The sequence below is a fragment of the Superficieibacter sp. genome (assembly GCF_032071645.1).
Lineage (GTDB): Bacteria > Pseudomonadota > Gammaproteobacteria > Enterobacterales > Enterobacteriaceae > Superficieibacter.
Genome location: NZ_DAMAPU010000002.1, coordinates 55,332 through 170,674 on the forward strand (window position 1 = coordinate 55,332; position 115,343 = coordinate 170,674).

The 115,343-nt window shown below is 54.6% G+C and carries 104 protein-coding genes, 2 tRNA genes, 1 other RNA gene and 1 pseudogene (1 of these 108 only partly in view); 59 read left to right on the plus strand and 49 right to left on the minus strand.

What is annotated here, in order from left to right; all coding sequences use genetic code 11:
- From RT197_RS04550 to RT197_RS04570, 5 genes and pseudogenes are all read right to left on the minus strand, one after another.
- A complete protein-coding gene (locus tag RT197_RS04550) occupies window positions 1-1,338 on the minus strand; it encodes a hemolysin family protein (protein ID WP_312947754.1) in 1,338 nt (445 codons plus the stop codon).
- A gap of 354 nt (window positions 1,339-1,692) precedes the next feature.
- Window positions 1,693-2,715: pseudogene (locus RT197_RS04555) on the minus strand (Gfo/Idh/MocA family protein).
- A 10-nt stretch (window positions 2,716-2,725) separates the two neighbouring features.
- Window positions 2,726-3,793: a Gfo/Idh/MocA family oxidoreductase gene (locus RT197_RS04560; RefSeq protein WP_312947757.1), complete on the minus strand. Its 1,068-nt coding sequence runs from the start codon at window positions 3,791-3,793 to the stop codon at window positions 2,726-2,728.
- Window positions 3,790-4,974 carry a Gfo/Idh/MocA family oxidoreductase gene (locus RT197_RS04565; protein WP_312947759.1) on the minus strand — a complete coding sequence of 395 codons (1,185 nt, stop codon included), beginning with the start codon at window positions 4,972-4,974 and terminating at the stop codon, window positions 3,790-3,792. Before RT197_RS04565 ends, RT197_RS04560 begins: the two co-directional genes overlap by 4 nt.
- 15 nt (window positions 4,975-4,989) lie before the next feature.
- The gene (locus RT197_RS04570; protein WP_312947761.1) at window positions 4,990-6,144 is read right to left on the minus strand and encodes a Gfo/Idh/MocA family oxidoreductase; all 1,155 of its coding nucleotides are present in this window, start codon (window positions 6,142-6,144) and stop codon (window positions 4,990-4,992) included.
- Window positions 6,145-6,335: 191 nt separating this feature from the next.
- Between RT197_RS04570 and RT197_RS04575 the strand changes: the two genes are divergently transcribed.
- Window positions 6,336-7,394 carry a LacI family DNA-binding transcriptional regulator gene (locus RT197_RS04575; protein ID WP_312947763.1) on the plus strand — a complete coding sequence of 353 codons (1,059 nt, stop codon included), beginning with the start codon at window positions 6,336-6,338 and terminating at the stop codon, window positions 7,392-7,394.
- A gap of 360 nt (window positions 7,395-7,754) precedes the next feature.
- Window positions 7,755-10,352, plus strand: coding sequence for a hypothetical protein (locus RT197_RS04580; protein ID WP_312947766.1), 2,598 nt, complete (start codon window positions 7,755-7,757; stop codon window positions 10,350-10,352).
- 44 nt (window positions 10,353-10,396) lie between these two features.
- On the opposite strand, the gene msrA is transcribed toward RT197_RS04580, so the two are convergent.
- Window positions 10,397-11,032 carry a peptide-methionine (S)-S-oxide reductase MsrA gene (gene msrA, locus RT197_RS04585; RefSeq protein ID WP_312947768.1) on the minus strand — a complete coding sequence of 212 codons (636 nt, stop codon included), beginning with the start codon at window positions 11,030-11,032 and terminating at the stop codon, window positions 10,397-10,399.
- A 211-nt stretch (window positions 11,033-11,243) separates the two neighbouring features.
- On the opposite strand from msrA, the gene tamA reads away from it, so the two are divergent.
- The 6 genes from tamA to mtgA all read left to right on the plus strand — a co-directional run bounded on the left by tamA (window position 11,244) and on the right by mtgA (window position 21,176).
- Window positions 11,244-12,977: an autotransporter assembly complex protein TamA gene (gene tamA / locus RT197_RS04590; RefSeq protein ID WP_312947770.1), complete on the plus strand. Its 1,734-nt coding sequence runs from the start codon at window positions 11,244-11,246 to the stop codon at window positions 12,975-12,977.
- Entirely contained in the window at window positions 12,974-16,750 is a 3,777-nt protein-coding gene (tamB, locus tag RT197_RS04595) for an autotransporter assembly complex protein TamB (RefSeq protein ID WP_312947772.1), read from the plus strand. Before tamA ends, tamB begins: the two co-directional genes overlap by 4 nt.
- Before the next feature lie 2 nt (window positions 16,751-16,752).
- The gene (locus RT197_RS04600) at window positions 16,753-17,097 is read left to right on the plus strand and encodes a gamma-glutamylcyclotransferase (RefSeq protein ID WP_312947774.1); all 345 of its coding nucleotides are present in this window, start codon (window positions 16,753-16,755) and stop codon (window positions 17,095-17,097) included.
- Between the two features lie 133 nt (window positions 17,098-17,230).
- Window positions 17,231-19,567 (plus strand): aerobic respiration two-component sensor histidine kinase ArcB, encoded by a 2,337-nt coding sequence (arcB, locus tag RT197_RS04605; RefSeq protein ID WP_312947776.1) that lies wholly within the window; start codon window positions 17,231-17,233, stop codon window positions 19,565-19,567.
- A 230-nt stretch (window positions 19,568-19,797) separates the two neighbouring features.
- Entirely contained in the window at window positions 19,798-20,451 is a 654-nt protein-coding gene (gene elbB, locus RT197_RS04610) for an isoprenoid biosynthesis glyoxalase ElbB (RefSeq protein WP_312947779.1), read from the plus strand.
- Window positions 20,448-21,176 carry a monofunctional biosynthetic peptidoglycan transglycosylase gene (gene mtgA, locus RT197_RS04615; protein ID WP_312947781.1) on the plus strand — a complete coding sequence of 243 codons (729 nt, stop codon included), beginning with the start codon at window positions 20,448-20,450 and terminating at the stop codon, window positions 21,174-21,176. Before elbB ends, mtgA begins: the two co-directional genes overlap by 4 nt.
- On the opposite strand, the gene yrbL is transcribed toward mtgA, so the two are convergent.
- From yrbL to kdsD, 11 genes are all read right to left on the minus strand, one after another.
- Window positions 21,173-21,802: a PhoP regulatory network protein YrbL gene (gene yrbL / locus RT197_RS04620; protein ID WP_312947784.1), complete on the minus strand. Its 630-nt coding sequence runs from the start codon at window positions 21,800-21,802 to the stop codon at window positions 21,173-21,175. The two genes, mtgA and yrbL, sit on opposite strands and share 4 nt — an antisense overlap.
- A gap of 411 nt (window positions 21,803-22,213) precedes the next feature.
- Entirely contained in the window at window positions 22,214-22,486 is a 273-nt protein-coding gene (npr, locus tag RT197_RS04625; RefSeq protein WP_042291909.1) for a PTS phosphocarrier protein NPr, read from the minus strand.
- Complete coding sequence (rapZ, locus tag RT197_RS04630; protein ID WP_312947789.1) at window positions 22,483-23,337, minus strand: RNase adapter RapZ; 855 nt, start codon at window positions 23,335-23,337, stop codon at window positions 22,483-22,485. Before rapZ ends, npr begins: the two co-directional genes overlap by 4 nt.
- Window positions 23,338-23,382: 45 nt before the next feature.
- Entirely contained in the window at window positions 23,383-23,871 is a 489-nt protein-coding gene (ptsN, locus tag RT197_RS04635) for a PTS IIA-like nitrogen regulatory protein PtsN (RefSeq protein ID WP_312947791.1), read from the minus strand.
- A 54-nt stretch (window positions 23,872-23,925) separates the two neighbouring features.
- Window positions 23,926-24,213, minus strand: coding sequence for a ribosome hibernation promoting factor (gene hpf, locus RT197_RS04640; RefSeq protein ID WP_103676738.1), 288 nt, complete (start codon window positions 24,211-24,213; stop codon window positions 23,926-23,928).
- Window positions 24,214-24,235: 22 nt separating this feature from the next.
- On the minus strand, window positions 24,236-25,669 hold the full coding sequence (gene rpoN, locus RT197_RS04645) for an RNA polymerase factor sigma-54 (protein ID WP_312947797.1): 1,434 nt from the start codon (window positions 25,667-25,669) through the stop codon (window positions 24,236-24,238).
- 105 nt (window positions 25,670-25,774) lie between these two features.
- Window positions 25,775-26,500: an LPS export ABC transporter ATP-binding protein gene (gene lptB, locus RT197_RS04650; RefSeq protein WP_312947799.1), complete on the minus strand. Its 726-nt coding sequence runs from the start codon at window positions 26,498-26,500 to the stop codon at window positions 25,775-25,777.
- A gap of 6 nt (window positions 26,501-26,506) precedes the next feature.
- Window positions 26,507-27,061: a lipopolysaccharide ABC transporter substrate-binding protein LptA gene (lptA, locus tag RT197_RS04655; protein WP_312947801.1), complete on the minus strand. Its 555-nt coding sequence runs from the start codon at window positions 27,059-27,061 to the stop codon at window positions 26,507-26,509.
- On the minus strand, window positions 27,030-27,605 hold the full coding sequence (lptC, locus tag RT197_RS04660) for an LPS export ABC transporter periplasmic protein LptC (protein WP_312947803.1): 576 nt from the start codon (window positions 27,603-27,605) through the stop codon (window positions 27,030-27,032). The genes lptA and lptC overlap by 32 nt, the downstream gene beginning before the upstream one ends.
- Window positions 27,602-28,168 carry a 3-deoxy-manno-octulosonate-8-phosphatase KdsC gene (gene kdsC / locus RT197_RS04665; protein ID WP_312947805.1) on the minus strand — a complete coding sequence of 189 codons (567 nt, stop codon included), beginning with the start codon at window positions 28,166-28,168 and terminating at the stop codon, window positions 27,602-27,604. Before kdsC ends, lptC begins: the two co-directional genes overlap by 4 nt.
- Window positions 28,169-28,182: 14 nt before the next feature.
- Window positions 28,183-29,169: an arabinose-5-phosphate isomerase KdsD gene (gene kdsD / locus RT197_RS04670; RefSeq protein WP_312947806.1), complete on the minus strand. Its 987-nt coding sequence runs from the start codon at window positions 29,167-29,169 to the stop codon at window positions 28,183-28,185.
- Window positions 29,170-29,726: 557 nt separating this feature from the next.
- On the opposite strand from kdsD, the gene mlaF reads away from it, so the two are divergent.
- The 7 genes from mlaF (at window position 29,727) to murA (ending at window position 34,530) form a co-directional block, all read left to right on the plus strand.
- A complete protein-coding gene (gene mlaF, locus RT197_RS04675; RefSeq protein WP_312947809.1) occupies window positions 29,727-30,539 on the plus strand; it encodes a phospholipid ABC transporter ATP-binding protein MlaF in 813 nt (270 codons plus the stop codon).
- 7 nt (window positions 30,540-30,546) lie between these two features.
- Window positions 30,547-31,329, plus strand: coding sequence for a lipid asymmetry maintenance ABC transporter permease subunit MlaE (gene mlaE / locus RT197_RS04680; RefSeq protein WP_312947811.1), 783 nt, complete (start codon window positions 30,547-30,549; stop codon window positions 31,327-31,329).
- Window positions 31,330-31,332: 3 nt separating this feature from the next.
- Entirely contained in the window at window positions 31,333-31,884 is a 552-nt protein-coding gene (gene mlaD / locus RT197_RS04685) for an outer membrane lipid asymmetry maintenance protein MlaD (RefSeq protein WP_312947814.1), read from the plus strand.
- Window positions 31,885-31,902: 18 nt separating this feature from the next.
- Complete coding sequence (mlaC, locus tag RT197_RS04690; RefSeq protein ID WP_312947817.1) at window positions 31,903-32,541, plus strand: phospholipid-binding protein MlaC; 639 nt, start codon at window positions 31,903-31,905, stop codon at window positions 32,539-32,541.
- Complete coding sequence (gene mlaB / locus RT197_RS04695) at window positions 32,538-32,837, plus strand: lipid asymmetry maintenance protein MlaB (protein ID WP_312947820.1); 300 nt, start codon at window positions 32,538-32,540, stop codon at window positions 32,835-32,837. Before mlaC ends, mlaB begins: the two co-directional genes overlap by 4 nt.
- Before the next feature lie 125 nt (window positions 32,838-32,962).
- On the plus strand, window positions 32,963-33,217 hold the full coding sequence (gene ibaG, locus RT197_RS04700; RefSeq protein ID WP_312947823.1) for a BolA family iron metabolism protein IbaG: 255 nt from the start codon (window positions 32,963-32,965) through the stop codon (window positions 33,215-33,217).
- Window positions 33,218-33,270: 53 nt separating this feature from the next.
- On the plus strand, window positions 33,271-34,530 hold the full coding sequence (gene murA / locus RT197_RS04705; protein ID WP_312947825.1) for a UDP-N-acetylglucosamine 1-carboxyvinyltransferase: 1,260 nt from the start codon (window positions 33,271-33,273) through the stop codon (window positions 34,528-34,530).
- 42 nt (window positions 34,531-34,572) lie between these two features.
- On the opposite strand, the gene sfsB is transcribed toward murA, so the two are convergent.
- Window positions 34,573-34,842, minus strand: a complete 270-nt coding sequence (gene sfsB, locus RT197_RS04710; RefSeq protein ID WP_312947828.1) for a DNA-binding transcriptional regulator SfsB — start codon at window positions 34,840-34,842, stop codon at window positions 34,573-34,575.
- A gap of 190 nt (window positions 34,843-35,032) precedes the next feature.
- A complete protein-coding gene (ispB, locus tag RT197_RS04715) occupies window positions 35,033-36,004 on the minus strand; it encodes an octaprenyl diphosphate synthase (protein WP_312947831.1) in 972 nt (323 codons plus the stop codon).
- Between the two features lie 257 nt (window positions 36,005-36,261).
- On the opposite strand from ispB, the gene rplU reads away from it, so the two are divergent.
- The 4 genes from rplU to cgtA all read left to right on the plus strand — a co-directional run bounded on the left by rplU (window position 36,262) and on the right by cgtA (window position 39,090).
- Entirely contained in the window at window positions 36,262-36,573 is a 312-nt protein-coding gene (gene rplU, locus RT197_RS04720; protein ID WP_002434221.1) for a 50S ribosomal protein L21, read from the plus strand.
- A gap of 19 nt (window positions 36,574-36,592) precedes the next feature.
- Window positions 36,593-36,850, plus strand: coding sequence for a 50S ribosomal protein L27 (rpmA, locus tag RT197_RS04725; RefSeq protein ID WP_017457338.1), 258 nt, complete (start codon window positions 36,593-36,595; stop codon window positions 36,848-36,850).
- Between the two features lie 99 nt (window positions 36,851-36,949).
- Window positions 36,950-37,921, plus strand: coding sequence for a DMT family transporter (locus RT197_RS04730; RefSeq protein ID WP_312947835.1), 972 nt, complete (start codon window positions 36,950-36,952; stop codon window positions 37,919-37,921).
- Entirely contained in the window at window positions 37,918-39,090 is a 1,173-nt protein-coding gene (cgtA, locus tag RT197_RS04735; RefSeq protein WP_312947838.1) for an Obg family GTPase CgtA, read from the plus strand. Before RT197_RS04730 ends, cgtA begins: the two co-directional genes overlap by 4 nt.
- Before the next feature lie 206 nt (window positions 39,091-39,296).
- On the opposite strand, the gene dacB is transcribed toward cgtA, so the two are convergent.
- Complete coding sequence (gene dacB, locus RT197_RS04740; protein ID WP_312947841.1) at window positions 39,297-40,730, minus strand: serine-type D-Ala-D-Ala carboxypeptidase; 1,434 nt, start codon at window positions 40,728-40,730, stop codon at window positions 39,297-39,299.
- 236 nt (window positions 40,731-40,966) lie between these two features.
- Between dacB and greA the strand changes: the two genes are divergently transcribed.
- Window positions 40,967-41,443 (plus strand): transcription elongation factor GreA, encoded by a 477-nt coding sequence (greA, locus tag RT197_RS04745; protein WP_312947843.1) that lies wholly within the window; start codon window positions 40,967-40,969, stop codon window positions 41,441-41,443.
- 140 nt (window positions 41,444-41,583) lie between these two features.
- Here the strand turns inward: greA and yhbY are convergent, their stop codons facing one another.
- Entirely contained in the window at window positions 41,584-41,877 is a 294-nt protein-coding gene (gene yhbY, locus RT197_RS04750) for a ribosome assembly RNA-binding protein YhbY (protein ID WP_312947845.1), read from the minus strand.
- A 126-nt stretch (window positions 41,878-42,003) separates the two neighbouring features.
- On the opposite strand from yhbY, the gene rlmE reads away from it, so the two are divergent.
- The 6 genes from rlmE to RT197_RS04780 all read left to right on the plus strand — a co-directional run bounded on the left by rlmE (window position 42,004) and on the right by RT197_RS04780 (window position 47,714).
- Window positions 42,004-42,633 (plus strand): 23S rRNA (uridine(2552)-2'-O)-methyltransferase RlmE, encoded by a 630-nt coding sequence (gene rlmE / locus RT197_RS04755; RefSeq protein ID WP_312947847.1) that lies wholly within the window; start codon window positions 42,004-42,006, stop codon window positions 42,631-42,633.
- Window positions 42,634-42,732: 99 nt separating this feature from the next.
- Complete coding sequence (gene ftsH, locus RT197_RS04760; RefSeq protein WP_312947849.1) at window positions 42,733-44,646, plus strand: ATP-dependent zinc metalloprotease FtsH; 1,914 nt, start codon at window positions 42,733-42,735, stop codon at window positions 44,644-44,646.
- Between the two features lie 106 nt (window positions 44,647-44,752).
- Window positions 44,753-45,601 carry a dihydropteroate synthase gene (gene folP, locus RT197_RS04765; RefSeq protein WP_312947851.1) on the plus strand — a complete coding sequence of 283 codons (849 nt, stop codon included), beginning with the start codon at window positions 44,753-44,755 and terminating at the stop codon, window positions 45,599-45,601.
- Window positions 45,594-46,931: a phosphoglucosamine mutase gene (glmM, locus tag RT197_RS04770; RefSeq protein WP_312947853.1), complete on the plus strand. Its 1,338-nt coding sequence runs from the start codon at window positions 45,594-45,596 to the stop codon at window positions 46,929-46,931. The genes folP and glmM overlap by 8 nt, the downstream gene beginning before the upstream one ends.
- 353 nt (window positions 46,932-47,284) lie before the next feature.
- The gene (secG, locus tag RT197_RS04775) at window positions 47,285-47,614 is read left to right on the plus strand and encodes a preprotein translocase subunit SecG (protein WP_312947856.1); all 330 of its coding nucleotides are present in this window, start codon (window positions 47,285-47,287) and stop codon (window positions 47,612-47,614) included.
- Window positions 47,615-47,627: 13 nt separating this feature from the next.
- A tRNA-Leu gene (locus RT197_RS04780) sits at window positions 47,628-47,714 on the plus strand.
- Between the two features lie 302 nt (window positions 47,715-48,016).
- On the opposite strand, the gene argG is transcribed toward RT197_RS04780, so the two are convergent.
- Entirely contained in the window at window positions 48,017-49,360 is a 1,344-nt protein-coding gene (gene argG, locus RT197_RS04785; protein WP_312947857.1) for an argininosuccinate synthase, read from the minus strand.
- Between the two features lie 341 nt (window positions 49,361-49,701).
- Here argG and RT197_RS04790 point away from each other — a divergent pair.
- The 12 genes from RT197_RS04790 (at window position 49,702) to mtr (ending at window position 63,403) form a co-directional block, all read left to right on the plus strand.
- Window positions 49,702-49,778, plus strand: a tRNA-Met gene (locus RT197_RS04790).
- A 206-nt stretch (window positions 49,779-49,984) separates the two neighbouring features.
- Window positions 49,985-50,437: a ribosome maturation factor RimP gene (rimP, locus tag RT197_RS04795; RefSeq protein WP_312947860.1), complete on the plus strand. Its 453-nt coding sequence runs from the start codon at window positions 49,985-49,987 to the stop codon at window positions 50,435-50,437.
- Window positions 50,438-50,464: 27 nt separating this feature from the next.
- Window positions 50,465-51,952 (plus strand): transcription termination factor NusA, encoded by a 1,488-nt coding sequence (gene nusA, locus RT197_RS04800; RefSeq protein ID WP_312947863.1) that lies wholly within the window; start codon window positions 50,465-50,467, stop codon window positions 51,950-51,952.
- Window positions 51,953-51,976: 24 nt separating this feature from the next.
- Window positions 51,977-54,661, plus strand: a complete 2,685-nt coding sequence (gene infB / locus RT197_RS04805) for a translation initiation factor IF-2 (RefSeq protein ID WP_312947866.1) — start codon at window positions 51,977-51,979, stop codon at window positions 54,659-54,661.
- Between the two features lie 104 nt (window positions 54,662-54,765).
- Window positions 54,766-55,167, plus strand: coding sequence for a 30S ribosome-binding factor RbfA (rbfA, locus tag RT197_RS04810; RefSeq protein ID WP_312947869.1), 402 nt, complete (start codon window positions 54,766-54,768; stop codon window positions 55,165-55,167).
- Entirely contained in the window at window positions 55,167-56,111 is a 945-nt protein-coding gene (gene truB / locus RT197_RS04815) for a tRNA pseudouridine(55) synthase TruB (protein WP_312947871.1), read from the plus strand. Before rbfA ends, truB begins: the two co-directional genes overlap by 1 nt.
- Window positions 56,112-56,262: 151 nt before the next feature.
- On the plus strand, window positions 56,263-56,532 hold the full coding sequence (rpsO, locus tag RT197_RS04820; protein WP_003861789.1) for a 30S ribosomal protein S15: 270 nt from the start codon (window positions 56,263-56,265) through the stop codon (window positions 56,530-56,532).
- A 241-nt stretch (window positions 56,533-56,773) separates the two neighbouring features.
- Window positions 56,774-58,909 carry a polyribonucleotide nucleotidyltransferase gene (pnp, locus tag RT197_RS04825; protein ID WP_312947873.1) on the plus strand — a complete coding sequence of 712 codons (2,136 nt, stop codon included), beginning with the start codon at window positions 56,774-56,776 and terminating at the stop codon, window positions 58,907-58,909.
- A 108-nt stretch (window positions 58,910-59,017) separates the two neighbouring features.
- Window positions 59,018-59,902 carry a lipoprotein NlpI gene (gene nlpI, locus RT197_RS04830; protein WP_312947875.1) on the plus strand — a complete coding sequence of 295 codons (885 nt, stop codon included), beginning with the start codon at window positions 59,018-59,020 and terminating at the stop codon, window positions 59,900-59,902.
- A 106-nt stretch (window positions 59,903-60,008) separates the two neighbouring features.
- Entirely contained in the window at window positions 60,009-60,089 is an 81-nt protein-coding gene (gene yrbN / locus RT197_RS04835) for a protein YrbN (protein ID WP_312948595.1), read from the plus strand.
- On the plus strand, window positions 60,082-62,019 hold the full coding sequence (locus tag RT197_RS04840; protein WP_312947877.1) for a DEAD/DEAH family ATP-dependent RNA helicase: 1,938 nt from the start codon (window positions 60,082-60,084) through the stop codon (window positions 62,017-62,019). Before yrbN ends, RT197_RS04840 begins: the two co-directional genes overlap by 8 nt.
- Window positions 62,020-62,158: 139 nt before the next feature.
- The gene (mtr, locus tag RT197_RS04845; protein WP_312947880.1) at window positions 62,159-63,403 is read left to right on the plus strand and encodes a tryptophan permease; all 1,245 of its coding nucleotides are present in this window, start codon (window positions 62,159-62,161) and stop codon (window positions 63,401-63,403) included.
- A 117-nt stretch (window positions 63,404-63,520) separates the two neighbouring features.
- Here the strand turns inward: mtr and RT197_RS04850 are convergent, their stop codons facing one another.
- From RT197_RS04850 to RT197_RS04860, 3 genes are all read right to left on the minus strand, one after another.
- Window positions 63,521-64,528 (minus strand): luciferase-like monooxygenase, encoded by a 1,008-nt coding sequence (locus RT197_RS04850; protein ID WP_312947884.1) that lies wholly within the window; start codon window positions 64,526-64,528, stop codon window positions 63,521-63,523.
- 78 nt (window positions 64,529-64,606) lie between these two features.
- Complete coding sequence (locus RT197_RS04855) at window positions 64,607-65,482, minus strand: U32 family peptidase (protein ID WP_312947885.1); 876 nt, start codon at window positions 65,480-65,482, stop codon at window positions 64,607-64,609.
- A gap of 8 nt (window positions 65,483-65,490) precedes the next feature.
- The gene (locus RT197_RS04860; protein ID WP_312947887.1) at window positions 65,491-66,486 is read right to left on the minus strand and encodes a peptidase U32 family protein; all 996 of its coding nucleotides are present in this window, start codon (window positions 66,484-66,486) and stop codon (window positions 65,491-65,493) included.
- Between the two features lie 217 nt (window positions 66,487-66,703).
- On the opposite strand from RT197_RS04860, the gene RT197_RS04865 reads away from it, so the two are divergent.
- Window positions 66,704-67,228 (plus strand): SCP2 domain-containing protein, encoded by a 525-nt coding sequence (locus RT197_RS04865; protein ID WP_312947889.1) that lies wholly within the window; start codon window positions 66,704-66,706, stop codon window positions 67,226-67,228.
- Window positions 67,222-67,725 carry an N-acetyltransferase gene (locus tag RT197_RS04870; protein WP_312947890.1) on the plus strand — a complete coding sequence of 168 codons (504 nt, stop codon included), beginning with the start codon at window positions 67,222-67,224 and terminating at the stop codon, window positions 67,723-67,725. Before RT197_RS04865 ends, RT197_RS04870 begins: the two co-directional genes overlap by 7 nt.
- Here the strand turns inward: RT197_RS04870 and RT197_RS04875 are convergent.
- Window positions 67,712-67,987 (minus strand): GIY-YIG nuclease family protein, encoded by a 276-nt coding sequence (locus RT197_RS04875; protein ID WP_312947893.1) that lies wholly within the window; start codon window positions 67,985-67,987, stop codon window positions 67,712-67,714. The two genes, RT197_RS04870 and RT197_RS04875, sit on opposite strands and share 14 nt — an antisense overlap.
- A gap of 54 nt (window positions 67,988-68,041) precedes the next feature.
- Here RT197_RS04875 and RT197_RS04880 point away from each other — a divergent pair, with 54 nt between their 5' ends.
- Window positions 68,042-68,485 carry a YhbP family protein gene (locus RT197_RS04880; RefSeq protein WP_312947896.1) on the plus strand — a complete coding sequence of 148 codons (444 nt, stop codon included), beginning with the start codon at window positions 68,042-68,044 and terminating at the stop codon, window positions 68,483-68,485.
- Here the strand turns inward: RT197_RS04880 and RT197_RS04885 are convergent.
- On the minus strand, window positions 68,465-68,983 hold the full coding sequence (locus tag RT197_RS04885) for a type 1 glutamine amidotransferase domain-containing protein (RefSeq protein ID WP_312947899.1): 519 nt from the start codon (window positions 68,981-68,983) through the stop codon (window positions 68,465-68,467). The two genes, RT197_RS04880 and RT197_RS04885, sit on opposite strands and share 21 nt — an antisense overlap.
- Window positions 68,984-69,094: 111 nt before the next feature.
- Between RT197_RS04885 and RT197_RS04890 the strand changes: the two genes are divergently transcribed.
- Window positions 69,095-69,742, plus strand: coding sequence for an NAD(P)H-binding protein (locus RT197_RS04890; RefSeq protein WP_312947901.1), 648 nt, complete (start codon window positions 69,095-69,097; stop codon window positions 69,740-69,742).
- 74 nt (window positions 69,743-69,816) lie between these two features.
- A complete protein-coding gene (locus RT197_RS04895) occupies window positions 69,817-70,851 on the plus strand; it encodes a permease (RefSeq protein WP_312947904.1) in 1,035 nt (344 codons plus the stop codon).
- 35 nt (window positions 70,852-70,886) lie between these two features.
- On the opposite strand, the gene dolP is transcribed toward RT197_RS04895, so the two are convergent.
- Genes dolP through RT197_RS04915 form a run of 4 tightly spaced genes read right to left on the minus strand, consistent with a single transcriptional unit; the run spans window position 70,887 to window position 74,593 of the window.
- A complete protein-coding gene (gene dolP, locus RT197_RS04900; protein ID WP_312947907.1) occupies window positions 70,887-71,462 on the minus strand; it encodes a division/outer membrane stress-associated lipid-binding lipoprotein in 576 nt (191 codons plus the stop codon).
- A gap of 9 nt (window positions 71,463-71,471) precedes the next feature.
- The gene (gene diaA, locus RT197_RS04905; RefSeq protein ID WP_103676689.1) at window positions 71,472-72,062 is read right to left on the minus strand and encodes a DnaA initiator-associating protein DiaA; all 591 of its coding nucleotides are present in this window, start codon (window positions 72,060-72,062) and stop codon (window positions 71,472-71,474) included.
- Between the two features lie 21 nt (window positions 72,063-72,083).
- Window positions 72,084-72,473, minus strand: coding sequence for a YraN family protein (locus tag RT197_RS04910; RefSeq protein ID WP_312947909.1), 390 nt, complete (start codon window positions 72,471-72,473; stop codon window positions 72,084-72,086).
- Complete coding sequence (locus RT197_RS04915; RefSeq protein ID WP_312947911.1) at window positions 72,431-74,593, minus strand: penicillin-binding protein activator; 2,163 nt, start codon at window positions 74,591-74,593, stop codon at window positions 72,431-72,433. Before RT197_RS04915 ends, RT197_RS04910 begins: the two co-directional genes overlap by 43 nt.
- Window positions 74,594-74,654: 61 nt before the next feature.
- Between RT197_RS04915 and rsmI the strand changes: the two genes are divergently transcribed.
- Window positions 74,655-75,512, plus strand: a complete 858-nt coding sequence (gene rsmI, locus RT197_RS04920) for a 16S rRNA (cytidine(1402)-2'-O)-methyltransferase (RefSeq protein WP_312947914.1) — start codon at window positions 74,655-74,657, stop codon at window positions 75,510-75,512.
- Between the two features lie 47 nt (window positions 75,513-75,559).
- Here rsmI and RT197_RS04925 read toward each other — a convergent pair whose 3' ends face one another.
- The 12 genes from RT197_RS04925 to RT197_RS04980 form a co-directional block, all read right to left on the minus strand.
- The gene (locus RT197_RS04925) at window positions 75,560-76,639 is read right to left on the minus strand and encodes a fimbrial protein (RefSeq protein WP_312947917.1); all 1,080 of its coding nucleotides are present in this window, start codon (window positions 76,637-76,639) and stop codon (window positions 75,560-75,562) included.
- On the minus strand, window positions 76,636-79,152 hold the full coding sequence (locus RT197_RS04930; protein ID WP_312947920.1) for a fimbria/pilus outer membrane usher protein: 2,517 nt from the start codon (window positions 79,150-79,152) through the stop codon (window positions 76,636-76,638). The genes RT197_RS04925 and RT197_RS04930 overlap by 4 nt, the downstream gene beginning before the upstream one ends.
- A 50-nt stretch (window positions 79,153-79,202) precedes the next feature.
- Window positions 79,203-79,895, minus strand: a complete 693-nt coding sequence (locus RT197_RS04935) for a molecular chaperone (RefSeq protein WP_312948596.1) — start codon at window positions 79,893-79,895, stop codon at window positions 79,203-79,205.
- 73 nt (window positions 79,896-79,968) lie between these two features.
- A complete protein-coding gene (locus RT197_RS04940) occupies window positions 79,969-80,541 on the minus strand; it encodes a fimbrial protein (protein WP_312947922.1) in 573 nt (190 codons plus the stop codon).
- Window positions 80,542-80,800: 259 nt separating this feature from the next.
- Window positions 80,801-81,574 (minus strand): DeoR/GlpR family DNA-binding transcription regulator, encoded by a 774-nt coding sequence (locus RT197_RS04945; RefSeq protein ID WP_312947925.1) that lies wholly within the window; start codon window positions 81,572-81,574, stop codon window positions 80,801-80,803.
- Window positions 81,575-81,684: 110 nt separating this feature from the next.
- Entirely contained in the window at window positions 81,685-82,728 is a 1,044-nt protein-coding gene (gene gatD / locus RT197_RS04950) for a galactitol-1-phosphate 5-dehydrogenase (RefSeq protein ID WP_312947928.1), read from the minus strand.
- A gap of 46 nt (window positions 82,729-82,774) precedes the next feature.
- On the minus strand, window positions 82,775-84,148 hold the full coding sequence (locus tag RT197_RS04955) for a PTS galactitol transporter subunit IIC (protein WP_312947930.1): 1,374 nt from the start codon (window positions 84,146-84,148) through the stop codon (window positions 82,775-82,777).
- A gap of 4 nt (window positions 84,149-84,152) precedes the next feature.
- Window positions 84,153-84,437: a PTS galactitol transporter subunit IIB gene (gatB, locus tag RT197_RS04960; RefSeq protein WP_176919829.1), complete on the minus strand. Its 285-nt coding sequence runs from the start codon at window positions 84,435-84,437 to the stop codon at window positions 84,153-84,155.
- A 29-nt stretch (window positions 84,438-84,466) separates the two neighbouring features.
- A complete protein-coding gene (gene gatA, locus RT197_RS04965) occupies window positions 84,467-84,931 on the minus strand; it encodes a PTS galactitol transporter subunit IIA (protein ID WP_312947936.1) in 465 nt (154 codons plus the stop codon).
- A gap of 17 nt (window positions 84,932-84,948) precedes the next feature.
- On the minus strand, window positions 84,949-86,220 hold the full coding sequence (gatZ, locus tag RT197_RS04970; protein ID WP_312947939.1) for a tagatose-bisphosphate aldolase subunit GatZ: 1,272 nt from the start codon (window positions 86,218-86,220) through the stop codon (window positions 84,949-84,951).
- Window positions 86,221-86,248: 28 nt separating this feature from the next.
- Window positions 86,249-87,103, minus strand: coding sequence for a tagatose bisphosphate family class II aldolase (locus RT197_RS04975; RefSeq protein ID WP_312947942.1), 855 nt, complete (start codon window positions 87,101-87,103; stop codon window positions 86,249-86,251).
- Between the two features lie 227 nt (window positions 87,104-87,330).
- Complete coding sequence (locus tag RT197_RS04980; protein WP_312947944.1) at window positions 87,331-87,777, minus strand: helix-turn-helix domain-containing protein; 447 nt, start codon at window positions 87,775-87,777, stop codon at window positions 87,331-87,333.
- A gap of 166 nt (window positions 87,778-87,943) precedes the next feature.
- Here RT197_RS04980 and RT197_RS04985 point away from each other — a divergent pair, with 166 nt between their 5' ends.
- Window positions 87,944-89,302, plus strand: coding sequence for a pyridoxal phosphate-dependent decarboxylase family protein (locus RT197_RS04985; protein WP_312947947.1), 1,359 nt, complete (start codon window positions 87,944-87,946; stop codon window positions 89,300-89,302).
- A gap of 64 nt (window positions 89,303-89,366) precedes the next feature.
- On the opposite strand, the gene RT197_RS04990 is transcribed toward RT197_RS04985, so the two are convergent.
- Both RT197_RS04990 and RT197_RS04995 read right to left on the minus strand, forming a co-directional pair.
- Window positions 89,367-92,498 carry an autotransporter domain-containing protein gene (locus RT197_RS04990; protein ID WP_312947950.1) on the minus strand — a complete coding sequence of 1,044 codons (3,132 nt, stop codon included), beginning with the start codon at window positions 92,496-92,498 and terminating at the stop codon, window positions 89,367-89,369.
- A gap of 198 nt (window positions 92,499-92,696) precedes the next feature.
- The gene (locus RT197_RS04995) at window positions 92,697-93,011 is read right to left on the minus strand and encodes a hypothetical protein (RefSeq protein WP_312947952.1); all 315 of its coding nucleotides are present in this window, start codon (window positions 93,009-93,011) and stop codon (window positions 92,697-92,699) included.
- A 179-nt stretch (window positions 93,012-93,190) separates the two neighbouring features.
- On the opposite strand from RT197_RS04995, the gene RT197_RS05000 reads away from it, so the two are divergent.
- A complete protein-coding gene (locus tag RT197_RS05000; protein ID WP_312947954.1) occupies window positions 93,191-93,820 on the plus strand; it encodes a response regulator transcription factor in 630 nt (209 codons plus the stop codon).
- Entirely contained in the window at window positions 93,817-95,592 is a 1,776-nt protein-coding gene (locus RT197_RS05005) for a hybrid sensor histidine kinase/response regulator (protein WP_312947956.1), read from the plus strand. Before RT197_RS05000 ends, RT197_RS05005 begins: the two co-directional genes overlap by 4 nt.
- A gap of 22 nt (window positions 95,593-95,614) precedes the next feature.
- On the opposite strand, the gene RT197_RS05010 is transcribed toward RT197_RS05005, so the two are convergent.
- A complete protein-coding gene (locus tag RT197_RS05010; RefSeq protein ID WP_312947959.1) occupies window positions 95,615-95,899 on the minus strand; it encodes a SelT/SelW/SelH family protein in 285 nt (94 codons plus the stop codon).
- A gap of 221 nt (window positions 95,900-96,120) precedes the next feature.
- Here RT197_RS05010 and RT197_RS05015 point away from each other — a divergent pair, with 221 nt between their 5' ends.
- The 5 genes from RT197_RS05015 to RT197_RS05035 all read left to right on the plus strand — a co-directional run bounded on the left by RT197_RS05015 (window position 96,121) and on the right by RT197_RS05035 (window position 102,204).
- Entirely contained in the window at window positions 96,121-98,493 is a 2,373-nt protein-coding gene (locus RT197_RS05015) for a TonB-dependent receptor domain-containing protein (RefSeq protein WP_312947962.1), read from the plus strand.
- 76 nt (window positions 98,494-98,569) lie between these two features.
- Window positions 98,570-99,622 (plus strand): ChuX/HutX family heme-like substrate-binding protein, encoded by a 1,053-nt coding sequence (locus RT197_RS05020; RefSeq protein ID WP_312947963.1) that lies wholly within the window; start codon window positions 98,570-98,572, stop codon window positions 99,620-99,622.
- Window positions 99,619-100,437 (plus strand): hemin ABC transporter substrate-binding protein, encoded by an 819-nt coding sequence (locus tag RT197_RS05025; RefSeq protein ID WP_312947965.1) that lies wholly within the window; start codon window positions 99,619-99,621, stop codon window positions 100,435-100,437. Before RT197_RS05020 ends, RT197_RS05025 begins: the two co-directional genes overlap by 4 nt.
- On the plus strand, window positions 100,437-101,432 hold the full coding sequence (locus RT197_RS05030; protein WP_312947967.1) for an iron ABC transporter permease: 996 nt from the start codon (window positions 100,437-100,439) through the stop codon (window positions 101,430-101,432). The genes RT197_RS05025 and RT197_RS05030 overlap by 1 nt, the downstream gene beginning before the upstream one ends.
- Complete coding sequence (locus tag RT197_RS05035) at window positions 101,425-102,204, plus strand: heme ABC transporter ATP-binding protein (RefSeq protein WP_312947969.1); 780 nt, start codon at window positions 101,425-101,427, stop codon at window positions 102,202-102,204. Before RT197_RS05030 ends, RT197_RS05035 begins: the two co-directional genes overlap by 8 nt.
- Before the next feature lie 122 nt (window positions 102,205-102,326).
- On the opposite strand, the gene garD is transcribed toward RT197_RS05035, so the two are convergent.
- The gene (garD, locus tag RT197_RS05040) at window positions 102,327-103,898 is read right to left on the minus strand and encodes a galactarate dehydratase (protein ID WP_312947971.1); all 1,572 of its coding nucleotides are present in this window, start codon (window positions 103,896-103,898) and stop codon (window positions 102,327-102,329) included.
- A 409-nt stretch (window positions 103,899-104,307) separates the two neighbouring features.
- Here garD and RT197_RS05045 point away from each other — a divergent pair, with 409 nt between their 5' ends.
- From RT197_RS05045 to RT197_RS05070, 6 genes are all read left to right on the plus strand, one after another.
- Entirely contained in the window at window positions 104,308-105,639 is a 1,332-nt protein-coding gene (locus RT197_RS05045) for an MFS transporter (protein WP_312947973.1), read from the plus strand.
- 28 nt (window positions 105,640-105,667) lie between these two features.
- A complete protein-coding gene (gene garL, locus RT197_RS05050) occupies window positions 105,668-106,438 on the plus strand; it encodes a 2-dehydro-3-deoxyglucarate aldolase (protein ID WP_312947974.1) in 771 nt (256 codons plus the stop codon).
- A gap of 27 nt (window positions 106,439-106,465) precedes the next feature.
- Complete coding sequence (garR, locus tag RT197_RS05055; protein ID WP_312947975.1) at window positions 106,466-107,356, plus strand: 2-hydroxy-3-oxopropionate reductase; 891 nt, start codon at window positions 106,466-106,468, stop codon at window positions 107,354-107,356.
- Window positions 107,357-107,457: 101 nt separating this feature from the next.
- The gene (garK, locus tag RT197_RS05060; protein WP_312947976.1) at window positions 107,458-108,603 is read left to right on the plus strand and encodes a glycerate 2-kinase; all 1,146 of its coding nucleotides are present in this window, start codon (window positions 107,458-107,460) and stop codon (window positions 108,601-108,603) included.
- A gap of 32 nt (window positions 108,604-108,635) precedes the next feature.
- An RNA gene (gene rnpB / locus RT197_RS05065) (RNase P RNA component class A) lies at window positions 108,636-109,015 on the plus strand.
- Window positions 109,016-109,632: 617 nt separating this feature from the next.
- Window positions 109,633-110,451 (plus strand): hypothetical protein, encoded by an 819-nt coding sequence (locus RT197_RS05070; RefSeq protein WP_312947978.1) that lies wholly within the window; start codon window positions 109,633-109,635, stop codon window positions 110,449-110,451.
- Window positions 110,452-110,753: 302 nt separating this feature from the next.
- Here the strand turns inward: RT197_RS05070 and RT197_RS05075 are convergent, their stop codons facing one another.
- Entirely contained in the window at window positions 110,754-112,040 is a 1,287-nt protein-coding gene (locus RT197_RS05075; protein WP_312947980.1) for an McrC family protein, read from the minus strand.
- Window positions 112,033-114,108, minus strand: a complete 2,076-nt coding sequence (locus tag RT197_RS05080; RefSeq protein ID WP_312948598.1) for an AAA family ATPase — start codon at window positions 114,106-114,108, stop codon at window positions 112,033-112,035. Before RT197_RS05080 ends, RT197_RS05075 begins: the two co-directional genes overlap by 8 nt.
- 283 nt (window positions 114,109-114,391) lie before the next feature.
- Between RT197_RS05080 and RT197_RS05085 the strand changes: the two genes are divergently transcribed.
- Window positions 114,392-115,343 carry the 5' portion of a hypothetical protein gene (locus tag RT197_RS05085; RefSeq protein WP_312947981.1) on the plus strand. The gene runs 80 nt beyond the window's last position, so only the first 952 of its 1,032 coding nucleotides appear in the window; the start codon lies at window positions 114,392-114,394; its stop codon lies off the right edge, out of view.

The following is a 115,343-nucleotide window of genomic DNA, read 5'->3' on the forward strand; positions in this document are numbered from 1 at the left end:
TTACGCCGCGCCTTTTTCTTCCGCGTCCGGCAGCTTCGGCGTCAGCACCGTCGGTTTGCTGTCAATGCGCGTTACCAGCAGCTGATCGATACGGTAGTTATCGATATCCACCACCTCAAACTTATAGCCGGAGAATTTCACCGAGTCGGTACGTTTGGGGATTTTACGCAGCATGTACATCATAAAGCCGCCGATGGTTTCGTAGTTGCCCGACTGCGGGAAATCGTCGATGTCCAGTACGCGCATCACGTCGTCAATTGGCGTGCCGCCGTCGATGAGCCAGGAGTTTTCATCGCGGGCGACGATCTGCTCTTCCATTCCCTGACCCACCAGATCGCCCATCAGCGTGGTCATGACATCATTAAGGGTAATGATGCCAACCACCAGCGCGTACTCATTCATGATCACCGCAAAATCTTCACCCGCCGTTTTAAAACTTTCCAGCGCTTCGGAAAGGGTCAGCGTATCCGGCACAATCAGCGTATTGCGAATTTGCAGGCCGCTGCTCAGCGCCATGCTTTGATTCGCCAGCACGCGATTCAGCAGATCTTTGGAATCAACGTAGCCGATGATGTGATCGATATCGTCTTTACAAACCAGAAACTTAGAGTGCGGATGCTCCGATATTTTATTCTTCAGGCTCTGCTCATCTTCATGCAGATCGAACCAGATGATATTTTCACGTGAGGTCATAGAAGACGGAACGGTGCGCGATTCCAGTTCAAACACGTTCTCAATCAGTTCATGCTCCTGTTTACGCAGCACGCCTGCCAGCGCGCCCGCTTCCACCACCGCGTAAATATCGTCGGAAGTGATGTCGTCTTTACGCACCATCGGCAGTTTGAACAGGCGGAAAAAGTTGTTCGCCATGCCGTTAAAGAACCATACCAGCGGAGTGAAGATAAACAGGCAGAAGCGCATCGGGTTGATGATGCGCAAAGCCACGGCTTCTGGCGCAATCATACCGATGCGTTTCGGGGTCAGGTCAGCAAAGAGAATAAACATGCCGGTGACGAGGGAGAAGGAGATAATAAAGCTGAACTGTTCCGCCAGTTCCGGCGAGACAAAGTTGATCAATACGCCATAAAACGCCGGAGAAAACGCCGCATCACCGACGATACCGCCTAAAATGGCGACGGCGTTCAGACCAATTTGTACCACGGTAAAGAAAGTGCCAGGGTTCTCCTGCATTTTTAAAATGCGTTGCGCATTGATATTGCCATCATCGGCGAGAAGCTTGAGTTTTATCTTTCGTGAGGCGGCAAGTGAGATCTCAGACAGCGAGAAAAACGCACTTACGGCAATCAGGCAAAGTATTACTAAAATACTGTTTAACATATCTTATCCAGCCATAAGCCAGATCCTCGGAAGGGAAGTTTGAACGCTACGATAACCGATCCGAAGGCGCTGGATCGGCAATTTCCCGGCTAGTATAGCGTAAGGCGGGGGAAAGCTGCCAGCGGGGGTTAAAAGCCCTGACGTGGCTGTCAGGGCGAGCTTAAATTCCTGGGTTGTATAAAAGCTACCGCCAGCCAGGCGAAAGTGACGAAGAGCAGGATCGCCAGCGCCATCGTACTTTTGCGCGGCTGCACCTTCCCGCCCGCAAAAATACCTTCCCGCTGCGGCGGGGTGAACCTCTCGAAGTGGGCACCCGGCTTATTGCCGGGTGCCCTGTAATACTGAAAAATAACGTTAACGCGGAATGTTAATCCATTGTCGTAATTGCGATGAGCGGTATATAGCCTCCACAAGATGTAATGATTTAGCCGCCTGCTGAATATCGATATAATCGTTATTGTCGCCGTTCTGAACAGCCTGATAAAAGTGCGCTATTGCTTTTTGATGCCCTGCTCCCCAGTAATTTTTACCGTTATCGGTGGGCGGGTTATCGTTGGCCAGTTTTACCGGCGTATCAGCGGTAATTTGCCAGAGAATATTATCTCTTAGCTGGAGCAGCCCCTTTTCGCAGTGGATCTCCAGCAGCAGCGGGGAATCGGCGGTGTGATTATTGCTGGCCCAGAACAAACCGCGCGCGCCGTTGTACATGGCGAGGGTTGCCATTGCGCTATCTTCGTTCTCGATAGTGTCCGCCAGCGGGCCGCTGTCCACCACGCCTTTCACCCGCATGACGCCACCGGCAAACCACTGCATCAGATCCAGGGTATGGATCGCCTGATTAATCAGCAGGCTGCCGCCTTCGGTGGCAAAACGCCCGCGCCACGGGCTGTTGCTGTAGTAGTTGCCGGATCGAGACCAGGTCAGTACGGCCTTAACGCTGAGCATTTTCCCCAGCGCGTTTGACTGTAATACTTCGCGGATCGCCTGGCTGGTGGGGTTCTAGCGATTCTGATAACACACGCCCAGCCTGCACGCCGTAGCGGCAACTGCCTGCGCGATTTCAGCGACTTCGAGGCTGTTCATGCCCACCGGCTTTTCGCAAAACACCGCTTTGCCCGCCGTCAGCGCGTCGAGGATCATCGCTTTATGCTGATAGTGCGGGGTGCAGATATGCACCACGTCAATGGCATCATCGCGCAGCATTTCCCGGTAGTCATGATAAAAGTGGCAGCCGTAGGCCATCGCCAGCGTTTGTCCTTTTTCGACCTGGGTATCAACAATCGCCCGCAGGGCGGCTCCCGGCGTATGCAGGAGCGCTTCAACGTGGCAGATATGGATTGCGCCGCAGCCGATAATCGCCGCGTTCAGGGTTCGCATGGCCTTCTCCTTAGCGCACCGCATTCGCCAGCATCTGCGCTTTCACGCACAGCTCGGCGGCTTTGAAAGTGTGTGCCTGGCTCATCGCGTTTTCGCTGCGGTTGAGGCAGTCTCTGATGAGTTCGCCAAAGAAGGGGAAGCCCACTTTGCCCGCCACCGGGTAGCGAAATTCGCCGTCTTTATTGACCAGATAGACCACATCCTGTTCGCCACGGGTGATATCGACGTATTTGCGGATTTCGATATAGCCTTCGGTGCCGAGCAGAGTCAGGCGTCCGTCGCCCCAGCTGGAAAGGCCATCCGGCGTAAACCAGTCGCAGCGAAAATAGCCGGTTGCGCCGTTATCGCCCGCCAGCATGGCATCACCAAAATCTTCAAACTGCGGATATTGCGGATGGTTGACGTTACGCACCTGGCTTGCCACCACATGCGCGTCGCTATTGTCGGTATAAAACAGAAATTGTTCAATTTGATGGCTGCCGATATCGCACAAAATACCGCCAAAAAAGGCTTTCTCATAGAACCAGTCCGGGCGGCCCTGGCCTTCGCGGTGCGGCCCCACGCCGAGCGTCTGCATGACGCGTCCGATAGCGCCGTCCTGGACCAGTTGCCCGACAAAGACGGCGCTTTCAACGTGCAGGCGTTCGCTGTAGTAGACGGCGTATTTCCGCCCGGTTTCCGCCACCTTGCGCTTCGCGGCATCCAGTTGCGCCAGGGTGGTCAGTGGCGCCTTGTCGGTAAAATAATCCTTGCCCGCGTCCATCACCTTCAGGCCCAGCGCGCAGCGTTCTGACGGAATGGCTGCGCCCGCGACAAGCTGGACGTGTTGATCCTGAAGAATGGTTTCCAGAGACTCGGCGATTTGCACCGTCGGATACTGGCGCCCAAAGGCTTCTGTTTTTGCCGGGTCGGGGTCGTATACCCATTTCAGGGTTGCACCCGCTTCGATGAGTCCGTTGCACATGCCGTAGATATGGCCGTGATCGAGCGCGGCGGCGGCGATAATAAACTCTCCCGCCTGTACCACTGGCTGAGGCTTACCCTTCGGGGCATAGTTCATGCCATCATTTATGCTCATTTTTGTACTCCTGTATCCAGATCTTTGCCCAGCGGGATCGCGCCTACTTCACTGAAGTTTTCCACTGAGGCAGCTTTTTCGTAGAAGTGCGGAGCCAGCGACAGCAGTCCGCCGGTCCGGTAGTAAGGGTCGTCGGAGCGGATGGGCAGTGACACCACCTGGCGGGTAATGGACGATTTATAAATCGCAGTGATGAGTTCCAGCGAGAGCTTGCCCTGAACGCCGTCGATCAGCGGCGGAATATTGCGTTCTGTGGCGGTGAGCAGATTGTCGATTTGTCCGCTGTGCAACGTCCAGGTCAGCGCTGGCGTCGCCTGAACGACCGCATTCAGACGCGCTTCGCGTTCGGTATCACGCGCATTTTGCGGAAAGCCATTATCGGCAGAGACGCTGGCCCATACCTTCCATGGTGCAGAAATCCGCGCTTTGTCGCCCTGAATAACGATTTTCTGATCTTCACCGTGATGCACCACTGAGGCGGTAAGCTGCGTCAGCGCACCGCCGGGATAGCGGAAAATGGCGGCGGAGAGATCTTCCACCTCGGCGTTGTCATGCGCTACGTTGGTCATCATTGCCACCACTTCCGACGGAAAGCCCAGCATCCACTGGATGGCATCAATGTGATGCACCGCATGATTAAGCGTGCAGCCGCCGCCTTCTTTCTCCCACGTTCCGCGCCACCACAGATCGTAATAGCAGTGTCCGCGCCACCAGAAAGAATCGACCTGCGCATGGCAAATTTTCCCCAGCTCGCCGGAATCTACCGCTTTCTTCAGCCGCCAGAAGGCGTCGGTGAAGCGGTTTTGCGCAATGATCGACAGAATTTTGCCGCTTTTCTTCTGCGCGGCGATCATCGCATCGCACTCCTGTAACGAGGCGGCCATCGGTTTTTCGCACAGGACGTGCTTCCCGGCGTTCAGAGCGTTAATGGAGATGTCGGCGTGAACATATGGCGGCGTACAGACGTCAACAATATCGACACCTGTTTCGGCTTCCAGCATCTCCTCGTGGCTGCTGTAAACCGTCGCCGCTGTCAGGCCGTAGCGCTGCTTTTTCTTCTCGGCTTTTTCCGGGTAAATATCGACCAGCGCGACAATGTTGCAGCGGTCGGCAAACTGTAAATAGCTCTGAATATGGTTGTGGGAAATATTCCCGGTTCCCACGATGGCGATGTTGAGCATGTGCTGTCCCCTTATTTACCAGCTGCCGGAAGCGTCCAGCGTGCGGCTTTCGGTTGTTTTTTCAACGGAAGTGGCGATCTGCTGCTGTAACAGCGCGTAGTAGCGGGCTTCATCAATCGGCAGCGCGACCCAGTCGTCCAGCCACGTGGAGAGATGCATAGCGTTGGAGAGCGTCAGGCCGTTGATCCCTTCCTGACCGGGCGCAATCAGCGGCGTTCCGTGCAGAACGGCGGCGGTAAAGTTCGCGGTGATGACGTGATGATCGCTGCATTCCGGGCCGGTCGGGACCGAAACTTCCCAGCATTCCGGCTCGCCGAAACCATTCTCCCAGCGGGCGTTGAACTCGGTTTCTGATTCACGCAGTCGCCAGAAGCGTAATTTGCCCTCTTCGACGACGATCTTGCCGCGATCGCCAGCGATTTCCAGACGATTGGTCCCCGGCGCTTCGGCGGTGGTAGTAATAAATACCCCCGTTGCGCCGTTGGCGTATTCGGCGTAAGCGGTCACTTCGTTTTCGACTTCAATCTGGCGATGCTTACCAAACTGGCAGAAGGCGCGCACCCGTACCGGCATTCCGACCAGCCACTGCCAGAGGTCGAGCTGGTGCGGGTCCTGATTCAGCAGCACGCCGCCGCCTTCGCCTTTCCACGTCGCGCGCCAGCCGCCGGAATTGTAATAGCTCTGCGAGCGATACCAGTTGGTGATGATCCAGTTGGAGCGGCGGATTTCGCCCAGCTCACCGCTCACAATCAGATCTTTTACTTTCTGGTACAGCGGGTTAGGGCGCTGATTAAACATCATCCCGAAGACCACATCGCACTGCCGGGCGAACGCATTCATTTCACGGACCTGCGCGGTATAAACGCCCGCGGGTTTTTCGCACAGCGTATGGATGCCGTGACGCATCGCCAGCATTGACAGCTCCGGGTGCGCGTAATGCGGCGTGGAGACAATGACCGCGTCAATCAGGCCGCTCTCCAGCAGCGATTGCGCATCGTTGAAAATCGGCATCTCGTTGCCGACCAGCTTGCGGATGGCGTTATGCTTCGCCGGATTGTTATCGCACACTGCGGTCAGGCGAGCGTCGGGAACTGTACCTGCCAGTAAATAACGCGCGTGGACCGTGCCGATATTACCCACGCCGATAATGCCAAAACGAACGCTTTCCATGTCACACCTTATATTTGCTGAAATAAGTCATGTCGCGAAAATATGTAAGGGCATGGGGGAGGACAAACACAATTTGTGAGAATGCTCGCAGAGATACGAAGAACTTGCGCAATGTCTGATGAAAGCGCTTTAAAATCATTGGATTGTTTCTGCAAATATTTGCAGATATTGATTGGGAGCGGGGTCACATAATGGCTGGCAGGCTAAAAATGGATGAAATTGCGGTGGCTACCGGCTATTCGATCAGTACCGTCTCGCGCGTGCTAAGTGGAAAATCCTATACCAGCGAAAAAGCGCGCGAAGCCATCGTGCAATGCGCCCGAAAACTGGGCGTGCTGGATGAACTGAGTAGCGGCAGATTGTACGTTAACGGCATTGCCGTTTTCGCACCGGGCCGCACCTTTACCGCACGCGGCGACGTTTTTTATCATGAAGTGACGAAGGGCATTGCCGACGCCACTGCCGCCCACGATGTCTACCTCAGCTACTGCGGGCTGGAAGAGCAGCGCCCGGATTTAAAACTGTTTCTCGACCGGGCCAGTAATAAAAATATCAACGCCATTATTATTATCGGCACTGACGATCCGACTATTTTCAAACTGGCAGCAACCCTCAATAAACCCTGCGTGCTGATTAACTCTGTTGACCGCGAGATGCAGCTGGACTGCGTATCGCCCGATCACCGGGCGATTGGCTACAGCGCCGCGCGTTATCTGTTTGAGCGCGGCTATCGGCGCATTATCTCGTTAACCTGCCTGCGGCGCGAGACGCTGTACGCGCGGCTGGAGGGGATCAAAGAGGCTTATCGCGACTACCGCACGCCGTTCGATCCGCAGCACGATTTGCTGATCACCGAGGCGTTTTCACCGGATGAGGCGGAATCGGCGATGGATACCTGGCTGTCCGCCCATCCCCGCGAACACTGGCCGGAAGCGATTTTATGCGGCTGCGCGGAAATGGCGATTGGCGTGCAGCGCGCGCTGGACAGGCACGGGTTGCGGATGCCGGAAGATATTTCCCTGCTGGTCACTGATTTTGCCTGGCATCTGGAAAAAAGAATGCGCCATCCCGTCACCGGCATCGCCGTTCCCTGCCGCGAGCTGGGCGTCGAGGCGGTGCATCTGCTGCAAAACCGCCTTAACCGCCCGCAGGCAGCGGTGTTTAATTTGCTGCTACAGGGAAGGGTGCTGGAGTACGGTACGGTGCTGAATGCGACGAGATATGCGGCGCGGGCTGAGCAGGCGGGTTAATACGCGCGCCCGTGAACGAACGGGCGTATTATTTTGTGCCAGTAAAATCATGATCTCAGCCATTAAGATGAGCACAATAATTTATCAACATTATTCTCATTACTGACCTCATTTTTATCATTGATTAACGAAATTCGCACTGTGGAATAGATTATCGCAGGTGCCCCAGATGATATTCACTCATAAAATATCATCGCCACAGAATAATAGATGTATTTTTATTTATCCCGGATTATAACTAAAAGTGCCTGAATAGCGAATAGATGGCAGTCGATATCTTTATAACTAAAGCGAGCCAGATATCGCATTACAAGGTAAACCCTCCATTTCTTTATTACCCACATTTAGCAGGGACAGAAAATGCAATTAGATTTCACGCTTAATTTTAATAACGATACCTGGTATCCAACCTTAGATATCACCGACTTTAAAGCAAAAGCCGGTGCCGGTATTGATATCAAAGAAAAAATGGTCCTGACCTTCAGCGCGCCGGGAAAAATCACTGAAGGCGATATTACGATTTCTACTAACCCGTGGCGCGAATTAAAAACGCAGATTGAATCGACCGAAGTCTCCAACGGCGTTTTTGATATCAAACTGACCATTACCGCAGCGGATGGCGGTGCGATTGGCAACGCGATTGCCCAGATCCATATGGGCGTTAACGTCTCTTCCGACGCTGCGCCAAAATGGTCCTCGTTCAAAGACTCCTTCACCGTTGCGGCGGACGAAGAAACCAGCGTCGCGGGCGAACTGGTCGTCAACTGTGCCGCGCTTCCTGCCGGGCTGGAAAAGTCTGTGCTGGAACTGGTGCTGGTGCGCGGGGAGAAAAAAGAAATTCTGCACCCGAAAGCAGGGATGAATACGTTTTCTGTTAACGCGGGAACCTGGATCGCCACGGTCGCTGAATTACGTACTGCGGAAGGTACGGTTCGCGCAGCGGTGAAGCTGAGTGCCTCTGAGGTTATTATCAACAAAGGCCAGCGCAGCCAGTTGGATATTAGTTTTGCCCGCACTGAACGCAGCACCACTCTGGATGTAGCGGTGAATTTACCTGCGTCTCATGCGCTGTATGGTGAAGATCTGAACGTGGTATGTCTGGAAAACGGCATTGAAAAACTGCGTTTCACCATGCGTGCTGGTCAAAAACAGCGTCTGGAAAATCTGCCGATTCAGGGTAATTATTCGGTGCGCATCCATGACGTTCACCTGAATAATATTCACTATGTTTTTGCGGCGGCCAACGGCGCGCTGGATAACAAGCTCCACGATATTGTTTTTAGCGATGCGCAGATCCGCCAGAACGATGAAACCCAGGCGGGTTCCGCAAAACTGACCATTAAAGTGAATGCCGTTAAAGCGGTTGCTGCGGCGTTTGATTTACGTCTGATTGGCGCGGATGCGCGTCAGTATCTGTTTGCCGGTCTGCCGATGCAATCCGGTAGCCACGCTCCGTCCGTCACGCTGGCGCAGGGCTATTATCAGATTATTGCTGCCACGGTGATCCACGACGGCGTGGTGCATTATATTGACGTCGCTTCGCAGACGCTGCGCGTTGAAAACGGTTCGCCGCTGACGTTAACACTGACCGTCACCGAAGGCGCAAATCTGCGCGTGAAGGGATTCCCTGACTTCCTGAGCTTTGGCGGTTGCGCTGATATGTCGCCGTCTAACGTGGAAGATTTTGCGGAAGCCCGCATTTCCTCGCTGTTTAAATATTCCGGTGATGACGGTATGGGCGATGCATCCGGCTACCTCGATCCGGCAAAAGAGCCGACGACCAAAATTATTCAGATGGCGCGCGATGTAGAAGCAAAAACCGGCGATAAGGTGCTGCCGGTGATGGTTTCGTACACCTGCAACCTGTCGCTGGGCGACGTAGAGCGCATCATTGACGATCCGGTTCGTCATCAGTTCAGCTTTGCTAACTTTATTCAGGCGCTGCAAATGGCGCAGGCGATGAAAGATGACGCGCATCCGGTACCGGCTGGGTTTATTGTTAACCCGGATTATCTCGGTGAATGCCAGAAGTACGGTTTCTCCCCGGATTACCCGATCCCGGTACGTAAGCCGCTGGCAGAGGCACTGGCGCATCATGGCATCAACATTGCGGTTCCGGCAGGGATCACCGATACCCTGAAAGGCTATATCAAAGGCGTCAACTGGATGGTTCGCGCGATCGCGCCGGATGTCGTGCTGGGCTGGCAGCTTAACCTGTGGAGCGTCGGCGGTTCACAGTGGGTTTACAACGACTTTACCTACGACGACGTATTCGATCCGATTGACGGCGCGAAGAAGAAAATGACCATCACGCCTGAACTGGCCGGTAAACTCTCCGCCCAGTACGCTCTGCTGGTTGGCGTGTTTGAGGATACGGAATATACCCGTGCCGACGGCATCAAAGCTATCGCTAAGGGCGCGGATTTTATGGCCGCTGACCGCTATGAAGCAGATGATTTCACTGCCCGCGCCTACAAAAACGGCTACTGCTATACGCCGTATGAGTGGGATCGGACTTTCGATTTCTGCGCGTCGCTGAGCCGTCATTTACGTCAGCCCGTGCTGCCGTGGCAGGTTCCGGCCAGCCGTCTGGCAACGGTTTCAGAGCAGGTCGGCGAGCTGGAAGAGCAGTTCTGGGGAACGGGCGGCAGCTACCTGATGGGCCACCCGGAAATCGGTAACTCTGTGGCGGCAATTAACGCCGATCTGCTTAATATCGAATTCCTCGACGCTCACGCTGGCATGATGGGCCACAATGCGCAGGAGCTGTTCAGCCGTCACCAGTGGGATTTCACCGAGCCGAAGTACATTGATTTCCCGTCACGCGGTATTTTCCACGTGCAGGTTGGCGGCGGCGCGACCACCGGTGTGGTGAGCGCGGTAAACCGCAACAGTAGCCGCTGGATGCGTGCGAAGCTGAAAGCTTACCGCGATCAGCCGGTTAAGTTTGGTCAGTAATTCCTTCTGATAACGTTACCCGCCGGAAGGCGGGTAACTCTTCATTACTGCGGTGGCAAACACACGCCAATCCCGCCGATCCCGCAATACCCGTACGGATTCTTATGCAGATACTGCTGGTGATCGTCTTCCGCATAGTAGAACGGCGTCGCCGTTTTAATTTCGGTGGTGACGTGACGATCGTCGCCCGCTGCGCGCATTGCCGACTGGAAACGCTCCAGGCTGGCATGGGCGGCTGCATCCTGTTCCGGCGTTAACGGATAAATCGCGGAGCGATACTGGGTGCCGTGATCGTTGCCCTGACGCATTCCCTGAGCCGGATCGTGATTTTCCCAGAACACCTGAAGCAGTTGCTCGTAGCTGGTGATGGCAGGATCGTAGACCACGCGTACTGCTTCGGCATGACCGGTTTGCCCGGAGCAGACTTCCCGGTAGGTCGGGTTTGGCGTATAGCCGCCGCAGTAGCCCGCCGCAGTGCTGTAAACGCCGGGCAGCACCCAGAAGAGGCGCTCGACGCCCCAGAAGCAGCCCATCGCAAAGATCGCGATCTCCATCCCGTCCGGCACGTTGGTCATTGAGTGTTGATTGACCGCATGAAGCGTGGCGACCGGCATGGGCGTGTTGCGTCCGGGCAGCGCATCGGCCTGAGAAACCACCTCTTTTTTGTCGAATAAACTCATGATGCTGTTCTCCCGAAACAGAAATTGTCGTTAGGGTTGTAACGAAGCGTGTCTTTTAACACAATAAACACGCTGAATCAGTCTAGATTTAAACATAAGAAATATTTGGGATGTTGTCTGTTTTTCAAGCCTGATTGTGAAGGCTTTGTAACGTCAGGGAGTGACAGTTCGTTTCCAGCAGGGGTGGAGACAAGGATATTCAGGAGAAAATGTGCTACAAATCCGCCAGTTAGGCTGGGCCAGTTTACTGTTGCTCAGCGGTACCGCCAGCGCGGCAAACGTGCGTTTGCAGGTTGAAGGGCTAACAGGCCAGCTCCAGCAGAACGTGCGCGCCCAGCTTTCGACTATTGAGAGCGACGAGGTGACGCCGGACCAGCGATTCCGCGCGCGCGTGGATGATGCGATCCGGGAAGGACTTAAAGCGCTGGGCTACTACGAGCCGACCATTGATTTTGAACTGCGCCCGCCTCCGGCAAAAGGGCGTCAGGTGCTGCTTGCCCGCGTTTCGCCCGGCGAGCCGGTGCGCATCGGCGGCACGAATGTGATCCTGCGCGGAGGTGCGCGTACCGACCACGACTATCTCGATCTTCTTCACAAACGCCCGGCAATCGGCACGGTGCTGAATCACGGCGACTATGAGCACTTCAAAAAAGGGCTGACCAGCGTATCGCTGCGTAAGGGCTACTTCGACAGCGAATTCAAAAAAAGCCAACTTGGCGTGGCGCTCGACCGCCATCAGGCTTTCTGGGATATCGATTATGACAGCGGCGAACGTTACCGCTTCGGCAAAGTGACCTTTGAGAATTCGCAGATCCGCGATGAGTATTTGCAAAATCTGGTGCCGTTTAAAGAAGGCGATTATTACCAGTCGAAGGATCTGGCGGAACTGAACCGCAGGCTTTCCGCCACCGGCTGGTTTAATTCGGTCATCGTGGCCCCGGAATTCGACAAAGCGCGTAAAACCAAAGTGCTGCCGCTGCACGGCGTAGTTTCTCCGCGCGTTGAAAACACCATTGAAACCGGCGTCGGTTACTCCACCGACGTTGGGCCGCGCGTGAAAGCGACGTGGAAAAAGCCGTGGATGAACTCTTACGGCCACAGTCTGACCACCAGCGCCAGCATTTCCGCGCCGGAACAGGTGCTGGATTTCAGTTATAAAGTGCCGCTGCTGAAAAATCCGCTGGAGCAGTATTATCTGGTGCAGGGCGGCGTCAAGCGTACCGATCTGAACGATACCGAAGCCGACTCCACCACCCTGGCGCTGTCACGCTACTGGGATTTGTCGAGTGGCTGGCAGCGCGCCATTAACCTGCGCTGGAGCCTCGACCACTTTACCCAGGGCAGTGAAACCCATACCACCATGCTGCTCTATCCAGGCGTAATGATCAGCCGTACCCGCTCGCGCGGCGGCCTGATGCCGACGTGGGGCGATTCCCAGCGCTATTCCATTGATTATTCCAACACCGCCTGGGGTTCAGATGTCGATTTCTCCGTTTTCCAGGCGCAGAACGTCTGGATCCGCTCGCTGTATGATAAGCACCGCTTCGTGATGCGCGGCAATCTCGGCTGGATCGAGACCGGCGATTTCGACCGCGTGCCGCCGGATCTGCGTTTCTTCGCCGGGGGCGATCGCAGTATTCGCGGCTATAAATATAAATCGATTTCACCGGAAGACAGCGATGGCAAGCTGAAAGGGGCGTCAAAGCTGGCGACCGGATCGCTGGAATATCAGTACAACGTGACCGGAAAATGGTGGGGCGCGGTGTTTGTGGATAGCGGTGAAGCGGTGAGCGACATCCGCAAGAGCGATTTCAAAACCGGCTCCGGCGTCGGCGTGCGCTGGCAGTCACCGGTGGGGCCAATTAAGCTCGACTTTGCCGTGCCGGTAGGCGACAAAGATAAACACGATCTACAGTTTTACATCGGTCTGGGGCCAGAATTATGAGTTTATGGAAGAAGATCAGCCTCGGCGTACTGATTTTTGTCATTCTGCTGCTGGGAACAGTCGCGTTCCTGGTGGGCAGCAAAACCGGCCTGCATCTGGTATTCAACGCGGCGAATCGCTGGGTGCCGGGGCTGGAAATTGGGCAGGTCACGGGCGGCTGGCGCGATCTGACGCTAAAAAACGTTCGCTACGACCAGCCCGGCGTGGCGGTCAATGCCGGGCAGGTGCATCTTTCCGTTAAGCTGGCTTGCCTGAAGCAAAGCAGTCTGTGCGTAAATGACATCGCGCTTTCTGATATTAACGTGACGGTGGACACCAAAAAAATGCCGCCCGCCGCGCAGAAGGAAGAAGAGGATAGCGGGCCGCTGGATCTCTCCACGCCGTATCCCATCACCTTAAGCCGCATTGCGCTCAATAACGTCAATATTAAAATCGATGACACCACCGTCTCGGTGATGCATTTTTCTTCCGGCCTGAACTGGCAGGATAAAAACCTCACCGTGACGCCGACGTCGCTTCAGGGGCTGCTGATTGCCCTGCCGAAAGTGGCGGAGGTGGCACAGGAAGAGGTGGTCGAGCCGAAAATCGATAACCCGCGCCCGGACGAAAAACCGCTCGGCGCGACGCTGAAGGATCTGTTCTCGAAGCCGGTGCTGCCGGAAATGACCGACGTTCATCTGCCGCTAAACCTGAATATCGAGGAGTTTCGCGGCGAGCAACTGCGCGTTACCGGCGATACCGATATCACCGTGCGCAATATGCTGCTTAAGGTCAGCAGCATCGACGGGAATACGAAACTGGACGCGCTGGATATTGATGCCAACCAGGGCACGCTTAACGCCACCGGCAGCGCCAGGCTGGCGGATAACTGGCCGGTCGATATTACGCTGAACAGCACCCTGAACGTCGATCCGCTGAAGGGCGAAAAAGTGAAGCTCAAAGTGGGCGGCGCGCTGCGTGAACAGCTGGAGATCGGCGTTAATCTCTCCGGCCCGGTTGATATGGTCCTGCGTGGACAAACCCGACTGGCGGAGGCCGGGCTGCCGCTGAATCTGGACATTACCAGCCAGCAACTTTACTGGCCGTTTACCGGCGAGAAGCAGTATCAGGCCGACGATGTGAAGCTCAAACTGACCGGTAAAATGACCGATTACATCCTTTCATTCCGTACTGCGGTGAAAGGGCAGGCGATCCCACCGGCAACCATTACGCTGGATGCGAAAGGCAACGAGCAGCAGATTAACCTCGACAAACTGACGGTGGCGGCGCTCCAGGGCTCTACCGAACTGAAAGCGCTGCTTGACTGGCAGCAGGCGATTAGCTGGCGCGGCGAGCTGGCGCTGAAGGGAATTAACACCGCCAAAGAGTTCCCGGACTGGCCGTCGAAGCTGAACGGGCTGATCAAAACGCGCGGCAGTCTGTACGGCGGAAGCTGGCAGGTGGACGTGCCGGAGATGAAAATCACCGGTAACGTTAAGCAGAATAAGGTTGAAGTGGACGGTTCGCTGAAGGGCAACAGCTATTTACAGTGGACCATTCCTGGCCTGCATCTGGCGCTGGGTCGCAATAACGCCGATGTGAAGGGCGAGCTGGGCGTCAAAGATCTCAACCTTGACGCCACCATCGACGCGCCGGGGCTGGATAACGCGCTACCGGGGCTGGGCGGGACAGCGAAAGGGCTGCTGAAAGTACGCGGAACGGTGGACGCGCCGCAGCTACTGGCGGATATTACCGCGCGCGGCCTGCGCTGGCAGGCGCTTTCGATAGCGCAGGCGCGCATTGAAGGTGACATTAAATCCACCGATCAGATTGCCGGAACGCTGAACGTGCGCGTTGAGCGTATCGCGCAGGGCGATATTAATGTCCGCCTGCTGACGCTGGATGCGAAGGGCAGCGAGAAGCAGCACCAGCTTCAGCTACGGATGCAGGGCGAACCGGTTTCCGGGCAGCTCGATCTGGCGGGCAGTTTTGACCGTCAGGCGCAGCGCTGGAAAGGCACGCTCAGTAATACCCGCTTCCAGACGCCGGTCGGGCCGTGGGCGCAAAACCGTGCGGTGGCGCTGGATTTCCGTAATCAGGAACAAAAAATCAGCATCGGGCCACACTGCTGGACTAACCCGAATGCAGAACTGTGCGTGCCGCAAACTATCGATGCGGGTGCGGAAGGACGCGCGGTGGTCAATATGAACCGCTTCGACCTGGCGATGCTGAAACCCTTTATGCCAGAAGCCACCCAGGCCAGCGGCGTGTTCAGCGGCAACGCTGACGTCAGTTGGGACACCACTAAAGAAGGTCTGCCGCAGGGCAAAGTCAGTCTCTCAGGCCGTAACGTTAAGGTCACGCAAATCGTCAACGATGCGCCGCTACCGGTGGCGTTTGACACCCTTAATCTCAACGCCGAGCTGCGTAACAATCGCGCGCAGCTTGACTGGCTGATGCGTCTGACCAATAACGGCCAGTTTGATGGGCAGGTGCAGATTAGCGATCCGCAGGGGCAGCGTAACCTCGGCGGCAACGTCAACATTCGCAACTTCTCGCTGGCGATGATCAACGCGATCTTCTCGCGCGGGGAGAAAGCGACGGGCACGCTCAACGCCGGTCTGCGTCTGGCAGGCAATGCGCAAAGCCCGCAGATTTTTGGTCAGATGCAGCTCACCGGCGCGGAAATCGACGGCAACTTTATGCCGTTTGATATGCAGCCGAGCCAGTTGGCGATGAACTTTAACGGCATGAGTTCGACGTTGCAGGGCGTGGTGCGCACCGGACAGGGTGACATTGCGCTGAACGGCGATGCGGACTGGAGCCAGATCGACAACTGGCGCGCCCGCGTGGCGGCGAAAGGCAGCCGCGTGCGGATCACCGTGCCGCCGATGGTGCGACTGGACGTGTCGCCGGATATTGTCTTCACCGCCACGCCGCAGCTGTTCACGTTAGACGGCAGCGCGGACGTGCCGTGGGCGCGTATTGTGGTTCACGAGCTGCCGGAAAGCGCCGTCGGCGTCTCCAGCGATGAAGTCATGCTGAAAAACGATTTGCAGCCGGAAGAGCCGAAAACCGCGTCGATCCCGATCAACAGTAATCTGGTGGTTCACGTCGGCAACAACGTGCGCATTGATGCGTTTGGCCTGAAGGCCCGTTTGACCGGCGATCTGAAAGTGGCCCAGGATAAACAGGGGCTGGGGCTTAACGGACAAATTAATATTCCTGAAGGGCGCTTCCACGCTTACGGCCAGGATTTGATTGTGCGTAAAGGTGAGCTGCTGTTCTCCGGCCCGCCGGATCAGCCGTTACTGAATATTGAGGCGATCCGTAACCCGGAATCGACGGAGAACGACGTGATCGCAGGCGTGCGCGTCACCGGCACGGCGGACGAGCCGAAGGCCGAAGTGTTCTCTGACCCGGCGATGTCGCAGCAGGAAGCGCTCTCCTATCTGCTGCGCGGTCAGGGTCTGGACAGCGAGCAGAGCGATAGTGACGCCATGACGTCAATGTTAGTGGGTCTGGGGGTTGCACAAAGTGGGCAGGTTGTGGGTAAAATCGGCGAGACGTTTGGCGTAAGCAATCTGGCGCTGGATACCCAGGGTGTCGGGGATTCGTCGCAGGTCGTCGTGAGTGGTTACGTCCTGCCAGGGCTACAGGTGAAATACGGTGTCGGTATTTTTGACTCGCTGGCAACTCTCACGTTACGCTATCGTCTGATGCCTAAGCTATATCTTGAAGCGGTGTCTGGCATAGATCAGGCGCTCGATTTGCTCTATCAGTTTGAGTTTTAGCAATGCGAATATTTGTCTACGGCAGTTTACGAAGCAAGCAGGGCAACAGCCACTGGATGACCAACGCCCAGTGGCTGGGCGATTACAGCATCGATAATTACCGACTCTACAGTCTGGGCCACTATCCAGGCGCGGTGCCCGGTGAAGGCACGGTACTCGGGGAAGTTTATCGTATTGATGCCGCAACGCTTGCCGAGCTGGATGCGCTACGCACAAAGGGCGGTGAATACGCACGCCAGTTAATCCAGACTCCCTACGGGAGTGCATGGATGTATGTTTATCAGCGTCCGGTCGATGATTTAACCCGCATTGACAGCGGCGACTGGTTAGATCGAGAACAAAACTAAAGCGTACGCCACCTTCGGGTGGCGTCGTTTTATCCCTCTTTGCTGTCTGCACACTCCACATTTTTTAACCAGACTTCAACCTGTTGCTCAAAATTCGGTATGATTGAGCCATGCTGGGGTGAAGGAACCTTTTATGAAACAAATCCGTTTACTGGCGCAATACTACGTCAACCTGATGATGAAGCTGGGGCTGATGCGCTTTTCGCTGCTGCTGGCGCTGGCGCTGATTGCACTGGCTTTCGCCGTGCAAATGGCGGTGACGATGGTGCTGCGCGGACACGTCGAAGAGATTGATATTATTCGCTCGATCTTTTTCGGGATCTTAATCACCCCGTGGGCGGTTTACTTTTTATCGGTGGTGGTCGAACAACTGGAAGAGTCGCGCCAGCGTCTTTCCCGGATGGTGGAAAAGCTGGAAGAGATGCGCGCGCGCGATCTCAAACTCAATATCCAGATGAAGGACAATATTGTTCAGCTCAACCAGGAAATCGCCGACCGTGAGAAGGCAGAGGCCGAACGCCAGGCCACCGTCGAACAGCTTAAGGTTGAGATGAAGGAGCGTGAAGAGACGCAGATCCAGCTTGAGCAGCAGTCAATTTTCCTGCGATCGTTTCTTGATGCCTCACCGGACCTGGTTTTTTATCGTAATGAAGATAAAGAGTTTTCCGGCTGTAACCGGGCGATGGAGCTGCTCACCGGGAAGAGCGAAAAGCAGCTGATTAATCTCCGACCGCAGGACGTTTACCCGGCTGACACCGCGGAAAAAGTGATCGAAACCGACGAAAAAGTGTTTCGGCATAACGTCTCGCTCACCTATGAGCAGTGGCTGCTTTACCCTGACGGGCGCAAGGCCTGCTTTGAAATCCGCAAGGTGCCCTATTATGACCGGGTGGGCAAACGCCACGGGCTGATGGGCTTTGGTCGCGATATTACCGAGCGTAAGCGCTATCAGGATGCGCTGGAGCGCGCCAGCCGTGACAAGACCACCTTTATCTCAACTATCAGCCACGAGCTGCGCACGCCGCTTAACGGCATCGTAGGGTTAAGCCGTATCCTTCTGGACACCGACCTGACCGACGAGCAGGAAAAATACCTGAAAACCATCCACGTTTCGGCGGTGACGCTGGGTAATATCTTTAACGATATTATCGACATGGACAAAATGGAACGCCGGAATGTGCAGCTCGACAACCAGCCGATAGACTTCACCGGCTTCCTCGCCGATCTGGAGAACCTTTCCGGCTTGCAGGCGCACCAGAAAGGGCTGCGCTTTGTGATGGAATCCACGTTGCCGCTGCCGCATAAGGTCATTACCGACGGCACGCGCCTGCGGCAAATCCTGTGGAACCTGATCAGCAACGCGGTCAAATTTACCACCCAGGGGCAGGTGACGGTGCGGGTGCGTTACGACGCCGACGCGATGCTACATTTTGAAGTGGAAGATACCGGCATCGGCATTCCGCCGGAAGAGCTGGATAAGATTTTCATCATGTATCACCAGGTGAAAGACAGTAGCGGCGGTAAACCTGCCACCGGGACCGGCATTGGCCTTGCGGTTTCGCAGCGGCTGGCGACCAGAATGGGCGGCGACATCACCGTGAGCAGCCAGATGGGCAAAGGCTCGCTGTTCACCGCGACGGTGCACGCGCCTGCGGTGGCGGAAGAGGTGGAGGACGCGTTTGCTGACGACGATATGCCGCTACCGGCGCTGCACGTTCTGCTGGTCGAAGATATCGAACTGAACGTGATTGTGGCGCGCTCGGTGCTGGAAAAACTGGGGAACAGCGTCGATGTGGCGATGACGGGAACCGAAGCGCTGGAGATGTTCCAGCCGGGCGAATACGATCTGGTCCTGCTGGACATCCAGTTGCCGGATATGACCGGGCTGGATATCTCCCGCCAGTTGACCCAGCGCTATCAGCGCGATGAGCTGCCGCCGCTGGTGGCGCTGACCGCCAACGTGCTGAAAAACAAACAGGAATATCTTGATGCCGGAATGGATGACGTGCTCAGCAAACCGCTGGCAGTTCCGGCATTAACTGCCATGATTAAGAAGTTCTGGGATACCACCGATCAAGAGGAAAAAATCGTGACCCCGACGGATAACGGCAAAGCGCAAAACGTTTTAGATATCGCCATGCTTGAACAGTACCTTGAGCTGGTGGGACCAAAATTAATCACCGACGGCCTCGCGGTGTTCGAAAAGATGATGCCAGGCTATCTGAACGTACTGGAATCAAATTTCACTGCCCGCGATCAGAAAGGCATCGCTGAAGAAGGGCATAAAATTAAAGGTGCGGCTGGCTCTATCGGTCTGGTGCATCTGCAACAACTGGGGCAGCAAATACAGTCTTCCGATCTCCCGGCGTGGTGGGATAACGTAGGTGAATGGATCGAGGAGATGAAACTTGAGTGGCAGAACGATGCGGCGGTGTTGAAAGCCTGGGTTGCGGAACGTGCAAAAAAATGACCCCGGCCTGGCCGGGGTGCGCTAATACTGCGCCAACACCAGGGAAATCGTGGCTGCGCCTGTTTTATTAGCGTTCTAAACCCCAGGCACAGCTGACAACTTGGGTCGCACGTCCATTAAGATAGCAAATATTAAATTATTTGTTACATGAATCAGTAAAATATGTGAAGCACAGCGGCTAAATCATCCTTTCTGATTAGAAAGACGCGGTTGTGAAAAGGAATAGCACGATGAAAAAAGTAGGCGTTGTCCTTAGCGGATGCGGAGTTAATGACGGGTCAGAGATCCATGAAGCGGTGATCGCGCTGCTGGCGATCGCCCGTAATGGCGCACAGGCGGTCTGCTTTGCGCCAGATAAAAGCCAGTCGGACGTGATCAATCACCTTAACGGTGAAGCCCAGCCGGAAACGCGTAACGTCCTGATCGAGGCGGCGCGCATCGCCAGAGGGGAGATTCAGCCGCTGGCAATGGCGCAGGCGGCGGAACTGGATGCGCTCATCGTTCCTGGCGGTTTTGGCGCGGCGAAAAACCTGAGCACTTTTGCCCGCCAGGGCGTTGAGTGCGAAGTTGATAGCGATCTTAAAGCGCTGGCGCTGGCAATGCATGAACGGGGCAAGCCGCTGGGCTTCATCTGCATTGCTCCGGCGATGCTGCCGAAAATTTTCAACTTCCCGCTGCGCATGACCATCGGCACCGACATTGATACCGCTGAACTGCTGGAAGAGATGGGCGCGGAACACGTTCCCTGTCCGGTGGATGACATTGTGATCGATGAAGATCACAAAGTAGTGACCACGCCCGCGTATATGCTGGCGCAGAATATTGCCGAGGCGGCAGCCGGTATTGAGAAGCTGGTCACGCGTGTGCTGGTTCTCGCCGAATGAGGAAAGGGCGCGTTTCGCCGGGCGTTTTCCTGCGGCGCGTGCTGGTACGCACGCTGCTGGCATTCACGCTTTTCTGGGGTGGAGGCATCGCGCTCTTCAGCATTGCGCCAGTGCCGTTTTCCAGCGTGATGATGGAGCGGCAGATCGGGGCCTGGCTACGCGGCGATTTTGGTTACGTCGCGCATTCTGACTGGGTGGATATGGATGAAATCTCCCCTTTCATGGGGCTGGCGGTCATTGCGGCGGAAGACCAGAAATTCCCGGAGCACTGGGGCTTTGATGTGGCGGCTATCGAGAAAGCGCTGGCGCATAATGAACGCCATGAATCGCGCATTCGCGGCGCTTCCACTCTCTCCCAGCAGACGGCAAAAAACCTGTTTTTGTGGGATGGTCGTAGCTGGCTGCGCAAAGGGCTGGAAGCCGGGCTGACGGTCGGCATCGAGACGGTGTGGAGTAAAAAACGGATCCTGACGGTATACCTTAACGTCGCTGAATTCGGCGAAGGTGTATTTGGCGTGGAAGCCGCCGCCCGCCGCTACTTCCATAAGCCCGCCAGCAAGCTGACGTCATCGGAAGCCGCGCTGCTGGCGGCGGTACTGCCTAATCCGATTCGCTTTAAAGCCGATGCGCCTTCAGGCTACGTGCGCAACCGTCAGGCGTGGATCGCGCGGCAGATGCGGCAACTGGGCGGCGAGTCCTATATGACCCGCCACGCGCTGCATTAAACCCGGTGTGAGGTGGTGAGCATCACCGATTTCTGACGGAGGTCGTCGTTATCCAGCGCAATCGCCAGTGCGGGCTGCGCCATAAAACGCGTCCACAGCCGGGCCTGTTTGCGGTGGCAGAACCAGGCGGACCAGGTTGCCAGCGGGAGAAAAGTGCTTTCGCCAATATTGTCACACACTACCGCGACGACTTCTGACTCGCTCAGCCGACGGCACAAAATGTTCTGCGGCTTCAGGGTCATGGTGACGATATGGTTATCGTGCAGATACTTTTTCAGCGTTTTCAGCATCTGGCGCAGCAGGGTGATATCGCTGTCATAGCAGCACTGACTGGCGAATTCCCGCAGCGTCACGGACGGTTTGCCGTCAAAGTCGGTGATAATATCGTAAACGTAACCGGTGCCAAGATCGGTCTCTACGGTGCCGTAATATTGCGGAATACCGCTCCAGTCTCGCAGATAGCGTGAGAGATGCGCATAGTAGCGCAGCTCGCGCTTGATCTCTTTATTACCGCTACGATCGGCATTGTAGATAATTTTAATGCAGCGTTGAGCATTTTCCGGGTGCGCATAACACTGGCGATGGCGTCCGGTTCCCAGAGGTGTTTGATCTGATAAGCGAATCATAGAAGACGTCCTGAAAATATGTGCTCTGTTGAAAGCAGTATGGACGGCAGACTTAAATGGAACTTCAACAAGATTGTTAAGGTTTTCTTAAGCATTACTTTGGCTGCAAAAAGAGCACGGAATGTACAAATTGCCTTTACTGCGAAGGGTAATACCCGCAGCAAGGGTCAACACCTGCGGGCATTCATATTTCAACTAAGAATGCAAAAGGGTCCCATATTCGAGCTACAGGCGCAGGTACTTGCCGCTTTAGGCGGTGTGGTAAGAGAGGTCAGTAACAGTGACGACTAATAAAAAAGGAGAGCGGGTTTATAATAAAAAATACGGAAGTGGATTATTTAAATAATGAATATTTAATGAAAGTATGTTGATTTAATTAATATAAACCCCCGTCCCTGGCGGGACAGGCAGTTAATCTTCATCAAAGCCGGAATTAAACAGGGCGATGACCGCCGCCAGCGCTTCGACTTCCTGCGGGCCGCTGGCTTCGATTTCTATCTGTCGGCCTTTGGCGGAATCCAGCATCAGCAGCGCAATCACGCTGTTCGCCTCGGCTTCGGTGCCTTCATCGTTGCGCAGCAGCACTTCGGCATCGAAGCCCTGCATCAGCTCAAACAGCTTCATGGCCGGGCGGGCGTGCATTCCCAGCTTGTTGGTGACTTCAACAGTCTGCTTTACGGTCATGATTTGCGTTTTTCCAGCGTCCGGTGACGGGACTGTACGTTTTTACCGCGCGAGCGGAAGTAGTCCGCCAGCTGCTCGGCAATATACACGGAACGGTGCTTACCGCCGGTACAGCCAATCGCCACGGTTAAATAGCTGCGATTGTTGGTTTCGAGCATCGGCAGCCACAGTTCCAGGTAGCTACGGGTCTGGTAAATAAAGTTATGTACTTCGGTATGGCGGTCAAGAAACGCGGCGACCGGTTTGTCGAGGCCGGTCATTGGACGCAGTTTCGGGTCCCAGTGCGGGTTTGGCAGAAAACGCACGTCAAAAACGTAGTCCGCGTCGATGGGGATGCCATGCTTAAAGCCGAAGGACTCAAACACCATCGTCAGTTCGCGTTCGCGCTTGCCCAGTAGCCGCGTGCGCAGCATTTCCGCCAGTTCGTGAACCGACATCTCGGAGGTATCGACGATAAGATCGGCACGCGAGCGCAGCGGCTCCAGCAGATCGCTCTCCTGATCGATGGCGCTTTCCAGCGAAAGATTCTTACTGGAAAGAGGATGCAGGCGGCGCGTGTCGCTGTAGCGACGGATCAGCGTGTTGCGGTCTGCGTCAAGGAACAGCAGCTGCGGCGAAAAGGCATCCGGCAGGTTTTGCATTGCCTGTTCAAAAATCTCGGGTGATTCCGGCATATTACGCACGTCTATGCTGACGGCGGCGGAAGTCTGACGATCGACCAGACTTTTCGCCAGTTCCGGCAAAAGCACCACGGGCAGGTTATCTACACAGTAGAAGCCCATATCTTCCAGCGCGCGCAGGGCTACGGATTTCCCCGAGCCGGAGCGACCGCTGACGATCATCAGTACCATGTACCGTTTCTCCTCAGTACAGCAAAGGGTAAAGTATTATCCCTGCTAAACATCATCACTGTGTTCGTTTTCGGTGATGATTTGATACAGCTCTTCATCACTTTGTGCCGCTCGCAGGCGACGACAAATGGTTTTATCCGCCAGGCGTTTTGCCACCAGCGAAAGAGTATGCAGATGCGTTTTGGTCTGGTCAGCCGGAACCAGCAGGGCGAAGAGTAGATCCACCGGCTGGTTGTCGATAGCGTCAAAGGCAATCGGCGTTTCCAGTTGTACAAAGACGCCAACCGCGCGCAGGGTGTCCTCTTCCAGCTTGCCGTGAGGAATGGCGATGCCGTTACCGATACCGGTACTCCCCATTTTTTCACGGGTGAGGATCGCTTCGAATACGACCTGCGGCGGCAGACTCAGCTGCTTTGCTGCCAGCTCACTGATAATTTCCAGCGCGCGTTTCTTGCTCTGGCAGTGAACGTTACTGCGGGTACATTCCTGGTTAAGGACAGTGCTCAGTTGTAGGGCTGCATCATTGTTCATCATAGTTTCACCTAAGCCTCGCCTGACGCGGTATACGTCAGGCGAACGCCCGGACAATCAGTGTTGTTTCAGTTTATCTTTATGTTTGGTTAGCTGTCGCGCCAGTTTATCAATTAAACCGTCGATAGCCGCGTACATATCCTGCCCTTCCGCGCTGGCATGAATTTCACCCCCGTTAACGTGCAGGGTGGCATCCGAAATATGCGTCACTTTTTCCACTTTTAACACAACGTAGACCTGATTGATGCGGTCAAAATACTGCTCCAGCTTAGCAAATTTTGTGCTGACAAAATCGCGGAGTGCATCAGTAATCTCGACATTGTGCCCAGTGATGTTTAGCTGCATAGTGTCTTCCTTATCGGTTGTGTCACACCAGTTGTTTGCGCTGGTTAGACGGCGGAATGGATAAAGACTCTCGATACTTCGCAACGGTGCGGCGTGCCACCATGATCCCCTGATCGGACAGCAATGTGGTTAATTTGCTGTCGCTCAGCGGTTTCGCGGGGTTCTCCGCAGCGATTAACTTCTTCACCAGCGCCCGAATCGCCGTGGAGGAGGCTTCGCCGCCGCCCTCGGTATTTACGTGGCTGGAGAAGAAATACTTCAGTTCAAAAATGCCGCGCGGACTGTGCAGATATTTCTGGGTCGTCACGCGGGAAATCGTGGATTCGTGCATTTCGACGGCCTGGGCGATATCCGCCAGCACCATCGGTTTCATAAACTCTTCGCCCTGCTCAAAGAACGCCTGCTGTTGCTCAACGATACAGCGACTGACGCGCAGCAGGGTGTCGTTGCGGCTCTCAAGGCTCTTAATCAGCCACTTCGCTTCCTGCAAGTTGCTGCGGATATACTGGTTATCCGCTTCATTGCGGGTGCTACCGCCCATGGCGGCGTAGTGCTGATTGATTTGCAGACGGGGAATACTGTCAGAGTTGAGTTCGACCACCCAGCGATCGCTGATTTTTCGCACCAGCACGTCCGGGATGACGTACTCCGGCTCGCCGGTCTGGATTGACTGACCGGGACGCGGGTCCAGCGACTGGATCAGGTTTACCGCTTCTTTCAGCACATCTTCTTTCAGACGCGTGACGCGCATCAGGGTGCGGAAATCGTGATTGGCGAGCAGGTCGAGATGATCGCTGACGATAAGCCGTGCTTCGGTGAGCCACGGCGTGTCTTTGGCGTATTGCGAAAGCTGGATCAGCAGGCAGTCGCGCAGATCTTTCGCCGCCACGCCCACCGGATCAAAACGCTGGATGCGCTTGAGCACCGCCTCAATTTCATCCAGCCCGATTTCGTCGTCGCCTGTGCTTTCAAGAATATCGTCAACGGAGACGGTCAGATAACCGGTGTCATCCACGGCATCAACAATGGAAGTGGCGATAGCGCGGTCGGTGTCAGAGAACGGCGTCAGACCCACCTGCCACATCAGGTAATCCTGTAGCGACTGGGTGGTTTCGCCCTGGTACACCGGCAGCTCGTCGTCCTGATAATCGACGCCGTTACCGGAAGGGGTGCCCGCCGTGTAGATCTCGTCCCAACTGGCATCAAGCGGCAACTCCTCTGGCATATCTTTCTGCTCAAGGGCGTCAGCGGTATCCAGCGACTCGCTATCCGGGGTCTCTTTGGCGTCAATTTCATCGTGAAGATCGGTTTGCTCAAGCAGTGGATTACTTTCCAGTGCCTGTTGAAGTTCTTGCTGAAGTTCCAGCGTCGACAGTTGCAGCAGACGGATCGCCTGTTGCAGCTGCGGCGTCATGGCAAGCTGTTGACTAAACCTTAATTGCAAACCTTGCTTCATATTCAGAGCGATTTTCTCCCGAGTTTACGTCGCTGACTTCTTACACTTCATCATTTACGCAGCCTCTGTGCTGGCTGCGCCGGGATGCATCATGAATACACCCTATCAGAGTCTGAAGTCTTCCCCAAGATACACGCGCTTAACCTGTTCGTCTTTAAGGATTTCGTCTGGCGTACCGTGGGCGATCAGGTGTCCCTGGCTCACGATATAGGCTCGCTCACACACTGCCAGCGTTTCACGCACGTTGTGATCGGTGATCAGAACGCCGAGGCCGCTGTCTCGCAGGTGCTCAATAATACGTTTGATGTCGATAACGGAAATGGGGTCAACGCCCGCAAAGGGTTCATCCAGCAGGATAAATTTCGGATTAGCAGCCAGCGCACGGGCAATTTCCACGCGGCGACGTTCACCGCCGGAGAGGGCCTGGCCGAGGCTGTCGCGCAAATGATCGATATGGAACTCTTCCATCAGCTCTTTCGCGCGATCTTCGCGCTGTTCTGACGTGAGATCGTCACGAATTTGCAGGACCGCCATCAGGTTGTCGTATACGCTAAGACGGCGGAAAATGGAGGCTTCCTGCGGCAGATAACCGATACCCCGACGCGCCCGCGCGTGCAGCGGCAGCAGGCTAATATCATCGTCATCAATGATAATGTTGCCCGCATCGCGCGAGACAATGCCGACGACCATATAAAACGTGGTGGTCTTACCCGCACCGTTTGGACCCAGCAGACCAACGATCTCACCGGACTTTACGGTCAGACTGACGTCTTCCACCACCCGGCGGCCTTTATAAGCCTTCGCGAGGTTCTTTGCAGTTAATGTTGCCATAATGAATTAGTTACTCTTTTTCTGCGCCGGAGCCTGGTTGTTACTCTTATCCTGCAATTGCGATGGCACCAGAACGGTGGTTACCCGTTTGCCTTTTTCGCTGAACGCCTGCATTTTCTGCTCTTTCACCAGATAGGTGATTTTGTCTCCCTGAATATTGCTGTCGACCTGTTCAAGGAAAGCGTTGCCGGTCAGGGTCACAAAGTCATTTTGCAGCTCGTAATGCATTTGCGAGGCATGGCCTTTCACCGGTTTGCCGTTGTCCTGCATCTGGTAGAAGGTGGCCGGTTTACCGTAGCCGTCGATCACCTCTTTGCCTTTCTCACCGCCAGGACGGGTGACGACCACTTTGTCAGCGTTAATTTTGATCGTGCCCTGCGTGACAACGACGTTACCGGTGAAGGTGACGATATTGCCCTGCATATCCAGCGACTGCTGATCGGACTCAATATGAATGGGCTGATCGGTGTCGCCCGTTAACGCCAGCGCGGGAAGGCTGGCCGCCAGAAGCGTACTGGCCAGTACAAGCTTAAGGCTGAGTTTGTTTGTTTTGAATTTCATATGAGGTTCTAACCTTTTCAATCAGCTCGGCGTTTTTGTTGCGTAAGTTTCCGCGCATTTTCAGGCCGCTGGAATTAAATGTCGTACCGTATAACGTCACCAGATCGTCAGAGGTGACATCCTGGGTGATCAAATTCACTATGGCATTATCCGTCGTAATTTTGCGTAGTTGAGCGTCCGGGGTCAGCGCGTTCACTTCAACGTGGCCGTAAAGATACAGCATACGGTCATTAGTCAGCTTCGCTTTATCCGCTTTAATCGACCAGGTTTCGACTTTCGTCGTGTCATACGTGGTCAGCAGCGGTTGCGTGAACCATGTCGTCGCCTGGTCAGAATAATATTCAACGTGCTGTGCAATCAGGTGGTAGTTGAGCGCGCCTTCCGGGCTATATACCACGGTGTCCGTATGCTCACTCCTGTAGGTTGGGTCACTGGTTGACACCACGTTTTCCCCGGTGTCATCTTTGCTCACCAGATTCACGCCGATCAAAATCAGCGCGACCAGCGACAGCAAAATAATAACCCAACGTCTGGTTTTACTCATATCGATTGCCCTTTGGCTTCATCAAGCTTGCCCTGCGCCAATAGTAGCAAATCGCAGACCTCGCGTACCGCTCCGCGTCCGCCGTTAATGCGCGTGACGTAATCCGCGCGTGGGATCAGTAGCGGGTGGGCATCCGCCACGGCAACGCTAAGCCCCACTTCGGCCATCACCGGCCAGTCGATCAGATCGTCACCGACATAGGCTACCTGTTCCGGCGACAGGGCGAGTTTCTCCCGCAGATCGCGCCAGGCCAGCAGTTTATCTGACTGGCCCTGATACAGATGCGTAATGCCGAGAGTGGCGCAGCGATCTTCTACCAGTTTAGCTTTTCGCCCGGTAATAATGGCAACGTCGATACCGGACGTCAGCGCACAGCGGATGCCGTAGCCGTCGCGAACGTTAAACGCCTTGAGCTCTTCGCCATTATTGCCCATATAGATGAGCCCGTCGGAAAGTACGCCATCGACGTCAAGGATCAGCAGGCGGATTTTTTTCGCCTGTTCCAGCATCTGCTCACTCACTGGCCCGTAGCAGGTTGCCACAGTGGCTCCAGCATTACTCATTCTTTTATCCTTTCTTACACTACGCCTGCGCGCAGCAGATCATGCATATGTATCACACCCTGCAACTGGTCGCCATCGGCAACCATGACGCAGGTAATATGGCGGGACTGCATCAGATTTAATGCGTCCACCGCCAGCGTGCCGGGGCGGATGCGGATGCCGCCGGGAGTCATCACGTCGGCAATATTCAGGCTGCGTAAATCTGCGCCCATATCGAAAATGCGGCGCAGGTCGCCGTCGGTAAAGATGCCTTCGATTTTCAGGTCATCGTTACAAACGACCGTCATACCCAGATTTTTACGCGTGATTTCCAGCAGGGCGTCGCGCAGCGAGGCGGATTTTGCCACGCGGGGAATTTCACTGCCGGTGTGCATAATATCGTTCACCCGCAGCAGCAGCTTGCGGCCCAGCGCGCCGCCGGGGTGGGAGAGGGCAAAATCTTCAGCGGTAAAACCGCGCGCCTTCAGCAGCGCAACGGCCAGCGCATCGCCCATCACCAGCGCAGCGGTGGTACTGCTGGTCGGCGCAAGCCCCAGCGGACAGGCTTCGCGTGGCACTTTAACACAAAGATGGATATCTGCGGCGCGGCCCATGCTGCTTTCCGGGCGGCTGGTCATGCAGATTAACGGCACCCGCAGACGCTTCAGAACCGGGATCAGCGCCAGAATTTCGTTGGATTCCCCGGAATTTGACAGCGCGATGACAACGTCCTGCCGCGTGACCATTCCTAAGTCGCCGTGTGCCGCTTCGCCAGGATGAACGAAAAAGGAAGACGTACCGGTGCTGGCGAACGTCGCCGCCATTTTTCTGCCGATATGACCGGATTTACCCATTCCCATCACCACGACTTTGCCGGTGCAGTGAAATATTTTTTCGCAGGCGTGGCTGAAGTCTTCATTAATGAAGCGATCCAGTTCGATCAGACCCTCACGCTCAATGGCGAGAACCTCTTTACCTGCCTGCTGATAATCAAAACCCGGCTGCAACTCTGATTGCGACATAGTACGTATCCGATTTAATCCATAAAAAGCGGCGGTGGCCCGCACGGCAACCCAGCCGTACACTAAAACCGCCCGTTAACAGCGCTCCAGCGCGAGTGTTTGCCTGCTTCTGATCCGCTCAGACGGGGGATTTTAACAATGAAAAGCAGATTACAGCCAGTACCCGCATAAAAATGCTGCCTGCTCCATGTCCGAAAACGTACTTACAACAGTAGCGGTAATTGGCGACGCCGGATATCAGAATACGCGGCAAATAGATGAAGATACGTTGCCTGGTGCTTCCGTTTATGCCGCCCTGGCGTAAACCGATGTTGAACAGACCCAACGCTAAAAGCCTCTAAAGTTCTTTCTTCAGGTATACTCAACGGCTTGCAGCGTAAACCTGAATCGCGCTTAACAAACGCAGCGGCAAAAAGATTCTGCCGCCGGGCGCGGTAAAAGTAAAACAAATGCCAGCGTTGACTTACTTAGCCAGGTAAGTTTCTGTAAATATGCTGGGATTGTAGCTTTAGTCAGCTTCAAACTTTCTGACAGAGGTCTAATGGAAGGAATAATCGATGAGCCAGAGCATGGCGAATTTAGTCGAAATTAAAGGCGTTAGCTTTTCGCGCAGTAACCGCGTGATTTTCGACAATATCTCGCTGTCGGTGCCCCGCGGGAAGATCACTGCGATCATGGGGCCGTCAGGGATTGGTAAAACGACGCTGTTACGCCTCATCGGCGGGCAGATCCCCCCCGATACCGGCGAGATCCTCTTTGACGGCGAAAACGTGCCGGAGATGTCCCGTACGCGTTTGTACACCGTGCGTAAACGCATGAGTATGCTGTTTCAGTCCGGCGCGTTATTTACTGACATGAATGTATTCGATAATGTCGCGTACCCGCTGCGTGAGCATACGCATCTGCCTGCGGCACTGCTGAAAAGTACGGTAATGATGAAGCTGGAAGCGGTAGGGCTACGCGGAGCGGCAAAACTGATGCCGTCCGAGCTTTCTGGCGGTATGGCGCGCCGCGCTGCGCTGGCGCGGGCCATCGCGCTGGAACCGGATCTCATCATGTTTGACGAACCCTTTGTTGGCCAGGACCCGATCACCATGGGCGTGCTGGTCAAATTGATTTCTGAACTTAACAGCGCGCTGGGCATTACCTGTATCGTCGTCTCGCATGACGTGCCGGAAGTGCTGAGCATCGCTGACGATGCCTGGATCGTGGCAGACAGAAAAATTGTCGCCCACGGTAGTCCCCAGGCGCTACAGGATAACGCCGACCCCAGAGTGCGACAATTTCTGGACGGTATCGCAGACGGCCCGGTGCCGTTCCGCTATCCCGCTGGCGACTATCACCACGATTTACTCGGCACAGGGAGTTAAGCTGCTCATGTTGTTAAATACACTGGCTGCGCTCGGAAATCGCGGTTTCAGGACGATCACCACGTTCGGACGTGCCGGGTTGATGCTATTCAATGCGCTGGTGGGCAAGCCAGAATTTCGCAAGCACGCGCCGTTGCTGGTGCGCCAGCTTTATAACGTTGGCGTGCTGTCGATGGTCATTATTCTGGTTTCCGGCGTCTTTATCGGTATGGTGCTGGGGCTTCAGGGCTATCTGGTGCTGACTACCTACGGAGCGGAAAGCAGCCTCGGCATGCTGGTGGCGCTGTCGCTGCTGCGCGAGCTGGGGCCGGTGGTTGCCGCGCTGCTGTTTGCCGGACGTGCCGGTTCGGCGCTGACGGCGGAAATCGGCCTGATGCGCGCCACTGAACAGCTCTCCAGCCTTGAGATGATGGCGGTTGATCCGCTGCGCCGGGTGATTTCACCGCGCTTCTGGGCCGGGGTGATCTCGCTGCCGCTGCTGACGATTATTTTTGTCGCGGTGGGCGTGTGGGGCGGCGCGCTGGTCGGCGTGAACTGGAAAGGCATTGATTCCGGCTTCTTCTGGTCGGCGATGCAGGGAGCCGTCGACTGGCGTCTCGATCTGGTTAACTGTCTGATTAAAAGCGTAGTATTTGCCATTACGGTTACATGGATTGCGTTATTCAACGGTTACGACGCAATTCCGACTTCCGCCGGGATCAGCCGGGCGACAACGCGTACCGTTGTTCACGCTTCGCTGGCCGTTCTTGGTCTGGATTTTGTACTGACTGCACTGATGTTTGGGAATTGATTCATGCAAACGAGAAAAAGTGAAATCTGGGTAGGTATTTTTTTGCTGGTAGCACTGCTGGCCGGATTGTTTATCTGCCTGAAAGCGGCAAACGTGACGTCGCTGCGCACCGAGCCAACTTATCGCATCTATGCAACCTTCGATAACATCGGTGGTCTGAAATCCAGCTCCCCGGTGCGTATTGGCGGCGTGGTGATTGGGCGCGTGGCGGACATTGCTCTCGACCCGAAAACCTACCTGCCGCGCGTCGCGCTGGATATCGAAGAGCGCTATAACGCGATCCCGGACACCAGTTCGCTGGCGATCCGTACTTCCGGCCTGCTGGGGGAACAGTATCTGGCGCTGAACGTCGGTTTTGACGACCCGGAGCTGGGAACGTCTATGCTTAAAGAAGGCAGTACCATCCAGGATACAAAGTCTGCCATGGTGCTGGAAGATTTGATTGGTCAGTTCCTTTATAACAGCAAAGGCGGTGACAATCAGAATTCAACCGATGCGCAGACGCCTGCTGGCGAGCATACTGATGCCGCTGCGCCCGCAGGCCAGACGAATTAATTTCAGGAGAATCAACGCATGTTTAAACGTTTACTCATGGTTGCAATGCTGGTTATCGCACCGCTTACGGCAGCAACCGCCGCCGATCAGTCCAATCCTTATAAACTGATGGGTGAGGCGGCGCAGAAAACTTTCGACCGTCTGAAAAATGAACAGCCAAAAATTCGCGCTAACCCGAACTATCTGCGTGAAATCGTCGATCAGGAACTGCTGCCTTACGTGCAGGTAAAATACGCGGGCGCGCTGGTACTTGGACGCTATTACAAAGAGGCCACTCCGGCGCAGCGTGAAGCGTATTTCGCTGCGTTCCGTGAGTATCTGAAGCAGGCTTATGGCCAGGCGCTGGCCATGTATCACGGTCAGACCTACCAGATTGCGCCAGAGCAATCGCTCGGCGATAAAACCATCGTGCCGATCCGCGTTACCATCGTCGATCCGAACGGTCGTCCGCCGGTACGTCTGGACTTCCAGTGGCGTAAAAACACCCAGAGCGGCAACTGGCAGGCCTATGACATGATTGCCGAAGGGGTGAGCATGATCACCACTAAACAGAATGAATGGAGCGACCTGCTGCGCACTAAAGGCATTGACGGCCTGACCGCACAGTTGCAATCAATCTCTAAACAGCCGATTACGCTGGATCAGGGTAAAAAATGACCCCGCAGCTAAACTGGACGCGCGACGGCAAAATGCTGTCGCTGCACGGTGAACTGGATCAGGACGTGTTGACCGCATTGTGGGAAGCACGTCAGGAAGCGACGCAGGGAGTGTCAGTGATTGAACTGTCGGGCATTACCCGCGTTGATACCGCCGGACTGGCATTGCTGATCCACCTGACCGCATTAATCCGCGAGCAGGGCAGGTCGGTATGCTTTAGCGGCATGAGTGAAAACTTACTCACCCTGACTCAGTTATACAATCTGCCGGATGAATTGATCCCGCGCGCGTGTTAATTATTTCAGTGAGTTACTACCCGTAGCCCCGTCGATCTTTACGATGGGGCTTTTTGCTTATTTAAGACAGCGCCACTTTCCTCTAAGATGTTGGGCTGTTTTACTACCAGATGATATCAGAGCCCATGGAAAATCATGAAATTCAGACCGTGCTGATGAACGCACTCTCTCTTACGGAAGTCCACGTCTCCGGCGATGGCAGCCATTTTCAGGTTATCGCCGTGGGCGAGCTGTTCGACGGCATGAGCCGCGTTAAAAAGCAGCAAACAATCTATGCCCCTCTGATGGAATATATTGCGGATAACCGCATCCATGCCCTGTCGATCAAAGCGTATACGCCGCAAGAGTGGGAACGCGATCGCAAATTAAACGGTTTTTGAGCGGCTGATGATCCATCAGCAGCGCGGATGAATTCTTAACAGAGAACAGAACAATGGATAAATTTCGGGTTCAGGGGCCTACGCGGCTTCAGGGCGAAGTCACCATTTCAGGTGCAAAAAATGCGGCATTGCCAATTCTTTTCGCGGCGCTGCTGGCGGAAGATCCGGTTGAGATCCAGAACGTCCCTAAGCTGAAGGACGTCGATACCTCGATGAAGCTGCTCAGCCAGTTAGGGGCAAAAGTCGAGCGTAATGGTTCGGTGCATATCGACGCCAGCGGCGTGAATATTTTTTGCGCACCTTACGATCTGGTGAAAACCATGCGTGCCTCTATCTGGGCACTGGGGCCGCTGGTGGCTCGTTTTGGTCAGGGCCAGGTTTCGCTGCCGGGCGGGTGTACCATCGGTGCGCGTCCGGTAGATTTACATATCACCGGTCTGGAGCAACTCGGTGCGCAGATCAAGCTGGAAGAAGGATACGTAAAAGCCTCCGTTGACGGCCGTCTGAAAGGCGCGCACATCGTGATGGACAAAGTGAGCGTTGGCGCGACGGTGACCATCATGTCCGCCGCGACGCTGGCGGAAGGGACCACGGTCATTGAAAACGCCGCACGCGAGCCGGAAATTGTCGATACTGCCAACTTCCTCAATACGCTGGGCGCGAAGATCACCGGTCAGGGAACTGACCGTATCACCATCGAAGGCGTGGCGCGTCTCGGTGGCGGCGTGTACCGCGTTCTGCCGGATCGTATTGAAACCGGCACCTTCCTGGTCGCGGCGGCGATTTCCGGCGGCAAAATCGTCTGTCATGGCGCGCAGCCTGCAACGCTTGATGCCGTGCTGGCGAAATTGCGTGAAGCCGGTGCGGATATTGAAACCGGCGAAGACTGGATCAGCCTGGATATGCACGGTCAACGTCCGAAAGCCGTCACCGTGCGCACCGCGCCGCATCCTGGCTTCCCGACCGATATGCAGGCGCAGTTTACGCTGCTAAACCTGGTGGCTGAAGGCACGGGCGTAATCATCGAAACCGTCTTCGAAAACCGCTTTATGCACATCCCGGAACTGATCCGCATGGGCGCGCGCGCGGAAATCGAAAGTAACACCGCGATTTGTCACGGCGTGGCGCAGCTTTCCGGTGCGCAGGTAATGGCGACCGACCTGCGGGCTTCCGCAAGTCTGGTACTGGCTGGCTGCATTGCTGAAGGTACGACGGTTGTCGATCGTATTTATCATATCGATCGCGGCTATGAGTGCATTGAAGACAAACTGCGGGCGTTAGGTGCAAATATTGAACGGGTGAAGGGCGAGTAATCGTCGGCTTCCTGCGCAGCCCCTGTGGGGCTGCGGCAAGGATTATTTTTCTTTTCGCTGGCGTAGCAGGCGGGTTCTGTCAATGAACTCGTGCGTGATGGGATCGTGATAGCGAGAAGGCCAGATGATCCAAGGCTCGGTGCCCAGCGCGCGTGCAATAATCACTTCACCTTTCGGCCACGGGCGGGTCAGCGTATTTGCCAGCGTAGAAGAGCAGAGTCCATTCGCACGCGATACTGCAGCCATTGATGTTCCTTTCTTATGTAGCCCGGCGATGATATCTGCCGTATGCCAGTCAATGAACTTTTCCATAATTTCTCCCTGTAAATGACGTCTGAACAGACACGCGTTCAGCGACATTGCTACTATAGCTTCAGGTAAACGGGTGTTCTAATAAGTTCTGGTAAATGGCGTGAAATTCAGAATATATTTAGATAACAAGAAGAAATTGGGTTTTTTGGATATCTTATTGGAACTTTCCCGCGCTTTTGCGCGGGAAGAATTAGTGGTCGCGCTGCACGGCAATATGCGCCAGAGCGATAAGAGCTTCACGCCACGGATTATCAGGAAGAATGCGCAGCGCCGCGATGGCTTTGTCCGCTTCTTCTTCCGCGCGCTGGCGTGTCCATTCCAGCGAACCGCAGGCGGCCATGGTTGCCAGCACCGGCTCCAGCAGATGACGACCATTACCCTGTTCAATCGCGGAGCGGATCATGGCTGATTGCTCGGCGTTGCCGTGCTGCATAGCGTGCAGCAGCGGAAGCGTCGGTTTACCTTCGTTCAGGTCATCACCCACGTTTTTCCCCAGCGTTTCGCCATCGGCGCTGTAATCAAGCAGATCGTCGATCAGCTGGAAAGCGGTGCCGAGATAGCGGCCGTAGTCCTGTAACGCCTGTTCTTCTTCCGGGGTACAGCCTGCGAGGATGCCGGAACATTGCGATGCCGCTTCAAACAGACGCGCCGTTTTGCTGTAAATAACGCGCATGTAGTTTTCTTCGGTAATGTCCGGGTCATTGACGTTCATCAGTTGCAGGACTTCGCCTTCCGCGATGACGTTGACCGCTTCAGACATAATATCCAGCACCTTCAGCGAGCCGAGGCGGGTCATCATCTGGAACGCGCGGGTATAGATAAAATCGCCGACCAGCACGCTGGCCGCATTGCCAAACGCGGCGTTCGCCGTTGCTTTCCCGCGACGCATATCCGATTCATCCACCACGTCGTCATGAAGCAGGGTGGCGGTGTGGATAAACTCGATAAGTGCGGCAATGACGATGTGACCTTTTCCTTCGTAGCCGACGGCGCGAGCAGCCAGCACGGCAATCATCGGACGGATGCGTTTGCCACCGCCGCTGACGATGTAGTATCCCAACTGGTTGATTAACTGCACGTCCGAGTTGAGTTGCTCAAGGATGGTTGCATTGACACCCGCCATATCCTGCGCGGTTAACTCATTGATTTTTTCTAAATTCATCGCAAAAGCCGGGCTTAATGTCCTGTTTACCACATGTCAAAATGGGATAACACTGGTTTGATGATGGAATAGTAGTGTGGATTGTACTGGAAAAATGCGCCAGATAAACGTTGTAGTGATTGTTGTGTTTTTTTTCTGCATGGATTGACGATCGCACTTGTCAAAGGCTCGCGTTTTGCGTAATATTCGCGCCCTATTGTGAATATTTATAGCGCACTCTGTATCACACAAAGATGTGCGCGGAAGCGGAGTTTTTTATGTACGCGGTTTTCCAAAGTGGTGGTAAACAACACCGAGTAAGCGAAGGTCAGACCGTTCGCCTGGAAAAGCTGGACATCGCAACTGGCGAAGCTGTTGAGTTCGCTGAAGTTCTGATGATCGCAAACGGTGAAGATGTCAAAATCGGCGTTCCTTTCGTTGATGGCGGCGTAATCAAAGCTGAAGTTGTTGCTCACGGTCGTGGCGAGAAAGTTAAAATCGTTAAGTTTCGTCGTCGTAAACACTATCGTAAGCAGCAGGGCCATCGTCAGTGGTTCACTGATGTAAAAATTACTGGCATCAGCGCCTAAGACCTGAGGAGAGATTTAAATGGCACATAAAAAGGCTGGCGGCTCCACTCGTAACGGTCGCGATTCAGAAGCTAAACGTCTGGGTGTAAAACGCTTTGGCGGCGAAGCAGTTCTGGCAGGTAGCATCATCGTTCGTCAACGTGGTACTAAATTCCACGCTGGCTCTAACGTTGGCTGCGGTCGTGACCACACTCTGTTCGCTTTGACTGACGGTAAAGTTAAGTTCGAAGTTAAAGGCCCGAAAAACCGTAAGTTCATCAGCATCGTTGCTGAATAAGTTTTTCGCGTCCCGGTAACGGATGAAAGCCCCGCACACGTTGCGGGGCTTTTTACATTCGAGCGCCGTAAAAAATGACGAGTTGGCAGGGAATACGACATGAAGCAACAAGCAGGCATTGGTATTCTTTTGGCGCTCACCACCGCGATGTGCTGGGGTGCTTTGCCAATCGCAATGAAGCAGGTGCTGGAAGTTATGGAACCGCCTACGGTGGTGTTCTATCGCTTTCTGATGGCGTCAATCGGGCTGGGGGTGATTCTGGCCTGTAAAGGTAAGCTCCCGTCGCTACAACTGTTTCGTAAGCCGAAGTGGCTGGTGCTTCTGCTGATTGCTACCGGCGGTCTGGTCGGTAACTTCATTCTGTTCAGCTCGTCTTTACAATATTTAAGCCCGACTGCATCGCAGGTGATAGGCCAGCTTTCTCCGGTGGGAATGATGGTCGCCAGCGTTCTGATCCTGAAAGAGAAAATGCGCGGGACGCAGATCTTTGGCGCGATCATGCTGCTCTGCGGGCTGGTCATGTTTTTCAATACCAGCCTGATTGAGATTTTCACCCGCCTGACCGACTACACCTGGGGCGTCATCTTCGGTGTGGGAGCTGCCTCAGTATGGGTGAGCTACGGCGTGGCGCAGAAAGTGTTATTACGGCGTCTGGCCTCGCCGCAGATTCTGGTTTTGTTGTACACTTTATGTACGATAATCCTGCTGCCGCTGGCACAGCCAATGGTCATCACGCAGCTAAGCCAGTGGCAACTGCTGTGTCTGATTTTTTGTGGCCTGAATACGCTGGTAGGCTATGGCGCACTGGCAGAGGCGATGGCGCGCTGGCAGGCGGCGCAGGTGAGCGCGTTGATTACCCTGACGCCATTATTTACCCTGCTGTTTTCAGATTTATTATCACTGGCCTGGCCCGATTTCTTCGCCAGACCGATGTTAAACCTTTTAGGTTATCTCGGTGCGTTTGTCGTGGTTGCGGGCGCGATGTATTCCGCCATTGGTCATCGTCTCTGGGGGCGGTGGCGTAAGCATGATTATCCCGCTCAGGCGAATGATTTACGGAGAGTAAAATGAAGTTTGTTGATGAAGCATCAATCCTGGTTGTTGCAGGTGACGGCGGCAATGGTTGCGTAAGCTTCCGCCGCGAAAAATATATTCCTAAGGGTGGCCCGGACGGCGGTGACGGCGGTGACGGCGGTGACGTCTGGCTGGAAGCGGACGAAAACCTGAACACCCTGATCGACTACCGTTTTGAAAAATCTTTCCGCGCTGAACGCGGGCAGAACGGTCAGAGCCGTGACTGCACCGGGAAACGTGGGCAGGATGTCTCGATCAAAGTTCCGGTTGGTACGCGCGTTATCGACCAGGGAACTGGCGAAACGATGGGCGATATGACCAAACACGGACAGCGCCTGATGGTCGCGAAAGGCGGCTGGCACGGTCTGGGAAATACCCGTTTCAAATCCTCAGTCAACCGTACGCCGCGTCAGAAAACGATGGGTACGCCGGGCGATAAGCGCGATCTGCAACTGGAACTGTTGCTGCTGGCCGACGTCGGTATGCTGGGTATGCCAAACGCCGGGAAATCGACGTTCATCCGTGCGGTCTCCGCAGCGAAGCCGAAAGTAGCGGATTATCCCTTTACCACGCTGGTGCCAAGTCTCGGCGTAGTGCGTATGGACACAGAGAAAAGCTTTGTGGTCGCTGATATCCCAGGGCTGATTGAAGGCGCGGCGGAAGGTGCCGGGCTGGGCATCCGCTTCCTGAAGCACCTTGAGCGCTGCCGCGTTCTTCTGCATCTTATCGATATCGATCCCATCGACGGTTCCGATCCGGTGGAAAACGCCCGTATCATCATCGGCGAACTGGAAAAATACAGCGAAAGCCTGGCCTCTAAACCGCGCTGGCTGGTATTTAACAAGATCGATCTGCTGGATAAAACAGAAGCCGAAGAGAAAGCGAAAGCCATCGCTGGAGCGCTGGGCTGGGAAGATAAATATTATCTTATTTCCGCCGCCAGCCAGATGGGGGTGAAAGATCTCTGCTGGGATGTGATGACCTTTATCATCGAAAATCCGATTGCCCAGGCGCAGGAAGATAAACAGCCGGAAAAAGTCGAGTTCATGTGGGACGACTACCACCGCCAGCAGCTTGAAGAAGCCGCCGTTGAAGAAGACGAAGAGTGGGATGACGACTGGGACGAAGACGACGAAGAAGGCGTTGAGTTTATTTATAAGCGTTGATATTAAGGGCCGATATTTATCGGCCCTTTTTTCTGAGCCAATAAAAAAGTGGAATGCGACCTGCGAAAATAATAGTGACGTTTATCTCATCCAGATAAAGGCATTTATGGTCACTGAATAGACACCACCTCCTGCCCGGCAATGTATGCGGTACTCTGCGTACTGACTAAAACAGACGCAGGGCAGGGTCCCTCCCGCCGCTGGACTCAGTTATTCTGATAGATATCCTTGTATAACCGGCTTTCAAAGCGTACCAGCGGAATACGGCGGTTACGCTGATCGGTCGGTTCAACCGCATATCCTGAAAGATATTGCACGAACGCCATCCGCTGTCCGCTGGCGGTAGTGATAAAGCCCGCCAGGTTATATACGCCCTGGAGGGAACCGGTCTTAGCTGACACTTTGCCATCTACGCCCGCCTGGTGCAGCCCGGCGCGGTATTGTAGCGAGCCATCGTAGCCTGCCAGCGGCAGCATCGAGATATAATTAAGTTCATTGTCGTGCTGGGCAATATATTGCAGCACCTGAATCATGGTGGCGGGAGCAATCAGATTATGGCGAGACAGACCGGAGCCGTCGGCAATAATCGTATTCCCGATATCCACGCCGACCTGCTGGCGAAGGATCTGCCTTACTGCATCGGAACCCGCACGCCAGGTCCCCGGAACGTTAAAACGCGAATGACCGATCATCCTGAAGACGGTATCGGCAATCATGTTGTCCGATTTTTTCAGCATAATCTTAAGCAGATCGTGCAGGGGCGCGGACTGTTTACTGGCAATAATCGTTCCCGCTTCATTTTGCAGCGTCTGGCGCAGTAACGTCCCGGAGTAAGTGATGCCAGCCTGTTTTAGCTCATCTTTCAGGATGGCCCCGGCATAGCTTGCGCCATCCTGAATGGCGAACGCCAGCGGCAGCGGTTCGGCGCGCTGCGGCAGGCAGCCGGTCAGCGTAAAGCGGTTAAGCTCGCCTGGCACCACATCAAGTTCGCAATACTGAGCGTCGGCGGAACCGCGTGCCAGCGTGCGGACCTGACTGAACATCGTCACCGGATAGAATGAGGCCACGCGAATAAACGCTAGATCGCCCGCTTTCTGCCCGCTGTAGAGTGAAACGGAAAAACAGTTTCGATCCACAATCGCGGCGGCAGGTGGGGCGCTGAAGCACTGGGTCATGTCGTTCCAGGGCCAGCCCGGGGCTTTATCGTGGCTGGCAAAAATCGACGTATCGATCAGGACGTTGCCATCGATTTGCTTCACCCCGGCGTTTTTCAGAGCGGCGACCATATTACGCAGATCCTGACGCTTCAGGGTGGGATCTGCGCCGAAACGGGCAATAAGATCGCCTTTCAATATGCCGTTATCCACGCTGCCTTTACTCTCAAGCGTGGTCGTAAAACGAAAATCTGGCCCAAGCTGAAGCAGGGCCGCGAGCGCAGTGATGACTTTCTGAGTACTGGCTGGCAGCGCCATCTGTTGACCGTGGTAGTCGATCTCAGGCGTCGGCGCTCCCACCTTTTGCACCATGAGAGCAAGGTTTGCGCCCGCCGGGAGCTGATTTACATACTCTTCAACATTTGCTGCATGTGCGCAAAACGCTAAACTGGTAGTCAATCCGATGATAAATCTGGAAAATCGCATAATCTCGCGCTAACAACCTGGAAACAAGCCGTCATACTACGGCGCAACGCCCTGTAAAGTAAACGATGACCCGTACTGAACTTCAGGGTAAAATAGTTATCAAATTGAAAAATTGCTGCTGACCTGGGACTTCGCTTCCGGGTCAGTTTTCTTTTGCTTCTGTCCTGCCACAGCGTGGACAGGCAAACGGAGGCGGCGGGTTGCAGCCTCCTGAAGGAACGTTAAAGAGGTATAACATGCAAGCTATTCCGATGACCTTACGCGGTGCAGAAAAACTGCGCGAAGAACTGGATTTCCTGAAATCCGTGCGTCGCCCTGAAATCATTGCTTCCATTGCAGAAGCGCGCGAACACGGCGACCTGAAAGAAAATGCCGAATATCACGCAGCGCGTGAACAGCAGGGTTTCTGCGAGGGCCGCATTAAAGATATCGAAGCCAAGCTGTCGAATGCGCAGGTTATTGATATCAGTAAAATGCCGAACAATGGCCGGGTGATTTTTGGCTCTACTGTGACCGTCCTCAACCTCGATAGCGATGAAGAACAAACGTACCGCATCGTAGGTGACGACGAAGCTGATTTTAAACAGAATCTGATTTCAGTGAATTCACCCATCGCCCGTGGCCTGGTGGGTAAAGAGCAGGATGATGTTGTCGTGATCCGCACGCCGGGCGGCGAAGTAGAATACGAAATCATCAAGGTAGAATATCTTTAAGCGTCTGCGCTGACGTATTGTAAAGATAAGAAAAAGGCCGCATAGCGGCCTTTTATCAACGCTAAGAGCGTGGCATTTTGCTCTTCTGCCCGTTAAATGCCCCTGTTTTGCACAGAAACCGTGCGCAAATCAGGATATTATTAACGAGGCAGCGAGATTTTACGCTCTGCTGTTGGGCGATAGAGTACCAGCGTTTTACCGATGACCTGTACATTGCAGGCACGGGTTTCACGCACGATAGCGTCCACGATCAGGGTTTTGGTTTCACGATCTTCCGTGGCAATTTTCACCTTGATGAGTTCATGGTGCTCTAACGCTTGTTCAATCTCGGCCAGCACCCCTTCGGTCAAACCATTATTGCCAAGCATAACGACTGGCTTGAGCGGATGTGCCAGACCTTTCAGGTGCTGTTTTTGTTTCGTACTAAGATTCATCGTATATTTTTACTTACGTTGGGATTGAAAACGGTTCATTCTACCGCCATCTCCCTTATATCGCCAAATTGCAGCGTAGAAATTTACGTCGCAGGCTACGATGAGCTACCCTCGTGGGAATGTTAAATGACAGGTAAAAAGCGTTCTGCCAGTTCAAGTCGCTGGCTTCAGGAACACTTTAGCGATAAATATGTTCAAGAGGCACAGAAAAAAGGGTTACGTTCCCGTGCCTGGTTTAAACTTGATGAAATACAGCAAAGTGACAAACTTTTTAAGCCGGGGATGACGGTTGTCGACCTCGGTGCGGCACCAGGAGGCTGGTCACAGTATGTGGTCACGCAAATTGGTAACAAGGGCCGCATCATCGCGTGCGATCTTTTACCTATGGATCCTATCGTTGGTGTGGACTTCCTTCAGGGCGATTTTCGTGATGAACTCGTGGTGAAGGCGTTACTGGAACGAGTCGGTGACAGTAAGGTCCAGGTTGTCATGTCAGATATGGCACCAAACATGAGCGGAACGCCTGCGGTGGATATTCCCCGCTCCATGTATTTGGTGGAACTGGCGCTGGAGATGTGTCGTGACGTCTTAGCACCGGGCGGCGGTTTTGTAGTGAAGGTGTTTCAGGGCGAAGGTTTCGATGAGTATCTAAGGGAAATTCGCTCTCTGTTTACGAAGGTTAAAGTTCGTAAGCCGGACTCTTCGCGGGCACGTTCACGCGAAGTGTACATTGTAGCGACCGGGCGAAAAGCATAACTGGTAGATTTCAGGCGAAAGTTTGAAAGACGCTGGATATAGAGTATCCTGACGCTGTTTTTAACACAGTTGTAATAAGAGGTTAATCCCTTGAGTGACATGGCGAAAAACCTAATTCTCTGGCTGGTCATTGCCGTCGTGCTGATGTCAGTATTCCAGAGCTTTGGGCCCAGCGAGTCTAACGGACATAAGGTGGAATATTCTACCTTCCTGCAAGAGGTCAACCAGGACCAGGTTCGCGAAGCTCGTATAAACGGACGTGAAATCAACGTTACCAAGAAAGATAGTAACCGTTATACGACCTACATTCCGGTTAACGATCCTAAACTGCTTGATAACCTGCTGACCAAGAACGTGAAAGTTGTTGGCGAACCGCCGGAAGAGCCGAGCCTGCTGGCTTCAATCTTCATCTCCTGGTTCCCGATGCTTCTGCTGATCGGCGTCTGGATCTTCTTCATGCGTCAAATGCAGGGCGGCGGTGGCAAAGGTGCTATGTCGTTCGGTAAGAGCAAGGCGCGTATGCTGACGGAAGACCAGATTAAAACCACTTTTGCCGACGTCGCGGGCTGTGACGAAGCAAAAGAAGAGGTTGCAGAACTGGTTGAATACCTGCGTGAACCGAGCCGCTTCCAGAAGCTGGGCGGTAAAATTCCGAAAGGCGTGCTGATGGTCGGCCCTCCGGGGACCGGTAAAACCCTGCTGGCGAAAGCGATTGCAGGTGAAGCGAAAGTACCGTTCTTCACGATTTCTGGTTCTGACTTCGTAGAAATGTTCGTTGGTGTCGGTGCATCCCGTGTGCGTGACATGTTCGAACAGGCTAAGAAAGCAGCACCGTGCATTATCTTTATTGACGAAATCGATGCTGTAGGTCGCCAGCGTGGCGCGGGTCTCGGCGGGGGTCACGATGAACGTGAACAGACGCTGAACCAGATGCTGGTAGAAATGGACGGCTTCGAAGGTAACGAAGGTATCATCGTCATTGCGGCGACTAACCGCCCGGACGTTCTCGACCCTGCGCTGCTGCGTCCGGGCCGTTTTGACCGTCAGGTTGTGGTTGGTCTGCCAGACGTGCGTGGTCGTGAACAGATCCTTAAAGTTCACATGCGTCGCGTGCCGCTGGCGCCGGATGTCGACGCCGCAATCATTGCGCGCGGTACGCCGGGCTTTTCCGGTGCAGACCTGGCTAACCTGGTCAACGAAGCTGCGCTGTTTGCCGCTCGCGGAAACAAACGCGTCGTGTCGATGGTCGAATTCGAGAAAGCGAAAGACAAAATCATGATGGGTGCGGAACGCCGCTCCATGGTGATGACAGAAGCGCAGAAAGAATCTACCGCGTATCACGAAGCAGGCCATGCGATTATCGGTCGCCTGGTACCGGAACACGATCCGGTACACAAAGTAACGATTATCCCGCGCGGTCGTGCGCTGGGTGTGACTTTCTTCCTGCCTGAAGGCGACGCAATCAGCGCCAGCCGTCAGAAGCTGGAAAGCCAGATCAGCACCCTGTACGGCGGTCGTCTGGCCGAAGAGATTATCTACGGCGTTGAACATGTGTCTACCGGCGCGTCGAACGACATTAAAGTCGCGACTAACCTGGCGCGTAACATGGTCACCCAGTGGGGCTTCTCGGAAAAACTCGGTCCGTTGCTGTACGCGGAAGAAGAAGGTGAAGTGTTCCTCGGCCGTAGCGTCGCGAAAGCGAAGCATATGTCTGATGAAACGGCGCGTATTATCGACCAGGAAGTTAAATCCCTGATTGAGCGTAACTACAATCGCGCACGCCATCTTCTGGACGACAACATGGACATCCTGCACGCGATGAAAGATGCGCTCATGAAATATGAGACCATTGACGCACCGCAGATTGACGACCTGATGGCACGCCGCGATGTGCGTCCGCCAGCAGGTTGGGAAGATGCAGGAACGTCCGGCAATTCCGATAACAACGGTACGCCACGCGCGCCGCGTCCGGTGGATGAACCCCGTACGCCAAACCCTGGCAACACCATGTAAACGCAGGCTGGCGACAAATAAGTCCGCTGCTGTAGTATCTAAAGCCCTGGAGCAGTGCTCCGGGGCTTTTCTTTATCCGGCTAGCAAAAAAATAACAGGGGTTTTCATGAAACTCGTTGCCCAGGGCTCCGCGCTCGATCTGGCTTATCCGCATGTGATGGGCATTCTTAACGTCACGCCCGACTCCTTCTCCGACGGCGGCGCGCATAATTCACTGACAGATGCGGTTAAACACGCCAATCTGATGATTAACGCAGGGGCGAGCATTATTGACATCGGCGGCGAATCAACGCGGCCCGGCGCGGCGGACGTCAGCGTGGAAGAAGAACTGGCGCGGGTGATCCCGGTAGTGGAAGCCATCGCCCAGCGCTTTGAGGTATGGATCTCCGTCGATACCTCCAAACCGGAAGTGATCCGCGAAGCGGCGAGAGTGGGCGCTCACATCATTAATGATATCCGCTCCCTGAACGAGCCGGGTGCGCTGGAAGCTGCAGCACAAACCGGTTTGCCGGTCTGCCTGATGCATATGCAGGGGCAGCCGAAAACGATGCAGGAAGCGCCGCACTACGATGACGTTTTTGCCGATGTTAACCGCTTCTTCATTGACCAAATCGCACGCTGTGAAGCTGCCGGGATCGCAAAAGAGAAATTGTTGCTCGACCCGGGATTCGGTTTCGGTAAAAATCTCTCGCATAATTACACGCTTCTTGCACGTTTATCAGAGTTGCACCATTTTGGCCTGCCGCTGCTGGTAGGCATGTCGCGCAAATCGATGGTCGGTCAACTGCTTAACGCCGGGCCTTCCGAGCGGCTGAGCGGCAGTCTCGCCTGCGCGGTGATTGCAGCGATGCAGGGAGCACAGATCATTCGTGTACATGATGTAAAAGAAACCGTAGACGCAATGCGTGTGGTGGAAGCGACATTATCAGCTAAGGAAAACAGACGTTATGAGTGACCGTAAATATTTTGGTACCGATGGCATCCGTGGCCGCGTCGGCGACGCGCCGATCACGCCGGATTTTGTGCTTAAGCTGGGTTGGGCGGCAGGGAAGGTGCTGGCGCGTCACGGTTCGCGTAAAATCATTATCGGCAAAGATACGCGTATTTCTGGCTACATGCTGGAATCCGCGCTTGAGGCTGGTCTTGCCGCCGCCGGGCTTTCCGCTTCGTTCACCGGTCCCATGCCAACGCCTGCCGTGGCTTATCTGACCCGCACTTTCCGCGCGGAAGCGGGTATTGTTATTTCCGCTTCACATAACCCGTATTACGATAACGGCATTAAATTTTTCTCCATCGACGGCACCAAACTGCCGGATGAAGTCGAAGAAGCCATTGAAGCCGAGATGGAAAAAGAGATCACCTGCGTAGATTCGGCTGAACTGGGTAAAGCCAGTCGCATCGTTGATGCCGCAGGCCGCTATATCGAATTTTGCAAAGGCACTTTTCCGAACGAACTGAGCCTTAGCGAACTGAAAATCGTGGTTGACTGCGCTAACGGTGCGACCTATCACATCGCGCCAAACGTGTTCCGTGAACTGGGCGCGAAAGTTATCACCATGGGCTGCGAGCCGGACGGTGTAAACATCAACGAGAAAGTCGGGGCTACCGACGTCCGGGCGTTGCAGGCGCGGGTGCTGGCTGAAAAAGCTCAGCTCGGCATTGCTTTTGACGGCGATGGCGACCGGGTGATCATGGTCGATCACGAAGGAACGCGTGTCGATGGCGATCAGATTATGTATATCATCGCCCGCGAAGCGCTGCGTCAGGGGCAGTTGCGCGGTGGCGCGGTCGGCACGCTGATGAGCAATATGGGACTGGAGCTGGCGCTGAAACAGCTCGGCATTCCCTTTACCCGTGCCAAAGTCGGCGACCGCTACGTGCTGGAAAAAATGCAGGAGAAGGGCTGGCGCATCGGGGCAGAAAACTCCGGCCACGTGATTCTGCTGGATAAAACCACTACCGGTGACGGTATCGTGGCGGGGCTACAGGTTGTCGCCGCGATGGTGCGCAACCATATGAGCCTGCACGACCTGTGTAGCGGCATGAAAATGTTCCCGCAGATCCTCGTCAACGTGCGCTTTGCTGCCGGTGCCAGCGATCCGCTGGAACATGATACGGTGAAAGCGGCGCTGGCCGACGTTGAAGCGGCGCTGGGTAAACGTGGGCGCGTGCTGCTGCGCAAATCCGGCACCGAACCCCTGATTCGGGTAATGGTGGAAGGGGAAGACGAAGCTCAGGTCACGGCGTTCGCGCATAAAATAGCGGATGCGGTAAAAGCGGTTTAATCCTTCGTGAAAGCGTCCTTTCAGCAAGGGCGCTTTTTTGTATCTGCTGTTTATCCTCCAGTATGAAAAGGCTGGAATATTGCGAAGAAATTTAGCGGGTACAGGCATTCAACGGTGACAGCAGAAGAGAACAAAAAACAGGCGTTAAACACCTGTAATAACCGGGATTTGCGCACGGCTTGTGCCGATTTGCTGTTTTTTTCCGCATTCGATACAATGCGTTGAAATTGCTCTTGCGAAGGGCGATCTCTTTGGTTAGTATTCACACCCGCTTCAGTGGGAAAGCATAAATGCTCCCACGATATTGGTCGAAGCAATTGGTATGCGGCAACTCCGCAAGGAACAGGTTAATTATGTACGAAGCTCTTTTAGTAGTTTTCCTTATTGTGGCAATCGGCCTTGTTGGTCTGGTTATGCTGCAGCAGGGTAAAGGCGCTGATATGGGAGCCTCCTTTGGTGCAGGCGCTTCTGGTACGCTGTTTGGTTCAGGTGGTTCTGGTAACTTCATGACCCGCATGACGGCCGTGCTGGCAACACTGTTCTTCATCATTAGCCTGGTGCTCGGTAATATCAACAGTAACAAGGCCAATAAAGGAAGCGAGTGGGAAAATCTGAGTGCACCGGCGAAAACCGAAACTCAGCCAGCTGCTCCGGCTCAGCCGACCAGCGATATCCCGCACTAATAGTAGTATCTGTGCTGAGGTGGTGGAATTGGTAGACACGCTACCTTGAGGTGGTAGTGCCCTAACGGGCTTGTGGGTTCGAGTCCCATCCTCAGTACCAATATTCCGAAAAAAGACGCTAACAGCGTCTTTTTTTTCGTCTGTCGTTTGTCACTCATCCTCTTCATGCGCACAGGGCTGATTTGTCCCGCTCAACGTGTTGATCTCCCTTTTCCATCATTGCTGGTTGTGCCTTATAAAAGGCAGGTGAGATGGGGGCGCGAGCAAAATACGCATGAGTGCCCGATTCACAGTAGAGGCTGGTAGCAGAACTGGATTATCAGAGATGTGCTGCTGATGCAGAAAGGGCGTCAATATCGGAAGAAAATCACCAGCCCATCAGGGGCTGGTGTAAGTAAACAGTTACTTCGCCTTATTTTCCAGATTCTCTACCTGCGGTACGCCAGTCGTGGCGGAGGAGGAGAGCAGGCCGGTTTTGGCATAGCCAAACAGTTTCTCACGGGTATCTGTAATATCCAGATTACGCATGGTGAGCTGACCGATACGATCGTCAGGCGAGAATACGGAGTCGCCTTTTTCCATCGTCAGACGCTCTGGTTTGTAGGTCAGGTTATCGGAAACCGTATTCAGGATTGAATAGTCATTACCGCGACGCAGTTCCAGCGTAACTTCACCGGTGATCTGGCTGGCGACCCAGCGTTGCAGGGCATCACGTAGCATCAGCGCCTGAGAGTCAAACCAGCGGCCCTGATACAGCAGGCGGCCCAGTTGACGGCCATGCGCATGGTATTGCTCAATGGTGTCTTCGTTATGAATGCCGGTCAGCAGACGCTCATAAGCAATATGCAGCAGCGCCATACCTGGGGCTTCATAAATACCACGGCTTTTAGCTTCAATGATGCGGTTTTCGATCTGATCGCTCATGCCCAGCCCGTGACGACCACCGATGCGGTTGGCTTCCAGCATCATCTCTACGTCATCGCTGAAAGTTTTGCCGTTCAGCGCCACCGGATGCCCCTGCTCAAAACGCACGGTCACTTCTTCTGCCGGGATTTTGACGTTTTCGTCCCAGAACTTTACGCCCATGATCGGGTTAACGATTTTTACGCTGGAGTTCAGGAATTCCAGATCCTTCGCTTCATGCGTGGCACCGAGCATGTTGGAGTCGGTGGAATAGGCTTTCTCGACGGACATTTTGTAGTCGAAACCACAAGCAATCATGAACTCGGACATCTCATGACGGCCGCCCAGTTCATCAATAAAGTCGGTATCCAGCCACGGCTTGTAAATCTGCAATTCAGCGTTGGTTAGCAGGCCGTAACGATAGAAACGTTCGATATCGTTGCCTTTATAGGTGCTGCCATCGCCCCAGATATTGACGCCGTCTTCTTTCATGGCGGCAACCAGCATGGTGCCGGTAACCGCGCGGCCCAGCGGCGTAGTGTTGAAGTAGGTCAGGCCGCCAGTGGTATTATGGAACGCGCCGCACTGAATCGCTGCAATGCCTTCCGCAACCAGTTGTTTACGGCAGTCGATCAGACGAGCGTTTTCTGCGCCATACTCCATCGCCCGACGTGGGATCTCATCATAGTCCTCTTCATCCGGCTGACCCAGGTTGGCGGTATAGGCATAAGGAACTGCCCCTTTTTGTCGCATCCACAGCAGCGCCGCGCTGGTGTCCAGACCGCCGGAGAAAGCGATACCAATACGTTGACCTGCCGGAAGATGCTTGAGAATCGTCGTCATAAAATAAACCCTGCCTGGTAGACTATGGAGAAATCATCTCTGGTTGTTAGTGCATGTTTATGCAATTTAAGTGAGTTTTCATTTAAACATCTTTTTTAGGAGATCGAAAGTGGTTAGTGATGTTTTCAACAACAAATCCTTCATCTCTCGCTATCCTCTATGCACAGAGGCTGCGTTTTTATGCTGCCTGTACCGGGCAGGAAATGCCCGGGCATCGTCCTTGACACAGCGCGCTATTTTTCCCTATAATACAAGCCGGTTTTACGTCCCGTCTTCGGTACCAAATCCCAGCATTATTTGCATTTTCTACTCAATACGCGTAGAATTTGCCACGTTTCAGGCGCGGGGTGGAGCAGCCTGGTAGCTCGTCGGGCTCATAACCCGAAGGTCGTCGGTTCAAATCCGGCCCCCGCAACCACTTTCCCTTAGAGTTCTTTTTCAAATAGTCGTGAAGACGTTGGCCTTCGGCGCTGAATTTGAAAAAAATTCTTTCGGAAGGTTCTCCAGGCCGCAGTTGCGGCTATAGGGTTCAGTTATCTAAAGCCCCGATTTATCGGGGTTTTTTGTTATCTGACTACAGAATAACTGGGCTTTACGCCCTTTTTTTATGTCTTGGGGGTGGGCTTGTCCACATTAGAGCAAAAATTAACAGAGATGATTACAGCACCGGTTGAAGCGTTGGGCTTCGAACTGGTCGGCATCGAATTTATTCGCGGTCGTACATCGACACTGCGCATCTATATTGATAGTGAAGATGGCATCAATGTTGATGATTGTGCTGATGTGAGCCATCAGGTGAGCGCCGTTATGGACGTCGAAGATCCTATTACCGTCGCCTATAACCTGGAGGTTTCCTCGCCGGGTCTTGATCGTCCAATGTTTACTGCTGAACACTATACGCGTTTCCTGGGTGAAGAGGTGGCGCTGGTCCTGCGAATGGCGGTACAAAACCGTCGTAAATGGCAGGGCATTATCAAAGCGGTAGACGGTGAGATGATCACGGTTACGGTTGAAGGCAAAGATGAAGTGTTCGCGCTGAGTAACATCCAGAAGGCGAACCTGGTTCCCCACTTTTAACAGTCTGGATTGAGGTGAAAGGCCCCGATGAATAAAGAAATTTTGGCTGTTGTTGAAGCTGTTTCCAACGAAAAAGCGCTGCCGCGCGAGAAGATTTTCGAAGCGCTGGAAAGCGCACTGGCAACGGCGACAAAGAAAAAATACGAACAAGAGATCGACGTTCGCGTAGAAATCGATCGCAAAAGCGGCGACTTCGACACCTTCCGTCGTTGGGTTATCGTTGAAGAAGTGACCCAGCCGACCAAAGAAATCACTCTTGAAGCGGCCCGTTTTGAAGATGAAAGCCTGAACGTGGGTGAATACGTTGAAGATCAGATCGAATCTGTGACCTTTGACCGTATCACCACGCAGACCGCCAAGCAGGTTATCGTGCAAAAAGTACGTGAAGCTGAGCGCGCAATGGTCGTCGATCAGTTCCGCGAGCACGAAGGCGAAATCATCACCGGCGTCGTGAAGAAAGTAAACCGCGATAACATCTCTTTAGATCTCGGCAACAATGCAGAAGCCGTTATTCTGCGCGAAGACATGCTGCCGCGTGAAAACTTCCGTCCAGGCGACCGTATTCGTGGCGTTCTGTACGCTGTGCGCCCGGAAGCTCGTGGTGCTCAGCTTTTCGTGACCCGTTCTAAGCCAGAAATGCTGGTTGAACTGTTCCGCATTGAAGTGCCAGAAATCGGCGAAGAAGTTATCGAAATCAAAGCGGCTGCACGCGATCCGGGCTCCCGAGCCAAAATCGCGGTGAAGACCAACGACAAGCGTATCGATCCGGTCGGTGCTTGCGTCGGTATGCGCGGTGCGCGCGTGCAGGCGGTGTCGACTGAGCTGGGCGGTGAACGCATTGATATCGTGCTGTGGGATGATAATCCGGCACAGTTTGTCATTAATGCGATGGCTCCGGCAGACGTCGCGTCCATCGTGGTTGATGAAGACAAACACACGATGGATATTGCTGTTGAAGCTGGCAACCTGGCACAGGCGATTGGCCGTAATGGTCAGAACGTGCGTCTGGCCTCGCAGCTGAGCGGCTGGGAACTCAACGTGATGACCGTTGACGACCTGCAGGCGAAGCATCAGGCGGAAGCGCATGCCGCTATCGACACCTTCACCAAATATCTCGATATCGATGAAGATTTCGCGACGGTACTGGTAGAAGAAGGCTTTGCCACGCTGGAAGAACTGGCCTATGTGCCGATGAAAGAACTGCTGGAAATCGATGGTCTTGATGAAGACACCGTTGAAGCACTGCGCGAGCGTGCTAAAAACGCACTGACCACTCTGGCACTGGCCCATGAAGAGAGCCTCGGTGATAACAAACCGGCTGACGATCTGCTGAATCTGGAAGGATTAGATCGCGAAATGGCGTTCAAATTGGCTGCCCGTGGTGTTTGTACGCTGGAAGATCTCGCCGACCAGGGCATTGATGATCTGGCTGATATCGAAGGTTTGTCCGACGAAAAAGCCGGTGAGCTGATTATGGCTGCCCGTAATATTTGCTGGTTCGGTGACGAAGCGTAATAAACTGTAGCAGGAAGGAACAGCATGACAGATGTAACCGTAAAAACGCTGGCCGCAGAGATTCAGACCTCCGTGGATCGCCTGGTACAGCAATTTGCTGATGCAGGTATCCGTAAGTCTGCTGATGATTCTGTGTCCGCGCAAGAGAAACAAACCTTACTGGCCCACCTGAACCGTGAACACGGCGCAGGCCCGGATAAGTTGACTTTACAGCGTAAAACGCGCAGTACTTTAAACATTCCTGGTACCGGTGGAAAAAGCAAATCGGTACAAATCGAAGTCCGCAAGAAGCGCACCTTTGTGAAACGTGACCCGCAAGAGGCAGAACGTCTCGCGGCGGAAGAGCAGGCGCAGCGTGAAGCGGAAGAGCAAGCCCGTCGTGAGGCTGAAGAAGCAGCCAAACGCGAGGCGCAATTAAAAGCCGAACGTGAGGCCGCAGAACAAGCTAAGCGTGAAGCCGCTGATAAAGCGAAACGTGAAGCTGCGGAAAAAGACAAAGTGAGCAATCAACAAGACGATATGACTAAAACCGCCCAGGCTGAGAAAGCCCGCCGTGAGAATGAAGCTGCCGAGCTGAAGCGTAAAGCGGAAGAAGAAGCCCGCCGTAAGCTGGAAGAAGAAGCTCGTCGCGTCGCTGAAGAAGCCCGCCGTATGGCTGAAGAAAATGAGAAGAACGGTGTTCCTGTTGCTGATGTTGTTGAAGACAGCAGCGACTACCATGTCACCACTTCTCAACATGCTCGCCAGGCTGAAGACGATAACGACCGTGAAGTAGAAGGCGGACGTGGTCGTACGCGTACCGCGAAAGCGCCGCGCCCGAAAAAAGGCAACAAGCACTCCGAATCGAAAGCCGATCGTGAAGAAGCCCGCGCGGCTATTCGCGGTGGTAAAGGTGGCAAAAACCGTAAAGGTTCATCTTTACAGCAGGGCTTCCAGAAGCCTGCACAGGCTGTTAACCGTGACGTCGTGATCGGCGAAACCATTACCGTTGGCGATCTGGCTAACAAGATGGCGGTCAAAGGCTCTCAGGTCATCAAAGCGATGATGAAACTGGGCGCAATGGCCACCATCAACCAGGTCATCGACCAGGAAACCGCACAGCTGGTGGCTGAAGAAATGGGCCACAAAGTGATCCTGCGTCGTGAAAACGAACTGGAAGAAGCGGTAATGAGCGACCGTGACACTGGCGCTGCTGCTGAACCGCGCGCACCGGTTGTGACTATCATGGGTCACGTTGACCACGGTAAAACCTCGCTGCTTGACTACATTCGTTCTACGAAAGTGGCATCCGGCGAAGCAGGTGGCATTACCCAGCACATTGGTGCATACCACGTTGAAACTGACAACGGTATGATTACCTTCCTGGATACCCCGGGCCACGCCGCGTTTACCTCCATGCGTGCTCGTGGTGCGCAGGCGACCGACATCGTTGTGCTGGTTGTTGCAGCGGACGACGGCGTGATGCCGCAGACCATCGAAGCTATCCAGCACGCGAAAGCGGCGCAGGTCCCGCTGGTGGTTGCAGTGAACAAAATCGATAAGCCAGAAGCTGACCTCGATCGCGTTAAAAACGAACTCTCCCAGTACGGCGTTATGCCGGAAGAGTGGGGCGGCGAAGCGCAGTTCATCCCGGTTTCTGCGAAAGCGGGTACGGGTATTGACGACCTGCTGAACGCCATCCTGTTGCAGGCTGAAGTTCTCGAACTGAAAGCAATCCGCAACGGTATGGCGAGCGGCGCGGTTATCGAATCCTTCCTTGATAAAGGTCGTGGCCCGGTTGCCACCGTCCTGGTTCGTGAAGGTACGCTGAATAAAGGCGATATCGTGCTGTGCGGCTTCGAATACGGTCGTGTTCGTGCGATGCGTAACGAACTGGGTCAGGAAGTGCTGGAAGCGGGTCCGTCCATTCCGGTGGAAATCCTCGGTCTGTCCGGCGTTCCGGCTGCGGGTGATGAAGTGACCGTTGTCCGTGACGAGAAGAAAGCGCGTGAAGTTGCGCTGTACCGTCAGGGCAAATTCCGCGAAGTTAAACTGGCTCGCCAGCAGAAATCTAAACTCGAGAACATGTTTGCCAACATGACCGAAGGCGAAGTTCACGAAGTGAACATCGTGCTGAAGGCGGACGTTCAGGGTTCTGTGGAAGCGATCTCCGACTCTTTACTGAAACTGTCTACCGACGAAGTGAAAGTGAAGATCATCGGTTCTGGCGTAGGTGGTATCACCGAAACCGACGCGACCCTGGCTGCTGCGTCCAACGCGATCCTGGTAGGCTTCAACGTGCGTGCGGATGCCTCTGCCCGTAAAGTGATTGAATCCGAAAGCCTGGATCTGCGCTACTACTCGGTCATCTATAACCTGATCGACGAAGTGAAAGCGGCGATGAGCGGTATGCTGTCCCCTGAACTGAAACAGCAGATCATCGGTCTGGCAGAAGTTCGTGACGTGTTCAAATCACCGAAATTCGGCGCAATTGCTGGCTGTATGGTTACCGAAGGTACGATCAAACGTCACAACCCAATCCGCGTACTGCGCGACAACGTGGTTATCTATGAAGGCGAGCTGGAATCCCTGCGCCGCTTTAAAGATGACGTCAACGAAGTCCGTAACGGCATGGAATGTGGTATCGGCGTGAAGAACTACAACGACGTTCGCGTTGGCGATATGATCGAAGTGTTCGAGATCATTGAGATCCAACGTACCATCGCTTAATCCTTGCAGAGGATTGTGCAGGCCGGGGAAGCGAAGCGCCACCCGGCAACTATTTCAAAAGGGGCTTTTGGCCCCTTTTTTGTCTTTATTCTGGAGAATTTATTATGGCGAAAGAATTTGGTCGCCCGCAGCGTGTTTCCCAGGAGCTGCAAAAAGAGATTGCTATCATTCTGCAACGTGAAATCAAAGATCCACGTCTGGGCATGATGACCACCGTTTCTGGCGTTGAAGTGTCCCGCGACCTCGCGTATGCAAAAGTTTTTGTCACTTTCCTCAACGATCAGGACGAAGCCTCTGTGAAGGCGGGTATCAGAGCGTTACAGGATGCCTCCGGTTTTATTCGCTCGCTGCTGGGTAAAGCCATGCGTCTGCGTATCGTGCCGGAACTGACCTTCTTCTACGATAACTCGCTGGTCGAAGGGATGCGGATGTCGAACCTGGTCACCAGCGTGGTAAAACATGACGATGAGCGTCGTGTGAACCCGGATGACAGCAAGGAGGACTAATGAGTCGTCCTCGTCGTCGTGGCCGTGATATCCACGGCGTGCTGCTGCTGGACAAACCGCAGGGAATGTCCAGCAACGATGTGCTGCAAAAAGTAAAGCGCATCTATAATGCAAACCGCGCCGGTCATACGGGCGCGCTGGATCCGCTGGCGACCGGTATGCTGCCGATTTGCCTGGGGGAAGCTACCAAGTTTTCCCAGTACTTGCTGGACTCTGACAAGCGTTATCGGGTTATTGCCCGTCTCGGTCAGCGTACCGACACCTCCGATGCCGACGGGCAAATCGTGCAGGAGCGTCCGGTCACCTTTAGCGCTGACCAACTGGCGAGCGCGCTGGAAACCTTCCGTGGCGACATCCAGCAGATCCCGTCGATGTACTCCGCGCTTAAGTATCAGGGGCGTAAACTGTACGAATACGCGCGTGAAGGCATTGAGGTGCCGCGCGAAGCTCGCCCGATCACCGTTTACGAGCTACTCTTCATCCGCCATGAAGGGAACGAGCTTGAACTGGAAGTGCATTGCTCAAAAGGCACCTACATCCGCACAATCATCGACGATCTCGGTGAAAAGTTAGGCTGTGGTGCGCACGTTACTTTCCTGCGCCGTCTGGCGGTCAGCAAGTATCCGGTTGAGCGAATGGTGACGCTGGAGCATTTGCATGAGCTGGTCGCAGAGGCCGAAGCGCAGGAGATCCCGGCGGCACAATTGCTCGACCCGCTGCTGATGCCGATGGACAGTCCTGCTTCGGACTTTCCACAGGTGAATATTTCTGCCGTCGTGGCGGGATATTTTAAGCAGGGGCAGCCTGTTCGCGCTTCTGCCGCACCGCTAAGCGGGCTGGTGCGGGTCACGGAAGGTGATGATGCCAGCTTTATCGGTATGGGCGAAATTGACGACGAAGGGCGCGTAGCGCCTCGCCGTCTGGTGGTTGAATATCCGGCATGATGCCGCTCCGTCTTGCGATAACAGGGCGCTGCGAGTAGAATATCGCCGCTTAATGCCCGGTAAATTGTTTAACAAGTTAGCGGGCATTAACTATGGGGTCGCTGAATTAGAGATTGGCACCCTTTCATTCTTTTAATTTTGGAGTTCTATAATGTCTCTAAGCGTTGAAGCTAAAGCTAAAATCGTTTCTGAGTTTGGTCGTGGTACTAACGACAGCGGTTCTACCGAAGTTCAGGTTGCACTGCTGACCGCACAGATTAACCACCTGCAGGGTCACTTTGCAGAGCACAAAAAAGATCACCACAGCCGTCGTGGTCTGCTGCGCATGGTTTCTCAGCGTCGTAAACTGCTCGACTACCTGAAACGTAAAGATGTTGCACGCTATACCGCGCTGATCGAGCGTCTGGGCCTGCGTCGCTAATTCTTGCGAGTTTCAGAAAAGGGGCCTTACGGCCCCTTTTTTCAACCAGACCGCAGCAATTCGCTGGAAACTAATGTATTGTTGCTATGAATGATCTTCCGTCGCAGAGGTTCGCGCGGCTAATGAGAGGCTTCACCCGTAAGAGCGGGTTAGGGTTGTCATTAGTCGCGAGGATGCGCTGAAGATCGGGTGTTAACGGCGGCACAGCGTTGTGTCGTCAAAAATTGGAAAGGATATTATTTTGCTTAATCCGATCGTTCGTAAATTCCAGTACGGTCAGCATACCGTTACGCTGGAAACTGGCATGATGGCGCGTCAGGCGACGGCTGCCGTTATGGTTAGCATGGATGACACTGCGGTATTTGTTACCGTTGTTGGTCAGAAAAAAGCGAAGCCAGGCCAGGATTTCTTCCCGCTGACTGTAAACTATCAGGAGCGTACCTACGCTGCTGGTCGTATCCCGGGCAGCTTCTTCCGTCGTGAAGGCCGTCCAAGCGAAGGCGAAACGCTGATCGCGCGTCTGATTGACCGCCCGGTTCGCCCGCTATTCCCGGAAGGCTTCGTTAACGAAGTTCAGGTTATCGCGACCGTAGTTTCCGTAAACCCGCAGGTTAACCCTGACATCGTCGCGATGATCGGTGCTTCCGCTGCGCTGTCCCTGTCCGGTATCCCGTTCAATGGCCCAATCGGTGCGGCACGCGTAGGTTACATTAATGACCAGTACGTGCTGAACCCGACCCAGGACGAGCTGAAAACCAGCAAACTGGATCTGGTTGTTGCCGGTACTGAAGCCGCTGTTCTGATGGTTGAATCCGAAGCCGAACTGCTGAGCGAAGACGTGATGCTGGGTGCGGTAGTATTCGGCCACGAGCAGCAGCAGATTGTTATCCAGAATATCAACGACCTGGTAAAAGAAGCGGGCAAACCGCGCTGGGACTGGCAGCCGGAAGTCGTCAACGACGCGCTGAATGCACGCGTTGCCGCGCTGGCAGAATCCCGTCTGAGCGATGCTTACCGTATCACCGACAAGCAAGAACGTTATGCGCAGGTTGATGCAATCAAATCTGACGCTATTGCCGCGCTGGTTGCTGAAGATGAATCCCTGGACGCTAACGAACTGGGTGAAATCCTGCACGCTATCGAGAAAAACGTTGTTCGTAGCCGCGTACTGGCAGGCGAGCCGCGTATTGACGGTCGCGAAAAAGACATGATCCGTGGTCTGGACGTGCGCACCGGCGTGCTGCCGCGTACTCACGGTTCCGCGCTGTTCACCCGTGGTGAAACGCAGGCGCTGGTCACCGCCACTCTGGGTACCGCGCGTGATGCACAGACCCTGGACGAACTGATGGGTGAGCGTACCGACACCTTCCTGTTCCACTACAACTTCCCTCCGTACTCTGTCGGGGAAACCGGCATGGTAGGTTCGCCGAAGCGTCGTGAAATTGGTCACGGTCGTCTGGCGAAACGCGGCGTGCTGGCTGTAATGCCGGAAGCTGATAAATTCCCGTACACCGTGCGTGTGGTTTCTGAAATCACGGAGTCTAACGGCTCTTCGTCAATGGCTTCCGTGTGTGGCGCTTCTCTGGCGCTGATGGACGCAGGCGTACCGATCAAAGCCGCCGTTGCAGGTATCGCAATGGGTCTGGTGAAAGAAGGCGACAACTTTGTTGTGCTGTCTGACATTCTGGGCGACGAAGATCACCTTGGCGACATGGACTTCAAAGTGGCGGGTTCCCGCGACGGTATCTCTGCGTTGCAGATGGATATCAAAATTGAAGGTATCACCAAAGAGATCATGCAGGTTGCGCTGAATCAGGCGAAAGGTGCACGTCTGCACATCCTGGGCGTGATGGAACAGGCGATTAACGCGCCGCGCGGCGATATCTCTGAATTCGCACCGCGTATCCACACCATCAAGATCAACCCGGACAAGATCAAAGACGTTATCGGTAAAGGCGGTTCTGTGATCCGTGCGCTAACTGAAGAAACCGGCACCACCATCGAAATCGAAGATGACGGTACCGTGAAAATCGCAGCGACCGACGGCGACAAAGCGAAACACGCGATTCGTCGTATCGAAGAGATCACGGCAGAAATCGAAGTGGGTCGTATCTACAATGGTAAAGTGACCCGTATCGTTGACTTTGGCGCGTTTGTTGCCATCGGCGGCGGTAAAGAAGGTCTGGTTCACATCTCGCAGATCGCTGATAAGCGCGTTGAGAAAGTGACCGACTATCTGCAAATGAATCAGGAAGTACCGGTGAAAGTTCTGGAAGTTGATCGCCAGGGCCGTATCCGTCTGAGCATCAAAGAAGCGACCGAGCAGTCTGCACCTGCAAGCGCGCCGGAAGCTCCGGCTGCTGAACAGGGCGAGTAAGGTTGCCATTGCCCTCTGCTTCGGCAGAGGGCGTATTCACTGGCTGGACGCCTTGTTTGCAACCGGGGAACAGGACGTTCATCCTTTTGTTGTCTTCGGGAGTGGGAAATGAAGCCTTTTTTGCGCTGGTGTTTCGTGGCAACAGCTCTTACGCTTGCAGGATGCAACAGCTCCAGCTGGCGTAAAAGTGAAGTCCTCGCAGTACCATTGCAACCGACTTTACAGCAGGAAGTGATTCTGGCACGTATGGAACAAATTCTTGCCAGTCGGGCTTTATCCGATGACGAACGCGCGCAGCTTTTATATGAGCGCGGAGTGTTGTATGATAGTCTCGGTCTGAGGGCCTTAGCGCGAAATGATTTTTCACAAGCGCTGGCAATAAGACCTGATATGCCTGAAGTATTCAATTACTTAGGCATATATTTAACGCAGGCAGGCAGTTATGATGCCGCCTATGAAGCGTTTGATTCTGTACTTGAGCTTGATCCAACTTACAATTACGCGTACTTGAATCGTGGTATCGCCCTGTATTACGGCGGTCGCGACAAGTTAGCGCAAGATGATCTGCTGGCGTTTTATCAAGACGATCCCAACGATCCTTTCCGCAGCCTGTGGCTTTACTTTGTCGAGCAGAAGCTTGATGAGAAGCGGGCCAAAGAAGCGTTACACCAACGCTTCGAGAAGTCGGACAGAGAACAATGGGGATGGAACATTGTCGAGTTCTACCTGGGCAACATTAACGAAGCAACGTTAATGGAACGCCTGAAGGCGGACGCAACGGATAACACCTCGCTCGCTGAGCATCTCAGTGAAACCAACTTCTATTTAGGTAAGTACTACCTAAGTCTGGGGGACAGGGACAGCGCTACGGCACTGTTCAAACTGGCGGTTGCTAACAACGTACATAACTTCGTTGAGCACCGATACGCATTGTTGGAATTATCGCTCCTGGGCCAGGAACAAGACAACCTGGCAGAATCGGACCAGCAATAGCTGACGAACACACATCAGCCCGTAATTTTTTACTAGCCATCATCTTAGCGGGTGAGGGCGTTGTTGTTCGTTAATACACCTACTTTGAGCCGGTTCACACTTTTCAATGAAAACTGCTGAAAATTTTCATGATGAGTTATGTAGACTGGCCGCCATTAATATCGAGGCACTTGTACTACATGGCTGAATTCGAAACCACTTTTGCAGATCTGGGGCTTAAGGCTCCTATCCTTGAAGCCCTTAACGATCTGGGTTACGAAAAACCATCTCCAATCCAGGCAGAGTGTATTCCTCACCTGCTGGGCGGTCGTGATGTTCTGGGTATGGCCCAGACGGGTAGCGGCAAAACCGCAGCGTTCTCTTTACCGCTGCTGCAAAACCTTGATCCTGACCTGAAAGCACCGCAAATTCTGGTGCTGGCACCGACCCGCGAACTGGCGGTTCAGGTTGCTGAAGCAATGACGGATTTCTCTAAACACATGCACGGCGTGAACGTGGTAGCCCTTTACGGTGGCCAGCGTTATGACGTGCAGCTCCGCGCTCTGCGCCAGGGGCCACAGATCGTTGTCGGTACGCCGGGACGTCTGCTGGATCACCTGAAACGCGGTACGCTGAACCTGTCCAACCTGAGTGGTCTGGTACTGGATGAAGCTGACGAAATGCTGCGCATGGGTTTCATCGAAGACGTTGAAACTATCATGGCGCAGATCCCGGCTGAACATCAGACCGCGCTGTTCTCCGCAACTATGCCCGAAGCGATTCGTCGCATTACCCGCCGCTTTATGAAAGAGCCGCAGGAAGTGCGCATTCAGTCCAGCGTCACTACTCGCCCGGACATCAGCCAGAGCTACTGGACTGTCTGGGGTATGCGTAAAAATGAAGCGCTGGTGCGTTTCCTGGAAGCAGAAGATTTTGATGCGGCGATCATCTTCGTTCGCACCAAAAATGCGACCCTGGAAGTGGCTGAAGCGCTGGAGCGTAGCGGCTATAACAGCGCTGCGCTGAACGGTGACATGAACCAGGCCCTGCGTGAGCAGACTCTGGAGCGCCTGAAAGACGGTCGTCTGGACATTCTGATCGCGACCGACGTTGCGGCCCGTGGCCTGGACGTTGAGCGTATCAGCCTGGTCGTTAACTACGACATCCCGATGGACTCCGAGTCTTACGTTCACCGTATCGGCCGTACTGGTCGTGCCGGTCGTGCTGGCCGCGCGCTGCTGTTCGTTGAAAACCGCGAACGTCGTCTGCTGCGCAACATCGAACGCACCATGAAGCTGACCATCCCGGAAGTCGAACTGCCGAACGCCGATCTGCTGGGTAAACGCCGTCTGGAAAAATTTGCTGCCAAAGTTCAGCAGCAGCTTGAAAGCAGCGATCTGGATCAGTACCGTGCGCTGCTGGCGAAAATCCAGCCGACCGCTGAAGGCGAAGAGCTGGATCTTGAAACGCTGGCTGCTGCGCTGCTGAAAATGGCGCAGGGCGAACGTACTCTGATCGTTCCGCCGGATGCTCCGATGCGTCCTAAGCGCGAATTCCGTGACCGTGATGATCGCGCTCCGCGTGGCGATCGTAACGATCGTGGCCCGCGCCCAGAACGTAGTGGCGAAGATCGTCCGCGTCGTGAACGTCGTGACGCTGGCGATATGCAGCTTTACCGCATTGAAGTGGGTCGTGATGACGGCGTTGAAGTGCGTCATATCGTTGGCGCGATTGCTAACGAAGGCGACATCAGCAGCCGTTACATCGGCAACATTAAGCTGTTTGCTTCCCACTCCACTATCGAGCTGCCGAAAGGTATGCCGGGCGACGTATTACAGCACTTTACGCGCACCCGCATCCTGAACAAGCCGATGAACATGCAGCTGCTCGGCGATGCGCAACCGCATACCGGTGGTGAGCGTCGTGGCGGTGGTCGCTTTAGCGGCGAACGTCGTGAAGGCGGTCGCGGTGAAGGTCGTAGCTTCGGTGGCGAGCGTCGTGAAGGTGCGGCCCGTCCTGAAGGTCGTCGTTTTAGCGGCGAGCGTCGTGAAGGTCAGGCGCGCGCTCCGCGTCGTGATGATTCTGCACCGCGCCGTGACGAGTCTTCCAGCCGTCGTCGTTTCGGTGGCGATGCATAATCAACGCTGATTATGTAAAGTAATCTGTACAGCCCCGGTCTGAACAATCGGGGCTTTTTTTATTCCATTTGTACTCATGTACTGGTACAGTGCAACACACTTCACCAGGAGTAGTAATTTTTAACGGAGAAAAAACCAGATGGCTACGCTTATTACCACACAATCGACACCTTCGCTGTTCAGCGGCGTGGTGATCATCGGCGGCACAATTATTGGCGCGGGAATGTTCTCTCTGCCGGTAGTCATGTCCGGCGCGTGGTTCTTCTGGTCGCTGGCGGCGCTGGTCTTTACCTGGTTTTGTATGCTGCATTCCGGGCTGATGATCCTTGAGGCCAACCTTAACTATCGCATCGGCGCGAGCTTCGATACCCTGACCAAAGACCTGCTCGGCAAAGGCTGGAATCTGGTCAACGGCGTGTCCATCGCCTTTGTACTTTATATTCTGACCTACGCTTATATCTCCGCCAGCGGTTCGATTTTGCATCACACCTTTGCGGAGATGTCGCTGAATGTTCCGGCACGGGCGGCCGGTTTTGCTTTCGCGCTGCTGGTGGCGTTTGTGGTGTGGCTCTCCACTCGCGCGGTCAGCCGCATGACGGCGATTGTGCTGGGCGCGAAGGTCATTACGTTCTTCCTGACTTTCGGCAGCCTGCTGGGGCATGTTGAACCCGCCACGCTGTTTAACGTTGCCGAAAGCCATGCTTCCTACAGCCCGTATCTGCTGATGACGCTGCCGTTCTGCCTGGCCTCGTTTGGTTATCATGGCAACGTGCCGAGTCTGATGAAGTATTACGGTAAAGATCCGCGCACGATTGCGAAGTGCCTGATTTACGGCACGCTGCTGGCGCTGGCGCTTTATATCATCTGGCTGCTGGGGACGATGGGCAACATCCCGCGCCCGCAGTTTATTGATATCGCCGCAAAGGGCGGCAATATTGATGTGCTGGTCGGGGCATTAAGCGGCGTGCTGAACAGCCGCAGTCTGGATCTGCTGCTGGTTATTTTCTCCAACTTCGCGGTGGCCAGCTCCTTCCTCGGCGTCACGCTGGGACTGTTTGATTACCTGGCAGATCTGTTTGGCTTTGATGACTCTGCATCCGGACGGTTTAAAACCGCGCTGCTGACCTTTACCCCGCCCGTTATTGGCGGCCTGCTGTGGCCGAACGGTTTTCTCTATGCCATTGGCTATGCGGGTCTGGCGGCAACCATCTGGGCAGCAATTGTTCCTGCATTGCTGGCGAACGCCTCGCGTAAACGCTTCGGCAGCCCAACATTCCGCGTCTGGGGCGGCAAGCCAATGATTGTGTTAATTCTGGTCTTTGGCATTGGCAACGCGCTGGTACATATTTTATCGAGCTTTAATCTACTGCCGGTATACCAGTAAGCCGAAAATCTTTGCCAGACAGGCTCTGGCGGTCGCTTTATCATCGCCGACCGCCAGCAACTGCAGGAAAAAACCGCCGACCTCCCACCGTGGAGGTCGAAAACCGGCGCTATAAAATCAGCTAAACAGCTCTTCTTTGACCTCCATCGCCAGGTCGAACGAATGCAGTCGCGCCTGATGATCGAAAATCTGTCCGTTAACCATAATTTCATCCGCCTCGGTTTCTCGCAGGATAGATTGCAGGCCGTGGCGGACTTTTGCTTTATCGCCCACCAGCGACATGCTCAGCGCCTGCTGCACACCGTACTGCTCGGACGGCGACCAGAAGCTGTCCATGTTCTCAATCGGCGGCGGAAGCTGGCCCGTCTCGCCCCGGCGCAGCTTCACAAACGCCTGCTGCATGGAGGTAAACAGAAACTCCGCGTCGCGGTTACTGTCGGCGGTGACGATATTAATGCATACCATCGCGTACGGTTTTTCCAGCCGCGCAGAAGGCTTAAAGTGGGTGCGATAAAGATGCAACGCCTGGAACAGCATATCCGGCGCGAAGTGCGATGCGAAAGCGAACGGCAGGCCAAGCTGGGCGGCGAGCTGCGCACTGTAGAGGCTGGAGCCCAGCAGCCAGACCGGGATCTTTTCGCCGTAGCCCGGAACCGGGCGGACGTGCGGATTCGGATCGCGGGCGTCAAACCATTCCACCAGCTCATTCACATCGCGCGGGAAATTATCAATATCGCCACTCATATGGCGGCGCAGCGCAATCATTGTGCGCTGATCGCTGCCCGGCGCGCGGCCCAGCCCCAAATCAATACGTCCCGGATACAGCGTATTTAGCGTGCCGAACTGTTCAGCAATCACCAGCGGAGAATGGTTAGGCAGCATCACACCGCCAGATCCCAGATGCAGGGTGGTGGTGTTGGCGGCGAGATAGCCAATCAGCACTGACGTGGCGGCGCTGGCAATCCCGGTCATATTATGGTGCTCTGCCAGCCAGTAGCGATGATAGCCGCGCTTTTCAGCCAACTGCGCCAGCGCCAGCGAATGAGAGAAGGCTTCTCCGGCAGAGGAGCCTTGCGGGATCGGTGCCAGATCCAGCACCGAAAAAGGAATATGTTTATCAGTCATAGCGGCTCACTTTGTTACCCGTTAATCTTTTAATACTGCATTAAGATTTAATTATAGTTGTTAACAAAGTGAGCTTTTTTACGCCAGTTCCAGTCCCGCCAGCCGTTTCCAGTAGCCGTTACAGTCGCTGTGGGCGGTAAGCGGCAGCGGCGCGGCCCCGGTTTCATTGGCGCGGAAGGCGTCCAGCATGGCAAACGTCTCTGTGCCCAGCGGCGACAGACGCACCATATCTACCAGCCCCTGCATTGAGGTCAGCTCATTGCCGAGGTTATAAACATAGCCGCTCATGGTCTGAATGCCGTTAAGCACAAACACCTGCTGATTTTCCTGCGACAGCACGCTGCGCCCGTTAGGGTACTTGATGCAACAGGTTTCGCACTCGTCCTTCGGGCGATCCTCCGAGCGCGCGGTAAAGCAGCGTGCAGAGTACGCCAGCGGCAGATGACCGTAGCTGAGCACCTCCACTTCAAACTGCTGACGAATGCCCAGCTCGTCGCACTGACCAAGCAGATTGATCAGCCAGTCGCGGGACAGTTCCACCGGCATACACCAGCGCACCATCCCCTGTTTTAACAGCAGGCGCAGCGTTACCGCGTTGTAGCAATTAAGCGCGTGCCCGGCAACAAACGGCAGTTTGCGCTCTGCGCACAGATTGACCACGCCGAGATCGCTGGCTTCCAGTAAAAAATCGCCGTTATCGACATAGCGCTTCAGTTCGTTCAGCTCTGATGAGGCCTGGACCAGCGCGAGGGTGGAAAGCACCACCTGTTTGCCGCTGCCCGCCAGCGCTTTAGCCATATCCAGCCAGTCGCCCACTTTGGTGGCCCGGCGCTTGCTGCACACCGCTTCGCCCAGATAGACCGTATCCGCGCTGCTGGTGGCGGCCTGCTGGTAGAACTCTTCCAGCGTCTCTTTTGACCAGTAATACAGCACCGGTCCCAGTGAATATTTCATGTGATTTCCTACTGCCATTTACGGTGGTACGCGCCAAGCGTGGTCTGGGTGCCTTCGGACATTGCGCCGAGCGTGTCCATCCATGCGCGTTGCGGGACAAAATCCTGCGGCGAAGCCATGCAGCGGTCGATAGCCTGCCGCCAGACTTTCGCCACCTGGCTGACGTAAGCCGGGCTACGCTGGCGTCCCTCAATTTTTACCGAGGCGATATTGGCCGCCAGCAGTTCCGGCAGCAGTTCCAGCGTATTAAGGCTGGTCGGCTCCTCCAGCGCGTGATAGCGCTCGCCATCCACCAGATAGCGCCCCTTGCACAGCGTCGGGTAGCCCGCGTTTTCACCGTCCTGATAGCGATCAATCAGCACTTCATTCAGGCGTGATTCCAGGCCCTGCGGCGTTTGCTGCCAGCGTACAAAGCGGGCAGGGGAGCAGGCACCTACCGTATTAGGTGATTCCCCGGTTAAGTAAGACGAGAGATAGCAGCGGCCTTCCGCCATGATGCACAGGCTGCCAAAGGCAAACACCTCCAGCGGAACCGGCGTGACGCGGGCAAGCTGTTTGACCTGATGAATGGACAGCACGCGTGGCAGCACCACCCGGGCTACGTCAAAATGACGGTGATAGAAACGGATCGCCTCTTCATTAGTGGCTGACGCCTGGACTGAGACATGGCGCTCAATATGTGGATAACGTTCTGCGGCATACTCAAGCATGGCGAGATCGGCGAGGATTAGCGCATCGGCACCCAGCTGTGCAGCCATATCCACCGCCCGCTGCCAGCGGGCATAACCATCCGGGTGGGCAAAAGTATTAATGGCGATGTGCAGCTTACGGCGATGCTGATGCACAAAGCTGACGGCTTCCTGTAATTTTTTCTCGGTAAAGTTAAGACCGGCAAAATGACGGGCGTTGGTGTCATCTTTTAGCCCGATATATACAGCGTCAGCGCCGTTCTCAATAGCCGCTTTAAGCGCCGGGAGATTGCCAGCGGGACAGAGAAGCTCCATAAAATTTCCTGAACGTTGCGCCCCAATGGAGCGCAAATTGTTAACGAACTGGGAGTTTAATTAACCTGACCGCGACAATTTTTGATTTGAGGCAGTTAATCGCGTATTGATGACTCCAATAATAACGTCTGCATAACGTAATTGTTGATTTACGCCACCATGTCGTTTATCTGATATGGCAGAATGGTTGAATCATTGAAATGAGGGAGTAAAGCTCGTGTTGGATAAACTGCGTTCACGCCTGGTTCACCTTGGCCCGTCTCTGATGAGTGTGCCCGTGAAGCTGACGCCCTTTGCCCTGAAGCGTCAGGTTCTGGAGCAGGTCCTTAGCTGGCAATTCCGCCAGGCGCTGGCAGACGGGGAGCTGGAGTTCCTCGACGGTCGCTGGCTGAGCATTGAGGTGCGCGATATCGGCCTCAGATGGTACACCTCCGTTGCGAATGAGCGTCTGATCGTCAGTGATTCGGCGCAGGCGGACGTCAGCTTCAGCGCGGATGCCAGCGATCTCCTGATGATCGTTGCGCGCCGCCAGGATCCCGATACGCTGTTTTTCCAGCGTCGGCTGGTGATTGAAGGCGACACCGAGCTTGGGCTATACGTAAAAAACCTGATGGATGCCATTGAGCTGGAGCAGATGCCAAAAGCGTTGCGGATCGTGCTGCTGCAACTGGCAGACTTTGTTGAGGCGGGGCTTAAAACGCCGCCGGAAAACACAAACAGAGTAGTAGGTGAGCCATGCTGATTCGCGTTGAAATTCCAATCGATGCGCCAGGGATTGACGCCCTGCTGCGCCGTTCCTTTAACCGCGATGCCGAAGCCAGTCTGATTCACGATCTGCGTGAAGACGGCTTGCTAACGCTGGGACTGGTGGCGACCGATGACGAAGGACAGATCGTCGGTTACGTGGCCTTCAGCCCGGTAGATGTTGAAGGCGAAGATTTGCAGTGGGTCGGGCTGGCACCGCTGGCGGTGGATGAAGCCTGGCGGGGCCAGGGACTGGCACGTCAACTGGTGTACGAAGGGCTGGATTCGCTCAATGAATTTGGCTACGCCGCCGTGGTGGCGCTGGGCGATCCGGCGTTCTACAGCCGTCTGGGATTTGAAACCTGCGCCCGTTACGACCTGCGCTGCCGCTGGCCGGGATGCGAAGCCGCGTTTCAGGTTCATCGTCTGGCGGACAACGCCCTCGACAACGTTCATGGGCTGGTGGAGTATCACGAGCACTTTAATCGCTTTTAAGCAGGCTGGTTAACAGGATCTCTCCGGCAACGAGGCGCTCTTTCTGGCGCTTCGTCAGCTGTTTTACCCGATATTCAAGGCGCAACGCCTGCGAGCGCTCGCCTGCGGCAGCAAAAAAGGCCAGCGTCAGCTCACCTTTGCCGCGCAGCGCTTTCGCCCCTTTTCCCGTCTGATGCTGTACAAAACGCCGCTCAACATCGGTAGTAATCCCGGTGTAAAGCGCGTTATTTTCCATTCGGATAAGATAGAGATACCAGCACACGGTTCGCAGTCTGTATGTTAAGGTGAGCGCACCATAACATAAGGGAGAGGTCGGATGGAAACGCTTGCCGTCATCAGCCGCTGGCTGGCAAAGCAGCATGTCATCACCTGGTGCGTCGCCCGTAATGATGAACTGTGGTGCGCGAACGCCTTCTATATTTACGATCCGCAAAACGTCGTGTTTTATCTGCTGACTGAAGATACCACCCGCCATGCGCAAATGTCAGGGGCGCGCGCGCAGGTTGCCGGAACGGTTAACGGTCAGCCGAAAACCGTGGCCTTGATTCGGGGCGTGCAGTTTAAAGGAGAGATCCGCAGGCTTGAAGGGGAGGAAAGCGAGGTCATGCGCGCACGCTATAACCATCGCTTTCCGGTTGCCAGAGCGATGTCTGCGCCTGTCTGGGAGATCCGCCCTGACGAGCTGAAGTTCACCGATAACACTTTAGGTTTCGGCAAAAAACATCACTGGCAGCGTGCGTCAGGCTCCGAGCAGGCGTAGCGCTTCGCGGTTAAAGGCGGGCAGATCGTCCGGCGTCCGGCTGGTGACCAGTTGGTCGTTGTCCACCACCACTTCCTGATCGAAGAATTCCGCTCCGGCGTTTTTCACGTCGATGACGATAGGCTTCACCGCCGTCAGTTTACGGCCGCGCACCACTTCGGCGCTGATCAACAGCTGTGGCCCATGGCAGATGGCGAATACCGGCTTGCCGCTGTTAACGAAATCGCGGGTAAAGGTGACAAAGCGCTCATCGCCGCGCAGTGAATCGGGTGAATGTCCGCCAGGCAACAACAGCGCATCAAACTCTGCCGGGCTGACCTCATCAATGCTTTTATCAATCTTGACGTTAGCTTCGCCCTGCTTGCCCTTCACCGTTTTACCGGCTTCTTTTTCAATCGTAATCACCTCATGCCCGGCTTTTTTGTAAGCCTCTGCCGGAGAGGTGAATTCTGAATCTTCGAACTCGTCGGTGATCAGGACCGCTATTTTCTTGCCCATGTTTCCTCCGTTGTGCTGGCAATTGGTAAATACTTACCGTAGACGTTTAAGTGTGGTGCAGACCCGCGAGAATGCAACACGGACAAATCTGCATAACGAGGGGAGAAGATCATGAGTCAGGTTTTAATCACCGGCGCGACCGGGCTGGTGGGCGATCGGTTATTGCGGATGTTAATTCAGGAACCGCGCATTACGGGTATTGCTGCGCCAACGCGACGTCCGCTCAACGATATCTCCGGGGTGTTTAATCCGGTTGATCCGCAGCTCACCGATGCGCTGGCGCAGGTGACCGGGCCGCTGGATATCGTTTTTTGCTGTCTCGGCACCACCCGTCGGGAAGCGGGTACAAAAGAGGCTTTCATTCATGCAGATTATACGCTGGTGATAGATACCGCGCTCACCGGGCAGCGGCTGGGTGCCACGCACATGCTGGTGGTCAGCGCGATGGGGGCCAGCACCGCCTCGCCCTTTTTCTATAACCGGGTAAAGGGCAAGATGGAAGAGGCGCTGATCGCCCAGCGGTGGCCGCGCCTGACGATCGCCCGTCCGTCAATGCTACTGGGCGATCGCGAGAAGCACCGGATAAATGAATCGCTGCTCGCGCCAATCTTCAGGCTGCTGCCGGGCAACCTGAAATCGATCGAAGCGAAAGACGTTGCGCGGGCTTTACTGCGCGAAGCGCTGGCAGAAAACGCGGAGCCGGTGACGATTTTGTCATCTGTGCAATTACGGGAAATTGCTGCGCGTGAAACTGATTAATAATTTCCATAAATAACTTACCCGGCGTACTATTCCCCGGTTTATTAAAAACCATAATACTTCCGGGGAATGCTATGACTGGTCAGTCTTCATCTCAATTGGCACCGTCACGTCAGTGGTGGAAGCCCGCGCTTTTCTTTCTCGTCGTTATTGTTGGCCTGTGGTATGTGAAATGGCAGCCCTATTACGGGAAAGCCTTTACCGCCGCCGAAACCCACAGCATCGGTAAATCTATTCTGGCGCAGGCGGATGCCAGCCCGCTTCGGGCGGCGTGGGATTACGCGCTGGTCTATTTTTTGGCGGTGTGGAAAGCCGCCGTGCTGGGGGTGATCCTCGGATCGCTGGTGCAAGTGCTGATCCCGCGTAACTGGCTGATGCGCACCCTCGGTCAGCCGCGTTTTCAGGGCACTTTGCTGGGGACGCTGTTCTCTTTGCCGGGCATGATGTGTTCCTGCTGCGCAGCGCCGGTTACTGCCGGTTTGCGTCGTCAGCAGGTGTCAATGGGTGGCGCGCTGGCGTTCTGGATGGGCAATCCGCTGCTGAATCCCGCCACGCTGGTGTTTATGGGCTTTGTGCTCGGCTGGCAGTTTGCGCTGATCCGCCTGGTTGCGGGTCTGGCGATGGTGCTGATTATCGCCTCGCTGGTGCAACGGCTGGTAAAAGATACCGTACAGACCGCCACGGTTGAGATTGAATCTGCCACGGTGCAGGGCAGTTTCTTCACCCGCTGGGGCCGCGCGTTGTGGACGCTGTTCTGGAATACAATCCCGGTTTATATTCTGGCGGTGCTGGTTTTGGGCGCAGCGCGCGTCTGGCTGTTCCCGCATACCGAAGGCGTGGTCGATAATACGCTGTTCTGGGTAGTGGCGATGGCGGTTGCCGGATGCCTGTTTGTGATCCCGACCGCCGCTGAAATTCCCATCGTGCAGACCATGATGCTGGCGGGAATGGGCACGGCTCCGGCGCTGGCATTGCTGATGACGCTGCCGGCGGTGAGTCTGCCGTCGCTGGTGATGCTGCGTAAAGCGTTCCCGGCAAAAGCTCTGTGGCTGACCGGCGGGCTGGTGGCGCTGGGCGGGGCGATAGTTGGCGGGCTGGCGTTACTGTGAGAAATGCCCGGCAGACGCTGCCGGGCAATATTGCATTACTTGATAAAGGTAAACGCGGTGGTGACGTGTTTCACGCCGCTCACCCGGCTGGCCATATCCGCCGCCGCTTTGGCTTCCCGGTCGGTCACCAGACCCATCAGGAACACCTCGCCGTTTTCGGTCGTCACCTTCACGTTAGAGGATTTCACCTGATCGCTGCCCAACAGCTGTGAACGGACTTTGGTGGTGATCCAGGTATCGTTTGATGCCGTGCCGAGGCCGATAGGCGCGCCCTGACGGATTTCATTAAACACTTCCGTTGCGCCATCAACGCCGACGGCAATCTGTTTCGCACGTGATGACAGTTCGCTGTTCGGCGACTGACCCACCAGCAGCACTTTACCCTGATACGCGGTGACGTTGATGCGCGTTTCTTTCTTAATTTGCTGATCTTTTGCCAGCGCGCTGTTCACGCGGAGTTCCAGCGTTCCATCATCCACCTGAGTGCCCACGGTGCGGGGATCGGTTGCCGCTTTTGTACCAACGGCGGCGGTGCCGACAACCGCCGCAGCAACGCAACCCTGCAAAAGCAGCGCGGAAATAAGGACTGCGAGGGGCGAAAATGCCTTCATGTGTACTCCTTAATCGTCCTGGTGAGGAAATAGCGTATTATCAATCAGATCGCACAGACAGTTGACCGTTAACATATGCATTTCGTGAATACGTGCGCTGCGGTGAGACGGAATGCGAATTTCCACATCCTGCGGTCCCAGCAGCCCGGCTAACTCGCCGCCGTCGTAGCCGGTCAGGGCGACAATGGTCATATCGCGCGTCACGGCAGCTTCAACCGCCTTCACAATGTCACGGCTATTGCCGCGCGTTGAAATAGCCAGCAACACATCTCCGGCATGACCGAGCGCCCGGACCTGCTTGGCGTAGATTTCATCGTGCAAACGATCGTTAGCAATCGCGGTTAAGACCACGTTATCGGTATTAAGTGCCATCGCCGGTAAACCCGGACGCTCCGTTTCGAAGCGGTTAATCATGCTGGCAGCAAAATGCTGTGCGTTGGCGGCCGAGGTGCCGTTGCCACAGCAGAGAATTTTGTTGCCGTTAAGCAGCGACTGAACCAGCGTCATGGCGGCACGAGAGATAGCGTCAGGCAGCGCTTCCGCCGCCGCAATTTGAGTCTGAATGCTTTCAGTGAAGCAAACTTTAATTCGTTCGAGCACGTTATCCCTTAAATATCAGGTTTATTCGCCAAAGGCGTTTTTAAGCCATTCGATGTCACTGCCGTCGCAGGCTATCACATCAAACCGGCAATCCACAGTATCAAAACTCCCATTCTGGCGCGCGAGCCACCAGCGGGCGGTCTGTAATAATTTATGTTGCTTGCTCCGGCTCACGCTGGCCGCCGCGCCGCCGTAAAAGGTGTTGCGGCGGTAACGAACTTCAACGAAGACCGTTACCGGACCGTCACGCATGATCAGGTCGATCTCGCCGCCGCGCATTCGCACATTGGCGGCGACAAAGCGGAGTCCCTGACTTTCCAGCCAGCGACGCGCTTTTTGTTCCCACGCGTCGCCGGTCTTTTTGCGGGTTAGTTCGCCGCCACGATCTGTCCCTGCTGGTATTTGAGCCATGATAACTTCCTGTTAATCACACAATCGCTGCTGGCGGTCAGATCGCCGGTATTGCCGCTAAGTTCAAAGCCCTGCACCTGACGCATCTGCGAGAAGTGGTTAGCCAGCGACCAGGCATCCGCACCCATCGCGTACAGACGCGCCAGCGAGTAGTCGTTATGCACCGCTGCCAGCGCCTGCTGCATCAGCGCCGGGTTACTGCCCGCCAGCATCGGGATTTCGCTAAATTGCAGTCCTTCCATTTCAAGGCGGAAATCCGGGCCTGCCGTACCCTGCGCGCTGCGGGAGCTGGCGTAAAGCGTGGTTCCACTCTGGCTGCCGTTACGCATGGCAATCATTGGCTTGATGAAGGCGATCTCTTCCGGGGTGGCGAGAATATAGGCCGCATCCACGCGCCCGCCGGAGATTTCCGCGTCGGTTGGCGGAGCCGGGATGGTCAGGCCACCCACCGTTACGGCCTGCGGCTGACTGTTGGTCACCGGTGTGCCGGTTAACGCGATACCAGAGCCGCCGTTGATCCCCATACGCAATTCAGAAGCGGAACCAAACTTCTGCTCCAGTACCGTGCCACCGCCCTGTTTCTGCCACTCATCGGCAAACGCTGCGGTAACGCGATCGCCAAGGGCGCTACGCGGCACCAGCAACAGCGGAGACTGCTTGCCCTGCTGATGGATATGGCGCGCGGCGTCGCGAGCTTCATCTTCCGGGGAGAGCGCAAAGTAGCAGATATTAGGGCGATTCTGCACGGCTTCCGGCTGGTTAAGCGCCAGCACGTTCAGCGGTGTATTGCTGCTCATCAGCTCTTCAACGTTATTTTTCAGCAGCGGGCCAACCACGATGCTGGTCCCGTCCTGCTGAACCTGGGCGAGGATCTGGCTAAGCGGCTGCGAAGTGGTATCGTAGATTTTCAGCTCTGCCGAAGGGCTGGCAGGCGCGGCGGCAGTTTGCGGCGCGGCAGTCACCGCGTCACTCTGCGGAGCCGACACGCTGGCATCGTTACCCTGCGCCTGAACCGGCGCGGTCGTTTCGTTAGCTGGCGTCACGGCATCATTGCCCGGTGTCTGTACCTGCGCAGCCGCTTCGTTGCCCGGTGCTTGTACGGGCGTTGCGGCTTCGTTACCCGGAGCCTGCACCGGTTGCTGCTGGGCGGTGGTGAGGTCGTTCACTTCCGCCTGGGACGGGCTGACCACGTTGCTCTCGGTAGATACGGAAGCGGCCTGCGCCATTTGCGCGGGCACGGCGCTACCGCTAACCACCGCCGTGCCGTTTTTCGCCGCTTCAAACCCTTGCTGAATGGTGCGACCATAAACGGCAGCCTGACCGTTTAGCGGCAGCAGCAGGGCAATTTTATTGGTAGAGGCCGGGGTAAATTTCTGCACGTTAACCAGCTGGGACGGCAACATTTTCGCCCCGGGATTTTGCGGATAGCGCTTCTGCCAGTCGGCGATACCGGCTTTCATCATGTCTGGATCGCTACGGTTATCAAACCAGATGCGCTGGAGATCGAGCCAGCCTTGCAGAACGTTTTCATCGGCGTTAATCACCAGCGTCTGCGCCTGTTCCGGCGTCATTGACGACAGCGCCTGCCAGGTTGCATCGATATTCGCCTGCTTTTCTTGCGCCGCCAGCAGCGGCTCCTGGGCGATCAGCGCGCGCAGTAACGCCAGTGAAGGTTTACCCTGCTGGGCGGCGATCTGTGCCTGCCAGAATCGGGCCTGCTGATTTTTATCGAAATCACCCGAGCTGAGCTTGCCGAGCAGCGCCTGCGCTCCCGGATAATCTTGCTGCGCCAGCTTGATTTCAACCGCCAGCAGCGACTGCTCGCGCCGCTGCGCATCGCTCATTTCTTGCGGTAGCTGGTTGAACAGCTCCATCGCCTGCTGGCTTTTACCTTCTTTCAGCAGGGCACGAATGGCGAGTAATTGCCAGTTGGTCTTGCTATCATCTGAGCTTTGCTGCATCTGCTGCAGGTAATAGCCGGAATCAGCCTGCGCTGTCCCCTCAAGGTGGGCCGTGCTCTGATTCGGCGTTTGTGTGCCACAACCAGCGAAGAACAGGGCCGCCAGAACGACCGGCAGGCCGCGAGCGGCTTTCGAACGAAGAAACGTTGACGGTACCATACTGTATCCAGTGATATTTTTATTCGATGCTCAATATTAAATCGGCAATACGGACTAAACAATGAAACAACACCAATCGGCGGATAATTCTCACGGTCAGCTGTACATTGTACCGACTCCCATCGGCAATTTGGCTGATATTACGCAACGTGCGCTCGCCGTATTGCAGGATGTCGATCTTATTGCCGCAGAGGATACGCGTCATACTGGTCTGCTGCTCCAGCATTTTGCCATCAACGCCCGCCTGTTTGCTTTGCACGACCACAACGAACAGCAAAAGGCGGAAACGCTGGTGGCAAAGCTGAAGGAAGGGCAGAACATCGCGCTGGTCTCCGATGCCGGAACGCCGCTGATTAACGATCCCGGTTACCATCTGGTCCGCATCTGTCGCGAAGCGGGCATCCGCGTGGTGCCGCTTCCCGGACCCTGTGCGGCGATTGCGGCGCTCAGCGCGGCGGGTCTGCCGTCGGATCGCTTCTGCTACGAGGGGTTTCTGCCTGCCAAATCCAAAGGGCGTCGCGATGCGTTAAAAGCTATTGAAGCCGAGCCGCGCACGTTGATTTTCTATGAATCTACTCACCGCCTGCTGGAAAGCCTGGAGGATATGGTCGCTGTCTGGGGCGAATCGCGCTACGTGGTGCTGGCACGTGAACTGACAAAGACCTGGGAGTCGATCTACGGCGCGCCGGTGGGTGAGCTGCTGGCGTGGGTGAAAGAAGATGAAAACCGACGCAAAGGTGAAATGGTGCTGATTGTTGAAGGGCACAAAGCGCAGGAAGACGATTTACCCGCCGACGCGCTGCGTACGCTGGCGCTGTTACAGACAGAACTGCCGCTGAAAAAAGCAGCGGCGCTGGCGGCGGAGATCCACGGCGTGAAGAAGAACGCGCTGTATAAGTATGCGCTGGGACAGCAATAACGACTTAAAGTTAAAACGCCTTTCCTGAATGGAAAGGCGTTGTCGGATCAGTGTACTTCAATAGTGATTGTTGCCGTGCCACGGAATTTACCCGGCTCCAGCACCCCACCGACCAGATTGACAGGATAGGCATTCATACGCGTACTGCCCCTTCCAGAATTATTGATATTTATCGTTCCGTTAATGAACGGAATATTATTTTGCCCGGCAGTATCGTCGACTATGCGTATGCCAACATCCGGTACATTGTCTGAACTGCGGCGGCGGCCTATCAGCACATACTGGCTGGCAACATCCATGCCTTCTATTACCATATCCATATTGTTTTTTATTAATGATGTATCGCCACAATCATAAATAATATCGAACTCGACGGGTCTGTAACCTTCCGGCATCTGATCTTTAGTGGTAAACCGGCTGGCATTAACCGCTCCGAGATTAACCTGGATAACGTCTCCCTGATTAATTTTACAATCCTGCGGTACGGTGATGCGCCCCTGAACGTGTAACTCGGCAATGGGTTCTAACACATTCCTGCCAGGTACGGTAGAGGAGTCACTCCATCCTGCCTCGACAGAAGCGATATGGGTGTCGGGAATGATCAATTCTCCCAGAAAGGGTTTAGTTACATACAGCGTAATTGTGGTATTTGCACCAACCGTACTCGGTGCGGCTCGCTGATCTTGCGGATCGATACTACACACGCTGCCTTTTTCATCGCGAGTGCTATAAGCGACCCCCTCTTCTTTCATCACCCTGATATTCAATGGGGTAACGGCTGTATGACCAGGAATATCATTAACTTCGGTTTTAATATCAAGGTGATCGTTCAGTCGATAATATCCTGACAGTTGACCGATATTCGGTAACCCGCTGGTGACAAAATAGTAAAGGTTAACTCTCTTACCCGCGTCACAGCTACAATCGATTTGATAAGGATTTCCGCTAAGCAGGGATGGAAATTGTTGAGTGTTTCCTGTGACATTATATTCTTTGGTCCAGTCACTGGTTAAGTCCATGTTAAAAAGTCCCGAAGCAGTGCACCCCCCGGTTATAGCAGACGCGGGGGCGGCGATAAGCAGGGAAAATATCAGCCCTGTGCCTGCAATAGACGTTCTGTATTTCATTTTCGTATTCCTTCACGACATTGTGCCGATCCGCTAAGAACTGAGGACTGACGTTGATCGCTTTCCGGCAGGCTAAAGGTGAACTGGCACTGCTGATTTAAGCCACTTCCCCAGCGCACAAGCCAGGTTTGCGGCTGGTCATTTACGCCAGTGATATAAAGCATACCGCCCTCATCAACAATACTTTGCTGACGTTGCGTGTCATTGCTGGCCATTGCGCCAAACGGTAACGGTTTGCCCTGAATATCCGTCAGTTTTACCAGCACCCGATAGCCCGTACGGGCGTTAAATCGGGCGGTTACCGCCGCGCCCTGATTGGGCACGACTATCTGGGTAGTTTCCGTTACGTCGACATCATCCGGCATCAACGTGGTATCCAGCATGATGCGGTTTTCCTGATAAGCAGTCAGATAAGGGATCACCGCATAGCCAAAGGCATCCGTCGCGATACCCGGGTAATTTTTAACCCGCACGCCCGACGCGCCGTTCGCATCGACCAGCGCGAACGCGTTGCCCAACGGTTGTGACAAGGTGATGCCATCAGGATGAGCGACGATGCCGCCGGAAACGCCATAGCTCATCTGGCGATTCCCGGAACTGTAATCGTAGCCAGTGTTAAAGGTGCCATAGGCGGAGCGATAGCTGCCGTAAACGCTACTGCCGGTCCGGTTGTTATCTGCACTCTCGCGCTGCCTCAGGCTATAGCTCAGACGACGGTCATCCAGCATTGAGCCGTTAATCCCCACTTCATGCTGGGTAGATTCATTTTTCTCACTGGTCACCCGCCAGCTCGCATTGGCATGAGTGAGCCAGCGATCCAGCGGTACGCTGAGGCTTAGCGATACCGAGCGATCGCTGTCGCGGTCGGTATAAGCGGTAAACTGTCCGCTCAGGTTATACGTCACCCCCCACACATTACCGTTCAGGCCGACAGACAGGTTTCTGTCTTTTTGTCTCCTGTCCCAATATTCCTGCTGTGAACCGGAGGCATAAATACTGGCGATCTCAAACAGATTCTGACTCAGACTCAGCTGTATTTCGCTACGAAGGCGATCGTCGCTGCTGATGTCATTTCGGTTAGCGTCAGCAAAACTGAAATAGCCTTTGCTGCTATAGCGGTAATAGCTTAGCGACAGGCTGGTGCCAGTTTCTGCGACATCTTTTATATACTGGGTACGCCAAGCATAGCCTTTATCTTTGTCGCCGTTATCAAACCGGGTGTCAGCCTGGCTGATGTCCGTGGATATCGCCCCCAGGATGCCGAGGGTAGTGCCTGCCCCCAGCGCCACGGCGCGATAATCCTCTGACAGCGTAAGGCCACCGTACAGAGTGACAGCGTTGTTCAGGCCATAGCTCACTGTACTTTCAACAAACTCCGGCTCTTTGCTGTCCTGCGAGTTATCAGCCCGGAAACGTCCTGCTATGGCGCTATATTTGATATAACCCGGACGCTGCATCAGTGGCAGGGCCGAGAAGGGCTGGATGAAACTGCGCGTCGTGCCATCAGCTTCCTCAATCGTTACGTTTAAATCGCCGCTAAAAGAAGAAGGATAGAGATCGTTAATTTCAAATGCGCCTGCCGGGACATTATTCTGATAAATGGTATAGCCATTTTGCCGTACCGTGACGATAGCGCTGGAGTTAGCGATACCGCGAATGGTCGGGGCAAAACCTCGCTGGCTGTTGGGCAGCATCGTTTCATCAGAGTACAGGCGCGCACCGGTAAACTGATAGCTGGAAAAGACCGAACCATCTGTCGCGCTCTCACCGATAACAAGCTGGGAACGCAGGCTTTTAATATCGCGCTGCAACCAGCTATTAATGCTTTCCCAGCGCGAGGCGCTTTTATCGCGTGACCAGGTGGAATAGTTGCGCAGCCGCCAGGGGCCAATATTCGCGCCGTTCTGCATGTTAAGGTATTGACGTTCGTAACGATCGCCGCTGTCATAGCGGCTTTGCGAACCGGTCAAGCTGTAGTTTGTGAACAGTACCGGCGCGCCGCTATCCCAGCGCGAAGGGTCAACGTAACCTCTGACATTTTGGTTGAGCGACAGCAGCGGCACGCTGAGATCCAGCCGCCCATGGTTAATATCAAACGTCGCGCTATAGCCGGGCATGGCCTTTTGTAGATCGGCGATTGGCGTTTGCTCGCCCCGATCCATTAACTGCGGATTATCATCAACTTTAACGCCAAGTTCACGCAGTTGCCCGAGCGTAAATTGCGGCACCAAATGATGATCGCTACCCGCAACGAAAGTGACCTTGCGCTGGACTATTTGCTTTTTGTTTACATAAATATCAACAAGGTATTCTCCGGGAAGCTGCGCATTCTCTCGAGAAAACGTAGAAAGATCCACCGCCTGCTGGCCGCTTTGGCGGGTTTCCAGTAGCGAAGGATCAAAGTAGTAGTCATCTGCCCATGCCATACCTGCTATCAGACTGGTGCTGGATACCGCGAGCTTTATCCAGAATGCCAGGCATTTGATGGGTGGTGAGTGTTTATTTCGTTTCATTCCCTGGACGCTCACATTGCCTGAAGATCGTCATGATAAAATCTGCTTAATTAAGGCAGTGTGCGAATTTCAATCTTACTTTGTCCGCCATAATCATTAATTGCAGCCCATTTGACCGTATTTTCTGCAACGGCGGGTATGGCAAGCTGTGTGTGTTGACCTGGCGCGATATATTCGATTTTATCCGTCAAATCGGTCTTGCCCAGTGATAAACCGGCAAAGACAACATAATATTCAGAAGGATTATATATATCTAATGTATTGTTATTGCGTTTATATTCAATGGATTTATAGGCATCATACGCTTTGCCTTTCAAACCTTCCGGGCGATAAAAAAGCTTTATACGCGTTTTAAATACCAGCGTCAGGGAATTGTCATTATCCATGTCTGCTTTCTTTTGCGCTGGTATGGCTCTGACATTGACATAGAAAAGCGATTCTTTATCCGTGGGCAGTTGCCCGTCTGATTTAATAATTCGCAGTGATGAGTCATCACCCGCTTCAAGACGAAACAGGGGAGGGGTAACAATAAACGGGCCTCGCGCTGTTTGCTGTGGGTTATCGACCCATGTTTGCAATAAATAGGGGGCGCTCTCGCTGCGGTTGGCAACGGATAATGCCGCTTCTTTTTTACTGGCATCATAGATCACGCGCGTTCTTTCCAGAACAATCCCGCCCGCAACGCTCTGGCAGCTCCAGCAACTCAACAGTAGCGCCAGAGCGCAGACCATTTTGTTTTTCATTTTTGTCACTTTAACCATAGAAAAAATGTCTCTTTTGCCGCTGTCAGTCAGCAAAAGAGACATGGTATGGGGATTAACGATAATCAATGGTTACATCAACGGAGGCGTTGGCTTCCCCTGGTGTAATTGCTGTAGATTCAACGGTGGAAACGTAATACGCCTGTAAAGCCACGGTAGTCTTACCATCAGCCTCTGGCGTGAAGCTCACTTTCGGGGTGGTTAATTTATTCAGGGCCATCTGAGTTTGATGTTTTACTGAATCAATACGAATACCGACACCTTTTGCCGCGGTACCCATGCCCGTCACTGCCACCAGCTCATTATTGGTGCCAGTGGTGCCGCCGCTGCGGGTTTCCAGCCAAAGCTGGAATGAGTTGTCTGTGCTGCCATCAACGTGAGCCCATTCAGCCGTCGGGCAGTTTTCTAATGGAATATCAACAGGAATTGCAGGGGTGCGATCGCCAATAGACTTGAACTGGGCGGCGGCATAATGGCCCAGTTCAATATTAATTACATCACCATTAGCAAAATCACAGGTTGAGTTCAGTATTTCACCCGTAAATTCAATCGTGCCATCAGTTGCCCAAGCCCCACCAGCTGATAACGCTAACAATGCGGCTGTCAGAGTTTTAGTAACCTTTTTCATAACATTCCTTATTAAAAATTTAATATATTAATCACCCTCACGAGTTAAATTGTATCGAAATAGCTAATGTAATAAAACCTACGCAGCGAGTTTCAGAATATATTTATGTCGGATTATTAAAGGATTTACTATTAAAACCAAGGGTTGGGGATGGTAATGTTCATGGCAGCTATTTATTCATTGTGATCAATTAATAAATAATATGTTTTGATCGTAAAGCTTTTATAAAGCCCGGCATTAAAAATCCGGGCTTCACTGTTTATACAATCTTTAGGATAACAGGCGTTTGCGCCAGCGCCAGGCGATCTTCCGCACTGATACTCTCATCGGTGATCACACAGTCGATCTTCTCCATCGGCAGCACCTGGTTAAAACCACGGCGGTTAAACTTGGTGGCGTCGAGCACCGCAACGACTTTGCGCGCCGCTGCCGCCATCACACCGCTGATGGAATATCCTTCGTTAAAGGTGGTGATGCCATTCGTGGCGTCAATACCATCGGCACCGACAAACATCAGATCGGCGCTGATCCCCTGTAGCGAACGTTCGGCAATGGTGCCGTGCATGGAGTGAGTTTTATGCCGCACCGTACCGCCGCAGACCACCAGCGTAATATCTTTATTATCCGCAAGGGTAAAGGCGGCGGGCAGGTTATTGGTGATCACCGTGATATTGGTGTTTTTTGCCAGCGCTTCGGCGACCAGAAGGGTAGTGCTTCCGCTATCGAGCAGCACCGTCATGCCTTCTTCAATCATGGCGGCGGCGGCCTGGGCAATCCGTTTTTTCGGATCGCTGGCGAGCTGATAGCGCTCTTCCAGCACCACTTCCTGATTGTCATTTTCGGCCAGATTACTGCCGGGCCTCGCCGCGCCGCCGTGAAAGCGTGTGACTAAACCTTTTTCTTCCAGCAAACGCAGGTCGGCGCGGATGGTAACTTCAGAAATGCCAAAGGTATTCGAAAGATCCAAAACCAGCACGCTGCCCTGCGAATTAACCAGATCGACGATTTTATTCCTTCGTTCAAATGAATTCATGTTAATTGCCTGATGATGAGCTGACTTTAGTTTAATCGAAGGATAGTGAAAGGGGAAAGCCAAACTTCGAAAGACTGTGTGAGCCAGCGCCGGTTGCTGGCTCTGGTAAATTACCCCATTTTGAGCAAAATCTTGCCGTGCATTGGTGCACCGTTCAGGGCCTGGACGGCGCTCGCGAAACTTTCGGCATCGCCATGGTGGGCAATCAGCGGCTGTAGCTGTAGCCTCTTTTCGGCCAGCAACCGTGCCGCCGTCGTCCACTCTTCCCCCGGCCACGGCCCGGAATAGTTCATCCAGCTTCCCAGCACCGACAGCTCTTTACGCAGGATCTGCCCGAAGACCGCCGACGTCAGGGTCAGATCGTGGTGAAGCGTGCCGACCAGCGCCAGTTGCGCGCGCGGTCCGGCAATTTCAATCGACAGCGCGACGGTTTGCGGCGTGCCTGCGGTTTCCAGCACCAACTGGTCGAACTGAATTTCCGCCAGTGCGGACTGGATCTGCTGACCGTTCAGCTCGCGGCTGTTAAATACGTGGGTTGCTCCCAGGCTTTTAGCCAGTTCCAGTTTCTGTGGATTGATATCTATGGCGGTGACGCTGTTCGCCCCCAGCTCGCGGGCGCACTGAAGTGCCAGCAAACCAATGGTGCCCGCCCCGACAATAATCACGTTTTTCCCTTCACAGCCCTGAGCCAGATGGAATGCGTGCAGGCCCACGGTAACAGGTTCGAGAAACGCCCCATCGTCAATCGGCATCGTTGGCGGCAGGCGGAAAAGGTTAGCGCGTTTAACCACCACATATTCGGCGTTACCGCCTTCGCTACGCGAGCCGACAAACTGATACTGTTTGCACAGTGAAAAGTATTCGCGCTGACACTGCGGGCAGTTAAAGCAGGGCAGCAGCGGCACGCAGGCCACCGCATCCCCCGGCGCTAAATCGCTAATCCCGTCGCCGCAGGCGGCGACGTAGCCACTGAATTCATGGCCGAGGGTAATCGGATAATAGTGCGCGCCGTGGGCGAAAATACGTGGAATATCTGAACCACACAGGCCAGAACTGACCACCTTGACCAGTACATCATCCTCTGTCTCCAGGCACGGCATCGGACGTTCTTCAACGCGTACTTCACCCTCAGCGTGGATCACCACTGATTTCATAAGATCCTCCAGGAATGTAAAGGGGAGCGGATGCTCCCCGTCAGAATTACGATGCGGGTTGACTCTGTTGCGCGGCGGCGGCTTTTTCTGCCGCTGCGAAGCCGCGCGCTCTGCGCCATGTAAGCAGGACACCGAGGAGATAAATGACGGCGATAACCACGAAGCCGACAATGTTCTGCCAGGTGAAAACCTGGATCAGCAGCCAGGTGATTGGCGAGCCGCCCTGGTCCATTGAAGCCACCATGCCGCCCGCTTTCAGCGCGCCCGAGTTGGCGGCAAGCTGGGTATGCAGGCCAATCGTTTGGGTGGCGATCCACAGGGTGATCCCCATGATAATCACCCCGGAAATCAGCGTGCGGAACAGGTTGCCCTGGTGGACTGCGACCGCCATGGCGACGAAGAAGCCGATGGTTGCCAGATCGCCAAACGGTAAGACCTGGTTACCCGGCACCACCACCGCCACCAGAATGGTCAACGGGATAAAAATCAGGCTTGCCGATACCACGGAGGTGTGGCCAAGCAGCAGCGCCGGATCAAGGCCAATCAGGAACTCCTGGCTGCCGAATTTGGCCTGTAGCCGTTTACGGGCGTGTTTAGCGATAGGCGTCAGACCGTCCATAATCGGTTTGATGACCCGTGGCATTAACAGCATCACCGCCGCGGTTTTAACCGCCAGTTGCAGCACGCCTTTCGCGTCATAGCCCGCCAGCACGCCAATCACAATCCCCATAATAAAGCCCACCGTGACCGGTTCGCCGAAGGGACCAAAGCGTTTTTGAATATCATCGGCGCTGAAATGAATGCGGTTAAGCCCTGGGATCTTATCGATAATCAGATCGACCAGCACCGCAATCGGCCCCAGATACGCCGAGCTGCCGTGCGGAATGGCGATGCCTTCCAGACCAAAATAGTCGCGCGTATCTTTGGCAAACCAGTCGCCCAGCTTGTACACAAAGGCCGCGTGAATCACTACGCCAAGAATGCCAATCCAGTAAGAGCCGGTCGCCAGATGCAGCATTGCGCCGGTGAAGGTCATGTGCCAGATGTTCCAGATATCAACGTTCACCACGCGGGTCATGCGGGTGACCAACATCAGAACGTTAACGCCAATCGCCACCGGAATGGCAATCAGCGCAATCTGTGACGCCCAGGTCATCGGAGAAGAGCCGGGCCAGCCGATATCCACCACGTGCAGATTGATCTCAAACTGTTCCGCCATCGCTTTAGCCGCCGGGCCGATGGAATCCAGCATCAGGCCGATCACCAGCCCGATCCCCACGAAGCCAATCCCGATATGCAGGCCGGATTTAAAACAGTCCCCGAGCTTCATCCCCATCAATTTTGAGAAGATGATGATCACGATCGGCAGCATGACCGTCGGACCTAAGTCAAGGATATAACGCATGATTTCGCTAAACATAACGTTACCCCACCAGGATGCTCAGGATTTTTTGTTGCAGCGCTTCAATGCCGACGCCGGAGATAAACGGCATTCCGTGCACCACCGGAATGTCGCCAAAGGTCCGATCGACTTTTGCCGTCGTGCAGATGAGATCCGCCCCATCCATATAGGTTTCGATCTCATTCACCCGGCACTGGACCAGATCGAGAGTAATATTATTGGCTTCACAGAGTTCTTTAATTTCTTCTGCCGCCATCGTTGAGGTGGCAACAGCGCCGCCACAGGCGACAATAACTTTACGTTTCATAGGGTATTCCTTTTATTATCAGTATGTTGTTAAGCCTGGGCGCAGGGTTCAGTCATCATAATAGTTTCCTGAAAAAGCGCGGCCAGACGGTCATCTGCTGCTCCCAGCAATGCGTCCAGCGTGCCAGGGTTTTGTAGCTCACTAAATAACCGGCGCAGGAGCTTCAGCTGCGCGCTGGGGTTTTCCACAATCAGCGCGATGATGAGCGAGACGGCAATGTCGTCTTCGTCATCCGCGCGTTGAAACGCAACCGGCGTGTCTGGCCGGATCAGGTAAATGGCGGGGGATTTCGCGTGCACCGCCTCACAATGGGGAATGGCAACGGCATGATGTTCCAGCGCGATACCGGTCGGAAAACTGGCTTCCCGCGCCATCAGCGCCTGCGGATAAGACTCATGCACGACGCCCTTCGCCAGCATTTCTTGTCCAATGTGCTCCAGCGCCTGCTGGCAGGTGCTGAAATTAATCCCGGTGCGAACAAACAATTGGCTCATAAATCCTCTTTATACAGTCAGGCTATTTCGGAAGAACAACCGTAACGGTAGGCCCGCAGAACGTCCTGAATTTTGTCGAGGATCAGATCGTGCGGCGTGGCGGTCAGCTCGCTCATCGCCAGGCGCTCAAACTGCATCGGCAGATACTGGCTGATAAGCCCCAGCGGCAGGGTGGTGGCGCTGAGATTGGCGACCAGCTTCTCTACGCTCTGGCGAATACGTGGATGCGGCCAGTAGTAGCGGATGCGATCCGAGAGGCTGAAGTGGATATCCACCATCGCCTGGCTCCAGGTCGGGCGGTAATATTTCTTCCAGTAGCGCGGCTCGTTCAGCATGACTTCATCGATCACTTCCAGAACCTGACTGCGGTTTTCCGGGGCGATCAATTCGTTTTCCATCTGCGCCAGCGCAAAAATGGCCTCGCGCAGGGCAAAGGTCAGCGCCGGACCGACCTTCAGGATGGCGAAGTGATCGCGCACCAGCGCGCGGTAGGCATAGCGGGTCTGATAATCGGTGGAGTGGGCTTCATAGACCATCGGCGTTTCTTTGATCCAGCCAGACAGCGCCCGCGCGCCTTCCGGCTGATAGTGGATAATCTGGGTGTGATCGAACTCGACGCCCGGCTGGACCACAATCGCAATCACCCGGTTAAGCGCCTCTTCAAGCCCCAGCGCACGGAACGCGGCCTGATGGGTGGCAAGGGTGTTGGCGGCATCTTCGGCGCGGGTGACATGGACCGTTCCGATGGTGCTTGCTTCGCCGCCGGGAACCGGAACTTCGGTGCCAATGACATAGGTCAGATGGCGCTTCTGCTCTGCCGTCGCGGTGTGCTCCGCCACGGCGCAAAGCTGCGCCGCACGTTCCGCGACGACGTTTGGGTCCAGCGGCAGCGGATCGTCGGCGCAGGACATCGACGCATCAAGATGAATTTTGCTGAAGCCTGCGGCGACATAGGCTCTGATCAGCTCCAGCGATTTTTCCATCGCCGAAGCGGCGTTTTCGTTCTGCCAGCAGTTCGGGCCGAGGTGGTCACCACCGAGAATAATGCGCTCATGCGGAAAGCCTACGTCATCCGCAATCTTATACACAAAGTCGCGGAAGTCGGCGGGTTGCATCCCGGTATAGCCGCCAAACTGGTTGACCTGGTTTGAGGTTGCTTCAATCAGGACCTTGTGCTGCCCAGGCAAATCAAAGCGCAGGGCGGCTTCAATCACCAGCGGATGGGCTGAGCAAACGGAACAAATACCTGTATGCTCACCCGCTTTATGGTCAGAAATAATCTCTTTCATTTCGCTCTCCGTTTACTTTTATTTATCTTCAAAGCTTTCCTTCGCACCCGCAGTCGGCAATCACTTTCTTCACCACCTCTTTCATCGCGGCTTTCGCTGGCACCATGTAATGGCGCGGATCGCTGGCATCGGGGTTGGCAAGGAAGTACGCTTTCAGCGCATCGGAAAAGGCCATTTTCAGTTCGGTGGCGACGTTGACTTTGCATACGCCGAGCGCAATCGCCCGGCGTATGTCGTGGGTGGGCAGGCCGGATGCGCCGTGCAGAACCAGCGGGACCGTAACGGCCGCGCGGATCTCCGCCAGCCGTTCAAAATCCAGCTTTGGCTCTGCGCTATACAGACCGTGCGCGGTGCCGATCGCCACCGCCAGCGAATCAATACCCGTCCGCTCAACGAACTCAAGCGCCTGCTGCGGTTGGGTATACAGCGCATCTTTCCCCTCAACCACCAGGTCATCTTCCTGTCCGCCCAGCCGCCCCAGCTCTGCTTCGACGCTGACGTCGTAGCGATGGCAGTAATCGACCACCTGCTTAACCAGCGCGACGTTCTCATCAAACGGCAGATGAGAACCGTCGATCATCACCGAGCGGATCCCGGCGTTCACTTTCGCCTCAATGTCTGCCGTCTTTTCATGATGATCCAGATGGATCGCCAGCGGCTGGTTGTACTGATGAGCGAGCGCCCCGGCAATCGCCACGATATTGTCCTGACCCGCATAGCTGAACGTCCCTGGCGTCCCGGCGACAATCAGCGGCGAACGCAGTTCAGCAGCGGTTTCAACCACAACCTGCAACGTCTCAAGATTGTGGATATTGAAGGCAGGCACCGCATAACCTTCACGCTGTGCCTTTTGCAGCATTGCTTTGGTTGAAATGACGAACATTCTTCCTCCGAAACCTTTCGTTTATTTTCTTCGAAAGAAAATATAGGGTTTTGGAGATTGTTTTTGTGATGAATGTCTAATAATGAAGATAATCGAAAGATAAGGTAAGGTTGTGAAGGTATGTGCGCTGACGGAAAAAACGGTTACGGGCCGGGGGGCTATGCTGTAGGGAAGCCTGAGAAAGAATAAGCGGACGCAAACCGCAATAGATTGTGATGGGGGAAACGCTACTTAACCTTCTGCACCTCGGTAGCCGACGGTTTCAGCGCGGTGCCGTCGGGCGCGGTGGGAGCCATCAAAGGAACTGGCCTTCCGGTGTGCTTTTCGAGCAGCAGAGAATGACGTTCTTGATCAGCGAACAGGTATTTTTCGCCCCATTGCCGCAGCGCGACCACGACGGGAAACAGGCTTTCCCCTCTGGCGGTCAGGACATACTCCTGATAAACCGTGCCATCCGAGGCGTTCTGGAGATCAAGGATACCGGCATCGACCAGCTTGCGCAGTCGGTCAGCAAGAATGTTGCGTGCGATCCCCAGGCTGCGCTGAAAATCGCCAAAGCGGCGCATACCGTCAAAGGCATCGCGCACGATCAGTAACGACCAGCGATCGCCGATCAGATTGACGGAGCGTGCAACAGGACAAGGCTCGTCGTTCATGGGTTTGCGGGATGGCATCTCATCTCCTGATTGACAGAGGGGGAAGAATCTGGTTGCATTTTAAAACCACATAGCCTGGCGTTCAATCAGTTTTGTTTTGATACCAGACAGGGCTAAAAAGATGTCCCCTGCCTTACCGCTTCCGACGGTGGCTAAGGTTAAAAATAACAAGAGAGAGGCTCGAATGAACGAACTGGAACTTTTGGCCCATGCCGATGCGCTTGGCCGTCGCTATACCGAAACCACGGTTCAGCGGCGCGTATTTCCTTCCGACGACGCGATTGCCGCTCTCGCTGCCTTCGACGAGCCGCTGCCTGAGTTGGGGGCGCCCGCTGAAGCCACGCTGGCGCTGCTGGATGACGTGGGATCGCCTGCCACTACCGCCTCCAACGGCCCGCGCTACTTCGGGTTCGTGATCGGCGCGGCATTGCCTGCCGCCGCCGCCGCCGATCGACTGCTACTGGCGTGGGATCAGTGCGGCTCGACGTTTGATAATTCGCCGGTGTCCGCCACGCTGGAACGGGTCGCCGCGCGCTGGGTGCTTGAGGCGCTGGATCTCCCCCGTGAGAGCGCTGTCGGATTCGGGACCAGCGCCACGGCCTGTACATTGACGGCCCTGGCCGCCGCGCGCCGCGAGTTGCTGGCGCGCCAGAACTGGGATTTCGACGGACAGGGGCTGAGCGGCGCGCCGGAAATCCGGGTAGTCGTCTCCGAACTGATCCACATCACGGTCATAAAGGCGCTCCGCGTGCTCGGCTTTGGGTTGAATCAGATTATCCGCGCGCCGGTCGATGCTGCGGGACGGGTAGATGCCGCCAGGCTCCCGCCGCTCGATGAGCGCACGATTCTCTGCCTGCAGGCGGGGGAGGTGAACACCGGTGCCTTTGATCCTTTCGGGAAGATCATCCCGCTCGCCAGAAACGCGGGTGCGTGGGTGCATGTGGATGGCGCATTCGGCCTTTGGGCGCGGGCTTCATCGCTTGCCCACCTGACCACGGGCATTGAACTGGCCGATAGCTGGACCACGGATGCGCACAAATGGCTGAATACGCCTTATGACTGCGCGATGACCATTTGCCGTGATGCACGGGCGCTGGCCGCCGCCATGAACAGCGATGCCGCCTATTCCAGCGCCAGTATGGACGCACAGAAAAACCTTACGCTGGAGTTCTCGCGGCGACCGCGTGGTATTCCGGTGTGGGCGGCGTTGCGCAGCCTGGGGCGTCAGGGTGTTGCCAGGCTGGTAGAAGGACACTGCGCCCAGGCACGTCGTATCGGCGATGGCCTGGCGGAGGCTGGTTTTGAGGTGCTCAACGAGGTAACACTTAATCAGGTACTGTTTCGGTGCGCAGACGATGCAAAAACGCTGGCCGTGCGCGCGGCGGTTCAGGCATCCGGTGAAGCCTGGTTTGGCGGCTCCGTGTGGCAGGGGCGACCTGCCATGCGCATTAGCGTATCGTCCTGGCGCACGCAGGACGCAGATGTGGATGCACTGATAGCCCTGGTGATTCGTCTCGCCTCAGGTGTCGGTAAAGCGCGCTAAGTTCAATCAGATATAATAAAGCCATCCCATGTGGGATGGCTTTATTGATAACACGCCTGTTAACTCAGAACGACCAGCGGATATTGGCGTTAACCGAATTAACGCTACTGTCAGCGCCGTATTGCCCTTTATAGCCGACATCCAGCGTGGCGTTACGTGGCAAATTAACGCTGACGCCGATATCACCTACCAGCATGTCCTTATCAACCGGGTTGCCCTCGGTAATAAAAGAATCGCTGTTGGCAAAGGTCATCCCCGAGGACGCCTTCTTATCGCCGTACGCGTGCTGCCACCCTAATGAGCCATAAAGACTCACGTTATTCTGCAACGCCGTTACGCCGCGCGCACCGAGGGTAGAGTAAAAGGTATTCATCGTTTCATTACGCACGCTCAGCGCGGCGGCACCGCCGTTCTCCCGGAAATTATCCGTATGCAAACGGATATAGCTCAGGTTGATGAACGGCTCGATGTTTTGATCGGCCTGGCCAAAACGGTAGCCTGCTTCGGTGAAGCCCAGCAGTGAATTTGCATCATAGTCTGCGCTCAGCCGATCGGAGTAACCGCTGAAATCGACCTTACGTTCGGCGTCGATCTTATGCCAAGTGTAACCGACCGCGCCGCGCAGCGAGAAGGCATCCTGACGTCCCGCCGCATACAGACCGAGGTGGTAGTTATCGGTATCTGTTTTAGAGCGACGGCTGTCGACATCAAAGTCTCCACGGCTGTAGCCAAAGAAGCCGCCGACTCGCACGTTATAGTCGGCCAGTTGACGATCTCCGCCCAGCAGGAAGCCCGCCGTGTTGCCCTTCAGCTTACCGGTATTGTCGTCGCCGTCATTTTTGACCCATGAACCGAACGTCTGGCCCCAGACGCCATTATTTTGCTGTTGGGACGACTGCACCAGCGACATCGCCAGTGGCGGCACTGGCAGCACATCGCTATCAAACGCATGCAGCATCCGCTGATTCAGAACGTTAAATACCTGACCGCTGCTGGCAATCAGGCTGGACTGTACCGAAGGGTAAATTTCGCCGGAGAGCTGATTGAACGCCTCGCGCGCTTCCGGCGCGCTGAGCATCAGCAGCGAGTTATACAGCGCCAGCGACGGGCCGCTTTGCGTCAGCGTCGAGAGCGCACCCGCCGTATTCCACTGGTTGCCGGTTTCCGCTACCGTCTGGAAAATGCCAGGTGTGCCGCTGCCAGGGTTTTCACCGCCGGGATTACCCGGATTCTCACCGCCGGGATTGCCAGGGTTTTCACCGCCGGGATTGCCCGGATTCTCACCGCCGGGATTGCCAGGGTTTTCACCGCCGGGATTGCCAGGGTTTTCACCGCCGGGATTGCCAGGGTTTTCACCGCCGGGATTGCCAGGATTCTCACCGCCGGGATTGCCGGGGTTTTCACCGCCGGGATTACCGGGATTCTCGCCACCGCCGTTGTCTTTCTGCGCGATGTTCAGATCCACGGCGTTCGCCGTTTGATTAAGCGACACGTCGAGAAAAGCGGATTTGGAAACCGCTGACGCGAACTGGCCGTTGATCCCGCCTTCAGCGTTAAGAATGCGGTAGCTCTGGCCTGTCTGGTAGCTGGTCTGCGGGTCCAGCGCGGTCACCTGCACTTTGGCCTGATCGCTGATGGTGGTTAATCCCGCCACGTTCAGCAGATCGCTGCGACCATCGCCGGTAATATCAACATCGTAAAACGACTCGCCGATAAAGTTCAGGTAGCGCTTCAGGGTCAGAGTGCCAATCCCCCCGTCGCCGGGCGAAATATGGCCGCCAGAAAGAATTTCAGTCTGGCCGAGTGTACCGTTCCCGCCAAGAACGCCGCCGGATTTAATCGACGCGGCGCTGCTGTAGCCGAGCCCATTGCTGACATCCGTCCCGGCGGTGGCGTTCAGGATCAGCGTCCCTCCGTTTTCCGCGCTCAGGGTCTGAATATCGAAAGGATTGTCTTCGCTCTGGGTATTGATATCACTGGCGATGATAATTTTGCCGCCGCGCGCGAGGACATTCGCCTGAAGCTGGGTCAGATCGCCGCTCAGCGTGGTTTGCCCGGCGGTGTTGATAACATCGCCTTCGCCGCTCATTTTGTTCGCAAAGTCGTAGTTCTCTGCGGTGTGGTTGAAGTAGACGTAGCTGCGGAATAGTCCGCCGCGCAGGCTGATTGCCGTCCGGGCATCAATGGTGCCCGCGCCACCCGCCGCGCCGAGCGTCGGCTCCGTCAGGCCGGTGCCGGTGTCCATGTTGCCGCGACTGCCGATAACCAGCGCGCCCCGGTTAGAACCCGTTCCGCTATCGCCCAGTACCAGTTCGCCGTCGCCAGCGGAGACGGTGCCGCCGTCCACCACCGACACCACGCCGTTACCATAATCGCCGACGATAATGTTGTTGCCGCTGGTAAAGCTGGAGCCGCTGCCCGCAACATACAGCTCGGCGGTTTTCTGCGATCCCGAAACGCCCGCTACTTCTGCGCTGCCGACGCTGACCGCGCCGCCGTCCAGCACATCCAGATCGCCGTTAAGCGTCAGCGTACGGGCAACATTCCATTGGGAATTTTCCCCCGTCACCGTGCCCTTCGGATTGAGCTTGTCGGCCTCATCCGGGATATAGCCGTCGCCGATCCGCGCCTCGTTGGCGGTCGTTAATAATCCGCCGTCTTCAATCAACAAGGTGGAGCGGGAACCCATCGTGTTGCCGACGGTAAGGTAGTTACTGACGACGCGGGAACCAGCACCGGTCACGATGAGATGGCTGTCATAGCCCCGGCTGGTGCCCACAACGATCTCTTTCGCGCTTGCCAGCGCGCCATTCTCGACCCGCAACGTACCCAGACCCAGATTCAGCCCGCCGTGCAGTATGTATTGATCGTTGAGGGCGTTCAGTTCGGCATTTGGCCCACTGACCGTGACGTTGCTTTCATAAATCTTACCGTTATAGAGACGGCCAATATTGACGTTCCAGGCGGTGATTTTGCCATTATCGATCAGCAGGTTGCCGCTCTGATTACGGCCAACGTACACATCGCCATCGTAAACCAGTGTTTCCGTGACCCGCGATTCGCCGTCAATAATAGCGTCGGCGGCGTAAGTAAAACCTGTAGGTGTTAACAGCATCAGTGGGGCAGAGAACAATGCGAGGTAAAGTTTAGAAAGTGAGGTTTTCACTTTTAAATGATGCGAGAAATTGTCATTCACGTGCTATCTCCACATTGATTACGTGATGTCGCGAGGGTCGTTGTTTTATAAAAATTCAGGGAACTGACGTTGATGACCCTTTATTTCGCGAATTCAGGCGTGCAGGCAAATTATCCGGCGAAGCAAAACAGATGACTTCCTTATCGTCATGCTCCGGCGGGTGAAAACAGAGAGCAAGAGAACCGCTCTCTGCGAGAATTATTTATGTGTGACGACTGGCGTACAGCTCGGCGCGCTCAGTGCGGGGGCCGAACCTAAAATGCCGGGCATCATCATGGATGAGCAATCGAAAATTCGCCCTTTGTCCGTTGTTGCACGATAGGTAAGTTTTTGTCCGCCCAGAGCGTCGGGCTGTTCGCCATTCACCTGGGTGACGGTTATTTCATCTGACGACCCCAGCCCCAGCATTTTTGCCGTTTCTGCCTGAAGCAGCGGAACAGCCTGATCGGTTTTTAACGTCGAACAACCCGCCACCATTAAGGTAACGGCGAGTGCGATGAATGGTTTTTGCATAAATTATCCTTGTAACCAGACAGTATCGATTGCTGCATCGCAATACGTTTTCTTTTGTTAAATCCTGAAATAAGATATTTCTCTTTCCTGCAATAAAAAACCCTCCTAAAGTAGGGAGGGTAATTAATGGATAAAGTTGTCAGAATAGCGCCGATTCTATCCGCTGAAAGGAGAGGCTTTTGGGACAAAATTATGCGTTAGTCATTGACGATCACCCTCTGGTGGCAAGTGGCATCGCCAGTTTTCTCAATACTCACTGTCATTTCAGACAGGCATACGTGGCGACTGACGAAGAGAGTTGTTACCGACACATCCGGGATAACGGCCCACCAGAATTAGTAGTGATCGATTTCTGGCTCTCCTCCTGTACGGCATTGAAACTCCTCAAAGAGATAAAACAGCGCTACGCGAAAGTGCGTTTACTCGTGGTCAGCGGTGATGAAAATAACGATATCTGGCAAAAAGTGCAGAATGCAGGCGGGCATGGTTTCGTCCTGAAAAACGAGTCGCCGGAATTATTCAGCCAGGCGGTCTTCGCGTTGATGGATAACTGTCTATGGTTTCCGGCAAGCAATAAAGAAATAAAAATAAAGAACAGCGTCCTGCAAAAATTTAATTTAACGCCCCGGCAGGAAGAGGTTTTACATATGATGATGCGCGGTCTGCCGAATAAGCGCATCGCTTCACAGCTCGCCATTTCTGAACCGACGGTAAAAGAGCACATCAGTAATATTTTAAAAAAACTCGGCGTTAACAGTCGCGTTGAGGTCATTACGCTGCTCCACGGCAATCGGGAGCCTTTGCCATGAAAGCGGTGCTGGATTTGCCGCAGGAAAGTATTTCATCGCGGGCGCAGATCCGCCTGCTGAATAACACGTTTAGTCGGTTAGTCTTCAGCTTCGGGGCGGTGCCCTTTGTCGGCGTTCCTTTCGCGATCTGGCTTTATTTGCTTGATGATCAATTAGGACCAACCATTGCCTGGATAGTGATTTACCTGCTGTGCGCCATCATGGTAAGAATATGGCATCGCCGTTATTTGCGTGAAGCCCGCGAGAATGACGACGACGCGGTATTACGCCGCTGGCTGCCGCATATTAATAAAGTGGCCTTTGCGCACGGGCTTGGCATCTCATCGCTCTATTTTATTACCCCCCAGACCCATAATTTCGATTTTTTCCTGCTGCTGAATATCAGTATTGCCGCAATTGTCGCCGCTAACGCAACGCATCTGACGCCCGTATTCAGCACCTTTAAGCGTTTCTTTCTCGGCTCGTGGGGATTATTAAATCTCGGTATTGTGTGTCGGCTGGAAAACGTGATGTTAATTGTGCTGATGCTCAACCTGCTTTACGGTTTTGCGATTTATCGCCATGCGTTAACCTCGCACGCGTTCTTTATTCAGCAGGCAAATCTTGAAGAACAGAGCGCCCGGCTGGCGGAGCAGTTTCGCCAGGCAAAAGAAGAGGCAGAACAGGCGCTGCGGGATAAAAACCAGTTTTTAACCACGGCCAGCCACGATCTGCGCCAGCCGGTACACGCGATGGGTTTTCTGATCGAAGCCATCATTCATAAAAACCACAACGACGCGCTCATGCCGCAACTGCTGGATCTTCAGCAAAGCGTGCGTTCCGTGCAGTTGATGTTCAACTCGCTGCTCGATCTGAGCAAAATCGAATCGGGCAGCATCGGCACCACTACCGTCCATGTGGACATCGGCGCGCTCCTGGATTCAGCGATCACGCTTTTCCGGGAAGAAGCCCGGACTCGCGGTCTGGTCCTTCGCACCTGGCGGCCCGGACGACGCATCCACGTCATGGGTGACCCGCTACTGGTACGGCAATCGCTGATCAACCTGATCCAGAATGCGCTGCGCTATACGCAAAAAGGGGGTGTGCTGGTGGCCATACGACCGCGCGGTGCACAGTGCCTCCTTGAGGTGTGGGACACTGGCGTGGGCATTGCTGACGAAGAAAAAGGCAAAATCTTTTCCCCTTACTATCGCCCCGAACTGGCGTGGAAAATCGACAGCGCCGGGCACGGCCTTGGGCTGGCGGTAGTGGCGCGATGCGCCAAAATGATGAATGTGGAGTACGGTATGCATTCCATTGAAGATAAAGGCTCACGTTTCTGGATGCGCTTCGCACAGTATGTTGGGGAAGAAAAAACCTCTGACGGCGTGCCTGACGCCGTCGCTTCCGTGAGCCGCCATTCGTCGCTGCGTGGCTCCTGCCTGGTGGTGGACGACGATCCGCTGGTCATTTCCGCATGGAAAAGCCTGATGAATACATGGGGGCTGGATGTGCGCTGCGCTGCCTCCGCTGAAGAGGCCTTCGCCATCATCGACGATGGCTTTACGCCGTTTGTCGTGCTTTGCGACCAGCGCCTGCGATCCGGTGAGAGCGGTTTTGACATCCTGAAGGCGCTGCTTGAGCGCCTGCCGAACGTCAGCGGTGCGATGGTCAGCGGCGAATTCAACTCTCCGGTGCTGAAAGAGGCCGAAGAGGAGGGATATCTGGTATTGCGAAAACCGCTGGAGCCTGCGACGCTACACGCGCTGTTAACGCAGTGGCTGGCGGGGTAGATGCCGCGCAATCGCCAGACGCTCACTCACTTTTTTTCTCCACGTGTCCCAGATTTTTCTCCGGGAAACAATAATCCCGCACGCGGCGCTTTAACTCTGCCGCGTCGGGAAAGCCGCCATCCTGCTTACGATCCCAGATCACGTGACCGTCAATATCAATAATAAAAATCCCGCCGGTGCCGGGGATCAGACGCACGGAGTCGAGATCGGTACTGAACGTCTGTAACAGTTCCTGCGCCATCCAGCTGGCGCGTAGCATCCAGTTGCACTGTGAACAGTACTGCACGGAGATCGCGTTTTTGCTCATTTTTCTCTCATCTCATTCAGGGAGCCGAAGCGCTCAATTTACGGTTTATTGGCTATAAATGTGAAGACTTTGTGAAGTTGTTGCAAGTGATAATAATTATCATTAGTATCCGATTCATAATTTATAACAGTACGTAATTTTTGGGTTTATCCCCTTTTTGACCATTCAGTGGAAGTGAGATGTGAGCCTGATACTAATAAAACAAAGGCTTACAAAACATTATGCATACATCGCACATTTCTCCGCAGCGCTTTCGGATGAGCGTTCTGGTGACTTCATTACTTGCCGCTCTGTATCAAACGTCTGCTATGGCGGCTGATACCGGGACGGCAAAGACTACCGCAACCTCTGCACCACCGGACACGACTGAAGAAATGCTCGTGACCGCACCGGCCCCGCTGCTGAAAGCGGGAAGCAGCCATTCGGTCAGCGCGCAGGATCTGCAAAATAAGGGCGCGAAAGATTTCGGTTCGATCATGCGCTACGAACCTTTAATCAGCGCCACCGGTGCCAGCGGCGGTTCCGGTAATGGCAAAAGTGGTTTTGACCGGGGCGGCTATACCGGCTACAACATTCGCGGCCTGGAAAGTAACCGGGTAGGGATTGATGTCGATGGGATACCGCAGCCGGATGCCACCGGACGCAGTTATAAAAGCCGGGCCGGGCTGAACACCTTCGGCATTGGCCGCGACTACATCGATCCCTACATGTACGGCGCGGTTGATATTGAGTCCGGCGCGACTTCTGCCGAACAGGCCAACACCTCCATCGGCGGCAATGTCTCTTTCCGCCCGAAATCCGCGGATGATTACCTGCATCCGGGAAAAAATACCGCCTTTGGCTACCAGAGCGATTACGATTCTGCCGACCGCAGCTGGCATAACGGCGTCACCGGCGCGGCGGGGGATGACACCCTGCGCGGCATTTTTGTCTACAGCCGTCGTGACGGTCAGCAAACCCGTAACAATAGCGGCACCGTGGACGCTTACCCGGCTAACTGGCACTCCGACGCGATGATGGCCTCCGGTATCTGGCAGCCTGGCGATGAGCATAAACTGACCGGCACGCTGGATTATTACCACAAAACCAATCATACCCATTACGACGCGTGGAACAGCAGCGGCAGCCAGATCCTCGGCGATGCCCAACAGACCAGCCAGACCCGGCGCTGGGGCGTCAGCCTGAAAGATGACTGGACGCCGATGAATGACTGGCTGGACAGCATGTCCAGCAAAATTTACTACCAGCATACGCAAGCGCATGACCGCACTTATATGCCGGACAGCATTACCACCGACATGCAAACGGTTTACTCTGACTATGACACCGATACCTGGGGTCTTCAGAACGCGCTGGCCAAAACGCTGGGCCGCCACGATCTGAGCGCTGGTTTTAACGCCAGCACCACAAAAACGCAGCGCCCGTTCAGACAGTCGCCAGCGCCGACGGCCTACAGTGAGATCATGCAGCCGGAGGCGGACAGCCGCAGCTATACCCTCGGCGCGTTTGCGCAGGATCAGATTAATTTCGACGTCAGCGGGCACCATTTCGCCATCATTCCTGGCGCACGCGTGGTTCACCAGTCGACGAAGCCGGATAATCTCTCCAGCCTGACCAGAAACAGTAGCGTGCTGGATGAGTCCGAAGCGGCGACGTTATACGGCAAAAACAGCGACACGCAGCTTTTGCCGTCGTTGGCGTTCCAGTACGACATCACGCCGCGCCTGATGACTTACCTGCAATATAAACGCGGGGCGCAGTTCCCCAATGCCAGCCAGCTATATGGCTCCTGGAACCTCGGCTCCAGCTATGCGGGCAGCCAGCAATACGCGCTGATCGGTAATACCGACCTGGAAACCGAAACCAGCGATAACCTCGAATGGGGCATGAAAGGGGACGTCACCGACGGCATTACCCTGCGCACCGCGCTGTTCTATAACAGCTATAAAAACTTCATTGCCTACACCCGCTACTCGCGTGCCAGAAACCCGGATAAATTCACCGACGTTCCCTCCAATATCTACACCACCTATCAGGCAGAAAACCGCGATAAAGCCTTTATCTACGGCGGTGAAATTAGCGCCAGATTTAATTTCGGTACCTGGTTTGAGGAGGTCAATGGCCTGAGCGCAACCCTGGCATATGGCTATACCGAAGGGAAATCGAAATCCAGCTACAGCGGGGATAAATACATCGATCTCGACAGCGTAGCCCCGATGAAGGCCATTGCTGGCGTGGCGTGGGACGATCCGGCGAAACGCTATGGCACCGCCCTGACCGCTACCTTCGTCAAAGGCAAACGCGCAACGCCGACCAGCCGCGAAAGCTATAGCAATTCGGGGGCGGCAATTGCTGACTCCAGCAACGACTATATGCGCGTGCCGGGCTACGGTCTGCTGGACTGGACGGCATACTGGCAGGTGGCGAAAAACGTCAGACTCAACGGCGGCGTTTATAACATCACCGACCGTAAATACTGGGACTATCTGAGCAGCCGCACCATTGAGGAATCCACCCGCCAGAATGCGTATGACAAAGCGCTGGCGGTCATGCCGGGGCGCACGTGGCAACTGGGTGTTAACGTCGACTTCTGACCGAGACGTTATCCTTAACTCTTGCTCCCCCGGTATCGCTGCCGGGGGTTTTTAACCTTATAAGGAAGCGAATTCCATGTCTGTTTCATCAAAAGATGTTTCCGCAATCTGGCAGCACTATCAGACCATTAAAGCGCAGGAGCCTGCAAAGTACGCCCGCGATATCGCCACCCGGATGGCGATCAGCGAAGCGGAATTAACCCACGCCCGCGTGGGTCACGATGCCGTGCGTCTTAAGGGCGAAATGCGCGAGATCCTCGCGGCGCTGGAACTGGTGGGAGACACGAAGTGCATCTGCCGTAACGAATATGCCGTTCATGAGCACACCGGCAGCTTCACCAATCTGCATATCAGCGAACGCGCCGGGGTAGTGCTGAACCCGCGCGCGCTCGATTTGCGTCTGTTCATCAGTCAGTGGGCCAGCGCCTTCAGCCTGCGCGAGCAAAGCCCGCGCGGCGAACGTCAGAGCATTCAGTTCTTCGACTATCAGGGGGACGCGGTGCTGAAAGTGTACGCCACGGCGCAGACCGATCGGGCGGCGTGGGATGAAGTGATCGCGCGCTTTAGCACGTCTGACGATCTGCCCTTGCCCATTACCGCCGCCGTTGCCGAACCGCATGCAGAAAGCCCCGACGGTGCCGAACTGGATCGGGCATGGCGGGCGATGACCGATGTACACCAGTTCTTTGGGCTGCTGAAAAAACACAATCTCTCGCGTCAGCAGGCTTTTCGCCTGGTGGGTGACGATCTGGCCTGCCAGGTCAGTAACGACGCCTTGCCGCGTCTGCTGGATACCGTGTTGCAGCAGGGGAACGAAATCATGATCTTCGTGGGGAATCGTGGCTGCGTTCAGATCTTCACCGGTACGCTGGCGAAACTGACGCCGATGCAGGGCTGGATCAACATTTTCAACGAGCGCTTTACCCTGCACCTGCGCGACGCGGGAATTGCGGAAAGCTGGATCACCCGCAAACCGACCGCCGACGGCCATGTCACCAGCCTTGAACTGTTTGCCGCTGATGGTACGCAAATCGCCCAGCTTTACGGTCAGCGCAGCGAAGGCCAGCCGGAACAAGTTCAGTGGCGCGCGCAGATTGATGCGCTGGGCAATGAAGGGAAAGCGGCATGAAAAAATTAGTGATGCTGCTGGCGGCGCTACCGCTGGTGGCAAGCGCTGCCGCGCAAAAGGTGGTGACGCTGGGCGGCGATATTACGGAGATCGTGTATGAACTGGGCGCGCAGTCGCAACTGGTTGGCCGCGACACCACCAGCACCTGGCCTGCGGACGTTAGCAAACTGCCGGACGTCGGCTATGTGCGCCAGCTCAATACCGAAGGGATTCTGTCGCTACGCCCCGATGTCGTACTGGCAAGTCCCCAGGCGCAGCCGTCGTCGGTGTTACAAACAGTCCAGCAAAACCACGTTAAGGTTGTCACCGTTCCCGGCGGTTACACGCTGGCGGCGATAGATAAAAAAGTGGCGGTGGTCGCCGATGCGCTCGGTAAACCTGCCGAAGGGGCGCAACTACGGCAAAAGCTGAAGGCACACATCGCCGCATTGCCGACATCGCCCGTCAACAAGCGCGTTCTGTTTCTGCTTAGTCACGGCGGGATGGGGACGATGGTCGCCGGGCAGGAGACCGCCGCCGACGGCGCGATCCGGGCCGCGGGCTTACAGAATGCCATGCAGGGCTTTGCGCACTATCGCGGCCTGTCGCAGGAAGGGGTCATCGCCAGCCAGCCCGATTTGATTGTTATCTCTGCTGATGGAGTGAAAAGCATGGGCGGCGAAGAGAATCTATGGAAACTGCCCGGTCTGGCGCAGACGCCTGCCGGGCGCACTAAACAGGTACTGATTATCGATGATATGGCCCTGCTGGGCTTTGGCCCGCGCACCCCGCAGGCGCTGATGGATCTGCGTAAAAAAGCGGAGCAGTTACCCTGATGAGTCGTGCCGTTGTGTATTCGCTGTGGGGCATGTTGCTGTTGCTGGTGGGACTGACGCTGGCGGCGACGACCCAGGGGGCGATGTCACTGCCGTTGCGGAGCCTGTGGCATACAAGCGATGACGCGCTGCGCCAGATCTGGCTGACCATTCGTCTGCCGCGCGTGCTGCTGGCGCTGGTGGTCGGCGCGGCGCTGGCGCTCTCCGGCTGTGTGATGCAGGGGCTGTTTCGCAACCCGCTGGCCGATCCGGGTTTACTGGGAATCAGCAGCGGCAGCGCGCTGGCGGTGGCCTGCTGGCTGGTGTTACCCATCCCGGTTCCCGCGCTGGTGGCGCTGTATGCCCCGATGCTGGCGGCGTTTATCGGTAGCGTGGCAGTGATGGTGGTGATTTTTCTGCTCAGCCAGGCCCGCGATAACTCGCTCTCAAGGCTGCTGCTGGTGGGCATTGCCATCAACGCACTGTGCGGTGCGGCGGTCGGTTTGCTGTCGTGGATCAGCAACGATGCGCAGCTTCGCCAGCTTTCGCAGTGGGGGATGGGCAGCCTCGGCCAGGCGCAGTGGTCCACGCTGATCGTGGCGACCACGCTGATTGTCCCTTCGGCGATAGCGGTGTGGCGCGTCGCGCGCCAGCTCAATCTGCTGCAACTGGGCGACGAAGAGGCGCATTACCTGGGCGTAAACGTTCCGCGTCTGCAACGGGTGATGCTGCTGTGCAGCGCTCTGCTGGTCGCGGCGGCGGTCGCCATCAGCGGGATTATCGGCTTTATTGGTCTGGTGGTGCCGCACCTGATGCGCATGTGGCTGGGAGCCGATCACCGCGCGCTGGTTCCGGGGTCGCTGCTGGCAGGTGCCATTCTGCTGCTGATTGCTGATACCGCCGCCCGCACGGTGGTGGTGCCCGCGGAGATGCCGGTAGGGCTGATCACCAGCCTGCTCGGCGCACCCTGGTTTCTGTGGTTAATCTTCCGGCAAAGAAGGGCTGAACATGGATAACACATTAAGCGCCACGCATTTACGCCTGCAACGCGGGCAGCGGTGGATCATCGACGATGTCTCATTAACGCTTAGCGGCGGTGAACTGGTGGCGCTGATCGGCCCCAACGGCGCGGGAAAATCGACGCTGCTGCGTTTGCTGACCGGGTATTTACCGGCGGAGCAGGGGGAATGCCTGCTGGCGGGCCGCACGCTGGCGCAGTGGCCTGCCCGCGAGCTCTCCCGCCGTCGGGCGGTAATGTTACAACAGACGCAGCTGCGTTTTGACTGGCCGGTGGAGGCCATCGTTGCCATGGGTCGTGCGCCGTGGGGAACCGACCATGAAGCCGAGATTGTGCGCGACGTCATGACACTGACCGGCTGTAACGATCTGACCGGTCGCGCTTACGCCACCCTGTCCGGCGGCGAGCAGCAACGCGTGCAACTGGCGCGCAGCCTGGCACAACTGTGGAACGACGGCGCGCCTGAAGGCTGGCTTTTCCTTGATGAGCCGACGTCGGCACTGGATCTTTACCATCAACAGCAACTGTTACGCCTGCTGAAAAAACTCACCGCCAGCGGGAAACTGCATGTCTGTATCGTATTACACGATCTCAATCTGGCGGCATTATGGGCCGATCGCGTGATGCTGCTAAACAAGGGCAAACTGGTCGCCCAGGGCACGCCGCAGCAGGTCATTCAGACCGATATCATTGCGCAGTGGTATGGCGCGGAGGTTCAGGTAAATCCCCATCCCGGCGGCGACACGCCGCACGTTTTTTTGTGTGCGTAGAGGTGGGGAGAGGCAGAGATGGGAGGAAATATTTTATTAAACAAAGATTAATAGTTTGATGCTGTCGTTGATTTAATAAACCCCCGGCAGGTCTCCCCGCCGGGGGTGAAATGGGTTACTTATCAGGTCACCGGCGCCGGGTTGAACACCGCCAGCTGGTTGTGTAAGCCCCACTGATCCGAGAAGGTTTTCTTGCGGCCGCTCGCCACATCCAGAATAAAGTGGAACAGCTTCCAGCCCACGTCCTCAATGGTTTCTTCACCGGTGGCAATGGTCCCGGCGTTGATATCCATCAGATCGTACCAGCGGTTAGCCAGTTCGGTGCGGGTCGCCATCTTGATGACCGGCACCGCCATCAGGCCGTAAGGTGTGCCGCGACCGGTGGTGAAGACCTGAACGGTGATCCCGGAAGCGACCTGCTGAGTACCACACACAAAATCGCTGGCAGGCGTTGCCGCGTAGATCAGGCCGCGTTTGGTTGGACGCTGGCCGGGCGACAAGACTTCGGAAATTGCGCTTTTGCCGGATTTGGCAATCGAGCCGAGCGCTTTTTCCACCACGTTCGCCAGACCGCCTTTTTTGTTCCCCGGAGACGGGTTAGCGCTACGGTCCGTTTGGCCCATATCCAGATAGTTATCGTACCAGGCCATCTCTTCCAGCAGGCGTTTCCCCACTTCTTCATTGATGGCGCGCGGCGTTAACAGGTGGATGGCATCGCGTACTTCGGTCACTTCCGAGAACATTACCGTGCCGCCGCAGCGGATCAGCAGGTCAGAGGCGTAGCCGACCGCCGGGTTAGCGGTGACGCCGGAAAACGCATCGCTGCCGCCGCACTGCATACCGACCACCAGCTCAGAAGCCGGGCAGGTCTCGCGCTGGCGCTGATTCAGTTTGACCAGATGGCGTTCGGCAACCAACAGAATATCGTCAACCATTGACTTAAAGCCGACGTGATGTTCATCCTGCAACCGGACGATGCTGGCATCGTTAACCTGGATGGGCTGCACGTCTTCGGTGCCCTGCAACAGGCGTTCCGGCTGGAGTTTTTCACAGCCGAGGCCCACCACCATCACTTCACCGCCAAAGTTCGGGTTCAGCGCAATGTTGTGGATGGTGCGGATAGGCACAATCGCCGCCGGGGCGTTAATCGCCACGCCGCAGCCATAAAGATGGTTCAGCCCCACCACGCCATCCACGTTCGGATATTCAGGCAGCAGGTCACGCTCGATAATTTTCACCACGTAATCCACCACGCCCGCGACGCAGTGAACGCTGGTGGTAATGCCGAGCAGATTTTTTGTGCCGACGCTGCCGTCCGGGTTGCGGTAGCCCTCGAAGGTGTACCCTTCCAGCGGCGGCAGCGGTTCCGGGACTTTTGTCGCCAGCGGCAGCGTATTCAACGGCGGCGCTTTTGGCAGCTCGACGGTGGACTCGTCAATCCAGCTTCCCTGCGCAATGTCGCGCACGGCATAGCCAATGACTTCGCCATAGCGCACGATTTCACCGTGAATGGGAATATCGACCAGCGCAACCTTATGACCCTGGGGAATATGTTCAATAAGTTGCAGGCCATCCGGGAAACGCGTTCCCGCTTTTAAGCCATTATCATTGACGATAATCGCCACGTTATCTGTTTCGTGTACTTTAATATAGAACGCCGAAGGCGACTGCTGTCTAATTTCGATGTCGGCCATTGTCCAGTATTCTCCAGCAAATGTAGATAAGCAAAATGGTAATCTAAGAATGTTAGATCGAATTCCAGGAGATAATATCTCAATATTATGGAATTAAGAATGCACTGACTTCAGAAATAAGAATGTGATCCAGATCACTCATTTTCGCTAAGGGGCATGGCATCAGGCGGGCAATGCATAAATCTGTGCATTAGCGCCCATGAGCATGTGCATATGCTAAAAACATTAAGTATTAACGCATTCCAACCTGTGCAATGTCACAGTGTGCATTATTGGCGCTCTGATTATACTAAATCCCAATTTCATTGTGTCTGGTCTGTTTATTGATATACCTGCTATCAATAAATAATCAGTAAACTCACCTGATAAAAATAAATAAACAGGTGGCTCCGTACCTGAGGATAAATAAATGATGCTGGATACTGCTGTTGATTCTAAAAAGGGAATGCATACCCGCTATATAATACTGCTGATTATTTTTATCGTCACCGCAGTTAACTATGCGGACCGCGCTACGCTCTCTATTGCCGGTACGGAAGTGGCGAAAGAGCTGAACCTTAGCGCGATTTCAATGGGCTACATCTTCTCCGCGTTCGGCTGGGCCTACCTGCTGATGCAAATCCCCGGCGGCTGGCTGCTGGATAAGTTCGGTTCGAAGAAAGTATACACTTACAGCCTCTTTTTCTGGTCGCTGTTTACCTTCGTACAGGGCTTTGTGGATATGATCCCGCTGGCATGGGCTGGCGTGTCGATGTTCATGATGCGCTTTATGCTCGGCTTCTCGGAAGCGCCTTCTTTCCCGGCAAACGCCCGTATCGTAGCGGCCTGGTTCCCGACGAAAGAGCGCGGCACGGCTTCAGCCCTGTTTAACGCGGCGCAGTATTTCTCGCTGGCGATTTTCTCCCCGCTGCTCGGCTGGCTGACCTTCGCCTGGGGCTGGGAACACGTATTTACCGTGATGGGTGTGATTGGCTTTGTGCTGACCGGCCTGTGGGTGAAGTTTATCCATAACCCAACCGATCACCCGCGTATGTCCGCTAAAGAACTGGCGTACATCACCGAGGGCGGCGCGGTCGTGGATATGGACCACAAAAAGCCCGGCGCGGCAAAATCCGGTCCTAAGCTGCACTACATTAAACAGTTGCTGACCAACCGCATGATGCTGGGCGTATTTTTTGGTCAATACTTCATCAACACCATTACCTGGTTCTTCCTCACCTGGTTCCCGATTTATCTGGTGCAGGACAAAGGGATGTCAATTCTGAAGGTCGGTCTGGTGGCGTCCATCCCGGCAATGTGCGGCTTCGCCGGTGGCGTGCTGGGCGGGGTGTTCTCTGATTATCTGATTAAGCGCGGCTCTTCCATCACCCTGGCGCGTAAACTGCCAATTGTGCTCGGAATGCTGCTGGCCTCAACGATTATTCTGTGTAACTACACCGATAATACCACCCTGGTGGTGACGCTGATGGCGCTGGCGTTCTTTGGTAAAGGCTTTGGTGCGCTGGGCTGGCCGGTGATTGCTGATACCGCGCCAAAAGAAATCGTAGGTCTGTGCGGCGGCGTGTTTAACGTGTTTGGTAACGTGGCTTCGATTGTCACTCCGCTGGTCATCGGTTATCTGGTGAGTGAACTGCACTCGTTCAACGCGGCTCTGATCTTTGTAGGATGTTCGGCTCTGATGGCGATGGTTTGCTACCTGTTCATCGTCGGCGACATCAAACGTATGGAACTACAGAAATAAATAACGGCTAAGTTACAAGGTATAAGCGATGAATAACGATATTTTCCCGAACAAATTCAAGGCTGCGCTGGCGGCGCAGCAAATCCAGATCGGCTGCTGGTCCGCACTGGCAAGCCCGATCAGCACTGAAGTGCTGGGTCTGGCGGGTTTCGACTGGCTGGTACTGGATGGCGAACATGCGCCGAACGATATCTCCACATTTATTCCGCAACTGATGGCACTGAAGGGCAGTTCCAGCGCCCCAGTGGTTCGTGTGCCGACTAACGAGCCGGTAATCATCAAGCGTCTGCTGGATATCGGTTTCTACAATTTCCTGATCCCGTTTGTTGAAACGGAAGAAGAAGCGGTTCGCGCGGTGGCATCAACCCGCTATCCGCCGGAAGGTATTCGCGGCGTGTCCGTATCCCACCGCGCCAATATGTTTGGCACCGTGCCGGATTACTTCGCCCAGTCCAACAAAAACATCACCATTCTGGTGCAGATCGAAAGCCAGCAGGGCGTTGACAACGTTGACGCGATCGCTGCGACCGACGGCGTGGATGGTATTTTTGTCGGCCCAAGCGATCTGGCCGCCGCGCTGGGTCATCTGGGCAATGCTTCCCATCCTGACGTTCAGCAGTGCATCAAGCACATTTTCGCCAGCGCGAAAGCCCATGGCAAACCGTGCGGCATTCTGGCACCGGTTGACGCCGACGCGCGCCGCTACCTGGAAATGGGCGCAACCTTTGTTGCCGTTGGCAGCGATCTGGGTGTGTTCCGTGGTGCGACGCAGAAACTGGCTGATTCCTTTAAGAAATAACCACCGAAAGAAGAGAGAGACGCAATTATGACGATTAAAGTAGGTTTCATTGGTCTGGGTATTATGGGCAAACCAATGAGCAAAAACCTCATTAAAGCCGGTTACTCGCTGGTGGTTTCTGACCGTAATCCTGACGTCGTTGCTGAACTGGTGGCGGCAGGCGCAGAAACCGCGACGACGGCGAAAGCGATTGCAGAGCAGTGTGACGTGATCATCACCATGCTGCCGAACTCCCCGCACGTTAAAGAAGTGGCGCTGGGTGAAGGCGGCATTATTGAAGGCGCGAAAGCGGGCACGGTCGTTATTGATATGAGCTCCATCGCGCCGCTGGCGAGCCGTGAAATCAGCGAAGCGCTGAAGGCAAAAGGCGTGGACATGCTGGATGCGCCGGTCAGCGGCGGTGAACCGAAAGCCATCGACGGCACCCTGTCGGTGATGGTCGGCGGCGATAAAGCTATCTTCGACAAGTATTACGATCTGCTGAAAGCGATGGCAGGCTCTGTTGTTCACACTGGCGATATTGGCGCGGGTAACGTCACTAAACTGGCAAACCAGGTGATCGTGGCGCTGAACATTGCGGCGATGTCTGAAGCGCTGACCCTGGCGACCAAAGCGGGCGTCAACCCGGATCTGGTGTATCAGGCGATTCGCGGCGGCCTGGCGGGCAGCACCGTTCTGGATGCGAAAGCGCCGATGGTGATGGATCGTAACTTTAAGCCGGGTTTCCGCATTGACCTGCATATCAAAGATCTGGCGAACGCGCTGGATACGTCACACGGTGTTGGCGCACAGCTCCCGCTGACCGCTGCGGTTATGGAAATGATGCAGGCGCTGCGCGCTGACGGTCACGGTAACGATGACCACAGTGCCCTGGCGTGCTACTACGAAAAACTGGCGAAAATCGAAATTTCTCGCTAACAACGTATTGCCCGGCGGCGCGACGCTGCCGGGCCTGAAACATACGCCTTTGTAGGCCGAAGAGAAATGCTTCGGTGTTGCGTGGTAACAGGCTACTCACTATGAAAATCGTAATCGCCCCAGACTCTTATAAAGAAAGCCTTTCTGCCAGCGAGGTGGCTCAGGCAATAGAAAAAGGATTTCGGGAAATCTTTCCTGATGCGCTGTATGTCTCTGTTCCGGTCGCTGATGGGGGAGAAGGGACGGTTGAAGCGATGATCGCCGCCACGCAGGGCCAGGAATATACCGCGCAGGTGACCGGGCCGCTCGGCGAGCCGGTTGAGGCCTGCTGGGGAATTTCCGGTGATGGAACGACAGCGTTTATTGAAATGGCCGCCGCCAGCGGACTGGCACTGGTGCCGCCTTCACAGCGTAATCCGCTGATCACCACCTCACGCGGTACCGGCGAGCTGATTTTGCAGGCGCTGGAACACGGCGCGAGAAATATTATTATCGGCATTGGCGGTAGCGCCACCAATGACGGCGGTGCAGGTATGGTGCAGGCGCTGGGAGCCAAACTCCGCGATGCACAGGGTACTGACATCGGTAACGGCGGCGGAAGCTTAATTAATCTGGATTCGATTGATATCACCGCGCTGGACCCGCGCTTGCGCGAGTGTACTATTCGCGTGGCCTGCGATGTGACCAACCCGCTGACGGGTGAAAAAGGCGCATCGCGCGTATTCGGGCCGCAAAAAGGGGCTACTGAAGAGCGGATTATCGAACTGGATCGTAATCTCGATCACTACGCCAATATCATCAAAAAATCGCTGGATGTGGACGTTAAGCAGGTGCCCGGCGCGGGTGCCGCAGGCGGCATGGGCGCAGCGCTGATGGCGTTTCTCGGTGCAGAACTGCGCAGCGGCATTGAGATTGTCACCCAGGCGCTCAACCTTGAAGAGCATATTCACGATTGCACGTGGGTCGTGACGGGCGAAGGCCGGATCGACAGCCAGAGCATTAACGGCAAAGTGCCGGTAGGCGTGGCGCGCGTCGCCAAAAAATATGATAAACCGGTGATTGGTATTGCCGGAAGTTTGACCAGCGATGTGGGCATTGTTCATCAGTATGGTATTGACGCCGTATTCAGCGTGCTTACCAGCATTGGGACGCTGGAGGAAGCGTTCAGGGGGGCTTTCGACAACATTTATCGTGCATCCCGCAATATTGCCGCCACGCTCCAGGTGGGAATGTTGACCGAAAGGTGACAGCAGGGTGGAAACACTCTATACTGCGCGCCGAAGCTGACCAGACAGTCGCCGCTTCGTCGTCGTCCTCCTCCGGGGGAGACGGGCGGAGGGGAGGAAAGTCCGGGCTCCATAGGGCAGGGTGCCAGGTAACGCCTGGGAGGCGCAAGCCTACGACCAGTGCAACAGAGAGCAAACCGCCGATGGCCCGCGCAAGCGGGATCAGGTAAGGGTGAAAGGGTGCGGTAAGAGCGCACCGCGCGTCTGGCAACAGTTCGCGGCACGGTAAACTCCACCCGGAGCAAGGCCAAATAGGGGTTCATAAGGTACGGCCCGTACTGAACCCGGGTAGGCTGCTTGAGCCAGTGAGCGATTGCTGGCCTAGATGAATGACTGTCCACGACAGAACCCGGCTTAACGGTCAGCTTCAACTTCTTAAAAACGCCCGCAGGATAAACCCTGCGGGCGTTTTGCTTTCTGGCAGAGAGAGATGAATGACTGTCCACTCCACTTTCTATGAAAAGAACGCGGCTTAACGGTCAGCTTCAACCATTTAAAAACGCCCGCAGGATAAACCCTGCGGGCGTTTTGCTTTCTGTAGTGACACGGTAAATTGGGCCACCTGAACAGAGATAATATTCTTAACTCAACACAAAACAGGTGACTTCATGAATAAGAAAACAAAGCGTATCCCCGATGAGCCGCTATCCTGCAGGGCGTCTGATGAAATACCTGAACCTGAGCAGTTGCCAGCCCGGAAAACATTGATACAAAGTGAGTCATCTATCCCGGCTTGTCTCTTAAGTTAAGAGACTTCTACTGTCCGCACTATTGAGTAGTCTATTCAGAGTAAAGTACCTGCTCCTTTTTAAGACTTTTATTAACTATATTTTGAGTGAAGCGAGATTTTCGTCTCCTGTAATGTTTATTTGTACCGTTAACTTAATTCGGTTAATGCAATATCAAAAAGATAGCGCACATCACTGGTTAACGGTTGCGTTAATTTAAGTTTGCTCATCAATATACAATAATTGTTAAAAGGAAATTCAGATGAAACCACAAAAATTAGCACCTACTCCATATGGTTATGTAGATGAAGATAAAGTTTTCGAAGTCGATAATACTATGCGCGTATGTATTCGACACAATAAGCATCTGGTTGTTATCAATAAATTTACCGGTGAAATTATTAAAGATTTTGGTATTACAGAACCACTGCCGTCAAATCCAGTCAAACTTGACAGAAATGGGAATGTGATGTCCCCGGAAGAATATCCCGGATATACTGTACGATATGATATCAACAATATTTCATCATTCAAAACAACCTGGACAGTGCCTGATATTCCAGAGGTTACCGAGCCATACGGTCTGTTTTATATCTGGAATGGATTAAGTTATGGTGTATTCCAGCCTGTACTTTCATGGGGGTATCATGGTCCTAAATATGAAATCAGCAACTGGGCCACAGTTGACGGTGTACATTATTTTTATAGTTCTTATGAAGATGTTAACCCCGGAGAGGAACTAACCGGTATTGTGACGTTTATGGGCATGGTAGATGACCTGTGGGCATATAATACTTCATTTGAGGGCTACCCTGAATTAGACCTGGAGATTATGAGTGACAAAGAAGCAGCAACACTGGTTGAGTGTTTTGAATCTTATACACAGGACATGCGTCAGGTTCCGTCAAGTTTGTTCTGTGCCATGAGGGAGATTAACGTTACCCTGACTGAGGGGGCAATTCTTCCTGATGAGCTAAATTGGTATGTCACTGGCGAAGGGCTTCCCACACCCAGCGGAAAGAATACTGTAATCGTAGATAAAAGCCCAACAAATGGTGAGATTGATTTTTATTTTCATTAGAATTTAAATGAAAATCATCCAACTGTTTAATTGACTCCTGGCCACATAATAAATGTTATGTGGTCAGGCTTTTCAGCATACGCCGAATTCTGGCAGGATTATCCACTTTTCTATATGTTCTTTCTGATAACGGACACAGGAAAGTTATTGATAAAAAAATTGTTAAAGCTCTTTTGGCGAAACTGATTAAAGGTCTTAAACCAACGCCGACTCAAGCCGTTTTCCCGGATGCTGACCAGGTTAGCCATGGATACTGCGCTCAATGCAGGATCTGGCATGTAAAAAATGCGTCTAAATACGTCCTATGCACCACCCATATTACCCATCCACATCATCCTCTTTCCGCGCTTCGCCGTTATCCGGTATGGCACAACCCATAATTTTAAGGTCTCCGAAAAAGCAAAGTGCTGCTGTATCGGTTGGTTAAAGTCATCGTGGGCAGGATAAATCAGATACATCTCCCCTTTTCCATCAAGATATTTTTGGCCGTAGGCAAACATTTGATAGAAATCGGATTGTGCCAGGCCATACCGTGATCTTTCTTGCAGGCTGCTATTCAACAGCTTCCATTTCGTATCCATCACCATGTCGATTTTTATCGGGTGACGTGACTGAATTAACAAGTCCGGGCGAAGCTTAAAGCAGTCGACAGAACCATGCTTCACCAACGAATAAATAGCAGCCTGCGATTTAACGTGAAGATGAGAAGGCAATTCGTCAGGCAGGGTCTGAGCAACAAAAGACTCAAATACTGCCTCCATAGGGAACAAGAGTGATATGGCGTCAGTATTCCCCTGCAAGGCGCTCGGGCTCATTCCTTTTAGAATCAGCTGCGCCCAGGCCATTGGCTCGTTGTAATGAGCCATACCGCGCTCCAGACGTAAGCTATTTATATCGTTCTCAATATCCCGACTCAGTGGAATACCATCAAAAGCAAAGCGCATTTCATAAAGCCAGCGTTGATTCTCTGATGACAGTTTCAGACTGGCTAGCTTATCCAGTGCGGAATGTAAGAGTCGATTGGCTGCACAATCTGGCATGTAGTCGTCGTAATCGACGCAAAATTTATGACGATTCACCACGTTATGTCGTAACTGTGCAGAAAGCATTAATTTGCCCTTCATAAAAGGCAGATTATCTTGCTCGCTCACATAGTCAGAGCGTAAACCCTGTTTAAGCAATTGGCTGACGCTATGCAAAAACTGACTGATAAAAATCTCAAGCAAAGGCATGTGCTGAGCCTGAAGCGTAGCTTGCTGGGTCTGAATATGTCGAAACCCAGGCAGATGGCTAAGCATCGTCAGCAATACCTCGCGTGCACTCGCATGCGTGAGGTTTTTACCAACTTTAGGCAATATCTCAAGCTGTACACCGTGAGGTGTAGAAAGCATCCCCGCGTAGTTCTGTACCTGAAGCAATTTAAAACCTGAGCGGGAGGTGAGTTTAAGAAACTGGCCTCCCTGAATACTTGTCAGGCTAAGCTCTTCTAAATAATCAAAGACCTGTTGGGGGACCAGCTTTGCGCCGACTGAAGCCGCTTTTCCACTGCCTAACAGATCATATTCAAAAACAGAAATCACTTCATCCATGGTTTACAGCCTGATCGTCCAGGAGGGTCTGCTGTGGCTGATAAATAGCGCGATAAGCCTGTGGCATATTCCAGATCTCTTGATCAAATGCTTCCAGCTCATAAGCTGTCGATTGCTGATCGTGACGTCGTAAAGCATGGTTATTACCAAAAAGCGTATCCAGATCGTCGGTTTTCTCAATCACGAACTGTAGGCTGTCATCTGGCTTTTGGTTATCTGCCAGCACCAGCCTGATCTTGTTCCAGTCATCGAAAAAGTATTCCTGCAACAGTGGAATGATCTTCTTCTGGAATGCGATCTTTAGTTGTTTAAACGCGGCGTCTTCATCACCGGAATCGAGCGTATTTTTTACAGGCATAAAGAACGCGTGTCCGAGCATATGCTCGCGATCGTAAAGTGCTTCGATGCGGCTATTGAGTTTTTCCAGCAACGACTCGAGTTCAATGCCTTTCACCTTGATGCCACTGAGCAAAGAGAGGTCTGGCATCATCTCGACAAAATCGAAGCGGCGGCGCAAAGCTGTATCCATCAGTGCTAAAGAGCGGTCCGCAGTATTCATTGCTCCAATGATGTCGACATTGGCGGGCACGCTAAAGTGATCGCCGCTGTAAGACAGTTGCAGGCTCATTGCATTGGACATACCCGCTCGCTTGTCGACTTCAATCAGCGAGATCAGTTCGCCAAAGATTTTGGAGATGTTGCCGCGATTGATCTCATCAATGAAAATGGCGTAGCGATGTGCCGGATCCGCATTGGCACGCTGACACAAGCGCATAAAGATACCCGGCTCAATAGGGTAGGAGATATTGCCACTCTCATCAGAGCGAGCGCGAATACCTTCGATAAATTCTTCATAGCCGTATGATTGATGGAAAGTAACCACCGCAAAACGCTGGATGGCTTCGGCAGATTTAGGACCTTGCTTTAACTCTGCATAAAGAGAAAGCAGCTCATCCACTTGCTCTAACTGGGATTCAACCAGGAACCATTCACTATCGGCGGTTTTGTCGAATATCGCCGGGTCACGACGGCCTTTATAGGCAACTGTGGTGGATCCTGGGACGGTGAACGATTGCAGTGTCGCCCAGGCTGTTTGGGAAAGGTTATTGCTGCGGCCATTCACCAGGGCTTTACGCTGGAACCACAAATGTTCGGTTATTTGGCGAACTTTAGCTCGTTTACCGAGATCGAGTAGCACCAGCCCTGTAACCTGCATCCAGTTCAACGATTCAAGGCGAGAATCGAGCCAGGCATCGCGATCGGTGGGCGCAGCCTGAGAGGTGTACTCTTTCATCTTCTGTTGCAACGTGAAGGTCTTGCCAGTGCCAGGAGGACCAAAGTAGATCACGTTCACAGGTGAATGCGGTAGGGACTTAATGCCCGTTAACTCATCGCTGACTGTCGATGGGGTGCTGGCTATTTTCTCCTGTTTTTGTTCATTGTCGCGTTCGCGTAATAATTCATAGAGATGCCAGATAGCCATATTTACGTAATAAGGATCTGCATTGGGAGACTGAGCTTGTAGGGTTTGTTTCAGTTCATGATTTTTCTGCAACCAATTTCCGTTTAGTGCCAAACCGAGGTGGAATTGTTTATTCAGAAAATCAGCCGCTTTTGCAAACGCATTTTCATCCACGGTACTGGTGCAGGTTTCTGGCGAAAAAGCGGCAAAAACACGGTTTCTCAAACTCCAGTACATCCGCTTTAATAGCCCGGTTTCTTTGGCCTGTTGCAGTGCGCTACCAACATATTGGTAGGTTGATTCATCCGGTTGCTGATGGATGCGCTCGGTCAGTTCTCTGAGTAAGGGCAGACTCTGCTGATATTCCGCCAAAGAGGGCACGCCCTGACGAATACTGGCAATGCCGTTATCACGTTCATACCAAAGTCGTTTGACCAAATCATCCGTTTCGGGCTCTGCGAATGTTGAGGTCTGCTGTAGCAGCATCGTAAATTCACGATATCGCTGATTCCACCTGGAAGTAGGATAATTATTATCTTCAGCCAGAGTATCTATCAATTCACTGAGCGACAGCTTACCTGCTTCAACACTATCCAAAAGATCCATCATATGTTTCCTCTGCTGTAACCTTACTTATTCTTTGGTTAAGGTAACGCGTACTCACTGTACAGTGTTAATCAATGGGGCAAGAATTAGATTAACATCAGTCGCTTTCAAACTCTTCATCTGACCCTTTCTCTAAACTACGGTTTGCAGATTTGCAAGCCGATGTTCTGTCACCCCGGTGATAATTGCGGACCTTCCACCTGACTGGTCAACACGGTCTGAACGGGATAAAGTGCAACTCTTCGCATTAGTAAAAAATAACCCCAACCCCGGAGCCCCCCGCATGTCTGACTTCTGGTGGCAAGACTTCCTCGACCGTAATGACCGCTGGCAGGGTCTTGAAGTCATCGTGCGTGAGAACGACGCCAGCACGCGTCCGCTGGACATGCAAAGCGGTCATCATCAGCGAATGGCGTTGCAGGTGCGCGGCGAGACGCTGTTCTGGGCGACGGTACTGAAAGACTACTCCGGCGTCTGGCTGGTGTTTAATGCCGATCACCGTGACCAGCAGGAGCTGCTGCCGCCTATCACCTCGCAGGACATCGAAGCTATCCTTCATAAAGGACATGAGGCCTGGACTCGTGAGTGGTGCCGCTATTTTGCCCGCCAGTTGATGACGGCATCGCTGCTGCCCGCCCGACGCTGGCTGCTGCGACCCATGACGCAGGTGAAAAATAACGCACCATACTCCCTCAAAAAGCCGTTTACCGTGGAGAGCTGGCATTTTCAGTCACCGACCAGTGCGGACAAAATGGGCTGCGACTGGACGCTTTACGCCGAAGATCTGCCCGATTTGACCCAGCCGGATAAGGTGCGGCTGGTGGACTGGTGGTGGGGCGGCAATTTGCTGCTGGGGCGCTATCCGGTGGATGTAAACGCCGGGCGGTTGAAGTGGTGGCGCAAGAAAAGCCGCGAAGGAACCCTGCCGCCGGTCCTCGTCTGGTATGTCGCCGGGCTGGCATCGTATGTGATCCTGGACGGACATTACCGGTTTCAGGCGGCGAGGGAAGAGGGCATTCCGCCGGAGTTCCTGGTGATCGGCGAATTACACGAGCAGGTGATTGCGCCGGACCCGGAGAAACAGGCACGCATTCTGCGCTCGCTGGAACTACAGCGGCAGAAAAAGCCGGATTTTAATGTGGATGCGATGAACCAGATGCTGATCAATCTCTACGATACGCGCTACCTGCACGCCGCCACCGTCAGCCGGGCGGTGCTCGGCAGCGGAGAACGCT

Bases quoted from the DNA above. Each gene is read 5' to 3' on its own strand.
- kdsD (WP_312947806.1), bottom strand. From the start codon at position 29,169: ATGTCGCAATCAGAGTTGCAGCCGGGTTTTGATTATCAGCAGGCAGGT.
- RT197_RS04550 (WP_312947754.1), bottom strand. From the start codon at position 1,338: ATGTTAAACAGTATTTTAGTAATACTTTGCCTGATTGCCGTAAGTGCG.
- RT197_RS04870 (WP_312947890.1), top strand. From the start codon at position 67,222: ATGCTGATTCGCGTTGAAATTCCAATCGATGCGCCAGGGATTGACGCC.
- RT197_RS04915 (WP_312947911.1), bottom strand. From the start codon at position 74,593: ATGGTACCGTCAACGTTTCTTCGTTCGAAAGCCGCTCGCGGCCTGCCG.
- rpsO (WP_003861789.1), top strand. From the start codon at position 56,263: ATGTCTCTAAGCGTTGAAGCTAAAGCTAAAATCGTTTCTGAGTTTGGT.
- argG (WP_312947857.1), bottom strand. From the start codon at position 49,360: ATGACGACGATTCTCAAGCATCTTCCGGCAGGTCAACGTATTGGTATC.
- rsmI (WP_312947914.1), top strand. From the start codon at position 74,655: ATGAAACAACACCAATCGGCGGATAATTCTCACGGTCAGCTGTACATT.
- RT197_RS04560 (WP_312947757.1), bottom strand. From the start codon at position 3,793: ATGAGCATAAATGATGGCATGAACTATGCCCCGAAGGGTAAGCCTCAG.
- garL (WP_312947974.1), top strand. From the start codon at position 105,668: ATGAATAACGATATTTTCCCGAACAAATTCAAGGCTGCGCTGGCGGCG.
- RT197_RS04910 (WP_312947909.1), bottom strand. From the start codon at position 72,473: ATGGCTCAAATACCAGCAGGGACAGATCGTGGCGGCGAACTAACCCGC.
- rpoN (WP_312947797.1), bottom strand. From the start codon at position 25,669: ATGAAGCAAGGTTTGCAATTAAGGTTTAGTCAACAGCTTGCCATGACG.
- mtr (WP_312947880.1), top strand. From the start codon at position 62,159: ATGGCTACGCTTATTACCACACAATCGACACCTTCGCTGTTCAGCGGC.
- RT197_RS04925 (WP_312947917.1), bottom strand. From the start codon at position 76,639: ATGAAATACAGAACGTCTATTGCAGGCACAGGGCTGATATTTTCCCTG.
- rlmE (WP_312947847.1), top strand. From the start codon at position 42,004: ATGACAGGTAAAAAGCGTTCTGCCAGTTCAAGTCGCTGGCTTCAGGAA.
- mlaB (WP_312947820.1), top strand. From the start codon at position 32,538: ATGACCCCGCAGCTAAACTGGACGCGCGACGGCAAAATGCTGTCGCTG.
- RT197_RS04940 (WP_312947922.1), bottom strand. From the start codon at position 80,541: ATGAAAAAGGTTACTAAAACTCTGACAGCCGCATTGTTAGCGTTATCA.
- RT197_RS05005 (WP_312947956.1), top strand. From the start codon at position 93,817: ATGAAAGCGGTGCTGGATTTGCCGCAGGAAAGTATTTCATCGCGGGCG.
- nlpI (WP_312947875.1), top strand. From the start codon at position 59,018: ATGAAGCCTTTTTTGCGCTGGTGTTTCGTGGCAACAGCTCTTACGCTT.
- lptA (WP_312947801.1), bottom strand. From the start codon at position 27,061: ATGAAATTCAAAACAAACAAACTCAGCCTTAAGCTTGTACTGGCCAGT.
- yrbL (WP_312947784.1), bottom strand. From the start codon at position 21,802: ATGATTCGCTTATCAGATCAAACACCTCTGGGAACCGGACGCCATCGC.
- ptsN (WP_312947791.1), bottom strand. From the start codon at position 23,871: ATGATGAACAATGATGCAGCCCTACAACTGAGCACTGTCCTTAACCAG.
- lptB (WP_312947799.1), bottom strand. From the start codon at position 26,500: ATGGCAACATTAACTGCAAAGAACCTCGCGAAGGCTTATAAAGGCCGC.
- rplU (WP_002434221.1), top strand. From the start codon at position 36,262: ATGTACGCGGTTTTCCAAAGTGGTGGTAAACAACACCGAGTAAGCGAA.
- lptC (WP_312947803.1), bottom strand. From the start codon at position 27,605: ATGAGTAAAACCAGACGTTGGGTTATTATTTTGCTGTCGCTGGTCGCG.
- RT197_RS04895 (WP_312947904.1), top strand. From the start codon at position 69,817: ATGACTGGTCAGTCTTCATCTCAATTGGCACCGTCACGTCAGTGGTGG.
- rapZ (WP_312947789.1), bottom strand. From the start codon at position 23,337: ATGGTACTGATGATCGTCAGCGGTCGCTCCGGCTCGGGGAAATCCGTA.
- cgtA (WP_312947838.1), top strand. From the start codon at position 37,918: ATGAAGTTTGTTGATGAAGCATCAATCCTGGTTGTTGCAGGTGACGGC.
- RT197_RS04600 (WP_312947774.1), top strand. From the start codon at position 16,753: ATGCGAATATTTGTCTACGGCAGTTTACGAAGCAAGCAGGGCAACAGC.
- dolP (WP_312947907.1), bottom strand. From the start codon at position 71,462: ATGAAGGCATTTTCGCCCCTCGCAGTCCTTATTTCCGCGCTGCTTTTG.
- folP (WP_312947851.1), top strand. From the start codon at position 44,753: ATGAAACTCGTTGCCCAGGGCTCCGCGCTCGATCTGGCTTATCCGCAT.
- RT197_RS05045 (WP_312947973.1), top strand. From the start codon at position 104,308: ATGATGCTGGATACTGCTGTTGATTCTAAAAAGGGAATGCATACCCGC.
- infB (WP_312947866.1), top strand. From the start codon at position 51,977: ATGACAGATGTAACCGTAAAAACGCTGGCCGCAGAGATTCAGACCTCC.
- RT197_RS04935 (WP_312948596.1), bottom strand. From the start codon at position 79,895: ATGAAAAACAAAATGGTCTGCGCTCTGGCGCTACTGTTGAGTTGCTGG.
- RT197_RS04975 (WP_312947942.1), bottom strand. From the start codon at position 87,103: ATGTTCGTCATTTCAACCAAAGCAATGCTGCAAAAGGCACAGCGTGAA.
- msrA (WP_312947768.1), bottom strand. From the start codon at position 11,032: ATGAGTTTATTCGACAAAAAAGAGGTGGTTTCTCAGGCCGATGCGCTG.
- dacB (WP_312947841.1), bottom strand. From the start codon at position 40,730: ATGCGATTTTCCAGATTTATCATCGGATTGACTACCAGTTTAGCGTTT.
- garD (WP_312947971.1), bottom strand. From the start codon at position 103,898: ATGGCCGACATCGAAATTAGACAGCAGTCGCCTTCGGCGTTCTATATT.
- sfsB (WP_312947828.1), bottom strand. From the start codon at position 34,842: ATGGAAAAGTTCATTGACTGGCATACGGCAGATATCATCGCCGGGCTA.
- tamB (WP_312947772.1), top strand. From the start codon at position 12,974: ATGAGTTTATGGAAGAAGATCAGCCTCGGCGTACTGATTTTTGTCATT.
- rpmA (WP_017457338.1), top strand. From the start codon at position 36,593: ATGGCACATAAAAAGGCTGGCGGCTCCACTCGTAACGGTCGCGATTCA.
- RT197_RS05075 (WP_312947980.1), bottom strand. From the start codon at position 112,040: ATGGATGAAGTGATTTCTGTTTTTGAATATGATCTGTTAGGCAGTGGA.
- RT197_RS04945 (WP_312947925.1), bottom strand. From the start codon at position 81,574: ATGAATTCATTTGAACGAAGGAATAAAATCGTCGATCTGGTTAATTCG.
- yrbN (WP_312948595.1), top strand. From the start codon at position 60,009: ATGAAAACTGCTGAAAATTTTCATGATGAGTTATGTAGACTGGCCGCC.
- secG (WP_312947856.1), top strand. From the start codon at position 47,285: ATGTACGAAGCTCTTTTAGTAGTTTTCCTTATTGTGGCAATCGGCCTT.
- RT197_RS05015 (WP_312947962.1), top strand. From the start codon at position 96,121: ATGCATACATCGCACATTTCTCCGCAGCGCTTTCGGATGAGCGTTCTG.
- gatA (WP_312947936.1), bottom strand. From the start codon at position 84,931: ATGAGCCAATTGTTTGTTCGCACCGGGATTAATTTCAGCACCTGCCAG.
- RT197_RS04880 (WP_312947896.1), top strand. From the start codon at position 68,042: ATGGAAACGCTTGCCGTCATCAGCCGCTGGCTGGCAAAGCAGCATGTC.
- RT197_RS04980 (WP_312947944.1), bottom strand. From the start codon at position 87,777: ATGCCATCCCGCAAACCCATGAACGACGAGCCTTGTCCTGTTGCACGC.
- RT197_RS04730 (WP_312947835.1), top strand. From the start codon at position 36,950: ATGAAGCAACAAGCAGGCATTGGTATTCTTTTGGCGCTCACCACCGCG.
- RT197_RS04930 (WP_312947920.1), bottom strand. From the start codon at position 79,152: ATGAAACGAAATAAACACTCACCACCCATCAAATGCCTGGCATTCTGG.
- RT197_RS04840 (WP_312947877.1), top strand. From the start codon at position 60,082: ATGGCTGAATTCGAAACCACTTTTGCAGATCTGGGGCTTAAGGCTCCT.
- murA (WP_312947825.1), top strand. From the start codon at position 33,271: ATGGATAAATTTCGGGTTCAGGGGCCTACGCGGCTTCAGGGCGAAGTC.
- RT197_RS04850 (WP_312947884.1), bottom strand. From the start codon at position 64,528: ATGACTGATAAACATATTCCTTTTTCGGTGCTGGATCTGGCACCGATC.
- RT197_RS04575 (WP_312947763.1), top strand. From the start codon at position 6,336: ATGGCTGGCAGGCTAAAAATGGATGAAATTGCGGTGGCTACCGGCTAT.
- kdsC (WP_312947805.1), bottom strand. From the start codon at position 28,168: ATGAGTAATGCTGGAGCCACTGTGGCAACCTGCTACGGGCCAGTGAGT.
- ibaG (WP_312947823.1), top strand. From the start codon at position 32,963: ATGGAAAATCATGAAATTCAGACCGTGCTGATGAACGCACTCTCTCTT.
- RT197_RS04955 (WP_312947930.1), bottom strand. From the start codon at position 84,148: ATGTTTAGCGAAATCATGCGTTATATCCTTGACTTAGGTCCGACGGTC.
- mtgA (WP_312947781.1), top strand. From the start codon at position 20,448: ATGAGGAAAGGGCGCGTTTCGCCGGGCGTTTTCCTGCGGCGCGTGCTG.
- mlaC (WP_312947817.1), top strand. From the start codon at position 31,903: ATGTTTAAACGTTTACTCATGGTTGCAATGCTGGTTATCGCACCGCTT.
- elbB (WP_312947779.1), top strand. From the start codon at position 19,798: ATGAAAAAAGTAGGCGTTGTCCTTAGCGGATGCGGAGTTAATGACGGG.
- RT197_RS04565 (WP_312947759.1), bottom strand. From the start codon at position 4,974: ATGCTCAACATCGCCATCGTGGGAACCGGGAATATTTCCCACAACCAT.
- RT197_RS04985 (WP_312947947.1), top strand. From the start codon at position 87,944: ATGAACGAACTGGAACTTTTGGCCCATGCCGATGCGCTTGGCCGTCGC.
- gatZ (WP_312947939.1), bottom strand. From the start codon at position 86,220: ATGAAAGAGATTATTTCTGACCATAAAGCGGGTGAGCATACAGGTATT.
- gatB (WP_176919829.1), bottom strand. From the start codon at position 84,437: ATGAAACGTAAAGTTATTGTCGCCTGTGGCGGCGCTGTTGCCACCTCA.
- RT197_RS05080 (WP_312948598.1), bottom strand. From the start codon at position 114,108: ATGGATCTTTTGGATAGTGTTGAAGCAGGTAAGCTGTCGCTCAGTGAA.
- nusA (WP_312947863.1), top strand. From the start codon at position 50,465: ATGAATAAAGAAATTTTGGCTGTTGTTGAAGCTGTTTCCAACGAAAAA.
- arcB (WP_312947776.1), top strand. From the start codon at position 17,231: ATGAAACAAATCCGTTTACTGGCGCAATACTACGTCAACCTGATGATG.
- mlaF (WP_312947809.1), top strand. From the start codon at position 29,727: ATGAGCCAGAGCATGGCGAATTTAGTCGAAATTAAAGGCGTTAGCTTT.
- mlaE (WP_312947811.1), top strand. From the start codon at position 30,547: ATGTTGTTAAATACACTGGCTGCGCTCGGAAATCGCGGTTTCAGGACG.
- RT197_RS04885 (WP_312947899.1), bottom strand. From the start codon at position 68,983: ATGGGCAAGAAAATAGCGGTCCTGATCACCGACGAGTTCGAAGATTCA.
- rbfA (WP_312947869.1), top strand. From the start codon at position 54,766: ATGGCGAAAGAATTTGGTCGCCCGCAGCGTGTTTCCCAGGAGCTGCAA.
- greA (WP_312947843.1), top strand. From the start codon at position 40,967: ATGCAAGCTATTCCGATGACCTTACGCGGTGCAGAAAAACTGCGCGAA.
- yhbY (WP_312947845.1), bottom strand. From the start codon at position 41,877: ATGAATCTTAGTACGAAACAAAAACAGCACCTGAAAGGTCTGGCACAT.
- RT197_RS05025 (WP_312947965.1), top strand. From the start codon at position 99,619: ATGAAAAAATTAGTGATGCTGCTGGCGGCGCTACCGCTGGTGGCAAGC.
- RT197_RS04855 (WP_312947885.1), bottom strand. From the start codon at position 65,482: ATGAAATATTCACTGGGACCGGTGCTGTATTACTGGTCAAAAGAGACG.
- garK (WP_312947976.1), top strand. From the start codon at position 107,458: ATGAAAATCGTAATCGCCCCAGACTCTTATAAAGAAAGCCTTTCTGCC.
- RT197_RS05010 (WP_312947959.1), bottom strand. From the start codon at position 95,899: ATGAGCAAAAACGCGATCTCCGTGCAGTACTGTTCACAGTGCAACTGG.
- RT197_RS05070 (WP_312947978.1), top strand. From the start codon at position 109,633: ATGAAACCACAAAAATTAGCACCTACTCCATATGGTTATGTAGATGAA.
- mlaD (WP_312947814.1), top strand. From the start codon at position 31,333: ATGCAAACGAGAAAAAGTGAAATCTGGGTAGGTATTTTTTTGCTGGTA.
- glmM (WP_312947853.1), top strand. From the start codon at position 45,594: ATGAGTGACCGTAAATATTTTGGTACCGATGGCATCCGTGGCCGCGTC.
- RT197_RS04580 (WP_312947766.1), top strand. From the start codon at position 7,755: ATGCAATTAGATTTCACGCTTAATTTTAATAACGATACCTGGTATCCA.
- ispB (WP_312947831.1), bottom strand. From the start codon at position 36,004: ATGAATTTAGAAAAAATCAATGAGTTAACCGCGCAGGATATGGCGGGT.
- RT197_RS04860 (WP_312947887.1), bottom strand. From the start codon at position 66,486: ATGGAGCTTCTCTGTCCCGCTGGCAATCTCCCGGCGCTTAAAGCGGCT.
- truB (WP_312947871.1), top strand. From the start codon at position 55,167: ATGAGTCGTCCTCGTCGTCGTGGCCGTGATATCCACGGCGTGCTGCTG.
- RT197_RS04890 (WP_312947901.1), top strand. From the start codon at position 69,095: ATGAGTCAGGTTTTAATCACCGGCGCGACCGGGCTGGTGGGCGATCGG.
- RT197_RS05030 (WP_312947967.1), top strand. From the start codon at position 100,437: ATGAGTCGTGCCGTTGTGTATTCGCTGTGGGGCATGTTGCTGTTGCTG.
- npr (WP_042291909.1), bottom strand. From the start codon at position 22,486: ATGACCGTAAAGCAGACTGTTGAAGTCACCAACAAGCTGGGAATGCAC.
- ftsH (WP_312947849.1), top strand. From the start codon at position 42,733: ATGGCGAAAAACCTAATTCTCTGGCTGGTCATTGCCGTCGTGCTGATG.
- RT197_RS04995 (WP_312947952.1), bottom strand. From the start codon at position 93,011: ATGCAAAAACCATTCATCGCACTCGCCGTTACCTTAATGGTGGCGGGT.
- garR (WP_312947975.1), top strand. From the start codon at position 106,466: ATGACGATTAAAGTAGGTTTCATTGGTCTGGGTATTATGGGCAAACCA.
- RT197_RS05020 (WP_312947963.1), top strand. From the start codon at position 98,570: ATGTCTGTTTCATCAAAAGATGTTTCCGCAATCTGGCAGCACTATCAG.
- gatD (WP_312947928.1), bottom strand. From the start codon at position 82,728: ATGAAATCAGTGGTGATCCACGCTGAGGGTGAAGTACGCGTTGAAGAA.
- RT197_RS04570 (WP_312947761.1), bottom strand. From the start codon at position 6,144: ATGGAAAGCGTTCGTTTTGGCATTATCGGCGTGGGTAATATCGGCACG.
- hpf (WP_103676738.1), bottom strand. From the start codon at position 24,213: ATGCAGCTAAACATCACTGGGCACAATGTCGAGATTACTGATGCACTC.
- RT197_RS05035 (WP_312947969.1), top strand. From the start codon at position 101,425: ATGGATAACACATTAAGCGCCACGCATTTACGCCTGCAACGCGGGCAG.